The sequence below is a fragment of the Sagittula sp. S175 genome (assembly GCF_049800975.1).
Taxonomy (GTDB): Bacteria; Pseudomonadota; Alphaproteobacteria; order Rhodobacterales; family Rhodobacteraceae; genus Sagittula.
Window position 1 is genome coordinate 54432 of sequence record NZ_JBNAGB010000004.1, and the last position, 115343, is coordinate 169774.

The 115343-nt window shown below is 61.5% G+C and carries 99 protein-coding genes and 6 pseudogenes (2 of these 105 cut by a window edge); 63 read left to right on the forward strand and 42 right to left on the reverse strand.

What is annotated here, in order from left to right:
- The 3 genes in view from mnmG to rho are tightly spaced (at most 7 nt apart) and all read right to left on the reverse strand, a layout consistent with a single transcriptional unit that may run on beyond the window.
- Positions 1-96, reverse strand: the start of a protein-coding gene (gene mnmG, locus ACP16H_RS06705; RefSeq protein WP_425071500.1) for a tRNA uridine-5-carboxymethylaminomethyl(34) synthesis enzyme MnmG. Its footprint begins 1782 nt before the window's first position; only the first 96 of its 1878 coding nucleotides appear in the window; its start codon is at positions 94-96; its stop codon lies off the left edge, out of view.
- 3 nt (positions 97-99) lie between these two features.
- Positions 100-1383 (reverse strand): tRNA uridine-5-carboxymethylaminomethyl(34) synthesis GTPase MnmE, encoded by a 1284-nt coding sequence (gene mnmE / locus ACP16H_RS06710; protein ID WP_425071501.1) that lies wholly within the window; start codon positions 1381-1383, stop codon positions 100-102.
- 7 nt (positions 1384-1390) lie between these two features.
- Complete coding sequence (rho, locus tag ACP16H_RS06715) at positions 1391-2662, reverse strand: transcription termination factor Rho (protein WP_425071709.1); 1272 nt, start codon at positions 2660-2662, stop codon at positions 1391-1393.
- A 528-nt stretch (positions 2663-3190) separates the two neighbouring features.
- On the opposite strand from rho, the gene ACP16H_RS06720 reads away from it, so the two are divergent.
- The 4 genes from ACP16H_RS06720 to dnaQ are packed head-to-tail and all read left to right on the forward strand — an operon-like array spanning position 3191 to position 5937.
- The gene (locus ACP16H_RS06720) at positions 3191-3790 is read left to right on the forward strand and encodes a Maf family protein (protein WP_425071502.1); all 600 of its coding nucleotides are present in this window, start codon (positions 3191-3193) and stop codon (positions 3788-3790) included.
- On the forward strand, positions 3787-4620 hold the full coding sequence (locus ACP16H_RS06725) for a shikimate dehydrogenase (RefSeq protein WP_425071503.1): 834 nt from the start codon (positions 3787-3789) through the stop codon (positions 4618-4620). Before ACP16H_RS06720 ends, ACP16H_RS06725 begins: the two co-directional genes overlap by 4 nt.
- A complete protein-coding gene (gene coaE / locus ACP16H_RS06730) occupies positions 4617-5210 on the forward strand; it encodes a dephospho-CoA kinase (protein WP_425071504.1) in 594 nt (197 codons plus the stop codon). Before ACP16H_RS06725 ends, coaE begins: the two co-directional genes overlap by 4 nt.
- A complete protein-coding gene (gene dnaQ, locus ACP16H_RS06735; RefSeq protein WP_425071505.1) occupies positions 5203-5937 on the forward strand; it encodes a DNA polymerase III subunit epsilon in 735 nt (244 codons plus the stop codon). The genes coaE and dnaQ overlap by 8 nt, the downstream gene beginning before the upstream one ends.
- 16 nt (positions 5938-5953) lie before the next feature.
- On the opposite strand, the gene secB is transcribed toward dnaQ, so the two are convergent.
- Positions 5954-6445, reverse strand: a complete 492-nt coding sequence (secB, locus tag ACP16H_RS06740) for a protein-export chaperone SecB (protein WP_425071506.1) — start codon at positions 6443-6445, stop codon at positions 5954-5956.
- A 55-nt stretch (positions 6446-6500) separates the two neighbouring features.
- A complete protein-coding gene (locus tag ACP16H_RS06745; RefSeq protein ID WP_425071507.1) occupies positions 6501-7004 on the reverse strand; it encodes an FxsA family protein in 504 nt (167 codons plus the stop codon).
- A gap of 134 nt (positions 7005-7138) precedes the next feature.
- Between ACP16H_RS06745 and ACP16H_RS06750 the strand changes: the two genes are divergently transcribed.
- The 3 genes from ACP16H_RS06750 (at position 7139) to ACP16H_RS06760 (ending at position 9425) form a co-directional block, all read left to right on the forward strand.
- Positions 7139-7798, forward strand: a complete 660-nt coding sequence (locus ACP16H_RS06750) for a Tim44/TimA family putative adaptor protein (protein WP_425071508.1) — start codon at positions 7139-7141, stop codon at positions 7796-7798.
- Entirely contained in the window at positions 7795-8838 is a 1044-nt protein-coding gene (locus tag ACP16H_RS06755) for a murein transglycosylase A (RefSeq protein ID WP_425071509.1), read from the forward strand. Before ACP16H_RS06750 ends, ACP16H_RS06755 begins: the two co-directional genes overlap by 4 nt.
- Positions 8839-8951: 113 nt before the next feature.
- A complete protein-coding gene (locus ACP16H_RS06760) occupies positions 8952-9425 on the forward strand; it encodes a Smr/MutS family protein (protein ID WP_425071510.1) in 474 nt (157 codons plus the stop codon).
- Here the strand turns inward: ACP16H_RS06760 and ACP16H_RS06765 are convergent.
- Positions 9422-10633 carry an MFS transporter gene (locus ACP16H_RS06765; RefSeq protein ID WP_425071710.1) on the reverse strand — a complete coding sequence of 404 codons (1212 nt, stop codon included), beginning with the start codon at positions 10631-10633 and terminating at the stop codon, positions 9422-9424. The genes ACP16H_RS06760 and ACP16H_RS06765 overlap by 4 nt on opposite strands.
- Before the next feature lie 190 nt (positions 10634-10823).
- Between ACP16H_RS06765 and ACP16H_RS06770 the strand changes: the two genes are divergently transcribed.
- The 9 genes from ACP16H_RS06770 (at position 10824) to ACP16H_RS06810 (ending at position 21449) form a co-directional block, all read left to right on the forward strand.
- A complete protein-coding gene (locus ACP16H_RS06770) occupies positions 10824-11642 on the forward strand; it encodes an NAD-dependent epimerase/dehydratase family protein (RefSeq protein ID WP_425071511.1) in 819 nt (272 codons plus the stop codon).
- A gap of 17 nt (positions 11643-11659) precedes the next feature.
- On the forward strand, positions 11660-12262 hold the full coding sequence (locus ACP16H_RS06775) for a sugar transferase (RefSeq protein ID WP_425071512.1): 603 nt from the start codon (positions 11660-11662) through the stop codon (positions 12260-12262).
- A 104-nt stretch (positions 12263-12366) separates the two neighbouring features.
- Positions 12367-13206: a flagellar motor protein MotB gene (locus ACP16H_RS06780; RefSeq protein WP_425071513.1), complete on the forward strand. Its 840-nt coding sequence runs from the start codon at positions 12367-12369 to the stop codon at positions 13204-13206.
- A gap of 102 nt (positions 13207-13308) precedes the next feature.
- Entirely contained in the window at positions 13309-14616 is a 1308-nt protein-coding gene (locus ACP16H_RS06785) for a flagellar hook protein FlgE (protein WP_425071514.1), read from the forward strand.
- Between the two features lie 34 nt (positions 14617-14650).
- A complete protein-coding gene (flgK, locus tag ACP16H_RS06790) occupies positions 14651-16096 on the forward strand; it encodes a flagellar hook-associated protein FlgK (RefSeq protein ID WP_425071515.1) in 1446 nt (481 codons plus the stop codon).
- A 12-nt stretch (positions 16097-16108) separates the two neighbouring features.
- Complete coding sequence (locus ACP16H_RS06795) at positions 16109-17107, forward strand: flagellin (RefSeq protein WP_425071516.1); 999 nt, start codon at positions 16109-16111, stop codon at positions 17105-17107.
- Positions 17107-18213, forward strand: coding sequence for a flagellar basal body P-ring protein FlgI (locus ACP16H_RS06800; RefSeq protein WP_425071517.1), 1107 nt, complete (start codon positions 17107-17109; stop codon positions 18211-18213). The genes ACP16H_RS06795 and ACP16H_RS06800 overlap by 1 nt, the downstream gene beginning before the upstream one ends.
- Positions 18214-18282: 69 nt before the next feature.
- A complete protein-coding gene (motA, locus tag ACP16H_RS06805) occupies positions 18283-19152 on the forward strand; it encodes a flagellar motor stator protein MotA (RefSeq protein WP_425071518.1) in 870 nt (289 codons plus the stop codon).
- Positions 19149-21449 carry a tetratricopeptide repeat protein gene (locus ACP16H_RS06810; protein ID WP_425071519.1) on the forward strand — a complete coding sequence of 767 codons (2301 nt, stop codon included), beginning with the start codon at positions 19149-19151 and terminating at the stop codon, positions 21447-21449. Before motA ends, ACP16H_RS06810 begins: the two co-directional genes overlap by 4 nt.
- Before the next feature lie 109 nt (positions 21450-21558).
- On the opposite strand, the pseudogene ACP16H_RS06815 reads toward ACP16H_RS06810, so the two are convergent.
- Positions 21559-21904: pseudogene (locus ACP16H_RS06815) on the reverse strand (hypothetical protein); the annotation flags it as partial.
- Between the two features lie 319 nt (positions 21905-22223).
- Between ACP16H_RS06815 and ACP16H_RS06820 the strand changes: the two are divergent.
- On the forward strand, positions 22224-22445 hold the full coding sequence (locus ACP16H_RS06820; protein WP_425071520.1) for a hypothetical protein: 222 nt from the start codon (positions 22224-22226) through the stop codon (positions 22443-22445).
- Here ACP16H_RS06820 and ACP16H_RS06825 read toward each other — a convergent pair.
- A pseudogene (locus ACP16H_RS06825) lies at positions 22392-22926 on the reverse strand (integrase core domain-containing protein); the annotation flags it as partial. The gene ACP16H_RS06820 and the pseudogene ACP16H_RS06825 sit on opposite strands and share 54 nt — an antisense overlap.
- Positions 22927-23115: 189 nt before the next feature.
- Positions 23116-23283, reverse strand: a complete 168-nt coding sequence (locus ACP16H_RS06830) for a hypothetical protein (RefSeq protein ID WP_425071521.1) — start codon at positions 23281-23283, stop codon at positions 23116-23118.
- Between the two features lie 250 nt (positions 23284-23533).
- On the opposite strand from ACP16H_RS06830, the gene flhA reads away from it, so the two are divergent.
- Genes flhA through ACP16H_RS06850 form a run of 4 tightly spaced genes read left to right on the forward strand, consistent with a single transcriptional unit; the run spans position 23534 to position 27911 of the window.
- A complete protein-coding gene (gene flhA / locus ACP16H_RS06835) occupies positions 23534-25618 on the forward strand; it encodes a flagellar biosynthesis protein FlhA (RefSeq protein ID WP_425071522.1) in 2085 nt (694 codons plus the stop codon).
- Positions 25615-26382 carry a flagellar biosynthetic protein FliR gene (locus ACP16H_RS06840; RefSeq protein WP_425071523.1) on the forward strand — a complete coding sequence of 256 codons (768 nt, stop codon included), beginning with the start codon at positions 25615-25617 and terminating at the stop codon, positions 26380-26382. The genes flhA and ACP16H_RS06840 overlap by 4 nt, the downstream gene beginning before the upstream one ends.
- A 6-nt stretch (positions 26383-26388) precedes the next feature.
- Positions 26389-27477, forward strand: coding sequence for an EscU/YscU/HrcU family type III secretion system export apparatus switch protein (locus tag ACP16H_RS06845; RefSeq protein WP_425071524.1), 1089 nt, complete (start codon positions 26389-26391; stop codon positions 27475-27477).
- The gene (locus ACP16H_RS06850; RefSeq protein WP_425071719.1) at positions 27477-27911 is read left to right on the forward strand and encodes a hypothetical protein; all 435 of its coding nucleotides are present in this window, start codon (positions 27477-27479) and stop codon (positions 27909-27911) included. Before ACP16H_RS06845 ends, ACP16H_RS06850 begins: the two co-directional genes overlap by 1 nt.
- Positions 27912-27933: 22 nt before the next feature.
- Here the strand turns inward: ACP16H_RS06850 and ACP16H_RS06855 are convergent.
- Positions 27934-28073 (reverse strand): annotated as a pseudogene (locus ACP16H_RS06855) (IS66 family transposase); the annotation flags it as partial.
- A 40-nt stretch (positions 28074-28113) separates the two neighbouring features.
- On the opposite strand from ACP16H_RS06855, the pseudogene ACP16H_RS06860 reads away from it, so the two are divergent.
- Positions 28114-28379, forward strand: a pseudogene (locus ACP16H_RS06860) (DDE-type integrase/transposase/recombinase); the annotation flags it as partial.
- A 60-nt stretch (positions 28380-28439) separates the two neighbouring features.
- On the opposite strand, the gene ACP16H_RS06865 reads toward ACP16H_RS06860, so the two are convergent.
- From ACP16H_RS06865 to ACP16H_RS06905, 9 genes are read right to left on the reverse strand one after another with little or no spacing between them, the layout of a single operon-like run.
- A complete protein-coding gene (locus tag ACP16H_RS06865) occupies positions 28440-28964 on the reverse strand; it encodes a flagellar basal body-associated protein FliL (RefSeq protein ID WP_425071525.1) in 525 nt (174 codons plus the stop codon).
- Between the two features lie 9 nt (positions 28965-28973).
- Complete coding sequence (gene flgH / locus ACP16H_RS06870; RefSeq protein ID WP_425071526.1) at positions 28974-29702, reverse strand: flagellar basal body L-ring protein FlgH; 729 nt, start codon at positions 29700-29702, stop codon at positions 28974-28976.
- A gap of 8 nt (positions 29703-29710) precedes the next feature.
- Complete coding sequence (gene flgA, locus ACP16H_RS06875) at positions 29711-30127, reverse strand: flagellar basal body P-ring formation chaperone FlgA (RefSeq protein ID WP_425071527.1); 417 nt, start codon at positions 30125-30127, stop codon at positions 29711-29713.
- Entirely contained in the window at positions 30127-30912 is a 786-nt protein-coding gene (gene flgG / locus ACP16H_RS06880; protein WP_425071528.1) for a flagellar basal-body rod protein FlgG, read from the reverse strand. The genes flgA and flgG overlap by 1 nt, the downstream gene beginning before the upstream one ends.
- A 10-nt stretch (positions 30913-30922) precedes the next feature.
- Entirely contained in the window at positions 30923-31636 is a 714-nt protein-coding gene (locus ACP16H_RS06885; RefSeq protein WP_425071529.1) for a flagellar hook-basal body complex protein, read from the reverse strand.
- A 1-nt stretch (position 31637) separates the two neighbouring features.
- Positions 31638-31907: a flagellar biosynthetic protein FliQ gene (locus tag ACP16H_RS06890; RefSeq protein ID WP_425071530.1), complete on the reverse strand. Its 270-nt coding sequence runs from the start codon at positions 31905-31907 to the stop codon at positions 31638-31640.
- Positions 31908-31911: 4 nt separating this feature from the next.
- The gene (gene fliE / locus ACP16H_RS06895) at positions 31912-32205 is read right to left on the reverse strand and encodes a flagellar hook-basal body complex protein FliE (protein WP_425071531.1); all 294 of its coding nucleotides are present in this window, start codon (positions 32203-32205) and stop codon (positions 31912-31914) included.
- 36 nt (positions 32206-32241) lie between these two features.
- On the reverse strand, positions 32242-32631 hold the full coding sequence (flgC, locus tag ACP16H_RS06900) for a flagellar basal body rod protein FlgC (protein WP_425071532.1): 390 nt from the start codon (positions 32629-32631) through the stop codon (positions 32242-32244).
- Between the two features lie 12 nt (positions 32632-32643).
- Positions 32644-33021 carry a FlgB family protein gene (locus ACP16H_RS06905; RefSeq protein WP_425071533.1) on the reverse strand — a complete coding sequence of 126 codons (378 nt, stop codon included), beginning with the start codon at positions 33019-33021 and terminating at the stop codon, positions 32644-32646.
- An 85-nt stretch (positions 33022-33106) separates the two neighbouring features.
- Here ACP16H_RS06905 and ACP16H_RS06910 point away from each other — a divergent pair, with 85 nt between their 5' ends.
- From ACP16H_RS06910 to yaaA, 7 genes are all read left to right on the forward strand, one after another.
- Entirely contained in the window at positions 33107-34480 is a 1374-nt protein-coding gene (locus tag ACP16H_RS06910) for a FliI/YscN family ATPase (protein ID WP_425071711.1), read from the forward strand.
- A gap of 426 nt (positions 34481-34906) precedes the next feature.
- Positions 34907-36058, forward strand: coding sequence for an IS5 family transposase (locus ACP16H_RS06915; RefSeq protein ID WP_425071534.1), 1152 nt, complete (start codon positions 34907-34909; stop codon positions 36056-36058).
- A gap of 238 nt (positions 36059-36296) precedes the next feature.
- Complete coding sequence (locus ACP16H_RS06920; protein ID WP_425071535.1) at positions 36297-37616, forward strand: UDP-glucose dehydrogenase family protein; 1320 nt, start codon at positions 36297-36299, stop codon at positions 37614-37616.
- 129 nt (positions 37617-37745) lie between these two features.
- Entirely contained in the window at positions 37746-38771 is a 1026-nt protein-coding gene (locus ACP16H_RS06925; RefSeq protein ID WP_425071536.1) for a lipid A-modifier LpxR family protein, read from the forward strand.
- Between the two features lie 162 nt (positions 38772-38933).
- Complete coding sequence (locus ACP16H_RS06930) at positions 38934-39998, forward strand: Hint domain-containing protein (protein WP_425071537.1); 1065 nt, start codon at positions 38934-38936, stop codon at positions 39996-39998.
- A 218-nt stretch (positions 39999-40216) separates the two neighbouring features.
- A complete protein-coding gene (gene recQ, locus ACP16H_RS06935) occupies positions 40217-42271 on the forward strand; it encodes a DNA helicase RecQ (RefSeq protein WP_425071538.1) in 2055 nt (684 codons plus the stop codon).
- Between the two features lie 30 nt (positions 42272-42301).
- The gene (gene yaaA / locus ACP16H_RS06940; RefSeq protein WP_425071539.1) at positions 42302-43072 is read left to right on the forward strand and encodes a peroxide stress protein YaaA; all 771 of its coding nucleotides are present in this window, start codon (positions 42302-42304) and stop codon (positions 43070-43072) included.
- A 42-nt stretch (positions 43073-43114) separates the two neighbouring features.
- Here the strand turns inward: yaaA and ACP16H_RS06945 are convergent, their stop codons facing one another.
- A complete protein-coding gene (locus ACP16H_RS06945) occupies positions 43115-45640 on the reverse strand; it encodes a response regulator (RefSeq protein WP_425071540.1) in 2526 nt (841 codons plus the stop codon).
- 183 nt (positions 45641-45823) lie between these two features.
- Between ACP16H_RS06945 and ACP16H_RS06950 the strand changes: the two genes are divergently transcribed.
- Genes ACP16H_RS06950 through pbpC form a run of 3 tightly spaced genes read left to right on the forward strand, consistent with a single transcriptional unit; the run spans position 45824 to position 53818 of the window.
- Positions 45824-51241, forward strand: a complete 5418-nt coding sequence (locus ACP16H_RS06950) for an alpha-2-macroglobulin family protein (protein ID WP_425071541.1) — start codon at positions 45824-45826, stop codon at positions 51239-51241.
- Complete coding sequence (locus tag ACP16H_RS06955) at positions 51238-51792, forward strand: putative glycolipid-binding domain-containing protein (RefSeq protein WP_425071542.1); 555 nt, start codon at positions 51238-51240, stop codon at positions 51790-51792. The genes ACP16H_RS06950 and ACP16H_RS06955 overlap by 4 nt, the downstream gene beginning before the upstream one ends.
- Entirely contained in the window at positions 51785-53818 is a 2034-nt protein-coding gene (gene pbpC / locus ACP16H_RS06960; protein ID WP_425071543.1) for a penicillin-binding protein 1C, read from the forward strand. The genes ACP16H_RS06955 and pbpC overlap by 8 nt, the downstream gene beginning before the upstream one ends.
- 42 nt (positions 53819-53860) lie before the next feature.
- Here the strand turns inward: pbpC and ACP16H_RS06965 are convergent, their stop codons facing one another.
- Complete coding sequence (locus ACP16H_RS06965) at positions 53861-54361, reverse strand: serine O-acetyltransferase (protein WP_425071544.1); 501 nt, start codon at positions 54359-54361, stop codon at positions 53861-53863.
- Between the two features lie 134 nt (positions 54362-54495).
- Here ACP16H_RS06965 and ACP16H_RS06970 point away from each other — a divergent pair, with 134 nt between their 5' ends.
- The 3 genes from ACP16H_RS06970 to ACP16H_RS06980 are packed head-to-tail and all read left to right on the forward strand — an operon-like array spanning position 54496 to position 58810.
- A complete protein-coding gene (locus ACP16H_RS06970) occupies positions 54496-56541 on the forward strand; it encodes an acyltransferase family protein (protein ID WP_425071545.1) in 2046 nt (681 codons plus the stop codon).
- Positions 56538-58046: a GMC oxidoreductase gene (locus ACP16H_RS06975; protein ID WP_425071546.1), complete on the forward strand. Its 1509-nt coding sequence runs from the start codon at positions 56538-56540 to the stop codon at positions 58044-58046. Before ACP16H_RS06970 ends, ACP16H_RS06975 begins: the two co-directional genes overlap by 4 nt.
- Positions 58043-58810 (forward strand): SDR family oxidoreductase, encoded by a 768-nt coding sequence (locus ACP16H_RS06980; RefSeq protein WP_425071547.1) that lies wholly within the window; start codon positions 58043-58045, stop codon positions 58808-58810. Before ACP16H_RS06975 ends, ACP16H_RS06980 begins: the two co-directional genes overlap by 4 nt.
- A 103-nt stretch (positions 58811-58913) precedes the next feature.
- On the opposite strand, the gene ACP16H_RS06985 is transcribed toward ACP16H_RS06980, so the two are convergent.
- A complete protein-coding gene (locus ACP16H_RS06985) occupies positions 58914-60197 on the reverse strand; it encodes a glycosyltransferase family 4 protein (protein WP_425071548.1) in 1284 nt (427 codons plus the stop codon).
- Positions 60194-61594 carry a hypothetical protein gene (locus ACP16H_RS06990; protein WP_425071549.1) on the reverse strand — a complete coding sequence of 467 codons (1401 nt, stop codon included), beginning with the start codon at positions 61592-61594 and terminating at the stop codon, positions 60194-60196. Before ACP16H_RS06990 ends, ACP16H_RS06985 begins: the two co-directional genes overlap by 4 nt.
- A gap of 229 nt (positions 61595-61823) precedes the next feature.
- Here ACP16H_RS06990 and ACP16H_RS06995 point away from each other — a divergent pair, with 229 nt between their 5' ends.
- The 3 genes from ACP16H_RS06995 (at position 61824) to xsc (ending at position 66088) form a co-directional block, all read left to right on the forward strand.
- A complete protein-coding gene (locus ACP16H_RS06995) occupies positions 61824-62981 on the forward strand; it encodes a glycosyltransferase family 4 protein (RefSeq protein ID WP_425071550.1) in 1158 nt (385 codons plus the stop codon).
- Between the two features lie 92 nt (positions 62982-63073).
- Complete coding sequence (locus ACP16H_RS07000) at positions 63074-64042, forward strand: SHOCT domain-containing protein (protein ID WP_425071551.1); 969 nt, start codon at positions 63074-63076, stop codon at positions 64040-64042.
- A 267-nt stretch (positions 64043-64309) separates the two neighbouring features.
- Entirely contained in the window at positions 64310-66088 is a 1779-nt protein-coding gene (xsc, locus tag ACP16H_RS07005; protein ID WP_425071552.1) for a sulfoacetaldehyde acetyltransferase, read from the forward strand.
- A 48-nt stretch (positions 66089-66136) separates the two neighbouring features.
- Here xsc and ACP16H_RS07010 read toward each other — a convergent pair whose 3' ends face one another.
- A complete protein-coding gene (locus ACP16H_RS07010; RefSeq protein ID WP_425071553.1) occupies positions 66137-66988 on the reverse strand; it encodes a phosphate acyltransferase in 852 nt (283 codons plus the stop codon).
- A 36-nt stretch (positions 66989-67024) separates the two neighbouring features.
- Here ACP16H_RS07010 and ACP16H_RS07015 point away from each other — a divergent pair, with 36 nt between their 5' ends.
- The 5 genes from ACP16H_RS07015 to ACP16H_RS07035 all read left to right on the forward strand — a co-directional run bounded on the left by ACP16H_RS07015 (position 67025) and on the right by ACP16H_RS07035 (position 73806).
- A complete protein-coding gene (locus tag ACP16H_RS07015; protein WP_425071554.1) occupies positions 67025-68179 on the forward strand; it encodes a citrate/2-methylcitrate synthase in 1155 nt (384 codons plus the stop codon).
- 60 nt (positions 68180-68239) lie between these two features.
- Positions 68240-71053: a molybdopterin oxidoreductase family protein gene (locus ACP16H_RS07020; protein ID WP_425071555.1), complete on the forward strand. Its 2814-nt coding sequence runs from the start codon at positions 68240-68242 to the stop codon at positions 71051-71053.
- An 88-nt stretch (positions 71054-71141) separates the two neighbouring features.
- A complete protein-coding gene (locus ACP16H_RS07025) occupies positions 71142-71891 on the forward strand; it encodes a 4Fe-4S dicluster domain-containing protein (protein WP_425071556.1) in 750 nt (249 codons plus the stop codon).
- 50 nt (positions 71892-71941) lie between these two features.
- A complete protein-coding gene (locus tag ACP16H_RS07030) occupies positions 71942-72808 on the forward strand; it encodes a dimethyl sulfoxide reductase anchor subunit family protein (RefSeq protein ID WP_425071557.1) in 867 nt (288 codons plus the stop codon).
- Positions 72809-72822: 14 nt separating this feature from the next.
- Positions 72823-73806: an ester cyclase gene (locus ACP16H_RS07035; RefSeq protein ID WP_425071558.1), complete on the forward strand. Its 984-nt coding sequence runs from the start codon at positions 72823-72825 to the stop codon at positions 73804-73806.
- 43 nt (positions 73807-73849) lie between these two features.
- Here the strand turns inward: ACP16H_RS07035 and ACP16H_RS07040 are convergent, their stop codons facing one another.
- The 10 genes and pseudogenes from ACP16H_RS07040 to ACP16H_RS07085 all read right to left on the reverse strand — a co-directional run bounded on the left by ACP16H_RS07040 (position 73850) and on the right by ACP16H_RS07085 (position 81698).
- A complete protein-coding gene (locus ACP16H_RS07040) occupies positions 73850-74458 on the reverse strand; it encodes a DUF1523 family protein (protein WP_425071559.1) in 609 nt (202 codons plus the stop codon).
- A gap of 15 nt (positions 74459-74473) precedes the next feature.
- Positions 74474-74740, reverse strand: coding sequence for a hypothetical protein (locus ACP16H_RS07045; RefSeq protein WP_425071560.1), 267 nt, complete (start codon positions 74738-74740; stop codon positions 74474-74476).
- 503 nt (positions 74741-75243) lie between these two features.
- Positions 75244-76167, reverse strand: a pseudogene (locus ACP16H_RS07050) (IS110 family transposase); the annotation flags it as partial.
- A gap of 208 nt (positions 76168-76375) precedes the next feature.
- Positions 76376-77286, reverse strand: a pseudogene (locus ACP16H_RS07055) (IS5 family transposase).
- A 240-nt stretch (positions 77287-77526) separates the two neighbouring features.
- Positions 77527-78735, reverse strand: coding sequence for a DUF1217 domain-containing protein (locus tag ACP16H_RS07060; protein ID WP_425071561.1), 1209 nt, complete (start codon positions 78733-78735; stop codon positions 77527-77529).
- Entirely contained in the window at positions 78735-79139 is a 405-nt protein-coding gene (gene flbT / locus ACP16H_RS07065) for a flagellar biosynthesis repressor FlbT (RefSeq protein ID WP_425071562.1), read from the reverse strand. The genes ACP16H_RS07060 and flbT overlap by 1 nt, the downstream gene beginning before the upstream one ends.
- Positions 79136-79513, reverse strand: a complete 378-nt coding sequence (gene flaF, locus ACP16H_RS07070; RefSeq protein ID WP_425071563.1) for a flagellar biosynthesis regulator FlaF — start codon at positions 79511-79513, stop codon at positions 79136-79138. The genes flbT and flaF overlap by 4 nt, the downstream gene beginning before the upstream one ends.
- A gap of 76 nt (positions 79514-79589) precedes the next feature.
- A complete protein-coding gene (locus ACP16H_RS07075) occupies positions 79590-80888 on the reverse strand; it encodes a flagellin (RefSeq protein ID WP_425071564.1) in 1299 nt (432 codons plus the stop codon).
- A 200-nt stretch (positions 80889-81088) separates the two neighbouring features.
- Positions 81089-81436, reverse strand: a complete 348-nt coding sequence (locus ACP16H_RS07080; RefSeq protein ID WP_425071565.1) for a flagellar protein FlgN — start codon at positions 81434-81436, stop codon at positions 81089-81091.
- Positions 81429-81698 carry a rod-binding protein gene (locus ACP16H_RS07085; protein ID WP_425071566.1) on the reverse strand — a complete coding sequence of 90 codons (270 nt, stop codon included), beginning with the start codon at positions 81696-81698 and terminating at the stop codon, positions 81429-81431. The genes ACP16H_RS07080 and ACP16H_RS07085 overlap by 8 nt, the downstream gene beginning before the upstream one ends.
- A gap of 110 nt (positions 81699-81808) precedes the next feature.
- Between ACP16H_RS07085 and ACP16H_RS07090 the strand changes: the two genes are divergently transcribed.
- A complete protein-coding gene (locus ACP16H_RS07090) occupies positions 81809-84298 on the forward strand; it encodes a flagellar hook-length control protein FliK (RefSeq protein ID WP_425071567.1) in 2490 nt (829 codons plus the stop codon).
- A gap of 9 nt (positions 84299-84307) precedes the next feature.
- Positions 84308-84988: a flagellar hook capping FlgD N-terminal domain-containing protein gene (locus ACP16H_RS07095; RefSeq protein WP_425071568.1), complete on the forward strand. Its 681-nt coding sequence runs from the start codon at positions 84308-84310 to the stop codon at positions 84986-84988.
- A 6-nt stretch (positions 84989-84994) separates the two neighbouring features.
- On the opposite strand, the gene ubiB is transcribed toward ACP16H_RS07095, so the two are convergent.
- The gene (gene ubiB, locus ACP16H_RS07100) at positions 84995-86527 is read right to left on the reverse strand and encodes a 2-polyprenylphenol 6-hydroxylase (protein ID WP_425071569.1); all 1533 of its coding nucleotides are present in this window, start codon (positions 86525-86527) and stop codon (positions 84995-84997) included.
- Positions 86524-87276: a bifunctional demethylmenaquinone methyltransferase/2-methoxy-6-polyprenyl-1,4-benzoquinol methylase UbiE gene (gene ubiE / locus ACP16H_RS07105; RefSeq protein WP_425071570.1), complete on the reverse strand. Its 753-nt coding sequence runs from the start codon at positions 87274-87276 to the stop codon at positions 86524-86526. The genes ubiB and ubiE overlap by 4 nt, the downstream gene beginning before the upstream one ends.
- Before the next feature lie 97 nt (positions 87277-87373).
- On the opposite strand from ubiE, the gene mutM reads away from it, so the two are divergent.
- The 12 genes from mutM to ACP16H_RS07165 all read left to right on the forward strand — a co-directional run bounded on the left by mutM (position 87374) and on the right by ACP16H_RS07165 (position 101326).
- Positions 87374-88225 (forward strand): bifunctional DNA-formamidopyrimidine glycosylase/DNA-(apurinic or apyrimidinic site) lyase, encoded by an 852-nt coding sequence (mutM, locus tag ACP16H_RS07110; protein ID WP_425071571.1) that lies wholly within the window; start codon positions 87374-87376, stop codon positions 88223-88225.
- A 66-nt stretch (positions 88226-88291) separates the two neighbouring features.
- Positions 88292-89068: an enoyl-CoA hydratase gene (locus tag ACP16H_RS07115; protein WP_425071572.1), complete on the forward strand. Its 777-nt coding sequence runs from the start codon at positions 88292-88294 to the stop codon at positions 89066-89068.
- Between the two features lie 261 nt (positions 89069-89329).
- Positions 89330-89596 carry a 30S ribosomal protein S20 gene (gene rpsT, locus ACP16H_RS07120; RefSeq protein WP_425071573.1) on the forward strand — a complete coding sequence of 89 codons (267 nt, stop codon included), beginning with the start codon at positions 89330-89332 and terminating at the stop codon, positions 89594-89596.
- A gap of 499 nt (positions 89597-90095) precedes the next feature.
- Positions 90096-91475, forward strand: coding sequence for a chromosomal replication initiator protein DnaA (dnaA, locus tag ACP16H_RS07125; RefSeq protein WP_425071574.1), 1380 nt, complete (start codon positions 90096-90098; stop codon positions 91473-91475).
- A gap of 166 nt (positions 91476-91641) precedes the next feature.
- The gene (gene dnaN / locus ACP16H_RS07130) at positions 91642-92760 is read left to right on the forward strand and encodes a DNA polymerase III subunit beta (protein ID WP_425071575.1); all 1119 of its coding nucleotides are present in this window, start codon (positions 91642-91644) and stop codon (positions 92758-92760) included.
- A 58-nt stretch (positions 92761-92818) separates the two neighbouring features.
- Complete coding sequence (recF, locus tag ACP16H_RS07135) at positions 92819-93913, forward strand: DNA replication/repair protein RecF (RefSeq protein ID WP_425071712.1); 1095 nt, start codon at positions 92819-92821, stop codon at positions 93911-93913.
- 85 nt (positions 93914-93998) lie between these two features.
- Positions 93999-96434, forward strand: a complete 2436-nt coding sequence (gene gyrB / locus ACP16H_RS07140) for a DNA topoisomerase (ATP-hydrolyzing) subunit B (protein WP_425071576.1) — start codon at positions 93999-94001, stop codon at positions 96432-96434.
- A gap of 165 nt (positions 96435-96599) precedes the next feature.
- Entirely contained in the window at positions 96600-97349 is a 750-nt protein-coding gene (gene modA, locus ACP16H_RS07145; protein ID WP_425071577.1) for a molybdate ABC transporter substrate-binding protein, read from the forward strand.
- Between the two features lies 1 nt (position 97350).
- Complete coding sequence (modB, locus tag ACP16H_RS07150) at positions 97351-98040, forward strand: molybdate ABC transporter permease subunit (protein WP_425071578.1); 690 nt, start codon at positions 97351-97353, stop codon at positions 98038-98040.
- A complete protein-coding gene (gene modC, locus ACP16H_RS07155; RefSeq protein WP_425071579.1) occupies positions 98001-99107 on the forward strand; it encodes a molybdenum ABC transporter ATP-binding protein in 1107 nt (368 codons plus the stop codon). The genes modB and modC overlap by 40 nt, the downstream gene beginning before the upstream one ends.
- Positions 99108-99137: 30 nt before the next feature.
- Positions 99138-99803, forward strand: a complete 666-nt coding sequence (locus tag ACP16H_RS07160; protein ID WP_425071580.1) for an SDR family NAD(P)-dependent oxidoreductase — start codon at positions 99138-99140, stop codon at positions 99801-99803.
- Entirely contained in the window at positions 99797-101326 is a 1530-nt protein-coding gene (locus ACP16H_RS07165) for a cryptochrome/photolyase family protein (RefSeq protein ID WP_425071581.1), read from the forward strand. The genes ACP16H_RS07160 and ACP16H_RS07165 overlap by 7 nt, the downstream gene beginning before the upstream one ends.
- A gap of 359 nt (positions 101327-101685) precedes the next feature.
- Here the strand turns inward: ACP16H_RS07165 and ACP16H_RS07170 are convergent, their stop codons facing one another.
- Positions 101686-103131: an MORN repeat-containing protein gene (locus ACP16H_RS07170; RefSeq protein ID WP_425071582.1), complete on the reverse strand. Its 1446-nt coding sequence runs from the start codon at positions 103129-103131 to the stop codon at positions 101686-101688.
- 131 nt (positions 103132-103262) lie between these two features.
- Here ACP16H_RS07170 and ACP16H_RS07175 point away from each other — a divergent pair, with 131 nt between their 5' ends.
- Both ACP16H_RS07175 and ACP16H_RS07180 read left to right on the forward strand, forming a co-directional pair.
- On the forward strand, positions 103263-104918 hold the full coding sequence (locus ACP16H_RS07175; protein WP_425071583.1) for an NAD+ synthase: 1656 nt from the start codon (positions 103263-103265) through the stop codon (positions 104916-104918).
- On the forward strand, positions 104911-105756 hold the full coding sequence (locus ACP16H_RS07180) for a hypothetical protein (RefSeq protein ID WP_425071584.1): 846 nt from the start codon (positions 104911-104913) through the stop codon (positions 105754-105756). The genes ACP16H_RS07175 and ACP16H_RS07180 overlap by 8 nt, the downstream gene beginning before the upstream one ends.
- A gap of 45 nt (positions 105757-105801) precedes the next feature.
- On the opposite strand, the gene ACP16H_RS07185 is transcribed toward ACP16H_RS07180, so the two are convergent.
- The 4 genes from ACP16H_RS07185 to ACP16H_RS07200 all read right to left on the reverse strand — a co-directional run bounded on the left by ACP16H_RS07185 (position 105802) and on the right by ACP16H_RS07200 (position 108470).
- Entirely contained in the window at positions 105802-106284 is a 483-nt protein-coding gene (locus ACP16H_RS07185) for a PRC-barrel domain-containing protein (RefSeq protein WP_425071585.1), read from the reverse strand.
- A 122-nt stretch (positions 106285-106406) separates the two neighbouring features.
- Positions 106407-106796, reverse strand: coding sequence for a metallopeptidase family protein (locus ACP16H_RS07190; RefSeq protein WP_425071586.1), 390 nt, complete (start codon positions 106794-106796; stop codon positions 106407-106409).
- 144 nt (positions 106797-106940) lie between these two features.
- Positions 106941-107465, reverse strand: a complete 525-nt coding sequence (thpR, locus tag ACP16H_RS07195) for an RNA 2',3'-cyclic phosphodiesterase (protein ID WP_425071587.1) — start codon at positions 107463-107465, stop codon at positions 106941-106943.
- Positions 107466-107531: 66 nt separating this feature from the next.
- Positions 107532-108470 carry a 1-phosphofructokinase family hexose kinase gene (locus ACP16H_RS07200; protein ID WP_425071588.1) on the reverse strand — a complete coding sequence of 313 codons (939 nt, stop codon included), beginning with the start codon at positions 108468-108470 and terminating at the stop codon, positions 107532-107534.
- 146 nt (positions 108471-108616) lie between these two features.
- On the opposite strand from ACP16H_RS07200, the gene gltX reads away from it, so the two are divergent.
- From gltX to ACP16H_RS07220, 4 genes are all read left to right on the forward strand, one after another.
- Positions 108617-109936, forward strand: a complete 1320-nt coding sequence (gene gltX, locus ACP16H_RS07205) for a glutamate--tRNA ligase (protein ID WP_425071589.1) — start codon at positions 108617-108619, stop codon at positions 109934-109936.
- A 144-nt stretch (positions 109937-110080) separates the two neighbouring features.
- Positions 110081-110962: an inositol monophosphatase family protein gene (locus tag ACP16H_RS07210; RefSeq protein WP_425071590.1), complete on the forward strand. Its 882-nt coding sequence runs from the start codon at positions 110081-110083 to the stop codon at positions 110960-110962.
- Positions 110963-111025: 63 nt separating this feature from the next.
- Positions 111026-112258 (forward strand): putative DNA modification/repair radical SAM protein, encoded by a 1233-nt coding sequence (locus ACP16H_RS07215; protein ID WP_425071591.1) that lies wholly within the window; start codon positions 111026-111028, stop codon positions 112256-112258.
- Positions 112258-113673, forward strand: coding sequence for a UdgX family uracil-DNA binding protein (locus ACP16H_RS07220; RefSeq protein WP_425071592.1), 1416 nt, complete (start codon positions 112258-112260; stop codon positions 113671-113673). The genes ACP16H_RS07215 and ACP16H_RS07220 overlap by 1 nt, the downstream gene beginning before the upstream one ends.
- 141 nt (positions 113674-113814) lie before the next feature.
- Here the strand turns inward: ACP16H_RS07220 and gcvP are convergent, their stop codons facing one another.
- On the reverse strand, positions 113815-115343 hold the 3' portion of the coding sequence (gcvP, locus tag ACP16H_RS07225) for an aminomethyl-transferring glycine dehydrogenase (RefSeq protein ID WP_425071593.1). The gene runs 1315 nt beyond the window's last position; 1529 of the gene's 2844 nt are visible here — the last part of the coding sequence; the start codon falls outside the window, past its right edge; the stop codon is at positions 113815-113817.

Here is a 115343-nt window from a genome sequence, read left to right on the forward strand (position 1 = left end):
AGCGCCCATCCTTGCGGATGCCGCGGCCGCGTCCGCACCCGCATGCCCAGCCCCGATCACGATGACGTCGAATGACGATTGTTTCACGTGAAACACTCCTCATTTACCTATGCAGAAAGAGGAAAAGATCTCGCCCAGCAGATGCTCAACGTCAACTTTTCCAACCATGGTTTCCAAGTACCGGATGGCAATCCGGATATCTTCGCTGATGAGATCAGCCTCTGAGTCAGAATATCCCATCGCGTCGAGGGCCGATAGCAAATGGACGCGGCCCCCGGAAAGATTTTCGCGATGCCGCTCATTCGACGCCAGGCCAGCCGAAGACATGCGTTCCGAGAAAATGCCGCGAATATGTTCGAGAAGCTGCGGGACGCCATGACCTGTAAGCCCAGAAACCCCATCAGATCCACCGCTATCTTGCTTGGCCTTCAGAACCAAGTCATCGCTTTTCACAGCAACGAGTGGACCTTCATCATTGACCAAAAGATGAACTCTCAAGTCAGCGGATTCTGCACGGTGTTTTGCACGTTCCACGCCGATCTTTTCGACAACATCATCGGTGTCTCGCAACCCAGCTGTATCCAGAAAGGTTACAGCGATTCCGAACACATCCATTTTTACTTCGATAATGTCTCGCGTCGTCCCGGCCAGTTCGGATGTGATCGCCGCTTCTCTGCCAGCCAGAAAGTTCAAAAGCGTGGACTTGCCCGCGTTTGGAGGACCTACGATTGCAACTTCGTAGCCGCTTCGAATGCGCTCCGCAGCATCCAGGCCTGACAATTCCGATTCCACGTCTTTCAGAACATCAGACAGAAGTTCGGTGACCTCGGGCGCCACGTCGACGGGTACGTCTTCATCAACGAAGTCTATGGTCGCTTCCAACAAAGCTGCGGACCGCACAAGCTTTTCGCGCCAGGCACCGACCTTTTTCGACAAGGCCCCTGTAAGGACAGTCAAGGCCTGCTTTCTTTGAGCCTCTGTCTCTGAATCGATCAGATCCGCCAGTGCTTCGACCTGGGTGAGGTCTAGACACCCGTTTTCCAAAGCCCGCCGCGTGAATTCCCCCGGCTCGGCTGTACGGCATTGAGGTAAATCACCGAGCAGACGCAGCACCGCTTTTACGACGGCCGTGCTTCCATGCAGATGGAATTCGGCCACCCGTTCGCCGGTGAAACTCGCGCCCTTTTCGAACGCAATGACGAGAACCTGGTCGATAAAATCACCGGCCGGATCTCTCAGTGTCTTCAAGCTGGCATAGCGCGGAGAAGTCACTGGTTGACCGGACAGTGCTTCTACCGCATCCCAAGATTTTGGTCCCGAGATCCGAACCACGGCGACACCGGCCTTTCCCGGTGCAGAGGCCAGTGCAAATACCGTATCCAAGATGGCCTCAGCTGTTCATCGAATCGAAGAATTCCGAATTTGTCTTCGTCTGTTTCAACTTCGAGATCAGGAACTCGACAGCATCCGTCGTTCCCATCGGGTTAAGGATGCGGCGCAATACGAAGGTCTTCTGGAGGTCAACCTTGTCGACCAGAAGGTCCTCTTTCCTGGTACCGGATTTGAGAATATCCAAGGCCGGGAAGACCCGCTTGTCTGCAACCTTGCGGTCCAGGACAATCTCGGAGTTGCCGGTACCTTTGAACTCTTCAAAGATGACTTCGTCCATGCGAGATCCGGTATCAATCAGGGCCGTCGCAATGATCGTCAGCGAGCCACCTTCTTCGATATTCCGCGCGGCACCGAAGAAGCGCTTGGGTCTTTGCAACGCGTTCGCATCGACACCACCGGTCAGGACTTTACCCGACGACGGCACAACGGTGTTGAAAGCTCGACCAAGTCTTGTGATAGAATCGAGAAGAATAACAACATCTCGTTTATGTTCGACGAGACGCTTGGCTTTCTCGATAACCATTTCGGAAACGGCCACGTGCCGTGCAGCCGGTTCGTCAAAGGTCGACGACACCACTTCACCCTTTACCGAGCGCTGCATGTCCGTGACTTCTTCGGGACGTTCGTCGATCAGCAGGACGATCAGATAACACTCAGGGTGGTTCTGCTCGATCGAGTGCGCGATGTTCTGCAGCAACACGGTCTTACCGGTGCGGGGCGGGGCAACGATCAGCGAGCGCTGTCCCTTGCCGATGGGGGCAACGAGGTCGATGATGCGAGCGGAACGATCCTTGATCGTCGGATCTTCGATCTCCATCTTGAGACGCTCGTCGGGATACAGCGGCGTCAGGTTGTCGAACGCGATCTTGTGGCGCGCTTTCTCCGGCTCTTCGAAGTTGATCAAGGAAACAGACACAAGCGCAAAATAGCGTTCTTCATTGTCGGGTGCGCGGATCTCACCTTCGATGGTGTCACCGGTGCGCAGGGAATATTTCCTGATCATATCAGGAGAAACGTAGATGTCGTCGGGACCTGGCAGGTAGTTGGCCTCGGTCGAGCGGAGAAAACCAAACCCGTCCTGAAGAACTTCGAGCACGCCATCGCCGAAGATCAACCATCCTTCATCCGCACGTTCGCGCAGGATCTGGAACATCATCTCGCCCTTGCGCATGGTCGAGGCGTTCTCGATCTCCAGCTCCTCCGCCATGGCGAGGAGGTCTTTCGGGCTTTTCGCCTTGAGGTCGGCCAGATTGAGTTTTTCTTCGCTCATACGCACCAGCACGGCATTCAGGTGCCACCGTGCTTCCTTCTTTGAATGGGAGAGTCTGATCCAGGACTGGACCACGGGTCTGTTAGTCCGAGAGACCCGGTCAAGTCAATGGGCACGCTCAGGGGGCCTTACTTTCAATAAGAAAATAAGAATGAAAGGTTTTTGTTGTTTTAAGGGGTACCCCGAGCTGTGGATTAGTTGATGCCACACAAAGTTACCAACACTGAGAAGACCTTGGGCAAGTCTTGGGGTTCTTGCGTTAGAAAGTCTGACATCTGGTTCATAAACATAATAAAAACAGTGATTTATCCATCATTAAGTGGGTTTGCTGTGTGCGTGGATAACTCTGTGTTCTGAGCCTGATCCGATGAGTTCCCCCAAATGTTAAAATTGTCCTAACGCACAGGGGTACAGATCCGCCGAAGGCCGGAACAGGTAGGCGAAAAACCCCCAACCTTGCATGAGGGCGGAAATTTCCGCAGAAACATCCAGAGCCAAACCCACGCCCTTATGCAAAGACTTACCCACATGTCAGCCGTCATGATCCTCGCTTCGAGCTCCCGCAGTCGGCAGGAAATGCTCTCTGCGGCAGGCCTTCAGGTTGAAATCGTCCCGGCCTCTATCGACGAAGACGCGATTCGAGAATCACTCCAGCTGGAAGAAGCGTCTCCCAGAGATATTGCTGATACGTTAGCAGAGGCGAAGGCACGTAAAATTTCCGCACGCTACCCGGGTATGCCGGTGCTCGGATGCGATCAGGTTCTTGCCATCGACAAGGACATCCTGTCGAAACCCGAAACCATCGAAGAGGCACGAGAACACCTGCGGCGTCTGCGAGGGACGACCCACCGCCTGCTTTCCGCTGCGGTACTTTACGAGGATCGCCAGCCTGTCTGGCGGCATGTCGGAACTGCCCGATTGACCATGCGTGACTTCTCTGATGCATACCTGAATGACTATCTGGAGCGGAACTGGCCTGAGGTCGGTGCTTCTGTGGGCGGCTACATGTTGGAAAAAGAAGGCGTCAGGCTGTTTGCCCGCGTCGAAGGCGACCACTTTACCATCCTCGGCTTGCCGTTGCTGGAACTGCTCAACTACCTGTCGATCAAGGGGACCATTCCCGCATGAGTCTTTTCCGTATTCCGCTTGCCGCCGTCATCGGGTCTCCCGTTGCGCATTCGCGGTCGCCGCGTCTGTTCAGCCACTGGCTGCGCAAACATGGCATCACCGGGCATTACGTGCCCATTGATGTACCTGAAGACAAGTTGATCGAAACGCTGAGGTTGCTGCCGCAACTTGGTTTTGTCGGGTTGAATGTCACCATTCCGTACAAGGAGAAGGTGCTGGAGATTGCCGACAAGGTCTCTGAAAGGGCGCAGCTGATCGGGGCGGCGAATACGCTTGTGTTTGGCGAGGATGGCAGGATCAGCGCGGACAACACTGATGGATATGGGTTCATAGAGAACCTGCGTCAGGGAGCGCCGGATTGGGATCCAAGCGCGGGACCCGCAACCGTGTTCGGGGCAGGGGGCGCGGCTCGGGCAGTTCTTGCGTCCCTGTTGGATGTCGGGGTCCCGGAAATTCGCCTGACCAACCGATCACGCGAGCGTGCAGAGCGTTTGCAGGCGGATTTCGGCGACCGGGTCGTCGTGCACGATTGGGTGCAGGCCGGAAACATCATCGAGGACTGCGCGACTGTGGTGAACACGACGTCACTTGGCATGATGGGAAAGCCCGATTTCCGTGTGCCACTGGATGCTTTGACGCCGGAAATGGTCGTCACCGACATCGTATATACGCCGTTGCAGACGAAGTTGCTGAAAGAGGCGACCGAGGCGGGCTGTACCGTGGTTGATGGTTTGGGCATGCTGTTGCACCAGGCGGTTCCCGGTTTCGAGCGCTGGTTCGGGACGCGTCCGGACGTTGATGATGCGCTGCGGGCTGCTGTTCTGAGATGAGGTTCAAGCTCGGGCTCACCGGCTCCATCGGGATGGGAAAATCCACCACGGCAAAGTTGTTCGCCGAAGCGGGCTGCGCGGTCTGGGACGCTGATGCCGCCGTGCATCGGCTGTATGCCCCGGGCGGTTTGGCTGTGGGACCGATGGCGAAACGGTTTCCGGATGCCGTTGAAAATGGCGAAGTCTCGCGTGCGGGCCTAAAGGCGGAGATTGCGCGTGACGCAACGGCTTTGGCCGCCATCGAGGCCATAGTCCACCCGTTGGTGCAGGCGGACAGGATGGCGTTCATCGCGGGGCATTTTGATGCCATCGGGGTTTTTGATATTCCCCTGTTGTTCGAGACCGGCGGTGACGCAGAGATGGATGCCACGGCCTGTGTCTTCGTTTCACGTGAAACTCAACGATTCCGGGTGCTTGAACGTGGAACGATGACGGAAGGTGATCTGGAGCGCATACTTGCGCGGCAAATGCCAAATGAGGAAAAATGCAGGCGTGCAACCTGGGTTATCGAAACCGATACACTGGAGCACGCGAAAGATCAGGTTTCGAAAATCGTGACCGAGATCGAAGGGAGACTGGCAGATGCGTGAGATCGTACTCGACACGGAAACCACCGGGTTTGATCCGTTCCAAGGGGATCGCATCGTGGAAATCGGTGCGGTGGAGCTTTTCAATCACGTGCCCACCGGTCGGACCTATCACCAGTACATCAACCCCGAGCGGGACATGCCAGACGAGGCGTTTGGTGTGCATGGGATCGGCCCGGATCTCCTTGCGTCGCCGCGTCCTCCTCAGGCTGGTGAGGTCACGCTGAAGGACAAGCCTGTCTTTGCGAAAATCGTGGACGAGTTTGTGGCCTTCGTGGGGAACGATGCCAAACTCGTGATTCACAATGCGAGCTTCGATATGAAGTTCCTGAATGCCGAACTGAAGTGGGTGAACCGTCCGCTGCTGCCGAACGACATCGCGATCGATACGCTGGCCATAGCGCGGCGCAAGTTTCCAGGATCACCCGCGACGCTCGATGCGTTGTGTCGACGTTTTGCCATAGACAACTCGTCCAGAACACTTCACGGGGCGTTGCTGGACTCCGAGATCCTGGCCGAGGTTTACCTGGAGCTGATCGGCGGCAAGCAGCCGGATTTCGGACTCTCCTCTTCGCCGGAACAGTCGACGAAAACCACTGAGGTCGAAACGAACTGGCGCCCGCGCCCGAGATCCGTTCCGCTGCCCTCACGCCTGTCGGAAAAAGAAAAGGCGGCTCACGCCGCCTTTGTCGAGAAGATGGGGGAAAACGCGCTCTGGTCGAAGATCTGAGCGCGGTCCCGTTTGTTCAGGCGTTGCCTGCGACCGGCTGTTCCGCAGCGGCACGGCGCTGCAGCTCGGCGCGGTACAAAGCCAGGAAGTCGATCGTTTCGAGGTTCAGCGGCGGGAAGCCACCGTCGCGGGTCACATCGGAAACGATGCGGCGCACGAAGGGGAACAGCATCCGCGGGCATTCGATCAGCAGGAAGGGATGCATCTGATCTTCGGGCACGTTCTCGATGTGGAACACGCCGACGTAGTCGAGCTCCATCAGGAACAGAACCTCTAAGTTGCTCTTGGACTTGGATTCAACCTTGAGCTTCATCAACACTTCGAACTGATGATCTGCGCTGCGCTTCTTGGCGTCGAGGTTCACCTGCACCTGAACGTCCGGCTGGACCTCGCCGGACACGCCTTTTTGAGCCAGAATGTTTTCGAACGACATGTCGCGGACGAATTGCGCCAGAACGTTCATTTTGGGCGGCTGAGGCGCTTCGACGCCACCGTTTGTATCTGCCATGGTATCTCTCCCATTGAAATCTTCGGAAGCGGCATAGCAGGCGCTTGGCCTGCGCTCAATGCCTCGTCCAGCCAGAACCCGGATGTGTGGGCTGCTTGCCCTGCGGCACTTCCTTGAATTCTCCGTCAATCACGTCTTCGGAGGCGCGAGCAGCGTTGGGGCGTCCGGGTTCCCGACGCATGTGCATGTCGCTTCCCATCTGAAAGCTTGTGACTTTCACCTTGTTCCGCGCCCATTTGAACACAGCGGAGCGGACGGTGGGGATCAACAGGGAAAAGCCCACTGCATCGGTGAAGAAGCCCGGGGTCAGCAAGAGAGCACCTGCAACGAGGATCATGGCACCATTGGCCAGAGGCTGGCTCGGGTCTTCGAGCTGAGAAAAGCTGCGGCGCAGGTCGTTCATGGCGCGCGCGCCCTCGGCCCGGACAAGGTAGGTGCCCAGCACCGCCGTCAGGACGACGATCAGAAGCGTGGGCCACAGGCCAATCAGCCCGCCGACCTGAATGAACAGGCCGATCTCGATCAGGGGCACCAGCAGGAAGGCCAGAAACAGCCACATGTGTAAAATCCTCCGTTTGCTGCGTCCAAACGCCTGCAGCACCAATCGGCGCGCTTGTGTGGACTTGTCCAGACGCAGCACCTACATAGGAACGCGAACCCGAAGTTTCCATCCGCAGCGCGTATGAGGCATTGATGAACAGTCCGCTCCTCCAGCTTCTTGTCCTGGCCGGAATTGCCATTTTCCTGGTCCTGCGCTTGCGCAGTGTCCTTGGGACACGCGAGGGGTTCGAGCGTCCGTCACAGCCGGCACCCGTTGCCGAACGGTCGTCGCGCCGTGATTTCGATGTCATCGAAGGCGGGCCGGACCACGATATTATCGACCATGTCGCCGAAGGTAGCGAGTCCGCCTTGGCACTTGCCGAGATGAAACGGGTTGAACCCTCCTTCAACGTCACCGAATTCCTGTCTGGGGCACGCGGCGCCTACGAGATGATCCTTATGGGCTTTGAGCGCGGTGACATCGAGGGTCTGAAGCCGTTCCTGGCCGATGATGTCTACGAGACATTTGCCGAGGTGGTACAGCAGCGCGAGGCACAGGGCCTGAAGATCGAAGCCGAGTTTGTCGGCGTGCGGGAACTGTCCCTGTCAAATGCCACGTTCGATGCGTCGACCAACCAGGCCGAGATCACCGTGCGCTACGTCGGCGAACTGACCTCGGTGGTGAAGAACACCGAAGGCGAAGTTCTCGAAGGCTCGCCCACCTCGGTCAAGCGTCAGAAGGACATTTGGACCTACGCCCGCATCATGGGCAGCTCTGACCCGAACTGGCAGTTGGTCGCCACCGACGAATGATCCGACTTGCTCTCGCTCTCTGTTTTCTGGTGTTTCCTGTAATGGTCTCGGCAGAGGGCGAGGCCGAAACCAGCTACGCGATCCTTGGGTTCGAGGACCTGGAGGGCTGGGCGGACGACAATCATCAAAGCGCGCTGGATGTTTTTCGCGCGACATGCGGTGATATGAGTGATCCCGAATGGGTGCCCCTTTGCAAGGTCGCGACAGAAGCTCAGGATGCTCGTGCGTTCTTTGAACTGTTCTTTCGGCCGGTTCTCATCAGCGACGGCAGCGAGACGGCGCTGTTTACCGGTTATTACGAGCCTGAACTGAACGGCGCGCCGTATCCTTCGGCGCGATTTCGTTATCCGATCTACGCAATGCCGCCCGAGGCGCGTCTCAGCCGCCCGTGGCTGACACGGCGGGACATCCTGACCTCTGGCATCATGGACAACCGCGGGTTGGAGATCGCCTGGGTCGATGATCCTGTTGAGCTATTTTTCCTTCAAATTCAAGGGTCTGGTAGGGTTCGTTTTCCCGATGGCCGGACTATTCGTGTTGGCTACGGTGGTTCCAACGGGCACAACTATCGTTCTATCGGGCAGGAGTTGGTTCGACGCGGCACCTACGACGCGCACCAAGTGTCGGCACAGGTCATAAAAAGCTGGGTTCGGCGCAATCCCGGACCGGGCGAAGAGTTGCTGTTTCACAATGACGGCTATGTTTTCTTCCGCGAAGTCAGCGAGGTGCCCGCGGACAAGGGTCCGCTGGGAGCGATGAACCGTTCGATCACGGCGATGCGGTCGATCGCGGTCGATCCGAAGTTCACGCCGCTTGGTGCTCCCGTCTGGATCGAAAAGCAGGGTAAAGGGCCGTTGAACCGTCTGATGATCGCGCAAGACACGGGCTCTGCCATCAAGGGTGCCCAGCGCGCGGATATCTTTATCGGAACCGGAGAAGACGCCGGGCAGATTGCGGGCCGGATCAAGGACCCGGGCAGAATGATCGTGCTGATGCCGATCCAGCGTGCCTATGCGCTGTTGCCGGAATGGTTGCAATGAGCCGGCGGCGTTTGCGCCCGGAAGAGCTGGACCTTTGGAACCAGGTCGCCCGGTCGACAAAACCCCTGCCGGATAAATTGAAGGCGCATCCAAAGCCAGCCGTGGACCCGGCGATGCGCAAGGCCGACCCGGTCGCGCGAAATGCAACGATCTCTCCGTTCGAGCTGGGCGCCAAGGCCTATCACACCGAGACGCATGTCTTTCCGCAGACCACGAGTGATCGCCTGCACAACGCTCCGGTGCGGATGGACAACAAGGCCTTTCAAAAGCTCAAGCGTGGCAAGCTGAAACCTGATGCGCGGATTGATCTGCATGGAATGACACTGGCCCAGGCGCATCCAGCGTTGATCCGTTTCATCATCGGATCACAGGCCAAGGGACACAGGTTGGTGCTGGTGATCACCGGAAAAGGAGCGATGCAGGATCCCTATGATCCCTCTCCGCGTCCGAGAGGGGTTCTGAAGCAGCAGGTGCCCTTGTGGATGACGATGGCACCACTGGCAGGGGCGATCTTGCAGGTAACAGAGGCGCACCTGCGTCACGGCGGCAGCGGTGCCTACTACGTCTATCTTAGAAAAGATCGTTAGATCAAATGTTTGGCACGGTTCACGCCGATGACCATGCAGGCCGTCGCGACGATGAAATAGACCGCTACTCCGACGTATTGGAGCTGCAAGCCGATTCCGAGGTCGATGAGACCTCCGGTCAGGCCCGGTCCCAAGGCGGACCCCAGAACCATGACGGAAACGGCCATGGCCTTGATGGCACCAAGATTGCGGGTGCCGTAGAACTCTGCCCAGAAGGCATTTGGAAGCGTCGCGTTGGCGCCTGACGTCAAGGCGACGAAGGCGAGCCCGATCAGCGTGGACGTGAGGCTCTGGCCCAGTCCGAACAGGGCGAACCCTGCCACCATTGGCAATTGATACCACGGGATCATGCGCGCAGTACCAAAGCGGTCCAACAGAATGCCGGACAACGCCATCGCCGTGATGGCCGTGCCGGAATAGAACGGGAAGAGGGCGACGAGTTCGAGGTGCGACCAGCCCTTGACGTCTGCGAAGTGCACTTGATGGAAGAAGAATGCCGTATTGAAGGCAGCCGGTCCCAGAAGAGCTGGCACCATGAACCAGAACAGCCAGTGCCGCAGCATCTCGGGCCGGCGCCAGTGCCGTCCCTCCATACCGGTCGAATGGTCCTGCTCGGCATGGCTTTGCGGCGTCCGCTCCTGACGCAGGAGAAGGACAAGCAGCGGAATGGCCGCGAGGCAGACGCCCGCGACGCCCATCCAGAGATGCCGCCAGCTGACCGTGATCATCAACGACACCATGGTCAGAGGCAGCAGTGCTTCGCCAAGAGTCACACCGAGGGTCGCGACGGACAGTGCGCGGCCCCGTGTGGCGATGAACCAGCGGGACATGGACACCACGGCGATATGACTGGTCATGCCCTGGCCCGAAAATCGCAAGGCAAAGACCACGAGCGGAAGAAGCAGGGCCATCGTGTTCAGAGCCATGAACAGCGCCCCTGCCGATAGCATCAGAAGGACGACCGCTCCCAGGACACGGGTGCGAAACCTGTCGCTCAGTCCGCCAGCCCAGATCATCAACGCTGCCGAAGCGCCTGTGCCGATCGTATAATACAGGCCCCATTGGCCATGACTGAGCCCGAAGGTCTCGCGGATTTCACCTGCGAAGATCGAGATGAAAAATGTCTGGCCAAAGCTGGACAGCAAGGTCAGCAGAAAGCCTGCAGCCAGCCATTGCGCATTTTCGAAAAGGAAGCGGAGGAAACCCATAAGCGCATGCATGATGTTTTTCACCGGCCGACTGCAAGCGCTAACATGAATTCCGGTGTGATGATCTTTTCTTGACCTCTTTTTCGGTAGCAAGGGGCTGCGCCTAGGCATCCACTGCCGAAAACTTAGCAAAATTTTTACTCTGTTTACTGCAGGTTTGGGGGCATCTCGCGAACATGGGAAGGATGTGGTGGCGGATTCTGATGGCGTGCTGTTGCTTGGAGCAAGCGGTAGGCTTGGACGCATGGTTCGGGCGGCCTGGACGGGCCCCGCCTTGTTTCCCGTGTATCGCGACGACATCAAGCGGATACAGGCGGAGGAAGATCTGCCCGGCTTGGGAAAGATCGGTCAGATCCGCACCGTGGCAGCCCTTTGGGGATCACCCGACCGCCCCCAAGAGCATGCAACGCTCGCCGTGATGGCCCTGCATTTGGCGCGTTTTTTAGGTGCTCAACGTGTGATTCACTGCTCGAGCGCCGCAGTCTACGCTGCAGGGAATGACGATCATCGAGAAAGTGACCCTCTCTCTGTGCGGAGCTCATATGCGTCGGGGAAAGTGGACATGGAGAGGGCGATCAGGGACTGGACCCATGACAATCCTGAAGGTCCAAAATCGGTAGTATTGAGGATTGGCAATGTTGCCGGAGCGGACAGCTTGTTCGCAAATTTACGACCGGGACAAAGCATTACTCTTGATCGGTTTTCCGACGGCCGGGGACCGTGCCGCAGTTACCTTACGGGGAAGGGTTTCACGGAAGTTGTCGTCGCTATACTGGCGGACCGGCAGATTGTCGGCACCTATAATGTGGCGGCCCATGATCCCTTGGAGATGGCAGACATTGCCCTTGAAGCTGGAGCGCAAGTTTACTGGCGCGACGCCCCGGAGACCGCCGTTCAAAGGGTTGGTCTGGATGTTTCGAAGCTGTTGATGGCTCTTCCGGAGATAGATTTGTCGGAAGATGTCAAAGGCTTGGTCAAAGAAGCACGCATCGGAGGCATCTGGCCGTGAAAGGGGTGACGCGGTTCTTGGATCTGATCTATGCCTTGGTGTTGTCGGCGCTTCTCTTGCCGGTGCTTTTTTGGATTGCCTGGACGGTCTGGCGCAAGGACGGCTGGCCGATCTTCTACAGATCGGAGCGGATGAAAGGCGTGGAGAACCCGTTTTTCCTTATCAAATTCAGGACAATGCGGATTGTCGACCATGATGCCGGAGTCTCGGGCGGTGACAAGGCGGGCAGGATAACCGCGACTGGCGCTTGGTTGCGGCAGACACGGCTCGATGAATTGCCTCAACTCTGGAATATTCTGCGCGGGGATGTCGGGTTCGTCGGACCCCGACCGCCGCTCAGGCGATACGTGGAGATGTTTCCGGAGATCTACTCAAAGGTGCTGGCGGAACGTCCCGGGGTCACTGGTCTGGCAAGTCTGGCGTTTCACCGGCACGAGGAAAACCTGTTGAGGGACACCGGAACGCCAGAAGAGACCGAGCAGATTTACTGCAGCCGATGCATCCCTCGCAAAGCGCGCCTTGACCTGCTTTATGCCCGACATCGCACGCCATGCTCGGACCTGCGGCTGATGTTTGCGACCGTGTTCCGATCGATTTCGATGCATCGACGTCGTGGCTAGCCGCCTCCTTCCATCCTGCTTTTAACGGCACATTTTTATTCATTAAGCCGGTGGTAATGCGCCTCACTCTACAACCGTCCACGGTGGGAGAAAGGTGGGAAAGGATGGCTGGCGACAATGAACTTGCGCCGATCATCATCAAGCGCAAGAAGGTGTCCGGTGGTGAGGGACACCATGGCGGCGCATGGAAGGTGGCTTATGCGGACTTCGTGACCGCTATGATGGCATTCTTCCTTTTGATGTGGCTTTTGAACGCGACGACGGAGAAGCAGCGAAAAGGCATCGCTGATTACTTTACGCCGACGATCGCTATTGCTCGGGTGTCTGGCGGCGGCGATGGTCCGCTTGGCGGGGATTCCGTGTTTGCAGAGAACACGTTGCCACGCATGGGGTCTGGATCCACCAGTCTGCGGCCTGCTTCGGCCAATGGTGAAACGGGCACTTTTACGCAAGGTGAGACCGGGGACGACGCTGCCGAGCAGGAGGAGCAGTTCAAGGAAGTCGAAGACATGCTTATGGGCCGTGGCGGCGAGAGCATGGTTGCAGACGAGCTGCTCGAGCACATCGTGACGAAGGTCACGGACGAGGGGCTGGTCATCGAATTCTTTGATACCCCGAACGCACCCTTGTTCGACGGTGACGCGACCCCTACGCCGCTGTTGGAGGATTTGGCCCTCGTTCTCGCCCGTGCGTCGGAAGTGGTCACGAACCCGATAGCGGTCGAGGGGCACACTTCGGCGTTTCCTTTGGTACTTGCACGCGATCCGGCTTGGGATGTCTCTGGAATGCGTGCGTCGGCGTTTCGGGAACTGCTGACGACAGAGGGGGTAGAAAAGAAACGGATTCAGAGGGTTACCTCATATGCAGATCGCGAGCCGGTCCACGAAAACCCGATGAATGTGCGCAACAATCGGATAGAGGTGGTTTTCTTGAGATCCATCTAAAATCGAAGGAGATTTGATCGGATTTTAGCTGTTAGTCGGGCAGTAACCGGTTGGCCTTATCAGTTGTCGAGAAATTTGAGCGAGACAGCAGAAAGGCGTGTCATGACGATCTCATCTTCTCTCAACGCGGGTGTTGCGGGGCTGGCGGCGAATGCCACGCGCCTTGCCACCATTTCCGATAACATCGCGAATTCTGCCACGCAGGGATACAAACGGGTCGAGACAGAGTTCTCTGCCATGGTGACCGGAGCGAATTCCGGAACGTACACGGCTGGAGGTGTCCGTACCACGACCAACCGGCTGGTATCCGAACATGGCGCATTGGTGACGACCAACAATGCCACCGACCTCGCGGTAAGGGGGACCGGCTTCCTGCCGGTGGCCCAGGCAACAGAAGTGTTGGCTGGTAACGGCAACCCCCAGATGTACATGACGACGACAGCGTCATTCCGCATTGATGCTGAAGGCTACCTGCGTACAGAATCCGGTCTGATGCTCATGGGTTGGGAAGCGAATGCTGATGGTTCAATTCCGAACTACGCTCGCGATACATCGGCCAGCCTGGAACCGGTGCAAATCGCGCTGAACCAGTATCTGTCCGAACCCACAACGGCAATCACCATGGGCGTCAACCTGCCAGCGACGGAGACAACCGCTGGTGCAAGTGGTGACCCGCTGGAACTGCCGATCGAGTATTTCGACAACCTCGGCCGTTCGGAGACGCTGAACGTCACCTTTACGCCCACGGTTCCCGGGACGGGATCATCGAATGAGTGGACCATTTCCATTGCCGATTCCGCCAGTGGCGGCGCGGTGATCGGCGATTACACCATCACCTTTGACAACACGCCCTCGGCGGGTGGCACAATCGCCACTGTCAGCGCGCCACTGACGGCAGGCGGCGCCTACGATCCGGTCACCGGCTCGGTGATCGTCAATGCGGCTGGCGGCCCGATCGAATTGACCATTGGTCAACTCTTCTCGAACGGCGGTCTGACACAGCGTTCCGACAGTTTTGCTCCGTTGAACATCGCCAAGGACGGCTCCCCGGCTGGCAACATGACGTCTGTCGAGGTTGACGAGGCCGGGCTGGTCTACGCGTTCTTTGATACAGGCATCACCTCGGTGATCTTCCAGATCCCGCTGGTCGATGTGCCGAACCCGAATGGCATGATCGCGCTGAACAACCAGGTTTTCCAACCCTCCGCTGAAAGCGGCAGCTTCTTCCTCTGGGACGCCGGTGACGGCCCGACGGGAGAGATCGTGCCCTATGCCCGCGAAGAATCCACGACCGATGTGGCAGCTGAGCTGACCGACATGATCCAGACGCAGCGGGCATACTCGTCGAACGCCAAGGTTATCCAGACGGTCGACGAGATGTTGCAGGAAACCACCAACATCAAGCGCTGACGCCACCCGGTCAGTAAAACAAGGAGGGCGCTAGATGTCATTGTCGAGTGCTTTGAACACGGCCTTTACAGGGCTGAAGGCGAATGTCCGTGCCGCGAATGTCGTGTCCACGAACATCTCGAATGCGACGAACGAGGCCTATGGACGCCGCGAAATCGGACTGAGTGCACTGGGCTTTGGTTCGCGCGGTGTCATGGTGACAGGGGTCATCCGTCAATCGGATCCTGTGCTTTTGGCCGACCGCATGGTGTCAGACGCACGCCTTGCTCACAGCAACGATATGTACACTTTTGCCCGACGGCTCGAAGACATGGTGGGGGAAAGCGGCACAGCCGGTTCCCTCACCGACCGGGTGACCGCGTTCGAGAACGCGCTATTGTCAGCTGCGTCGAACCCCGCCTCTACACAGCGGTTGGAGCTGGTTTCAACGACGGCCAGAGACCTTGCCACGTCGATCAACCAACTCTCGACGCAGGTGCAGGAAGCCCGCCAAATGGCCGATGACAACATCGCCGGCCAAGTCGAAAGACTGAACGCCGCCGTGGGCCGATTGCGCGATATCAACGATGTCATGGTCAAGGCCGGGGCGACCGGGACGGAGACGGCGTCCATCCTCGATGAACGTCAGGCGTTGCTGAACGAAATCTCGGCCATCGTTCCCCTGCGCGTGGTTGAACGCGAGCAGGGTGACATTGCGCTTTTCACACGAAGTGGCGCAGTTCTGATGGATGGTTTGGTTTTTGAAGTCGGATTCACGCCGACCGGCTCCATAGACGCCAACGCCACTTTGGCGGGCGGGCAGCTTTCCGGTTTGACCTTGAACGGCAAACCGGTGTCCGCATCGGAAAGCGGAATGTTCGCTGGAGGCAGCCTTGCAGCGCAATTCCAGATCCGAGACGTCGAAGCTGTGAGCCGTCAGTCCGAATTGGACGGCATTGCGCGGGACCTGATCGAGCGCTTGGGACCGGGCGGCCCCGACGCCACCCTTGGTCCGACGGATGCAGGTCTTTTCACCGACAATGGCGTGGCATTCGTCGCTGCAAATGAAACGGGCCTGTCTGGCCGGCTTCAGTTGAACGCGTTGGTCGCACCTGGCGCGGGTGGATCCTGGCGTTTGCGGGACGGTCTTGGTGCCGTGACGCAGGGCGAGGTTGGTGACAGCGCGCTGATCCGGGGAATCTCGGAGGCGTTGAGTACGATGACAACTCCCAGTTCCACCTCACTGCCAAGCCTTTCCCGAAGTTTCATGGATCAGGCGTCGCAATTTGCGTCAGCCGCAGCGGGGGATCGCGTCCGGACGGAGAACACCTTCTTCTTCCAGAAAGCGCAGAACACCGCGCTGAAGGAACTTGAGATGTCGAAGGGCGTGGATACGGACCAGGAGCTTCAGAAACTCATGCAGGTCGAGCAACACTACACAGCAAACGCCAAGGTGATCTCTACAGTCGATGGGCTGTTTGAACGCCTGTTGTCGATTTAAGGAGGCTAGGGAATGGACGTCGTCGGGGATATGGCACGGGCACTGGTTCTACGCACGAACCAGGTACGTCTTCGTGAAGAAATGGACCAGCTTGCAGTCGAAATTTCGACAGGTTACGTCAAGGATCCGGCCCGGCATCTTGATGGTGATCTGACCGGTTTGCAGGCGATCGACCGATCCTTGGCGCGTCTGGACGCGTTCCGCGTTGCAACGACCGAAGCAACCTTTCTGACAAGCTCGATGCAAACCACGCTGGACGAAATCCAGTCACGTTCCGAAACGGTCTCACAAACGCTTATCGCGGCGGAACTGACCCCGAACGGCCCGCTCTTGGCAACAATGTCAGAAGACGCAGAAAATGCGCTAGGACAGATCCTGAATGGCCTGAATCGCAATGTCGCGGGACGGTTCCTGTTTTCGGGGACGGCGACGGATCGTCGGGCGGTTCAAGGGGTCGACCTTGTGCTGAACGACGCACGGGCGGCTCTGGCCGGAGCCACCACCCTCACTGATGTGGAGACAGTCCTCGACACGTTTTTTGGTGCCGGAGGCGCGTATGAGACCGTGACATATGAGGGCTCAAACACCGGTCTGGCGCCGATGCAATTGAGCGATACGGAAACCGCAAATGTCGACATCCGCGCGACCGATCCGGTGTTCCGTGAGGTTTTGAAACCCTTGGTCATGGCCACACTGGCGACAGATTCCACGTTGGGGTTCTCGCAGGACGTTCAAGTCGAGATGTTGGCGAAGGCCGGCCGGGATCTTCTGGGGGCACAGCAAAACGTTGTGGAGCTCCGTGCCAGCCTTGGCGCGCTGGAGGCGCGGGTCGAAGAGACCAACACGCGCAACGCAGCAGAACGGACAGCGACCGGTATGGCGCGCCTGGATCTGGTCGGTACGGACCAATACGAAGCGGCTTCACGCTATGAAAGTATCCGGGGCCAACTCGAAAGCCTTTATGCAATCACGGTCCGTTCGCAACGGCTGTCCCTGGCGGAGTTCCTGTGATGACGCGACTTCTGGCATTTCTGCTATGCGCCTTGATCGGGCTTTCACTGCCAGTGCAGGCGCAATCCGTTCGGATCAAGGACCTCGTCGAGGTGGATGGTGTGCGCTCCAACGATCTGGTGGGATACGGGCTGGTTGTCGGTTTGAATGGCAGCGGGGATGGTCTGCGCAATTCGCCGTTCACCGAGGAAATCATGCAGAACATCCTGGAACGTCTGGGCGTGAACGTTACCGGCGAACAGTTTCGCCCGCGCAACGTGGCGGCTGTTATCGTTACGGGGCGGTTGCCTGCTTTTGCCAGAACCGGTGGACAAATCGACGTAACCGTTTCGGCGATCGGGGATGCCAAAAGCCTGTTGGGTGGTACTCTGATCATGACGCCGCTGAACGCTGCCGACGGGCAGATTTACGCTGTTGCACAGGGAACGGTCATCGCGGGCGGAGCAGAAGCGCAAGGCGATGCTGCTCGTGTCGTTCAGGGCGTGCCGACTGCGGGCGTCATTCCATCCGGGGCGCGTGTCGAGCGAGAGGTGCCTTTTGATTTCAGCAACCTTTCCACTCTGCGACTGGCGCTTCGCGAGCCCGATTTCACGACGGCAGCAAGAATCGAGGATGTCATAAATCGCGCGCTGGGACGACGCGCGGCGACGATGATGGATGCGGGGACGATTTCGCTGGATTTACAGCGCGCTGGCGCAGGTTCCCCGGCGCGTGCAATCGTCGCGATCGAGAATCTGGCTATCGAACCACAGCGGCGTGCTCGGGTGGTGGTCGATCAGCGATCTGGCACGATCGTAATGGGTTCCGATGTTCGCATCTCGCGTGTGGCGGTCTCTCAGGGTGGTCTGACCCTGAGGATCGAGGAAGCGCCTATTGCGATTCAGCCAAACCCTTTTGCGGAAGGTGAGACCGTTGTCGTCCCGCGCACAGGCGCGGCAATCCAGGAGAACCCCGGGATTGGACTGGCGGAAGTACCGACCGGGACCAACCTTTCCGAAGTTATCGCAGGCCTGAACGCGCTGGGTGTCAGTCCGCGGGACATGATCGATATCCTCAAGAGCATCAAGGCCGCGGGGGCTCTTCACGCTGATTTCGTCGTGATGTGAAGACGCCGAACAGTCTTTCTTAACGGCTGGCTGTCAGTCTGGCACCGGGTTTGAATCGGGAGAGCGAGTATGCTCGGAATCATCGGAATCGTCGTGCTGTTTGCCATGGTTTTTGGCGGCTACTTGGCCGCAGGTGGCAAGATGGCAATCATCATCAAATCGCTTCCGTTCGAATTCATGATGATCGGGGGTGCTGCTGCAGGCGCTTTCATGATCAGCAATGATGGTGGCACCGTGAAGCATGCGCTCAAGGATATCAGCAAGGTATTCAAAGGGGCGAAGTGGAAACACGATGACTACCGGGACCTCCTTTGCCTCCTGTTTGAGCTGATACGTTTGGCGCGACAAAATCCCGTCGCGATTGAAGAGCATATCGAAACACCTTCGGAATCTTCGATTTTCGGAAAATATCCAAAGATTCTTGGCGACAAATATGCCTTGGAATTAATCTGTGATACCATGCGCTCTGTGTCGATGAATTATGACGATCCGCATCAAGTCGAGGAAGTCCTCGACAAGAGGCTGGAAGGGATGGCCCATCACGCGCAGCACTCCAGCCACGCCCTTCAATCCATGGCGGACGCATTGCCGGCGCTGGGCATCGTTGCTGCCGTGCTCGGGGTTATCAAGACGATGGCTTCTATCGACCAACCGCCCGAAGTTTTGGGAAAATTGATTGGTGGTGCGCTGGTAGGTACGTTCCTCGGTGTTTTTCTGGCGTACGGTCTTGTCGGTCCTTTTGCAACCAAGGTGAAGTCGGTCGCCGAGGAGGATATGCACTTTTATCATCTGATCCGGGAAGTACTTGTGGCCAATCTGCACAACCACGCGACGAACATCTGCATTGAAGTTGGTCGCCAGAACACTCCCGGACACTTCCGTCCAAGTTTCGAGGATTTGGAAGAGGCGTTGAAATCGGTAAAGCAGGAAGCGGCATGATCAGGGGGTTGATATTTCTGCTATTCCTTTTCCCAAATAACCTATCTGCACAAACCGTTCAGGTTCGCAGCGGGGAGCATGGTGAATTCACACGGATGGTCCTATCTGTTCCAGAGGGTGTGGATTGGAATGTGGATGCGAATAGAAAAGAAAAAAATATATTGATTGATTTAGGAAGTGCTCAGGTTTCTTATGACCTGACGAATATTTTCAGGCGCATAGATCGCTCTCGGATAGCCGATGTCGAGCAAATCGGAGATGGAAAACTTTCTGTTTCGCTCGCGTGCGATTGTCTGCCTGACGCTTTTTTACTTGGCAAGAATATGCTCGTGGTGGATATACGCGAAAAGACCGAAGCCGAGATTGGTAATACGGTCGTAGCTGAAAAATCGAAAGAAGAGCTTGAACCCGCTCTCGTACAGTCGACGGCGACCAATCCTTTAATTTCTGAGCTGGCACGCGTAAGGATAGAGGGCGGTCCTGGAATAGGCCCAAGAAAGGTTGCCGACCCCTTGTTGCCTAGGCTCCCGAACCGGCAAGCAGCAGCGGTGAACCCACCACTTGATGAATCGAGTGATCGGCAAGAACCCATGGATAGCGCTCCCGCACTGGGTGACCGCCTGGCCGAAGATCTTGCCGCAGCGGCAACAGCGGGACTGCTTGATCCGGCAGTCAGACCGCAGGTTTTTTCAACACCGCTCGCGCGTGACGCTGGAGAAATACAGTCCGAATTGAACCAAAGTTATGTCCCTGACGCAGGACGTGCCGCCCAGGAACTGGTCTCGGCCATCTCTTCCGCAGAACATGGTGGAGTGAAAGGCGGGCGGGTGTCAGTGGGCGGCGATGGTTGCGTTCGGTCGTCGAAATTGGATTTGGCAGGGTGGAACGATTCAGAGTTGGATGCAAACGCATTTCTTGCTAGCCAAAGAGCTAATATTTTCGGGGAGTTTGACGCGATCAACTCCGAAGCCGTAGACAATTATGCAAAAGCTCTGCTGCATTTCGGGTTCGGTGCCGAGGCGCGCGCGTTGTTGCACATGCAGTCCGATCGACCCGATCCCGTCTTGATCGCGCTCTCCTTTTTGGTCGATGGCGAATCCGACCCTACGCAGCGCTTTCGTGGTCAGAAGGGATGCGAGACGCCTGCTGCTCTGTGGTCTGTTCTCTCCGGCTCTGCAGTTCCGGACTCTGAGAGTGTGGATCACAATTCCGTCCTGCGCGCATTTGAAAAACTACCTAGAGAGCTGAAAGGACATCTGGGGCCAATCCTTTCCGAGAAACTTATGCAGGCGGGATACACGAACACTGCGCGCGATATTCTGCGCCGGCTGGAGCGCACACAGGGGAAAGAGTCTCCGAGTGTGGCTTTGCTTCGTGCGCAGTTTGATTTGGCGGAAGGTAATCTCGCTGAAGCAGAGCACAGATTGAAACCCCTGTCTGAAGAAGGGTCACCGGAAACGCCGGAAGCCATCATTGCACGTATCGAGTTAGCAATCGCTAAGAATGAAGCTGTGCCACAACGAGTGGTTGATTTGGCGACTTCATATTCTAAAGAATTGAAAGACAGTGAGATGGGTCACGACCTTTGGGTGGCGTATGTTAGGTCACTCATTCTCAATGGAGCATTTGAGCAAGCAATTGATGATATCGATAAAGCGGAGGGGGTGCCAAATGAAATCGTTGATAGTTTAACAATTGAGGCACTCACGCGTGTTGCGGAAAACGCCGAAAATCTTACATTCTTGAGGTTGACTGTGCCGGTTCGCCAGATAGAGAAGAAAAACTCCGAAAATAACAAATTGATCCTAGATATATCGGAAAGATTGGTCGATTTGAAAATACCTGATGCAGCACTGTCATATCTAGACCAGAACAGTGATATTGAAGAATCGGATCGTGCAAAGATTATAAAAGGCAAAGCTTTGATTGACCTTATGCGCCCTGAGGAGGCTGAAATAAGTATTATAGGTTTGAAGGGAGAGGAAGCTATCACATTGCGTGCTGAAGCTCGGCGACAAATGGGCGACTTTTCCTTAGCAGAGGAAATATATTCACAAATCGGACAGACAGAAAATGCGTCGACTTCAGCTTGGTTGTCTGGAAATTGGGCAGGGGTGGCATCCGGGTCTGACGGTGCTCTGTCCGATGCGGCTCGGTTGATCCAAAGTGACCAAGTTGATTTCGATTTATCTGATCCAAAGTTGCAGGATGCTCAACAGCTTGTGGATCAAAGTATGACCTCCGCCCAAACACTTCGCGCTCTCTTGGACAAGACCAGGATAGAAGGGGAGAACTGAAGGGGTCCCATGTGCCAGATAGTTTTGCGGGCTCCGTTACCCAAATCGGCTGAAGTCCGAGGTTCCCCTTCCCGGGACGGACTTGTCCCATAGCGTTCGTGACGGGTATTCATAGGGCGGAGAAGCCGTTCCGGACGGCGATGCGGATCTGGTGTTCGGCATCCTGGCGGTCGAAGTCCCGCGTCATGAGCCGCTTGCCCAGCAGTTTGACACAATGTATCCGCCGACCGTCCGGGTATTTCCGAATGAAATATCCCGAGATGTTTCGTTTCGACGCGGCTTTGCAGTTGTTATCCGCTCCATGCCCTTCCCGACAGGAGTCGCCGCAGGGCACGGTCGAGGTATTTTGTTGCGCGCAGGGCCCCGTATCTGGCGACCGCGCCGGCAGTGTCGGTCTTCCGCGGCTTGGCTTTCTTGCGGGGCGGAATAATGGCTGGGGCACAGCGGGCAGCGATGCGGGATCATGTTCGGTCGGCTGAAGTACTGGCGATGTTTCGCAACACGCGGCGACAGGAACCCCGCAATCTTTCTCTTGGCCGTCGCCTTGACCGCCGTCTTCATCTTCTGGCTATGAACGGAAATGAGATGCCATAAAGAGTCGGACGCAGCTCGACAGTTGTTGCTTGCCAGCCTCCGCGAACGCAGTTGTCCTTTCCCGTTTCGAATCCTCACGGATGATGACCGGATGAACTTAGTTGTTGGGCTGGATGTATCGTTCGCGAAACGGTGTGTTGCGTAATCACCGAGCATGGCGGGATCGTCGGGGAGGCGCATATGGCCAGCGAAAGCGAATCGGAGCCGCTGATCGCGCTGCTCAGGGACGTGGACGGCACGGTCGAGGCGATTGGGTTCGAAGCGGGCCTGTTGTCGCAATGGCTGCACCGGGCGATGACCGTTGCGGACTTTCCCACTGTCAGGCGACACGGCAAACTGACGCCTTGTCTACATGAGGAACTGAACCGCGCCGCGTTTACCGGAGAGTTTGTGGTTCAATGATTCGGCTGCTTTTTCGGCAGCGTTCAAGGGTGCGCAGAATGCCATCTCTGCTTCGTGCGGCGTGATGTAGCCGATGGCGCTGTGCAGGCGGGTGTTGTTGTACCAGTCGACCCATTTCAGCGTTTCCCACTCAACCTGTCCGGTAGACTTCCGTGGGCCGACGTAATTGACGACCTTGGTTTTGAAGAGGCCGATGATGCTCTCGGCGAGGGCGTTGTCACAGGAATCTCCGACACTGCCGACTGAAGTGTCGATGCGGGCCTCTGCGAGCCGCTCGGTGTATCGGATCGACAGGTATTGGCTGCTGCGCGCTGAAGCGCCTATGGTGGATCAGCCTGTCAGCCTCGGATGGGGCCCACTGGCAGATGGCCGGGTTCAGAGCATCCCTTGCGCGACATAGCATCGCGGAACGCGTTGTCACGAAAGGGAGGACGAATCCAGTCGTCATGGAGGTCGAAACCCTCCAGCCAACAATCTTGCGGTCGAGCTCCGCCGCCGCGAAATATGCACTCGCTTTCTTCAGGATCTGATTAGCCGTCCGCAACGCGCGAACCTCACGCTCCAATTGTCGGGACTTCGATCCACTGGATCGAAGTCATGCCTTCCTCACCTTGATCCGATCCTTCGCAGCACTGGTCGGACCAGCCCGCTTGCCTACGCCGCGTTCAGCCTACTGGCACCAACCACGCAGGCTGTCAGGCGAGCAGCCCAGCTTGGGCGCGATTGCCCGATATGCCGCACTGTCGCTGGTGTAATCAGCGCGGTTGTCTCGACACAGCGGAACACCGCGTTCGCGTGGCTCAGCCGGATAGGCATAGGTGAATCGTCTCTTCGTCATAGGGATCATCCTTTGAGTGTTTTACTCTCCGGTAAACCAGGGGCGGTTCAAGGCACAGGTTTCTGCACTAATCCTTACGATTTTTCAATAAGTTCTCCTTATATCTCGGACAACTTCGCTATGATTTGGGAGATCACTACATGGAGAGATGCGCTGGCCCGAAGCGGAAGCCTTTCTTCGGACACCGTTGTGTTGTGAGAAATGCATTCTCTTTCTGCGTCGCGAGGAAAAGAGAAAGTGGTGATTCAGAATGAACTTGCAGGCCTCCCAGATCTTCAGGCCCACCGTTCTTCTGGCCCTCGCTTTGATGGCGATCATCGTTATGATGATCCTTCCAATGCCTTCTTGGGTATTGGATATCGGTTTGGCAGTCTCGTTTGGTATGGCAATCCTGATATTTACTGTAACACTATTTATTGAAAGGCCTTTGGATTTTTCGGCATTCCCAACAATTCTTTTGACATCACTTATGTTGAGATTATCGCTCAATGTCAGCTCGACCAAGCTTATTATTGGTCAGGGTCATACCGGTACTCACGCCGCAGGCGAAGTTATTCAAGGCTTCGCAAACTTCGTAATGGGCGGGAGCGTTTTTCTTGGGCTTGTGGTATTTGGCGTTCTCATGATTGTCAACTTCGCGGTTATTACGAAGGGTTCCGCTCGAATGGCAGAGGTATCTGCCCGATTTGCTCTCGATGGAATGCCTGGCAAACAACTCGCCATTGATGCCGATATGTCCGCGGGGGCGATTGATCACGCGGAAGCGAAGCGACGTCGTGAAACCGAGCAACAGGAGACGACTTTTTTCGGGTCTCTTGATGGCGCGTCCAAATTCGTGAAGGGCGATGCCGTTGCCGGGTTGTTGATCACCTTGCTTAATTTGGTCATGGGTATGGTAATGGGCGTTGCGGTGCACGGAATGCCTCTTGGCGATGCCTTGGAAACCTACGCAATCCTGACCGTCGGTGACGGTCTCGTCTCGCAGATACCGGCGGTAATCATCTCGATTGCGGCCGGCTTGTTATTGGCGCGTGGTGGGGCCACTGGATCAACTGATATGGCAATGGTTGCCCAATTGGGGCGTCATCCAGCGGCATTGGCGACCGTCGGTATACTTATGGCGTTGTTCGCGCTCGTTCCAGGGTTGCCTTTCATACCTTTCATCATTGGTGCAGCGATCTTGGGCTACATGGCATGGCGGCAGGCCACACGTAAGCCAGAGGCAGAAGTTGCGGATAAAGAAAATGACGAAGAACAAGCCCTGCCAACCTCGCAGCGCATGGGCGATGTCTTGGACCTCGACGATATCCACGTCGAGTTTTCACCAGACCTTGTGAACATGGTTTTAGATCCCGGTACTGGCTTAGATGTGCGGATTTCGAATATGCGAACTCACATAGCGTCAAATTATGGATTGATTTTGCCGGAGATTCGATTGACCGACGCTCCTTCCTTGCCGACGGGAACGTATGTTGTGCGTATTCACGGCGTCGAGATGGCCCGGGGCGAGCTGAATCCAGACCTGGTTCTTGCTCTGCTACCCGATAATAATGATGCCCTGCCTAGCGGTCGCGATGTAACCGAACCTGTTTACGGAGCGCCTGCGCGATGGATTCGTCCGGAGGATCAAGACAGGGCGGCCATAACAGGAGCGACAATTGTCACCCCGACCGAGGTTTTGGCAACGCACTTGCTCGAAGTCATCCGTCGTAACTTTGGTCGATTGTTGTCGCTCAAGACCCTGAGGCGTGTGTTGGACGAAATGGTGACGCTGACAAACACCGCCCGCGCGGAGGCGAACCGTCGCCTTCTCGATGAGCTAATTCCGGATAAAGTGCAGATCGATACGCTGTTGCAGGTTTTGAGACTCCTTCTGGACGAGCAAGTTTCGATCAGGAATCTGCCTTTGATACTCGAAACAATCGCCGAAATGCGTGGTCAACAAACTCAGCCAGAGGCTGTCTGTGAACATGTTCGTCAACGCCTTGGCTTTCAGCTGGTTGCCAATATGCGCCGTGATGATGGAACCATTCCTTTGGTGCAACTGGCACCGGAATGGGAGGAAACTTTCCTGTCTTATCAAGTTGAAAGCAATCATGGCGCGCTTGATGTGGCCTTGCCGCCGGATCGTTTCGAATCATTGACCAAGGGGCTTGCGTCCACGATCGGTGACGTGGGAACGCGGGGCATTTTCCCGGCGGTTGTGACTTCAGCCAGGCGCCGGAGGTTCCTGCGCACTGTCATGGTCGCGAAAGGCTTGACCAATCCTGTACTTTCGTTCGAGGAAATTGGTCTCGAGGCGCGCCCGGCACTTGTCGGGGTGGTGGCGGCATGATCGGTCAATTTCCGCTACAGGATCTCGCCGTCGGCCCGATCTGGATTGCCGTGGCAGTTTTCCTCAGAATTGCTGCTGCCTGTTCTGTTTTGCCGGTCTTTGGCGAGCAGATCCTCTCAGTTCGGATCAAGCTGGCAATTGCGATCCTCCTCACTGTTGCCCTGACACCTGCGGTGCTGCCTATGGTCGAAGCTCCGGTGCCAAGTCTCGGCAGCTTTGCCCGGATGCTTTTGACCGAGACACTTTCTGGTTTGTTTCTCGGTCTGATGCTTCGAATGTTTGTCTTTGCCATTCAGACCGCCGGTGCAATTTCGGCACAGTCCACGTCACTCTCGCAAATCCTAGGTCAAGCCGGGCTCGACCCTTTGCCGGCAATTGGCCACATCCTGACCATGGCCGCTTTGGCGTTGCTCATGGCGACCGGCTATCATGTGAAAGCAGCGGCCTTCCTGACGCTTTCCTATGAAATTCTGCCGATGTTCGAGTTTCCCAGCCCAGCCGCAATCGCCGACGCCGGGCGTGCGCAAGTCGGACGCAGTTTCGCATTGGCCTTCACTTTGGCCGCCCCTTTCATCATTTTGTCAGTGATCTACAACTTGACTCTTGGGGCCATCAACAAGGCGATGCCGCAGCTGATGGTCGCATTCGTCGGGGCACCGGTCATCACCTTCGGGGCTGTTGCGACATTGCTTGTCGCCTCACCTTTCATGTTGACGGTGTGGATCACTGCTGTCGAGGGGTTCCTCGCGAACCCTTTCCGGTAGCATGTGATGGCGGAAGACGACGAAAGTGGCGAAAAGAGCCATGAACCATCCCAGCGAAAACTGGACGAGGCTCGCAAGAAAGGTGAGATTCCGCGTGCTGGTGATCTGAACACCGCCATGGCTTATCTTGGCCTTCTGATTTGTGGTGCGGCGATCGGTGGATCGAGTCTCGTGCACTTTGCAGAAACCGTGTTGCCTCTGTTGGAACAACCTGATCGCCTGACGGACCTGTTCTTCCGCGATGGCGCTGTCTCCATTGCCGGGACCCTCATGACGTCTGCGCTACTATCGGTGGCGCCACTTCTTATTGTGCCTGGGGTACTCGTCCTACTGACCCTTTTTGCCACCCGCGGATTTGCCTTCAGCGGCAGCAAACTACAGCCCAAGCTCTCTCGAATAAGCCCCATTGAAAATGCCAAGAACAAATTTGGTCGACGTGGGCTGTTCGAGTTTTTCAAGAGCTTCGTGAAGCTTTGCGTTTATTCCATTCTGTTGGCTTTTTTCCTTCGTAACCAGCTGGATGCGATCACCGGGGTAATCTTTGGCAGCGCTGGAGAGGTTGTCTTGCTTATGAATGACCTCATCCTGCGATTTCTGTTTGTCGTCGTTCTGATCGCGATGGTGATCGGCGGGATCGATGCGTTTTGGCAGCGGGCCGAGCACATGCGCAAAAATCGCATGTCACAAAAGGAACTGCGCGACGAAATGAAAGAATCCGAAGGCGACCCTCATGTAAAAGGGCAACGCCGGATGCGTGCGCAGGAACTGGCGTTGAACCAGATGATTTCGGATGTCCCCGATGCCGACGTCGTCATCGTGAACCCGACTCACTATGCGGTTGCGTTGAAATGGAGCCGGATGCCAGGGACGGCTCCAACGTGCGTCGCCAAGGGTACGGACCACATTGCCCTGCGGATTCGTGAAGTGGCCACAGAGGCTGGAGTGCCGATCCACTCGGATCCTCCGACTGCGCGCGCCCTCTTCGCCACCACGGATATCGGCAAGGAGATCTCGACAGATCACTATCGTCCCGTAGCCGCTGCAATTCGTTTTGCTGACAGCATGCGGGTGAAGGCACGTCGGAAAGGTGCTTGATGACGAAATTTGATGAACTGGCTGATGTCACCCGCATCCTTCTGGAGCGTGAAATGGATAAGCATCGGCAAAGCCTTGAGCAAAGTCGGCGCATCGCTGCGGAGTTGGCGCAGATCGACGGCATGCGCGAAGCGGCGCAGGCCGATGTTGGCGCCATCACGGCCCGACAGCTTTTGGGAGCCGATACTCTATGGCAAGGTTGGATGGCGCGAAAGCGTGCCGAAATCCAACGGCGCGCAGCTCTTGCGCGCGCGCAAGAAGGCGAAACGCTCAGTCGCGCAAGGTTGGCGTTTTCCCGAACCCAAGCGGCCGAAGCCCTGGTGAAAAAAGCGCGAGACGAATCCCTTCGAAAGCGCGCGCTCTCGGAAGCGGATCGGATCGACGCGTTGGGACAACTGCGGCGCGCTTTAGACCAACAAGAAGATCTGCCTTAGGCGCAGGAGAAGAGGCAAGCATCCGGCGTAGGCCGACGAAGAGCCAGGACTTGCTTCCCCGAACGACCCCGCGCAGTGCTCGTGCGGCTGCATCGTTGGTCTGGCAGATGCGCCCGTATTTCAGGAAGAGCGTGAAGGCGTCCACGGTTCACTCTTGAACATCTAAGCGATTGCCTTTGCGACGGAGGTTTTGCTTTAACCCTCGGACCTCACCCCGATGCGGCGAGGCTTCTTGTATCTCGTGGCGATCATTAATGGGCATAGCCGGCAGGTGCACCGCTGGCGGCTGTCAAACTGCATGGATGTTTGGTTCTGCGTAGAAGCCTCGAAAGAGGCCGTGGACCGCTACGGCCTGCCCGAGATTTTTACCTCTGATCGTGGCAGGCAATTCACTGGCATTGACTTCACGCAGGTACTGCTCGAAGCCGAAGTGAAGAGATCTCCATGGACGGTCTTGGTCGCTGGATTGGCAAGCGCGTGAGTGAGGCCGTCTACCTGGCGGAAGCCTCGCTCAGGAGCTTGAGAAGATCAGGTATCTTGCCGCGCAATTTCCGTTATCAATACGTCGCTTACATCAGATCCCAGCACGGATCGCGCGGCGTCTAGCAACGGACGACGCAGGCTGTCCATTCGGTCGGCATTGGTAAACGATCCTTCAAAGCCGCCGATGTTTGCATGGTCGAACATGACTTGGAGAAAGACATCTCTCAGTTTCGGTTCTTTTGCGTAGACCTTTTCAGTCCCGCCGGGTTTGATCTCGATGCTCAATGACGCAACGATGAGAGCCTGCACGCGCTCCGGTCCCATGATCGGTATGATGAATTGATTGTTCAGTTTCACGTATTCCAGTTGCGCAGGCGCGTCCTCGCTGGTCTCTCCTTCAGCTGGCGCATGTCCGTCAGCTGTCTCGTGAGCGACGTCACCTGCCGGTGCTACGCATTCGACGGCGGCATGATCCTCCGGCGCGGGTGCGGGTTTCAGCATCAGGCCCGCACCGACACCTGCACCGGTGCCGATAACCGCGAGAAGGATGGGAAGGAGCTTCTTGATCATGGGGACTCCTCAGAAAGGCAGGACAACGTCTAGGATCTGTTGACCGATCCGCGGCTGCTGCACGTCGGTGATATGTCCGCGTCCGCCGTAGGAAATCCGGGCCGAGGCGATCTTGTCGTAGGTAATTTCATTCTGGCGCGAGATGTCTTCGGGTCGCACGTAGCCTGACACCAAAAGCTCACGAAGTTCGAAGTTCACCCGGACTTCCTGGCTGCCTTCGATGGCAAGAATACCGTTTGGAAGGACGTCCACGACAGTTGCCGCGACACGCAGGGTCAGGTTTTCGGAGCGACGGACAGAACCCGTACCATTCGAAGACGACGACCCATTCAGCTGCACGGCACTGTCGAGGCTTGCGCCGTCGGTGATGCCCTGGTTTACCCGTTCAGGAATTCCGAAAAGGTCGTTGATCGCCAGAGATTCCGATCCGTCGCGCGAGCGCGCAGTGGTATTCTTGATTTCCGCCTTGTCGGCGATGGAAATCACGACGGTCATGATATCCCCACGCTTCATGGCACGCCGATCACCCAGCAGTGACGTCTGCCCGCCGCTCCAAAGCGAAGCCTGATCGGTTTGGCGTCCCGGCGGAGAGACCTGAGGAATCCCCGAGGCGATCATGGCCACGCGTTCCTGACTTTCTGTCTGAGGCGTGAAGTCGGGTTCCTTGCCGATATGCTTGACGCGCTCGCAGGCTGTGACGCTCAGAAGCGCAGCGATCAGGCAGATGGTTCGAAGCATGTATGTCCTCATTTCGCCACCAGGATCGTTCCGTCCGGTGAAATTGTTCCGAACAGTGACGTCCGGGAGCTGATGTTCATCACCCGTATCCGATCCCCGGCGGCGCCGCGGTCCAGCGCGCGCCCCTCGGTGACGATACGCAGGCCGCCGTACTCGTAGATGAGTTCGACGACCTGATTTCTTTCAATCAATGCGGGTTCTCCAACGGCTCCAATCATGAGTGCACGACCGGGATACAGCGCGTATTGCGCTTCCTGGCCAACCACCTGGTGCAGCGCGGTATACGCTCCGGCGACCGTGGACGGATCGAGCTTCACGGCATCCGAGGTGATGATCTGCTGCGGACGTATGGTCTGTGTCGCGACAACTGTATCGGCCTGCGCTGTAGATGCCGCGACGCCCAGGAGAACTGCCAAAAGTCGCATCAGCGAACCTGCGTGGTTGCGCCAAGCATCTGGTCTGCCGCCGAAATGACCTTGGAATTCAGCTCATAGCCTCGCTGTGCCTCGATCAGATCCGTGATCTCCTTGACCGCGTCGACAGAGCTGTCTTCCAGATACCCTTGCCGCAGCGTCCCAAGGCCGTCCTGTCCGGGCGTCGACTGGATCGCCGGGCCAGAGGCCTCGGTTTCCACGAAGTTGTTCGAACCGATCGCCTCCAGACCCTTGGCGTTCGCAAAAGTGGAAAGGGTGAATTGACCCAGCAACTGCGCCTGGGCATTCCCGGCGAAATAGGCATAGACCTCGCCATCCGCGTTAATGGAAACACGTTGGGCATCGACTGGAATGGTGATCTCGGGCGAGACCGGAAAACCGTCCGATGTCACGATGAGCCCCTCGCCAGTCCGCTTCAGACCGCCGTCTCGTGTGTAGGCGACCTGTCCCGAAGGCAGCGTGATCTCAAGGTAGCCGTTCCCTTCGATGGCCACATCAAGGTCGCCGCCGGTGGCGGAAATTGCGCCTTGTGACAGCATCACGGTTACAGAGGCGGGCCGGACGCCTAGTCCCAGTTGCACGCCCGTCGGCAGAACGGTGCCGTTGGACGCGTTCACCGTTCCGGCGCGAGCGACCTGCTGGTAATGCAGATCGGCAAATTCGGCGCGGCGGGCGTTGTAGCCGGTGGTCGACATGTTGGCGAGGTTGTTCGAGATGACCTCGACCCGCATCTGCTGGGCGCTCATGCCTGTCGCGGCAATTTTCAATGCGCGCATTGTATCGCTCCTATTTCATGAATGCCTTCATGGCATCTCTGATGCGTTGGTCTTCACGTTCTGCAAAGCTTTGGCCCAGTTCGTAGGCGCGCTGGACCTCCACCATTCGTGCCATCTGCAGGATGGGATCGACGTTCGACGCTTCGGTAAAGCCTTGCATGACCTTCGGATTTTCCACTGGCTCGTAACCGGCGGTGGCTTCGAACAGCTGACTGCCCTCGCGCACCATGGCCAGCTTGTCCGTAGGCTGCACGACACCGACTTGACCAATGGGACGTCCGGCCGTGCTGATCGTGCCGTCCTGCGAGATCGCAAGATCCGTGGCATCCGGCGGCACAAAGATTGGCGCGCCGCCAGCGTCCAGCACGGCATAGCCGTCCGAGGTCACCAGCGTCCCCTGAGCGCTGGGCGAAAAGGCGCCGGCTCGGGTCAGGCGTTCGCCATTCGGAGTGCCGATCAGGAAGAACCCCTCGCCTTCGATGGCAAGGTCATACATGCCGCCGGTGATCTCGAGTTCGCCCTGAGCATATGAGGTGTTGTGCACCCGCCCCAGAGACATCGACACCGATGACACGTCATCGCCTTCGGTGATGTACTCGGAGAAGATCACGCCCTCCTGCCGAAAGCCGGTCGTATTGGCGTTTGCGATGTTGTTGGCGATCACCTGCATCTCGCGCAGCAGGCTGGATTGACGCGAAATGGCTGCGTAGCCGGCGGTTTCCATGTCAGCCTCCGGTGATGATGGGTATGATGTGGTCCTGGAAAAACCCGACCAGCGTGTTGGTCATGAAGCTCATCGAGATCCAGAAAACGGCGAGGATCGCCAGCAGCTTTGGCACGAAGGTCAGGGTCATTTCCTGGATCGAGGTCAGAGCCTGAAAAAGCCCGACCCCGACCCCCATGACCAGCGCCGCGGTGAGGATGGGGACCGACGTTACGGCGGCCACCCACAGCCCCATGCGGAGCGTGTCAAAAAAGATGGTTTCGGTCAGCATGGCGTCAGACCGGCATCCTCAGGATTTCCTGGTAGGCTTCGACCACCTTGTCGCGCATGGCGACGACGGCTTCGACTGCCAGTTCCGACTGCGCCAAAGCCTCGACGAGGGCGTGCGGATCCGCGTCGCCGGTCATTGCGTCTGCCGATGCCTGCTCGGCCGAATTCAGCTGGCCGACGAAGTCCTGCGTGACGCGAGCGAACTCGGCTTCCAGCGTGCTGGCCTGGGTGGGATCCGGCTGCATGGCCGGTTTTGATGCCGCATATTTCTGAGCGGCATAAAGCGAACGGACGTCCATTCTGGTCTCCTTTCACTGGTTGGGTTTGGGGGTGGATCAGCGACGCAGCAGGTCCAGCAAGGCGGTGGACATTTGCCGCGTCTGGTCAAACATCTTGAGGTTTGCCTCGTATGACCGCTGCGCCTCTCGAGCATCAGAAATTTCGATCATCAGATCGACGTTGGTGCCTTCGTAGTTGCCGGTCGCATCGGCCAGCGGATTGCCGGGGTCGTAAATCTGTTCCAGCGGTTGCTGGCTCAGGTTCACATCGCCGGGTGCAACGGTGGTCAGACCGTTTTCACCGCGTGTCGCGTCAAAGGCCATCATCTTCCGGCGATATCCGGGGGTATCGACGTTGGCGATGTTTTCCGAGGTGACGCGAAGGCGCGCAGCCTGGCTGCGAAGACCGCTCGTCGTGACATTCAGGGCATCTGAAAAGGCACTCATTCTGCTCTCCTTTTATCTGCGGCCAATGCTGGTGCGCAGGATGTTGAGATTGCTCCGGTAAATCGCCAGCGCGCGGTCGTGTTGCCGCTTCGCGTTGACGGCAAAGACCATCTCTTCTTCCAGCGAGACCGAGTTTCCATTGGGATCGACGGCATCATCGCGCTCAAAGGCCTCCACCTGTCGGCCAACCGTGCCGTTCAGATGTTCGGCGCGTGTCGCGCGCTGACCCATCATCGACTGCCTTAGCGTCGACGTGAACTCCGGCAGCGCCTTGGCGCGGTAACCGGGTGTATCTGCATTCGCGATATTCTGCGCGCTGTAGGCCTGTTGCAGACCTGCATGTCGCGCCATCGCCATCGCCGTTCTGAAGACGTCCAGGTTTTGGAACATCGGGGATTCTCCCTCGATTAGCTTCAATCAAGGCTTAACCGTGATTCCTTTAGAAACGGTTTGCGGACAATGAATGGAGCGTACGATGGAAGACGAGATCACCGGCCTGCGAGCTCGGATTTCGCAGATGCAGCCCGTGCGCGACGTCGGTCGCGTACAGGCCGTGGATGGCATGACCATCTGGGTCAGCGGATTGGCGGAAGCTGCCAGTATCGGTGATCGTCTGCGTTTGTTTCATGGGCCAAACGTACTTGGCGGAGAGGTCCTGCGCATCCGTGACGATCTGGTCGCCATGCTGCCGGACGAGGTGGCCGAAGGCGTCTCCAAGGGGGATCGGGTCGCCGTTCTTGGTGCCCCGACCTTGGCGCCTTGCGATTCGTGGATCGGGCGCGTCATTGATGCATACGGCCGTCCGCTCGACGGCGCGCCTTTGGGGCCGGGCCTGAAACGCCGCCCGTTCCGGGCCAGTCCGCCTCCCGCAGCGGCCCGTCGTCGCCTCGGACCGCGCCTTTCGACAGGTCTGGCGGTCTTCGATACGCTTTTGCCCATCGCACAGGGACAACGGATCGGCCTGTTCGCAGGCTCGGGTGTCGGAAAGTCCCGTCTTCTGGCGCAACTTGCCCAAGGTATGGCCGCTGACGTCGTAGTACTCGCGCTCGTGGGAGAACGCGGTCGCGAAGTGCTGGATTTCGTTAGGGAGGTGCTTGGACCAGAAGGTATGGCCCGGAGTGTCGTTGTGGCTGCCACCTCCGACCGCTCTCCACTGGAGCGCAGACGCTGTCCCCTGGCGGCGATGACGATTGCCGAACATTTCCGGGATCAAGGCAAGCATGTCTTGTTCATGGCCGATTCGATCACGCGATTTGCCGAAGCACACCGAGAAGTCGCCATTGCATCCGGTGAACTTCCCGCCCTTCGCGGCCATCCACCCTCGGTCGCCCACCAGATCATGCGACTGGCCGAACGGGCAGGGTGCGGCGTCGAAGGCACCGGCGACATAACGGCCGTTTTCAGTGTTCTGGTTGCAGGGTCGGACATGGACGAACCGGTTGCGGACATTCTGCGCGGCGTTCTTGACGGGCATGTCGTTCTGGATCGCCAAATCGCGGAGCGGGGACGTTTTCCTGCCATCGATTTGCTAAGATCGGTTTCTCGCAGCTTGCCCGAAGCAGCCAACGACCAAGAAAACGAAATCATACAGCGTGTGCGGCAACTGTTGGGTGCCTACGCGCGATCCGAGACCATGGTTCGGGCGGGACTTTACCGAGAAGGAGAAGACGCGGTTCTGGATCAGGCAATGCGGATCTGGGCGGAGCTCGACGCATTTCTGGCAGACCCTTCACCACTGGGGCCGGAGCATGCGTTTCAAAAACTCGAACTGCTCTTGCGCCGGGCCAACACGGCTCCGTCCCGACGGCCCGTACAAGCCCAAAGGCGCCCGGGATTACAGATGCGCTAAAGCGTGACGCACGACAGATTTCTCAGGGTTTCATTTCTCGCTGGCGGAAAGCAAAGTTGGCAAACTCTGCCTCCCCTCTTGTCATGTTGTAACCGCAACAAACGTCACAAGATGGGAGCCGTCACGCGACCAGTGCAAATCGCATCTTGGCCATGTCATAAGGGTTTTCTTGGCTTGTAGTATCAGGCCAAGGCATCAGTGGCGACAAGCCTGGACCCAATTCTCTCGCATATTCTGGTCGCGCTGCTTTAAGTCTGAACGCCAACGTTTCCCTTTTCCTGCGGAACATTCCTGATCCATCTGGAGATGCTCTCGCTTCTTTTCGGGCGATTCCCGCTTGCGTCTAACAGGCTGCTGAAAAACTCCGGCCTCGACGCGCATTGCGGAACATGATTCATCGCCACGAAGGCATGGACGGAGGTGGGGATGCGCGGATCGGACGAGGTGACGGGATCACTGTTCAGCTACGTCGATCTCGAGGAGCGTATTCCTACTCGCCACCCGCTGCGCAAGATCAGGGCGGTCGTCAACGATGCGTTGCGCTCCCTGGATGCCGACTTCGATCGGCTCTACGCCAGTGAGGGTCGGCCCTCCATCGCGCCGGAACGTTTGATCCGGGCCAGCCTGCTGCAGATCCTCTACTCGATCCGATCCGAGCGTCAGCTGATGGAACAGATGGATTACAACCTGCTGTTCCGCTGGTTCGTGGGCCTCGGGATCGACGACGCGGTGTGGGTCCCGACGGTGTTCACGAAGAACCGCGACCGGCTGCTGACCACGGATATGTCCCGCAAGATCATGGCCGCCATTCTGGCGCATCACGAGGTGGCCCCGCTGCTGTCCGATGACCACTTCTCGGTGGACGGCACGCTGGTGAAGGCCTGGGCATCAATGAAGAGCTTCCAGCCGAGGGACAACGATCCGGGCGATCCGCCCGATGGCGGTGCATCACCAGCATCCTCCCCTGACCAATCCTCCACCAAGCCCGACCCGATGACCCGTCCCACACGCCGCAACCGCAACGCCGAAGTCGACTTCCGTGGTGAACGACGCTCGAACGCGACTCACGCGTCGCAGACCGATCCGGAGGCCCGGTTGTTCAAGAAGTCACCCGGCACTGGCGCGGTGCTGTGCTTCATGGGGCATAGCCTGATGGAGAACCGTTCCGGCCTGATCGTGCAGGCCGACCTGACGCAGGCGGATGGCCACGCCGAACGCCGCGCCGCCATCGACATGCTTCATCGCCATTCGCCCGGATCGACGCGGCGTCTCACGTTGGCTGCAGATCGCGGCTACGACAGTGCCGACTTCGTCGCCGAGCTGCGCCGGATGGTAGTGACGCCGCATGTCGCCCAGAAGTCCCGCCATTCAGCCATCGACGGTCGGACGACCAGGCACCCCGGCTACGCCAAATCCCAGCGGTGCAGGAAGAAAATCGAAGAGCCTTTCGGGTGGGCCAAGACCGTCGGTGGCATGGCACAGACCCTGTATCGCGGCATCGAGCGGGTGCGGGCCCGGTTCACGCTGACAATGGCGGCCTGCAACCTGGCGAGGCTGCCAAAACTGCTGGCGGCCTGACGACGAAAGGCTGCGCCAGGACTGCCTGTCCATGATCCGGCTACCCAACCAGAATCCGCGCACAGCGGGAAACCGTTCTTAACAGCAGACTTTTTCAGCAGCCTGCTAAATGCGGCGCTTGTCGGTAAACGCCAAAGCATTTGGCACTGTACCAATGCGAGGGACCCACTTGCGTTGACATTTGCGGGCTGCGTGGCCAAGGGTCTGCTTAATACACAGGCTTTTTGGAGCAGTGACTATGAAGATTGCGATGATCGGGACCGGGTACGTGGGTCTGGTGTCCGGAGTATGTTTCTCGGACTTCGGGCACGAGGTTGTCTGCGTCGATAAGGACCCGCGCAAGATCGAGATGCTCGAGGCGGGAAAAGTTCCGATCTATGAACCTGGTCTGGACGCTCTGATGGCCAAGAACGTCGACGCGGGGCGATTGTCTTTTACCATGGATTTGGAGAAGGCGATCAACGGTGCGGAAGCGGTGTTCATCGCCGTGGGCACCCCGACGCGCCGCGGTGATGGGCACGCTGACCTGACCTACGTCATGGCCGCAGCCGAGGAAATCGCAAAGACAGCGAAGGATTACGTTGTCGTTGTCACCAAATCCACCGTGCCGGTTGGGACGAACGCCGCCGTGCGCAAAGTGGTGGCGGAGGCAAACCCCGAGCTGGACTTCGACGTGGCCTCTAACCCGGAATTCCTGCGCGAGGGCGCGGCGATCGATGATTTCATGAAGCCTGACCGTGTGGTCGTGGGAGTCGAGACCGAGCGCGCAGCCAAGGTCATGGCGGACATCTACCGCCCGCTGTACCTGCGCGATTTCCCCATCGTGACGACGGACCTCGAGTCCGCCGAGATGATTAAATACGCTGCGAACGCCTTTCTTGCGACGAAGATCACCTTCATCAATGAAATCGCTGCTCTGTGCGAGAAGGTCGGCGCGGATGTGAAGGCCGTGTCCAAGGGAATGGGCATGGACGGCCGCATCGGTAACAAGTTCCTGCACGCGGGCCCCGGCTATGGCGGGTCGTGTTTCCCCAAGGATACCAAGGCGCTGGCGCGGATCGGGCAGGACCACGCCTCGCCGATCAGCATCGTCGAGACGGTTATCAAGGTGAACGAGGATGTAAAGCGCCGCATGATCGACAAGCTCGTCGACCTTTGCGGTGGTTCGTTCAACGGAAAATCCGTTGCGGTGCTCGGGGTTACCTTCAAGCCGAACACCGACGACATGCGCGACGCCCCCTCGCTGACCATCGTCCCGGCGCTGGTGGGGGGTGGGGCCAAGGTCACCGTGGTCGACCCGCAAGGTCGACGCGAAGGCGAACACATGCTGCCCGGTGTGGCATGGGCGGATGACCCCTACGCGGCGGCGCAAGGGGCCGACCTGCTGGTGATCCTGACAGAGTGGAACGAGTTCCGCGCGCTAGACCTTTCCCGGCTTGCGAAAGGCATGGCCTCTGCCAAGCTTGCTGACTTGCGCAACATCTATTCTGCGGATGCAGCCCAAGAAGCGGGGTTCATCGCTTATGACAGTATTGGTCGCGCCGCGGTCGCCAGCTGACCGTGCGTCACTTCATGCGGGGGCAAACCCGCAACATTGCAGGAAAAACCACCACGCCGCCCTTTTCCGGGCGGCGTTTGTCGTGTTAGGCATGGCGCGCCCGGGGGGGCACGAAGACCGAGGACCGTGATGATCCGTCGTTATGCCGTGGCGCTGGGCGCCATGCTTGCGCTTGCTCCCCAGGTGGCTTCCAACGCGCTTGCCCAGACCGCTGACTACTCAGAAGACTACCTGTCTTCTGACTACGCAGGCTCGGACTATTCGGGCGATTATGCGGCAGCCGATTACACACTGCCCAGCGAAGGGCGGGTCGTGCTGGGTCATGGTCGGTTGACGACCAACGACCTGATTGGCGACGGGAACGACCGCTGGCAGACCGGATCGGTGATATCATCTCGCGTTGTGGGGCGTGGTGGCTGGATCGGGGCCCTGCCGGATCGGCCTTTCGACATTCTCGAATATCGTCTGGGCGGGCAGGTGATGGCCCCGGATGACATGCGCAATCCGTCGGTTGGAGATCGCCCATGGGCGGGCGCTCTGTCGTTTGGTGTGCACACGCATTTCATGCGCGGCCCGGTAGAGGTCGCAATGGGCGGGGATCTGGTGGTCACGGGCAAGCAGAATGGTCTGAGCGCGTTCCAGACGGCTGTTCACGACCTGATTGGAGTGCAGCCCGCGTCGAAATCCGTTCTGGACAATCAGGTGTCGAATGGTGTGCATCCGACGCTGGTACTGGAAGCGGGCAACACGATGGCGCTGGGAAGCGGTGGCGTGTTGCGGCCCTTCGCCGAAGCACGAGCGGGTGCTGAGACGCTTGTCCGCGCCGGTGCTGATCTGACGTTCGGTTCGGTTGGGCAGGGCGAGTTGATGGTGCGGGACCCGGTGACCGGTCAGCGTTACCGCGCCGTGTCCAATCCGCTGGCGGGCTTTTCCTACGTGATGGGAGGGGACCTGTCCTACGTGAACGACTCGGTCTATCTGCCAGCTTCGTCCGGTGTGGACATGAAGAACACCCGTAGCCGCCTGCGTGCGGGCCTTCATTGGCAGGGCGAGCGCAACGCCGCATTTTACGGTCTGACCTGGATGTCGAAGGAATTCGAAGCCCAGGACAGCGGTCAGTTGGTCGGATCGATGCGTGTTGACATCAAGTTCTGAAACTCATTCGCGGCAGAGGGTGACGCTGGTTGAATACAGCTGATAGTTGAGTGGTATAGGGGGGTTCTCGAAAGTATAGTTACACTTTTCAGGTGAAATTTCCTCGGTTAACCTTTCCTTAATAAAATAAGAAACGGCAGTACTTAGGCAGGAAATACAGGCATGGGAACGGGCTATCGAGGCACGTTCGTCATCTCCTGGTCGCAGACGGAAATAGACGGTCTTCAGGCCGCACCCCCGTCCGCATTGACCGTCGGGGCCGCATGGTCCTGGCGCGGCGAACCAGTTCGGGTCGATGGTCCGAGCTCGGTTCTGCGTCTTGACCAGGCGGACGGCGACGCAGATCTGCGAAAACGGGCGGCACGCATGGTGCGTCGTCTGGTTGGCGCAGCAGTGACATACAAGACACGCGTGGACGACATCGAGGTGGAGCATCCGCTGACGGATTCCAGCTTTGTCGTCACCGATGGATCGTGCAGCTACACGGTGACTTTGATCGAGGTGGGCCAAGGTGCCCGTCCACTCTTGATGTTCATCGACGAGATCCCGCCCGCCGGACGGGACCTGTGGATTGTCCACCATACGCTGGACCCTGAGGGCAATCATGCCTCGGGCGAGCAGGCGTCGGGCGTTATCTGTTTCACGCCGGGCACGCGCATCCTGACGCCGGATGGTCCGCGTCTTGTCGAAGAGCTGCGCGAAGGCGACCGGGTGCAGACCAAGGACAGCGGCGCACAGGAGATACAGTGGATTGGGTCGCGGCGGATGACCGGCGCGCGGCTGTTCGCCATGCCGCGCCTGCGCCCCATCCGCATTCGGCCCGGCGCCTTTGGCATCGGTGAGCCGGACGAAGAGATCCTTGTCTCGCCGGAGCACCGTATGGTGGTCAAAGGTGTCGTGGCGCGCGCGCTCTTCAACACGCCCGAGGTGCTGGTGGCGGCGCGGGATTTGGTGAACGGGTCCTCTGTGCGGTTGGATACCTCGGTGCGAGAGGTGACCTACGTGCACCTGCTGCTGCCACGCCACGAGGTGCTGTATGCCAACGGCGTGGAGACCGAGAGCTTCCATCCGGCCAATACGGCGCTGTCGACGATCTCCGAGTCGGACCGTGCGCGGCTTTTGTTGCGTTTGCCGACGGTTGCGGAGAACCCGCATACCTACGGTTCCTACGCGCGACGCAACTTGTCGAGTTCCGAAGCGGCGATCCTTCTGCACGAAGCAGCCTGAGGGACCGGGGGTTGCTCCCGGACCCCGCCTCAGAGCGTACGAGGGCAGCGGGAGCTCTGCCCTCCGGCCTGAAGTCTGTCCCGGAATTGCCCAGACCAAGAACCGGACCAAGAAGATGCGCAAGACCGCTCATGTTGTGGTCGGCGGGGGTTGATTCACCGAATCTTAGTGTGAGAATGTCGGAGTAAGAGCAGCATTCCGACACGACAGGCACGCCCATGCCCCGCGACATCACCTCTGCCGAGGTGCTTCTGAAGGATATCTTTGGCTATGACGCATTTCGCCCCGGTCAGGGCGAGATCGTGGAAGCCGTGGCCCACGGGCAGAACGTACTGGCGATCATGCCGACGGGCGGCGGGAAATCTTTGTGTTTCCAATTGCCTGCACTGATGCGGGAGGGGGTGACCGTTGTCATCTCTCCGCTGATTGCGTTGATGCGGGACCAAGTGCGCGGCCTGCGCGAGGCCGGCGTGGCGGCGGGGGCACTGACATCCGGCAATACGCAGGAGGAAACCGATGCGGTCTGGGACATGCTGCATTCGGGTCAACTGAAGCTTTTGTATCTTGCGCCCGAGCGGTTGGCTTCGGGCGGCACACAAAGGATGTTGCACCAGGCGGGTGTGTCCTTGATTGCCGTGGACGAAGCGCATTGTGTCAGCCAGTGGGGGCACGATTTCCGGCCTGATTACCTGCGCATCGGAGAGTTGCGGCGGGCGTTGAGTGTGCCTCTGGCAGCGTTTACCGCTACGGCGGATGAGGAAACCCGCGTCGAGATGGTCAATCGGCTGTTTGATGGCGTGCAGCCGACCACATTTCTGCGTGGTTTCGACCGACCCAACATCCATCTGGCGTTTCAACCCAAGGACGGGCCGCGACAGCAGATCCTTGGCTTTGCGGCGGCACGGCGGGGCCAATCCGGGATCGTCTATTGCGGCACGCGAGCCAAGACCGAAGGGATTGCGAAGGCGTTGCGCGACGAGGGGCACGCGGCCTGTCATTACCACGGCGGGATGGAGGCGGATGACCGTCGTCATGTCGAGGAACGCTTTGCCACCGAGGACGGGCTGATCGTCTGCGCCACGGTGGCCTTTGGGATGGGCGTGGACAAGCCGGACATTCGCTGGGTGGCGCATGCCGATCTGCCCAAGTCGATCGAGGCCTATTATCAGGAGATCGGACGAGCCGGGCGCGATGGCGCTCCTGCCGAAACGATGACCCTGTATGGGCCGGAAGACATCCGGTTGCGGCGTGCCCAGATTGATGAAGGCATGGCACCGCCAGAGCGCCGGCAGGCGGATCACGGGCGTCTGAACGCGCTTCTGGGCCTGGCGGAGGCGCTGGGTTGCCGGCGGCAGGCCTTGCTCGCCTATTTCGGCGAGGCGGCTGAACCTTGTGGAAATTGCGATTTATGCGACCGTCCGCCAGATCTGTTCGATGCCACTGACGCGGTGCGCAAGGCGCTTTCGGCGGCGTTGCGCACGGGCGAAAGCTTTGGGGCGGGGCACCTGATCGACATACTTTTGGGTCGGGACACCGACAAGGTGCAGCAGCGTGGGCACGACAGCCTGCCCACATTCGGAGTGGGCAAGGATCTGGGTCGCGGGCAATGGCAGGCGGTGTTCCGGCAGATGATGGGGCGGGACCTGATGCGGCCGGACGCAGAACGCCACGGAGCGTTGGTGATGACCGAACGCGCCCGCCCGATCCTGCGCGGCGAAGAGGCTATCCAGTTGCGCAAGGACGTTTTGAGCAAGGCAGCAGAGAAACGTCCGGCAGTGAAGGCGCTGGTGAGCGAAGAGCACGCCCCGATGTTCTCGGCGTTGAAAGCGTTGCGCACACGGTTCGCCCAAGAGGCGCAACTGCCGCCCTACATGATCTTCAACGACAAGACGCTGATCGAGATGGCCGAACGTCGGCCTGCCTCGCTGGATGACATGGCGCGGGTCGGGGGCGTCGGTGCGAAGAAGCTGGAAAGCTACGGACGCGCGTTTCTGGAGGTCATCAATGGCACGGCGCAGGAGGTACACCCGGTGCGGCGCAAGCTGGCGGCGCGCGGCACCGGATCCCTGTACGATGCCTTGCTGGAGGTGCAGGCGGCATTGATGCGCGGCGCGGACGGGACGGAGAAGCCGCTGTCCTGCACGGCGTCCGCGCTGGCCAAGGTGGCGGAGGTGAAGCCTGACAGCCTGGATCGGCTGGAACGCATCATCGGCGACAAGCGGACGGAACGTTTCGGGGCGGCCTTTCTGGACGTCCTGCGCGACGCGGGCTAAGTCACGCCCCGGAACGAAAGGGGTGACGCGATGCTCGTGGTGATTTCTCCGGCGAAGAAGCTGGATTGGGACGAGAAGCCCGTCGACATGACGGCGCCGGTGTTCGAAACAGAGGCCCAGAGCCTTGCGCGGACGGCACGGAACCTGTCGCTGGCGGACCTGAAGAGCCTGATGCATCTGTCCGACGATCTGGCGAAGCTTAACCGCGACCGGTTCAAGGCCTTCAGCGATACGCCCGGACCCGGGGATTTGCGTCCCGCAGCGCTGGCCTTTGCGGGGGACACCTACCAAGGGCTCGAAGCGGGGTCTCTGGATGCGGACGAGATGCGCTTTGCCGACGATCATCTGCGCATTCTGTCTGGGTTGTACGGCGTCTTGAAACCGCGTGACGGCATTCAGGCCTATCGGCTCGAGATGGGGTCGCGACTGAAAACGCGGCGCGGCAAGACCCTGTACGATTACTGGGGTGACCGCATTGCCGATCAGCTGAAGGCCGAGGCGCAGGCGCTGGGCACCGACACGCTGGTCAACTGTGCCAGCCAAGAGTATTTCGGTGCGGTGCCACCGAAGGCGCTGGGGCTGCGGATCGTCACGCCTCAGTTCATGGAGGACAAGCATGGCGGTCCGAAGATCGTGTCCTTCTATGCCAAGCGGGCGCGTGGGTCGATGGCGCGCTTCATCATCCAGCGCCGCCTGACGGACCCGGCGGGAATCGTGGACTTCGATCTGGGCGGGTATGCTTACCGGCCCGAGATGTCGGAGCCTGACAGGCCTGTGTTTGTGCGCCCCGCTGAGGCGTGACGCACGGGCCTGTTTTTGCGCCTAGCCTAGGCTGACCCCCGATCACTCCGCCGCCCGCGCGCGGCCAAGGATCTGCGCCGCGTAGAGGTCGATCTTGGCCGACAGTTCCGCCTTGCGCAGGGGTTTCGTGAGGTAGTCGGTCAGCCCTGCCTCGAGGATGCTTTCGCGGTCGCCGGTCATGGCGTGGGCCGTTACGGCGATGATCGGGACCTGCGGGCCGTCGCCCTCCAGCCGCCGGATTTCGCGGGTGGCCTGTTTGCCGTCCATACGCGGCATGGAAATGTCCATGAAGATCAGGTCCGGGCGATGTTCGCGGAAGGCTTCGACCGCCTCGATGCCATTGTTGGCAAAGCGCAGGGCCACGGGCATGCCCTTGACCATCTTGGACAGGACCAGCTGGTTGGTCTTGTTGTCCTCGGCCACCAGAACGTCCATCAGATGCGCCTGTTGTTCCGCAGGGGGCGGGGTCATGGCGGTGGGCAGGCCGGGGACGGTGGCAACCTCGTGCACCTTTTCCAGCGCGTTGAACAACACGCGGCGCGGGACGGGCTTTTGCAGGACCGCCAGCACGTCCTGCCCCGCCTGTTCGGCGATCTTGCCGGGGTTGTCGGCAAAGAGGATCACCGGCACATCGAGCCGGGCGCGACGCAGCTGCTGGGCCAGTTCCAGCCCGCTCATGTCGGGCAGTTCGATTTCCACCATCAGAAGGTCCGTGCCCGCCTGCACGTGGTCGATCGCCTCCGACCCGGTGGTGCAATACGAGATCTCGAGCCCCAGCAGCGCCAGCTGTTTCGACAGGATCGAGCGGTTGGGGCTGTGGTCGTCCACCACCAGAACGCGTTTCAGATGCGCGGGCAATTGCGCGGTCTCGAAGGCCTGGTTCTCGCCGGGATCGAGCGGCAGGCGCAGGCCGAAACAGCTGCCCTTGCCAAGTTCGGATTCGGCCCAGACCTCGCCGCCCATCAGTTCCACCAGCCTCCGGGTGATGGTCAGGCCCAGCCCGGTGCCCTCGAATTTGCGATTCCGCTCGTCCTCGACCTGGTTAAATTCGCCAAATACGTGGTCAATCTTGTCCGCCGGGATGCCGATGCCGGTGTCCTCGACCGTGATGTGCACCGCCGTTTGGCCGATCGGATCGGGCACACCCACGACGCGCACCAGCACATGTCCCTGAACGGTGAATTTGACCGCGTTGCCCAGCAGGTTGGTCAGGATCTGCCGGATGCGGCCCGGGTCGCCGACAAAGCTGGTGGGCAGGAACATGTCGTAATCCACCAGCAGCGAGATGTCCTTGTCCCGCGCGGTGGGCTGCAGCAACATCACCACCTCGTGGATGGCGCGTTCCAGATCGAACGTCTCAAGATGCAGTTCCAGTTTCTCGGCTTCGATCTTTGAATAATCGAGAATGTCGTTGATGATGACCAGAAGCGCCTCGCCCGACGAGCGGATCGTCTCGGAGTACAGTTGTTGTTCGTCGTTCAGTTCCGTGTCCAGCAAGAGGTCGGCCATGCCGACGACACCGTTCATCGGCGTGCGGATTTCGTGGGACATGTTGGCGAGGAAGGCAGATTTAGCGCGGTTCGCCGCTTCGGCGCGAATGGTGGCCTCCTTCAGGCGTTGCTGGTCTTCCTTGATCTGGGTGATGTCGACGCGCAGGCCGACACGGCCGCCGTCGGTGGTTTCACGTTCGTAGATGCGCAGCCACCGGCCATCGTCCAGCTGCTGTTCGTGCTCGATCTCGCTGGCGCGGTGCTTGATGAGCCGTTCTTCGAGCCATTCTTCCTCGCGGCCTGCCGCATCTGCATATTGGCCATGAACCAGACCGTAGCGGAGGATTTCCTCGAACGTGGTGCCGCGCACCATGGCCGGGGCGCTTTGGCGGTAGTAGTCTTTGTAGGGCTGGTTGCACATCAGCAGCCGGTCCTCGGCATCGTAGATGACGAAGCCGTCGGGAAGTTCCTCGACCGCGGACCACATGCGCATGAGATCGGTGATATCGACGGACAGGGACACGACGCCGCCGTCAGGCAGATGGCGGTCCCGGACCTTCACGAAGCGGCCGTTCCACAGGCGGATCGTGACGTTGGGGATGGGGTCCTGTTCCCAGCGCGCCAGCATCCGAAGTTGCCAGCCCTTCGGGTCCTCGCCTTGGAGGTCGACGATGCCTTCCTCGGCCAGAGCGCCGAGGATATCGGCGTAGGTGGTGCCGGGCGCGATGCTTTCCAGACCTTCGAAGGCCGACAGATAAGCGGGGTTAGCCAGTTCCAACCTGTTGTTCTCGTCGAACATGGCAAAGCCGTCGCGGATGGTTTCCAGCGCGGACCACAGCTGTTCGGTGACGACCTCGATCTTTTGCGTGGCCTGCCCGAGTTCCTGCACGACCTTCTGGTGCTGGGTGCGGACCTGCGCCACCTCTGACCGGGTTTCACGGATTTCATGCGACAGCTTCAGCGCATGGTCGCCCAGGCGCTTGTTCGCCTCGAACAGCTCCTTCTGTTTCAGTTCCAGCAATCGCTCGGCGGCAAGACGCGCGCGCCGTTCCTCGGCCAGACGGTCGGCCAGATCCATGCAGGTCCCTCCTGCTTCCTGTGCGAAGCTTTGCCCGAGGGGGGTGAAAATCTGCTTAAGCGCGAAACAGCCAGATGGGCGGGTTTTGCCGCGCAGAAGTAGGGGTTTCCCCACCCGGCGAATCCTTGCCCGGCGGGGGGTAGGCATGCCAGTGTGAATGTATTGACCCGAAAGGAGCTTTTGATGCGTCGCTTTGCAATCGCCCTGTTCATGGGTGTGCTCGCCATGTCCGCGGTTTCGGCACAGGAGGCCGTGCCCGAGAAGCGATTTGTCATCACGCGGGACACGGATTTTGCCGGGTCGGACCTGCAAGCGCTCTTTGATACGACGCTGGATGCCTGCCAGCGGACCTGCCTGAACGATCCGCAATGCCGGGCGTTTACGTTCAATTCGCGCAATAACAGCTGTTTCCCGAAGACGGGCGTGACGGACAAGACGCCTTATGACGGCGCGGTGTCAGGCACGTTGGTCGCTGCGGACCCGGCTGTGCTGGCGCGGGCCGGGGAGCGGTTTGGCGACCTGACCTTCCTCAGCCCGGCGGATTTCGCGCAGGCCCGGAACGAGGCCGAGGCGCTGGGCACTCGCCACGGCGGCGGCGAGTGGACAGTCGAGGCGCTGCTTGATGCGGCGCGGGAGGCGCGCGCCTCGGGCAACATGGCGGACGCGATCCACTGGACGGGTGCTGCGGTGGCGCAAAGCGACGACGCCGCGCATTGGTTGCAATATGCCGAGTGGTCGGCGGACTACGCGGCAAAGCTGAATGCGTCGGACCAGCGCAAGTACCGCAGCCGCGCGTGGCTGGCGGCAATCAACGGCTACCTGCGCAGCGAGGATGCGGCGCAGCAGGCGACGGCCTTGGTCGATCTGGCACGAGCGCTGGAGGAGGTCGGGCGCGGCCGCGACACCATCCCCGCGCTGCGCAAGGCCGAGACGCTGGTCGCCCGCGCCGACATCACCGAGGCGCTGGACAAGGCCATCGGAAAATACGGGTTCCGCATCGTCGAACATACGGTCGAAAGCGACAGCGCCGACCCGCGCATCTGTGCCGAGTTCAACGATCCGCTGATCCGGGTCGGGCAGAATTACACCCCTTACGTCAAACTGTCGGACCCCCGTCTGGCGGTGACCAGCGACGATTACCGCATCTGCGTGTCGGGCGTCGAACATGGCTCGCGTCACACGATCACCTTCCGCGCGGGGCTGCCGTCGAAGGATGGCGAGCAGCTGGTGCGCGACGTGCCGATCACTGCCTACGTACGGGACCGCTCGCCGCAGGTGACGTTCCCGGGCCGCGCCTACGTGCTGCCGCGCGCAGCGGATGCGGGCCTGCCGATCCAGACGGTGAATACCTCCGAGGTCGACCTGACCCTGCGTCGCGTGTCGGACCGCAACCTGATCCGCGCGATTCAGAATGACTATTTTGGGCGTCCCTTAGGCATGTATGACGAGGATTACTTTGCCTCGGAACTGGCCGAGGAAATCTGGACCGGCAAAGGCGAGGTGCAGAACGAGATCAACGCCGACATGACCACGCGCCTGCCCATGGGCGATGTGGTGGGCGACCTGCCCGCAGGCATCTACGCGCTGACGGCGCAGGCGGCGAATGATCTGAACGGCGAGGCGCGGGCGACGCAGTGGTTCCTGCTGTCCGACATCGGCTTGACGACGATGCAGGGGACGGACGGGCTGACGGTCTTTGCCCGCGACCTGTCGTCGGCGCAGCCCATCGCCGGGCTGGAAGTCACGCTACTGGCCCGAGCCAACCGCCCGCTGGAGGTGGCGACCACCGATGCCGAGGGCGTGGCGCGCTTTGCGCCCGGTCTGCTGCGCGGCAAGGACGGGGCGTCTCCGGCGTTGTTGATGGCAAAGCAGGGCGAGGCCGACCTTGCCTTTCTGTCACTGACCGATCCGGCGTTCGACCTGTCGGATCGTGGTGTCGAGGGACGCGCCCCCGCCGGGCCGATCGACGCCTTTCTGGCCACTGATCGCGGCGCCTATCGCGCGGGCGAGAACATCCATCTGACGGCGTTGTTGCGTGACCCGCAGGCCATGGCGCTGAACGATGTGCCGCTGACCGCCGTGCTGTCGCGCCCCGATGGGGTGGAATATTCGCGCCATGTCTCGGATGGCGGGATGCAGGGTGGCCATGTCTTTACCCTGCCGCTGGCCCCTGCGGTGCCGCGCGGGACGTGGCGCGTGGCGGTCTATGCCGATCCGAAGGGGGAGGCGCTGACCTCGACCTCGGTCCTGGTGGAGGATTTCGTGCCGGAGCGGATCGATTTCACGCTCGACCTGCCCGAAGCGCCGATCAACCCGCTGTCGCCGCCGCAACTGGGAGTCGAGGCGCGCTACCTGTTCGGGGCCAAGGGTGCGGACCTGCCCATCGAGGGCGAATTGCGGCTGACCACGCGGACCACGCTCGACGCCTTCCCCGGCTACCGCTTTGGCCGTCATGATGACGAGGCGGATTACCGGACAGAAAGCTTTGCCGCCGACCTGCGCACCGATGCCGAGGGCCGCGCGGCGCTGGACCTGCCGATGCCCGACATGGACCCGCTGGGCCGCCCGATGCAGGCGCGCGTGACCTTGCGCCTGTCCGAGATGTCCGGACGTCCGGTGGAACGGCAGCTGACGCGCGACGTCGCGCCGCCGACGCCGATGATCGGGATCAAGCCCGCCGCCGAGACCTTTGCCGAGGAGTCCACCGCTTCCTTCCAGGTGATCGCGCTGGGGCCGGACCTGACGCCCACGGCGATGGACGTTGTCTGGACGGTGAACCGGGTGAACACTCGGTACCAGTGGTATCAGAACTACGGCTCCTGGTACTGGGAGCCGATCACGACGCGCACCACCGTGGCGCGTGGCGAAGGGTCCGTTGGCGACCAGCCCCTGACGGTGGAGGCGCCGCTGGACTGGGGCCGCTACGAGATCGTGGTGGAGCGCAAGGATGGCGCCTACCTTGCCGCGTCGATGGATTTCGCGGCGGGCTGGTATGCGCCCGTCACGGCGGACGAGACGCCGGACATGCTGGAACTGTCGCTGGACAAGGAGGCCTATACGCAGGGCGAAACCGCGACGCTGCGCATGGTGCCGCGTTACGCGGGCAAGGCACTGGTGACGGTGCTGGCGGATCGGGTGATCTCGATGCAGGCCGTCGAGGTGAGCGAAGGCGAGAACGTGCTGTCCCTGCCCGTCACCGATGATTGGGGCGCAGGGGTTTACGTCACGGCGCAGGTGATCCGGCCCATGGACGTGGCCGCCGGGCAGAACCCGGCGCGCGCGCTGGGCCTGACACATGCCGCCGTCGATCCCGGCGACCGCAAGCTGGCGGTGTCCATCGACACGCCGGACGAGAGCCAGCCGCGCAGCCCGCTGACCGCGACGGTGGACATTGCCAACCTCGCGGATGGCGAGACGGCTTATGTCACGGTGGCGGCCGTCGATCTGGGCATCCTAAACCTGACGGGCTTCGATACGCCGCACCCGGCAGGGTATTACTTTGGCCAGCGTCGGCTGGGCGTGGAAATCCGCGATATCTACGGGCGGCTCATCAACGGGATGGACGGGGCCATGGGTGCGGTGCGCTCTGGCGGTGACGGGGCCGCAGGCATGGATATGTCCGGCCCAGCCCCGACCGAGGAGCTGGTGGCCTTCTTCTCGGGTCCCGTACAGGTGCAGGGGGGTAAGGCGACCGTGGCCTTTGACATCCCGGATTTCAACGGGACGGTGCGGCTGATGTCCGTGGCCTGGTCGCCCAAGGGCGTGGGTGCGGCGGAAAAGGACGTAATCGTCGCCGACCCGGTGGTGATCTCGGCGGCGGTGCCGCGGTTCATGGCGCCGGGGGATGACTCGCGGCTGCTGCTGGAACTGACCCATGCCAAGGGCGCGGCGGGCACGATGGAGATGGAGATTACGGCGGATGCGGGCCTGTTGATGGGGCCATACGTGTCGGGCTTCGACATTGCCGAGGGCGCGAAGGTCGAGACGACGACCGCGCTCAGCGCGCTGACGGTGGGGGATCACAAGATCAACATCGCCCTGACCACGCCCGACGGCCAGCGCCTGACCAAGGAGCTGACCATCGGCGTGCGGGCCAATGACCCGGCGGTGGGCAACACGCGGCGGTTCCAGCTGGCGGCGGGGCAGACCTTTACGCTGGATCGCGAGATATTTGCCAACCTGCGGCCCGAGACCGCCTCGGCGTTGATTTCCGCCGGGCCGCTGGCGCGGTTCGATGCGCCGGGGCTGCTGGCCTCGCTGGATCAGTACCCCTACGGCTGCACCGAGCAGGTGACGTCCAAGGCGCTGCCGCTGCTCTACATGTCCTCGATCACCGAGCCGCTGGGGCTGGGGTCGAAGGACCGAATCGACCAGCGGATCAACGAATCAATCACCAAGGTTCTGACGCGGCAGTCCTCCAACGGCGGCTTTGGCCTGTGGGGCGCGTATTCAGGTGACAACTGGCTGGACGCCTATGTCACCGACTTCCTGTCCCGCGCCCGCGCGGCGGGCTATGCAGTGCCGGATCGGGCGTTCCAGTCGGCCTTGGACAACCTGAAGAACCAGATCGCCTATGCCGCCGACTTTGACGAGGGGGGCGAGGATATCGCCTATGCGCTGATGGTGCTGGCCCGCGAAGGCGCAGCGTCAATGGGTGATCTGCGCTACTATGCCGACGAGCGGGCCGAGGCCTTTGGCACGCCGCTGGCGCAGGCGCAGCTGGGGATGGCGCTGGCCAGCTACGGCGACCAGCCGCGCGCCGATGCCATGCTGTTCCGCGCTGCTGCTCGTATTGCGGGGCAGCCCGTAGACCTGGAACGCCGCTACCGCGACGACTATGGCACGGGTCTGCGCGATGCGGCGGGGGTGCTGTCGTTGGCGGTGGAAGCGCGGTCAGAGCGTGTGGATCGCGGGATGCTGACACAGCGGATCGCCAACTATGACCGCCCGCTGTCGACTCAGGAACAGGCGTGGTCGCTGCTGGCGGCGCACGCCATGGTGCAGGACCCGACCGTGTCGGGCCTCGCGTTGGGCGGCGAGCCGCTGGCCGGGCCGTTTGTCCGCCGCTTGCAAGCGCTGACGCTGGAGCCGACGACATTGACGAACACGTCCGACAACGCGACGGATATCACGCTGACGACCTTTGGCGTGCCGGATGGACCGACCGAGGCGGGGGGCTATGGCTACGCTTTGGAGCGCGCCTATTACACGCTCGACGGGTCGCCTGTGACGGATATCAAGACCGGCGACCGGCTGGTGGTAGTGCTGACGGTGAAGCCCTCGGACAAGACCCGCGCGCGGCTGATGATCGACGATCCGCTTCCGGCGGGGCTGGAGATAGACAACCCCTCTCTGATCCGCTCCGGCGATATCTCGGGCCTCGACTGGCTGGAGACCACGGATACCGAGTTCTCGGAGTTCCGCACAGATCGTTTCCTTGCCGCGGTGAACCAGCGCGACGACAAGCCGATCCGCCTGGCGTATATCCTGCGCGCCGTGTCGCCAGGGACGTTCCACCACCCCGCTGCGTTGGTTGAGGACATGTATCGCCCCGACTACCGTGCCAACACGGACTCCGGGACGGTTACGGTAAGCGAATGACGGAAACCGTCGCCACGGCTCACTGGCGCGCGCTCGACCGGGAGGGTGAGGACAAGTCCCGCCTCGCCCGTGCGGACGGCGGGTATATCCTGATCGGACACGCGCGGTTTCGCGACGGGGCCGGACGGGCGGCGCTGGACTACGTGGTGCGCTGCGGGCCAGACTGGCGGACGACCTCGGCGGATATCACCGGGGACTATGCCGAGGAACAGATTGCGTGGAAGTTCACCCGCACGCGCGGCGACTGGACCTTCAACGGCTCCCCGGCGCCGGAATTGCAGGACGCCGAGGACATCGACCTGGCCTTTACCCCCGCGACGAACCTGATGCCGCTGCGTCGCCTGCCGCAGGTCGGGCGGCTGGAGACGACATCTGCCTGGGTGCGCCTGCCGGGACCGACCTTTTCGATACTGACGCAAAGCTACACGCGGGAACGCGGCAACTACGTGCGCTACACGGCGCTGGAGTCCGACTACGAGACGCACCTGGCAGTGAACGAAGACGGCTTTGTCACGCGCTACCCGGGGCTTTGGGATTGGGTGGATGCGTAGGCTTCTGGCACTGGTCTGCGTGCTCTGGGTCTTGGCCTACGCGAATGATCGGCTGAACGCATGGATCGAGGCCACCGACCTGCCGGTGCTGGTCCATGCCACCGCCCCGGAGGTGCGTGACCGCAACGGTGAGTTGCTGCGCGCCTATGTCATCGAGGACGGGTTGTGGCGCATGGCGGTGACCTCGGACCAAGTGGACCCGCTATTCTACCGGATGCTCATCGCCTACGAGGATAAAAGATTTTACGACCACGCCGGGATCGACCCCATCGCCACCCTGCGCGCGGGGGCGCAGGGGGTGCGTCATGGGCGCATCGTCTCGGGCGCGTCCACGTTGACCATGCAGGTGGCGCGCCTGCTGGAACGTGGCACCACGGGGCAATGGCAGGGCAAGTTGCGGCAGATGCGGCTTGCTCTGGCGCTGGAACGCCGCTTGTCGAAGGGGGAGATACTGGCGCTTTACAGCCTGCTCGCGCCCTATGGCGGCAATGTAGAAGGCGTCCGCGCGGCGTCCTTGATCTGGCTGGGCAAGGAGCCGCGCCGCCTGACCCCCGCCGAAGCCGCCCTGCTGGTCGCCCTGCCACAAGCCCCTGAAAGCCGCCGCCCCGACCGCAACCCAGAGGCCGCGCGGGAGGCCCGCAACCGTGTCATGCTGCGCATGGCTGAGGCTGGGGTCATCCCGCTGGCCGCCGCGCAGTCCGACGCGCTGGACCCTTCGCCTGAGGGCAGGCACCCGATGCCGCAGCTTGCGCAGCACATGGCCGACCGCGCCGTGGCGCTTGGGCCCGGAAACAGCTCGGGGCGGCACGACCTGACGCTGGATGCGACGCTGCAACGCTCGCTGGAACAGCTCGCCCGCACCCATGCCGCGCGGCTGGATCCGCGCCTGTCGTTGGCGATCACGCTGGCGGATCATCAGAGTGGGGAGATCCTCGCTTCTGTAGGATCGCCCAACTATTCCAGCACTGAAAATCAAGGCTTCGTGGACATGACACAAGCCAAGCGCTCTCCCGGATCGACGCTGAAACCGCTGGTTTACGGCCTCGCTTTCGACCGCGGCCTGGCGCATCCAGAGACATTAATCCTCGATACTCCGGTGTACTTCGGATCCTATGCGCCCAAAAACTTTGATGGTGAATACCGGGGGGAACTGACTGTACGCCGCGCGCTTCAATTGTCGCTGAACGTTCCAGTCGTCCGCCTGACCGAAGCGCTGGGGCCCGCACACCTCATGGCTGCTCTGCGTTCTGCCAATTTAAAGCCGGAGCTTCAGGGCGGGACGCCCGGTTTGGCGCTGGCCTTGGGCGGGGTTGGCCTGACACTTGAGGAAATGACCCAACTGTATGCAGGACTCGCCAACGAGGGCATCTCGCGCCCGCTGCATTGGCTGAAATCGTCGTCCTCTACCGAAAACCTGCAACAAACTTTGATCTCCCGCGCTTCCGCCTGGCAGATCGGCCACATCCTTGCCGATATTACCCCTCCGCCTGCGGCCGGACCTGCCGGACATATCGCATGGAAGACCGGAACCTCTTATGGGCATCGCGATGCGTGGGCTTTGGGCTGGGATGGGCAATTTGTGATTGGCGTCTGGATAGGCCGCCCCGATGGTACGCCCGTGCCGGGCGCGTTTGGCGCCGGACTTGCCGCGCCAGTCCTGTTCGAAGCGCTTGGCCGCGCCCGGTCCAGGCCAGAGCCCCTGCGGCCACCACCACCCGAGACACTCATCTCGACAAACGCCAAGTTGCCCGCCAATCTGCAACGTTTCGGCCCGCGTCCGCAAACATCCACATTTCAACTGACCTTCCCGCCAGACGGCGCAACCTTGTCGGCAATGCCCTCCGGCGTTCCTTTGAAGCTGAGGGGCGGTACACCCCCTTACACGCTGCTCGCAGACGGTGCGGTGGTCGCAAGCGGGCTCTATCGGCCACAGATCCTCGCCCCGGTCGTGGGTCCCGGTTTTACGACTCTCAGTGTCATTGATGCCGCGGGCAATTCCGAACGCATCACTATCGAGTTGCGTTAACCTCGGACGACCGCGTTCTTCGAAAGGGGAAAGAACGCCTCTTTAGATTTCGGAGATCAGGCGTGCAGGGACACCAGCAAACGTTGCACCCGAAGGGACGTCCCGCGTCACCACTGCATTTGCACCGATCACCGCGTGATCTCCCACGGTCAGTGGGCCGATCAGTTTTGCTCCCGCACCAATGTCGACATGTCCGCCCAAAATGACCGGCCCGGCAAGGGTCACCTGGTGAAAGATCATGCAGTTCGGGCCGATCCGTGCCTCGGGGTGAACAATGATGCCCGTGGGATGGGTCAGGCGCAGGCCGCCGCCGATCTCGGTCGTCAGGTGCAGTTCGGACTGGGTCATAAGGGACCAGAACCAGTGGTTCAGAACCCAGTATTTCGACACCACCCGCCCCAGCGGCCCGCGTCCGCGCCAGTGCTGGTAGCGGCGGATGGCGCGGAGCAGCTTTTTCCCTGGGTCCCAGAAGTGGGTAATGCGCTCCCGCGACCAGTCCGGGATACTGGCCGAAATGCCGCTTTTTTCATCAATGTCCGCCATGGCCCCTCGATACGCCATATTCCTGCCCCGAAATGCGGTATTCTTCACGCCAAGGCAACCGGTCCGGGTGTTTCTGAAGGAAACGCATCGGGCCACACGCGACCGGAGAATCCGGAAGGCATGACAAGGCAGGCATGACACAGCAGGGCCACCCTCTGGCCTACAGGGGCGACATAGACGGGCTGCGGGCGATCGCGGTGCTGTCCGTTGTCCTGTACCACTTCGGCATTCCGCTGCGCGGCGGGTTCACAGGCGTGGACGTTTTCTTTGTCATCTCTGGGTTTCTGATCGGGGGCATCCTTTGGCGTGAATACACCGAGTGGGGCAGCATTCGGCTGGGTGCCTTCTACGTGCGGCGCTTCCGACGCCTTGCGCCTGCATTCTTTGCCATGCTGGCGGTCACCGGCGCGCTGGGCTGGGTGCTGCTGCTGCCCTTCGAATTCCGCGAGTTTGGCAAAAGTGCGATCGCTGCCACGGTCTACCTGTCCAACGTGCTGTTCTGGAAGCAGACCGGCTATTTCGACGTGGCCGCCCATGACAAGCCGCTGCTGCACACCTGGTCGCTGGCGGTCGAGGAACAGTTCTACATCTTCTTGCCGCTGCTGATCGTCGCGCTTTCGCGGTCCCGCCGCGCGGTGATCTGGGCGCTGGTACTGACCTGGGCCGCCTCGCTGGCAGCCTGCGTCTGGTTCACGCCGACACACCCGTCAAGCACCTTTTACCTGTTCCCCTTCCGCGCGTGGGAGTTGTTGACCGGCGTGCTGCTGGCAATCTGGGGGCTGTCGCGTGGCACGGACTGGCGCGGTTGGAAACCGCTCACATGGCTCGGCCTCGGGCTCGTGCTGGCCTCTGTGCTGGCGATCCCGGCGGGGCCGCTGTTTCCGGGCCTGCTGGCCATCATTCCGGTGCTGGGCACGGCGCTGCTTCTGGCCAATGCCAACAACACCGGAACGGTGAACCGCCTGCTGACCCTGCCCGCGATGCGGTTCTTCGGGCTGATTTCCTACTCGCTCTACCTCTGGCACTGGCCGGTTTACACGCTGTCCACCTACCTGCGCGACGGCTACGCCTATCCGGCCGAGGCTGTCGTGTGGATGGCCCTGTCGGTGGGTCTGGCCTATCTGTCATGGCGTTTTGTCGAGCAGCCGGTGCGGCGGGCGCGCCTGCCGGGCTGGGCCGTGGTGCTGGGGACCTTTGCCGCCTCGAGCGCGGCGCTGGCGGGGGGTGCGTACCTGTATGTGAACAACGGCGTGGCGCAGCGGTTCGGGCCGGAGGCACGGGTCCACATCGACGCCTCGGCGGATTTCCTGCAGGATTTCAGCCGCTGCTACATCGCCGACACCCTGCCGCTGGACGGGCTGGAGGTCTGTCCTATCGGGCCCGAAGGCGCGCCGCGCGTGCTGGTCTGGGGGGACAGCCACGTCCGCGCCTTCAAGGAGGGGCTGGACATGGCCGCGCACGAGGCCGGGGTGCCGGGGATCATCCTCTGGCGGGCGGGCTGTGCGCCGCTGTTTGACCTGCGCAAGGTCGAAAGCGCCGCGACTCCTGCGCAGGACAACGACTGCCGGCAGGCGAATGTCCAGATCAAGCAGAGCTTTGGCAGGCTCACCAGCATCGACACGGTGCTCTTGATTGGCCGCTGGGGGTATTACGCCGAGGGGCGTGGGACCGGGCTGGACGAGGGCAACACCATCAAGCTGTTCCCCACTGCCCGCCCGGAAAAGGTGGGCGAACCCCAGGTCGAGGTGATGACCGAGGCGGCAGAGGCGACGGTTGCCCAATTTGAACGCTACTTCGCCAACATCTACGTGTTGCGCCAGCCGCCCGAGGTGCCGCTGTACGACAGCCGCCGCGCGGCCCGCGAGGCGGCGCATCGCGGGTTGCCGCTGGCCGCGCGGGCGACCATCGAACCGGAGGTGACGCGCAACGCCCTCATAAGCCGTGCGGCGCGGTCCGAGGCGCCGTGGCGCGACCTTGTGCAGGCGGGCCGCGTGCGCTGGCTGGACCCCTGGCCGTATTTCTGCGGACGAGAGGACTGTGGCGCAGTGCATGACGGCGTGGGGCAGTATTTCGACAACAACCACGTGACGAACCGCGCGGCCCTGCGGGTGCGCGAGGTCTTTGCCCCGGTGTTCGGAGCCGTGCCGGAGGCCACGCAGACCGGTGCGTCGGACGGATGACCATCGCGGACGTCGAATGGGACGCCATCGTCATCGGCACGGGCATCGGCGGCGGCACGCTGGGGCGGTGGCTGGCCGAGGCGGGGCAGCGGGTCTTGTTCCTGGAAAAGGGGTTGGCGGACGCGCGGAGTGCCGAGAACGGCCTGTCCGAGACCTTCGTCCCCGAGGCGCGCGCCGTGCGTGGGCTGTGGCCCGATCCCCTGACCGTCGAGGTCGACGGGGTGCGCCAGTCCTTCTACCCGCCCTTGGGGGCAGGTCCGGGGGGCAGTTCGGTGTTCTACGCGGCTACGCTGGAACGGCCCGAGCGGCATGATCTGGACGACGTCCCGGGCCGCCCGCATCCCACGGGCGGCTGGGCGCTGGGGTTCGATGCTTTCGCGCCTTACTATGCCGAGGCCGCGCGGCGCTTCCGTGTCTATGGCACGCCTGATCCGCTGTCCGCCGAGGCGCCCTTGCCCCTGCGCGATCCGCCCGCGCTGACGGAGGTCGAGGCGGCGCTGATGGCCCGCTTCCGCGCGGCGGGGCTGCATCCCTACCACGCGCATACCGGGGTGGAGCGGGTCGCGGGCTGCGGCATGTGCCTTGGGCGCAAGTGCCCCAAGGCCTGTAAGATGGACGGGCGATCTGCCGGGGTGGAACCGGCCTTGGTGACGGGTCGGGCGGAGCTACTCACCGGGGCCGAGGTCACGCGGCTGGTCATGGACGGCGCGCGGGTCGCCGCGGTCGAGGTGCGGGTCGGCGGCTTGGTCCGGGTATTCCGGGCGAAGCGTTACGTGCTGGCTGCGGGGGCGCTGGGGTCGCCTCGGGTGCTGCTGCGCTCGGCCTGCGAGGGCTGGGCGGATGGGGTGGCCAATGGCTCGGGTCTGGTGGGGCGGAACCTGATGTTTCATGTGAACGAGATGTTCGCGCTCTGGCCCGGTGTCGATGGTCCGGCGACCAAGGCGATTTCGCTGCGCGACCTCTACCACCGCGACGGCGCGCGGCTGGGGACCGTGCAGGCCATGGGCATCCGCGCGTCTTACGGAGAGATCGTGTTCTACCTTAACCGGATGCTGGCGGGGCGTGGGCTGTCGCGGCTGGCGCCCCTGACGCGGCTGCCGGCGGCCATGGCGGCGCGGATATTAGGATCGGCGCAGATCTTCGTGGGCCTCATGGAGGACCTGCCCTATGCCGAGAACCGCGTCGGCGCGGACGGCGTGGTGCATTACACCCTGCATGACGAGCTGAAGGCGCGGCGCAGGGCCTTTCGCCGGGCGATAAGGCGCGCGATGCCGGGGCGGCGGATGTTCCTGGGAGTCGTGCCCGAGCTGAACTGGGGGCATCCCTGCGGGACGTTGCGCTTCGGGGATGATACGGCGCGGTCGGTGCTGCGCCCCGACGGGCGGGCGCATGGGGTGGAGAATCTTTGGGTGGCGGATGCGTCCTTCATGCCGACGTCGATGGGGGTGAACCCCAGCCTGACCATCGCCGCCTGGGCGCTGCGGGTTGCGGAGGGGATGGCATGAGGGTTTCACCGTCGGATGGCGTGGTCGTCGTGACCGGAGCGGGGTCCGGTTTGGGCCGGGCCCTGGCGCGGGTCATCACGCGGGAGGGCTTCACGGTGGTGGGGCTTGGGCGGCGTCTGGGCGCCTTGCAGGAGACGGGCGTGGGGCTGGCTGGGTTCGTGCCGATGGTGGTGGACGTGGCGGATTGGGCCGCTGTGCAGGCCTGTTTCGCCGAGGTCCGCGCGGCGCATGGTCCGGTGGCGGTGCTGGTGAACAACGCCGCCGTCTACTCGCATCGCGACATCCTGTCAGAGACGGGGGAGAGTTTCGCGCAGACCGTCGGGGTGAACCTTGGCGGCGTGGTGAACTGCACGCGGGCGGCGCTGGATGACATGGTGGCGGCGGGGCGTGGGCGGGTTTTGAACGTCGCGACCTTTGCCGATATCGCGCCCTTGCCGACGGCGTCGGCCTATTCCGTGTCCAAAGGCGCTGCGCGGGTGTTCACGCGCGCGCTGTTGGCGGATTTGGGCGACAGATTTCCGGGGATCGTGGTTTCGGACTGGATGCCGGGAATGCTGGCGACAGGGATGGGCATCGCCGACGGCCTCGCGCCGGAAGTCGCGGCGGAGTGGGGCGCGCGGCTGGCGCTGTCTCGGGACGTGTCGCTGAGCGGTTCGGTGTTCGAGATGGACCGCGAGGTGCTGCCCGAGCCTGGGCTGAAAGGGCGTCTGAAGGACTTGATCTTGCTGCGTCGCAGGCGGGCGCGAGGGGTGGCGGAGCTATAGGTTTCGCCTTTGCTTTGCTCAGGCGACCGATGCGAGGGGCTCTGCCCCTCGCGCTCCCCGAGGGTATTTGTGAAACCAAAGAAGCAGGGGCGGTGTTCCCGCTTCAGGCGAAGAGGTCGGGTTTCGGCTGTGGGCTGCCGGAGAGGACCCAGTCGTAGGTGCGGGCGACCTGCACTGCCTTGCGTGACCACAGGAAGTGGGACTGGGCCTTGGCGGAGGCGTTTTCTGCGAGGGGGGCCAGTTGCGACGGGTCGGCGGCGAGGCGGGTGAGTTCGCGGGTGAAGTCGCGGGTGATTTGCTCGCGCGGTCCGATGGGGGTCGTTATGCCTGTCGTTTCGTCCACCAGTTCGCCCGGCCCGGCGTAATCGACGATGAGGGGCGGCACGCCGAGAGCCATGGCCTCGAGCACCACTCCGCCGCCGAATTCGCGGATCGAGGGGAAGGCGAAGAGGTGCGCCCTGCACAGGATGTCCTGCACCGCCTCGTGCGGTTTCCACCCGTGGAAGGTGACTCCCGGCAGGGTTTCGGCCTGCGCGCGCAGGGCGGGCATCATCGGGCCGTCGCCGATTAGGTCGAGCGTCATACGGCCATCGCGCAGCAGGGGCGCTGCGGCGTCGAGCAGGACGTCCGGCCCCTTGTAGGGCACGAGTCGCCCGACGAAGGCGGCGCGCAGTGGGCCGGGGGCCGGTGTGGCGCGGCGGTTGAAGCGGGCGGGGTCGATGCCGTTTTCCGGCAGCCAGAGGGTTTTGTGCTGGAAGCGGTCGGGGATTTCCGAGGCGGTGTAGCGGCTGCCCGCGAGGATGGCGGAGGCGTGGCGCAGGGTGGCGGTGCGCCCCGGCAGGAGCTTGTAGGCCGATCGCAGCGGGGCGAGGAATTCCTTTTCGGCGCGGCGGATGGCGTCGTAGCCTTCGGGCCAGGGGACGCCGCCGTTCAGCGGGCCGAGGATGAAGGGCACGCCCGCCCGCGTACATTTCGCGGCGATGGAGGAGGCCGACGTGGGTGAAAGCGGCGTGATGCGGTGCACGATGTCGTAGTCGCCGCGTTCGATGGCTGCGCCGAAGCGCTGCCAGACGAGGCGTTCGAAATACGGGTAGCTGAGCGCATTCACGGCTTGGACGATTGTCCAGCCCTTGCCCTCGCCCATGCGCAGTGCCTCGGCCAGCTTCCACATGGGTTTGGCGAAGGCCTCGGAATCGATGGCGGTGAAGTCGCGGCCTTCCACCAGACCCGCGCGCAGGATGGCGTCGCGGTTGCGGATCTGTGTGACGATGTGGACATCGGCCACCTCGCGCAGGGCACTGGCCAGCGACCAGCCGACGAGGGGGACGGAGACCCACTCCGGGTTGGCGGCCTCGGCTATGGCCAGGATGCGCGGGCGGGCAGTCATCGGATGATCGGGGTCCAGTTCGAGGCGTTCTTGCGTTGGCGCGGTTTGGCCTTCAGGCGGGCGGCGCGGAGCTGCTCGGCGTAGCCCATAAGCGCGCCGCAGATCAGCCAGGTCAGGGGCGTGAGCGTGGCGTTGGGCACCATGTCGGCGAGGTTCACCGCCAGCAGCAGCGCCAGCGGGCCGACAAGCGGAGAGACGTCGCGCGCCAAGCGGACCTCGCGCGCTATCAGGATCAGCGGCAGGACGATCAGGCCGAATTCGGCGGCGAAACCCACCCAGCCGTAGACGCCGATGGTGATGATCCAGCGTCCGTCGGTGACGGTCAGGATGAAGCCCGTCACCGGGTCGAGGATGTGGTTGCGCCCCCAGCTGCCCCAGCCGAACAGCGGTTTCAGGTAGGCGCGGTCCAGCAAGGTGTTCTCGTTCATGAAACGGAAGCGCAGCGAGGCGGCGCGGTCGGGGTCGATGGCGGCGGCCTTGGCCAGCAGGGTCTCTTCGGGGATCAGGGTCGCGCCCTTGAGGATCGGGTAGGTCAGGGCAATCAGGCCGATGGCGATGGCGATCCGCACCTGCCAGCGGACCGGCAGCACGACGACGGCGGGCACGGCGACCATGAGGAAGATAAGCGAGCCCAGCGATTTCGCCAGCACCAGCACGGCGGTCAGCCAGAAGGCGGCCAGCAGCAAGCGGGCCGGATGCTTGCCCGGGGACAGGCGCCACAGACCCCAGGCGGCGGTGGCAGCCATCAGGCAGTAAAACGCCACCCACAGTCCGTGGTACAGGAACACCACCGGGCGATAGCCGCCGAAACGGATGCTTTGGCCAAAGAAGTGCTGGTAGTAGCCGTAGATCCAGAGGTTCAGCTGGGGCGAGAGGCGGATCTCGATCAGCATGAGGATCGAGTAGGCGAGGCCGCCGAGCATCAGCGCCTTCAGCAGCTCGCGCTGGCTGTTGCCCGAGGCGAGGAACTGGCGCGCCAAGAGGAAGGGCAGCAGCAGCAGGAATTGCTGTACCGTCAGGGCGATGATATCCTTCAGCCCGAGGCCGGGCAGGCCGATTTCGCCCCAGAAGACCGGCTCGCCATTGGTCAGGACGGTCAGCGCTGGCGAGAAGACGAAGGTCAGGACCAGCAGTTTGCCCAGCAGGGACTGCGGCAACAGGCTGGCCGTCAGCTTGTGGCGATACAGCACGATCAGGAAGGCCATCAGCGCCGGGATGTTGTGTTTCGTCAGTGGCGGTGCGGCGGGCAGGTCGAAGACGGCGGGGGGTTCGGGCAGGAAGAGATAGCCGATCAGCACCGACCAGATCAGCGCGCGGTCCAGCGGCAGCCGTCCGAAAAGCGCCATCACCACCAGCGGAAAGCTGGCAAGGGCGAGGAAGGCAATGGGATTGGGCATACGCGCGGGGCCTGCAAACCGGTTTACGGCGGTTTAACAGCGCAGACGGGCAAAGTCGCGTCAGCTTTGCGGTGATAGCATGGAAATGGCGGTGATCCAGCGTGTTTCGTGCCTTTGGCGCAAGGCGGGAAACGGATTTCTCGGGACGCCATGATCTTGCCAGATTTGGCGGGCATGGCGGAGGGGTGTTTGACCTAATCGCCTTGCCATTGACCATGAAGGGGACGTCATGGCCCGCCTGCGCATTGCTTACCTGTGTGACATGTCTCCGCTGGATCGGAACCTGTATTCCGGTGGCAATGCGCGGTTGTTCGATGCCCTTTCCGACCATGCCGACCTGACGATCCTGCCGCGGGACTGGGGTACGGTGGACGTGGCGCGCAAGGCGATCCTCGCCATGCCCGAGCACCTGAACCTGCGCCTGCGCTGGCGCGCGCATTACGCGCTGCGCCGGGTGATCGCGCGGCGGATCGAGGCGGCGCTGCCCGGCCATGACGTGCTGTTCGGGGCCTATGCGCTGTGGTCGCTGGCGGGGGTGCGGGTACCCGACGGCATGGTTACTGCCTTCACCTCGGACGCGGTGCAAACGGTCTATCGCGAGTCCGAGATCGGTGCGGCCCATGCGGACAGCAGATTGGGTCGTATTCTGGATGGCTGGACGGAACGGTGCGAGCGCCGGGTGCTGCAACGGCTCGACTTGGCGCTTTGGCCCTCCGACTGGCTGAAGCAGGAGGCGGAGGTGCGTTATGGGCTGCGTGCCGCCGTGGGGCATGTGGTGGAATGGGGGGCCAATATCCCGCCCCCGCCAGTGCCTGCGCCGCGTGCATTGGGAACCGGCCCGGTACGGCTCCTGGTGATCGGGCGCGACTGGTTCGCCAAGGGCGGGCCGGTGGCGTTTGAAACCATGACCCTGCTGCGCGCCACGGGGGTGGATGCACGGCTGACGGTGATCGGCTGCACGCCGCCCGAATTTCACCGCAACGATTGGGTCACTGTGCACAATCAGCTGGACAAGGCGGTGCCGGAGGAACTGGCGGTGTTCGAGGCGGCGCTGGCCGAGGCGCATTTCCTCGTCCAGCCCTCCTTTGAAAGCTACGGATTCGCCTTTTGCGAGGCTTCGGCCTACGGCTTGCCCTCGCTGTGCCTGCGGGTCGGCGGCGTGCCGATCGTGGAGGGCGAGAACGGCCATGCCCTGCCGCCCGGTTCGGGGGCTGAGGATTTCGCGCGGATCATCCGTGGCTACATCGCCGCACCGCAGGACTATGCGCGCCTCAGTCAGAGCGCGCGGCACCTCTACGAGGAGCGGCTGAACTGGTCCGCCTGGGGTCGGCGGACCATCGCCCTGCTCGAGGACGCCGTTGCGCGCAAAAGCGGCGCTTTGCCGTAACCCCCCTTGTTGCGCGTCCGTGGCGGCTTAGCTGCGTGGTTCAGGCCGGGCATTCGTGTTATGCGGCTGTCACAGGCAGCGGGGGTAAGGGCATGTCGGGACTCACGGATCACGGGACGCAGGTGCGCGACGACCTTGCGCAGCGCTACGGCGTATCAGGGCAGGCGGTGGAACAGATGATGGCCGCCGTGCTGCGCGGCGGCGGCACGCAGGCACAGTTCGACATCCCGGAACTGGGCGGCATGGGGCAATGGTCCTGGGGCGGCATGACCATGGTGGGCGACATGTTCAACACCGGGCTTCAGGCCACGGTGGCCGGGCTGTGCGGGGATATCGCGCAGGCGGCCTCGACCGGGGCGCTGTTCCACAAGGCCGCCCCGGCGCGCAGCTGGCAGGGGCAGGCGCAATCGCAGGGCACCGGGCTGGGGGGAAGCATGGGGCTGGGCATGTCCTCGGGCTGGTGGCCCGATGAGTTGGGTCAGCCGTCGAGCCTTGGGAGCCAGAACGACCTGAGTTACGCGATCTTCCCGGACAAGCAGCGGCTGGCGGTGAACCTTGCGGGGCGTGTGACGGTCTATGACACCGGACCGCACGAGATTGGCGGGATCAGCCAACAGCAAAGCGGCATCGGGTCGTGGATCTTTGCCAGCCAGTACGGCAACGTGGACCTGTCGCGGCTGAAGGTGGTCCCCCCTGCGGATCGTGACGATGTGGACGAGGCGGTGCCGGGGGACGGCGAGGTGACGGTACGCGCCGGAGCCGTGCCGGAGGTGGCCGTCGAAGCACCCATGAAAGCGGGTGTCCAGGAGGCTGTCGCAGTGCCCGTTCCGGAGGCTGCCTCGGAACCCGTCGCGGAACACGCCAAAACAGCGGCCGAGACGCAGGTCGAGGACACGCCGCGCGAGGTCTCTCCCGTGACCACGCCGTCGCCCAAGGGGTTGGCGCAGACGGCGGACCAGATCATCGCCGCGCTGGAAAAGCTGGGCAGCCTGCGCGATATCGGCATCCTAACGGACGATGAATTCGCGGCCAAGAAGGCGGACCTGCTGAGCCGCCTGTGACACGCAGATTGTTGCATTGTCAACTGTTGACAGCTGTCAAGTTTGAACGCTGGCAAGGCGCGGCGCCGCGTGTGGGGCATGGTTCTGACACGGATGTATGGTCCCTGCGGCACGCAGCGTCATTGTCGCCAATAGCCTGACCGTCGAAAACTGGCCTTAGGCGGCCCGCGGAACTGGCCCTATCCGGCGGCGGGGGCCATGGGTAAGTTTCCCGGCAAGGCGGACCCCGACGGGGTGCGCATCTGACCCTTGCCGGAGACCTCCCAGATGAAAATGACCACCGAAGAAGCCTTTGTGAAAGTGCTTCAGCGCCACGGGATCGAGCATGCCTTTGGCATCATCGGTTCGGCCTTCATGCCGATTTCCGACCTGTTCCCGAAAGCGGGAATCAAGTTCTGGGACTGCGCGCACGAGGGGTCCGGGGGGATGATGGCCGATGGCTACACCCGCGCCACCGGCAAGATGTCCATGATGATCGCGCAGAACGGTCCGGGGATCACGAACTTCGTCACGGCGGTCAAGACCGCCTACTGGAACCATACGCCGCTGCTGCTGGTGACGCCGCAGGCGGCGAACAAGACCATCGGGCAGGGCGGTTTCCAGGAAGTCGAGCAGATGGCGCTGTTCAAGGACATGGTGGCCTATCAGGAAGAGGTCCGCGACCCGTCCCGCGTGGCAGAGGTGCTGACGCGCGTGATTTCAAAGGCGTTCCAGGCCAGCGCGCCGGCGCAGATCAACATGCCGCGCGATTTCTGGACGCAGGTTATCGACATCGAGATCCCCGAGCCGATCAACTTCGAGCGGTCGTCGGGCGGAGAGACCTCGGTCGGGGAGGCGGCGGCGCTGCTCTCCGAGGCGAAGAACCCTGTGATCCTGAACGGCGCGGGCGTGGTGCTGTCGCAGGGCGGCATCGCGGCCAGCATGGAACTGGCGGAGCGGTTGAGCGCGCCGGTCTGCGTGGGGTACCAGCACAATGACGCCTTCCCTGGCTCGCATCCGCTGTTCGCGGGGCCGTTGGGGTACAATGGGTCCAAGGCCGGGATGGAGCTGATCAAGTCGGCGGACGTAGTGCTGTGCCTTGGCACGCGGCTCAACCCGTTCTCGACCCTGCCGGGGTACGGGATGGAGTACTGGCCCACGGGGGCCAAGATTATCCAGGTGGACATCAACCCCGACCGGATCGGCCTGACCAAGAAGGTGTCGGTGGGGATCGTCGGCGACGCGGCCAAGGTTGCGCGGGGCATCCTGCGCCAGCTGTCACCGGGCGCGGGCGACGCGGGCCGGGACGAGCGCAAAGCGAAGATCGCAGAGACCAAGTCGCGCTGGGCGCAGCAACTGACCGAGATGACCCACGAGGACGACGATCCGGGCACCACCTGGAACCAGCGCGCCCGCGCTGACAAACCCGACTGGATGAGCCCGCGCATGGCCTGGCGGGCGATCACCTCGGCTCTGCCGAAGAACGCGATCATCTCGTCCGACATCGGCAACAACTGCGCGATCGGCAATGCCTATCCGTCCTTTGACGAGGGGCGGAAGTACCTTGCGCCGGGCCTGTTCGGGCCTTGCGGCTATGGGTTGCCTGCGGTGATCGGGGCCAAGATCGGCTGCCCGGATGTGCCGGTGGTGGGCTTCTCGGGGGATGGGGCGTTCGGCATCGCTGTGACCGAACTGACGGCCATCGGGCGCAAGGAATGGCCCGCGATCACGCAAGTGGTGTTCCGCAATTACCAGTGGGGCGCGGAGAAGCGGAATTCGACCCTGTGGTATGACGACAATTTCGTCGGCACCGAGTTGGACGACGATGTGAGCTATGCGGGGATCGCGCAGGCCTGCGGGCTGAAGGGGGTCGTGGCGCGCACCATGGACGAGTTGCGCGATGCCTTGGCGCAGGCGGTGAAGGACCAGATGGAGAACGGGGTGACCACGCTGATCGAGGCGCTCATCAACCAGGAACTGGGGGAGCCCTTCCGCCGTGACGCCATGAAGAAGCCCGTGGTGGTCGCCGGGATCGACGCGGCGGACATGCGTCCCCAGCGGGGCTGACGTCTTGGGAGGGGCGCGATTTTTCTGCGAAAAATCGGGCCCGTCCGGTCAGGTCATCGCGATGCACAGCGCGGTGGAGGCGACGATGTCCTCGACCGTGGCCCCGCGCGACAGGTCGCAAACGGGGCGGCGAAAGCCTTGCAGCATCGGGCCGATGGCCTGCGCGCCTGCCAGTTCCTGTGCCAGTTTGTAGGCGATGTTGCCCGCATCCAGAGAGGGAAAGATCAGCGTGTTCGCGTCTCCGTTTCCAAGCCCCTTCTTCGCCGCGATGCCCGCGTTCAACGCGGCGTCGGCCTGGATGGGCCCCGGGAACCCCGTGGCCTCGGCGGCCTGGGCCACGGTTTCGACGCTGGCCCCGCTGCCGCTGGCCCCGGTGGAATACGACAAGAGCGCCACGCGGGCCTCGCCCAGCAGTGCCTTGGCAGAGGCGGCGGAGGCCCGCGCGATGTCGGCCAGCATGGCGGCGTCGGGGGCGACGTTTACCGCGCAATCGGCCCAGATCATGTCGCGCCCGTTTGGGAACCGCATGAGGAAGAAGCTGGACGGCACGGTCACGCCCTCTGCCAGGCCGATGGCGATGGCGGCGGCCTCGATGACGCGTTTCGTCGGGCTGTCGGCCCCGGCGACCATGGCGTCGGCCTCGCCCGCTGCGACCATGGCGGCGGAGCGGAACAGCGGCTTTTGCAGCATCCGCCTGGCGATGCCCTCTTTCAGCCCGCGCGCCTCGATCAGGGTGGCCAGTTGCGCGTCGGTGGGATCGTCGAGGGGGAGCGGCTGGCACAGGCCCTCGGCGCGCAGGCGGGTGCAGGCCCCGGCGACGCGGGGGTCGTCCATCTCGGGGAAGACGACGCGGGCCTGCCGTTGCCGCGCCACGTCGTACGCCTGTTTCAGAACCGGCATGGGTGCCCCCGTTTCGTTGGTCTTTGGGAGAGCATGATGAGCGATGACGTGAAGATCAACCGTGGCCTCAAGGGGGTGTACTTTGAACGTTCGGGCGTCAGCCATATCGAAGGGGCGAAGGGCGAGCTGCTGTATCGGGGCTACTCGATCCATGATCTGGCGACGCAGAGCACCTTTGAAGAGGTCTGTTACCTGCTGATCCACGGCGAATTGCCCGATGCGGCGCAGCTTGCGGAGTTCGATGCGGCGTTGAAGGCCGCGCGGGTGTTGCCCGGCGCCGTGTGCGACGTGATCCGCGCCTGCAAGGATGGGCATCCGATGGATGTGCTGCGGACGGCGGTGTCGGCCTTGGCGGCGTTGGAGCCGGGGAGTGCCGAGAAGGGCGAGGAGGGGTTCCTGCGCAACGGCATCCGTCTGACCTCTCAGGTGCCGATGATCGTCGCGGCGCATGAGGCGATCCGTAATGGCCGTGACCCGGTGCCCGCCGATCCGGATTTGTCCCACGCCGCCAACTGGTTGTGGATGCTGTCCGGGGAAAGGCCGTCCGACAATGCCGCGCGGCTGGCGGACGTGGATTTCATCCTGCATGCCGAGCATGGGGCGAATGCGTCGAGCTTCGCGGCGCGGGTCACGGTGGGGACCGAGGCGAACCTGCACGGGGCGATCGTCACCGCCCTGGCGACCTTGGCGGGGCCTGCGCATGGCGGTGCCGCCGAGAATGTCATGAAGATGGTGACCGAGATCGGGACGCCGGATAACGCGGCGGCCTATGTCAAGGCCAAGCGTGCCAATCGCGAGGCCGTCACTGGCTTTGGCCACCGGGTCTACCGCGCCGAGGACCCGCGCGCGCGGCACATGCGCGAGGGGGTGCGCAAGCTGAGCGAGGAGAAGGGCGCGCCGGAGTTCTACCAGATCCTCGAAGGCGTGGTGGAGGCGATGAAGCCCTACGCCCGCCACGGGTTGAACGTGAACGTCGATTTCTACGCCGGTGTCATGTACCAGCTGCACGGCATTCCGATGGACCTTTACGTGCCGATCTTTGCCATCGGGCGGATGCCGGGCTGGCTGGTGCAATGCCTGGAACAGCAGCGGTCGAACATCCTGATCCGCCCTCTGACGCTTTACAACGGCCCGTCCGAGCGGCCCTATGTTCCGATCAACGCAAGAGGGGGCACTACCTCTTGCGTATAGGTTCTTTTGATGCACCAATAGCGGGAAAGCGCCATGAAGGCGCCACGACGGGGAGGCTGCATGGGCGAGCCGAGGGTTGAGACATCCCCCAAGGTCTCGGACGAGGTCCGTCAGACCACCTGTTACATGTGCGCCTGCCGCTGTGGGATCAACGTGCATCTGAAGGGCGGTAAGGTCGCCTATATCGAGGGCAACCGCGATCACCCGGTAAACAAGGGCGTGTTGTGCGCCAAGGGGTCCGCCGGGATCATGCAGCACAACTCGCCTGCGCGGCTGCGCACGCCGCTGCGCCGGGTCGGCCCGCGTGGGTCGGGTGAATTTGAGGAAATCAGCTGGGAGGAGGCGCTGGAGACGGCTGTCGGCTGGCTGAAACCGCTGCGGGACGATGCACCGGAAAAGCTGGCCTTCTTCACCGGGCGCGACCAGTCGCAGAGCTTCACCGGCTGGTGGGCGCAGCAGTTCGGCACGCCGAATTTCGCGGCCCATGGCGGGTTTTGTTCGGTGAACATGGCGGCCGCGGGCATCTACACCATGGGCGGCGCCTTCTGGGAGTTCGGGTCGCCCGATTGGGACCATGCCAGGCTGTTCATCCTGTTCGGCGTGGCCGAGGATCATGACAGCAATCCCATCAAGATGGGCATCGCCAAGCTGAAGGCGCGCGGGGCCAAGGTCATCGGGGTGAACCCGGTGCGCTCGGGCTACAACGCGGTGGCGGATGAATGGGTGGGGATCACGCCCGGGACGGACGGGCTGCTGATCCTGTCGCTGATCCATTGCCTGATGCTGGCGGGGAAGATCGACCTCGACTACCTGACGCGCTACACCGACGCGCCCCTGCTAATCGACTGCGATCCGAAGTCCGCGAATTACGGTCTGTACCTGCGCGACGACGAGGGCCAGCCGCAGGTGGTGGACCGCCGCACGGGCAAACCCGCGCCTTACGATGGCTACAGCGTGATCCCCGATCCCGGTGGACACTACCGCCACGCGGGCGTGACCTATAAAACCGTGCTGCACCGCATGGCGCAGACCTGGCTTGCGCCGGAATACGCGCCCGAGGCGGTGGCTGGGCGCTGTGGCGTGCCCGCGCAGCAGATCCGTGCGCTGGCGGCGCAGATCGCGCGGGCGGCCTTTGACGATCCGGTGGTGATCGAGCAACCCTGGACGGATTTCCGCGGCGAACGGCACGAACGCATGGTCGGGCGCGGTGTCGCCTTTCACGCCATGCGGGGGATTTCCGCCCATTCCAACGGCTTCCAGACGGCGCGGGCGCTGCACACGCTGCAAATCCTGCTGGGCGCGGTGGAAACGCCCGGCGGGATGCGGTTCAAACCGCCCTATCCCAAGCCCGCCTCGGCCCACCCACGCCCCCATGCCTTTGCCTCGCCCGGCAAGCCGCTGAAGGGGCCTGCGCTGGGCTACCCGCAGGGACCCGAGGACCTGGCGTTGGGCGCGGATGGCCAGCCTTTGCGGATCGACAAGGCCTTTACTTGGGAGAACCCACTGTCGGTGCATGGGCTGATGCATATGGTGATCTCTAACGCCGCCGCCGGGGACCCGTACCGCATCGACACGCTGTTTTTGTACATGGCGAACATGGCGTGGAACTCGTCCATGAACACACGCGGCGTGATGGAGATGCTGACCCGCAAGGACGAGGACGGCGACTACGTCATTCCGCGCATCATCTACTCGGATGCCTATTCGTCAGAAATGGTGGCCTATGCCGACCTGATCCTGCCCGACACGACCTACCTGGAACGGCACGACTGCATTTCGTTGCTTGATCGGCCGATCTCGGAACCCGACGCCGCCGCCGATGCGATCCGCTGGCCGGTGGTGGAACCGGACCGGGACGTGCGGGGCTTTCAATCGGTGCTGCTGGACCTCGGCGCGCGGCTGGGGCTGCCGGGGATGGTAAACGACCACGGCGGGGCGTTTTATGCCGATTACGCCGACTACATGACGCGCCATGAACGCCGCCCCGGGGTCGGGCCGCTGGCGGGCTGGCGGTTGGGTGAGGTGGGCTTGAGCCACGGGCGCGGTGAACCGAACGGCGGACAGATCGACAGCTACATCGCCAATGGCGGCTTTTGTGCCATGCATGTCCCCGCCGAGGCGCGCTATTTCAAGCCGTGGAACATGGCCTATCAGGACTGGGCAGTCTCCGTCGGGCTGGTGGACGAGGCCAACCCCTACCTGTTCACGCTGTATTCCGAACCACTCAGGCGCTTCCAGATGGCAGCTGAGGGCTACGGCACGCACCAGCCGCCCGAACATCTGAAACCGCGCATCAAGCGCTGCCTGACGCCGCTGGCCTCGTGGTTCGAACCCTTCGAGCACGGCGCGTCACTGCCCGGCGACTACCCGGTGCACGCGCTGACGCAGCGACCGATGGCGATGTACCATTCGTGGGGGTCGCAGAACGCCTGGCTGCGGCAGATCCACGGGCATAACCCGATGTACCTGCCGACAAAGTTGATGCAGGACCACGACCTGAAGGACGGTGACTGGGCGCGCATCATCTCTCCGCATGGGTCCATCACCGTCCCCGTGGCGGAAATGGCGGCGCTGAACCCGGAAACCATCTGGACGTGGAACGCCATCGGCAAACGCCGTGGCGCCTGGGCATTGGACAAAGGCGCACCTGAGGCCACCAAGGGTTTCCTGCTGAACCACGTCATCCACGAACTCCTGCCGCCCAAGGGCGACGGGCTGCGCTGGTCCAACAGCGATCCGGTCACCGGTCAGGCCGCCTGGTTCGACCTGCGCGTCCGCATCGAGAAAGCCGCCCCGCCCGACACCCATATCCCGGCCCAGACCAGCCCCGTGCCGCCCGCCCCGGACGCCCTGCGCTGGCAGGTAAAGGACTGACGCTCATGCTTCTTTGGTTTCCCAAATACCCTCGGAGGAGTCTGCCGCGAGGCAGACGGGGGCAGAGCCCCCATGAAAGGTCGCAATCATGACCAGCCTCCCGAAACATACCGCCCAGAAGCTGGGCCTTGTCATAGACCTCGACACCTGTGTCGGCTGTCACGCCTGCGTGGTGTCCTGCAAAGGCTGGAACACGCAGTATCAGGCGTCGCCGCTGTCGGATCAGGACCCTTACGGCGCGGAGCCCACGGGGGCCTTCCTCAACCGCGTGCACAGCTTTGAGACCCGGCCCGAGGGGGACGCGGCGCGGCTGACGCATTTCCCGAAATCCTGTCTGCATTGCGAGGATGCACCCTGCGTCACGGTCTGCCCCACCGGGGCGAGCTTCAAGCGGGTCGAGGATGGCATCGTTCTGGTCAACGAGGCGGATTGCATCGGCTGCGGGCTGTGTGCCTGGGCCTGCCCCTACGGCGCGCGCGAGATGGACGAGGCCGAGGGGGTGATGAAGAAATGCACCCTTTGCGTCGACCGCATCTACAACGACAATCTTCCCGAAGAGGACCGCGTTCCGGCCTGCGTGCGCACCTGCCCGGCGGGCGCGCGGCATTTCGGAGACCTGTCGGACCCCAACAGCGCGATCTCGGCGCTGGTCGAGGAGCGTGGCGGGTTCGACCTGATGCCCGAGCAGGGGACGAAGCCCGTCAACAAGTACCTGCCGCCAAGGCCCAAGGACCAGTGGCAGGAGGAGATCGACGTGCTGGCCCCCTTCCTTACGCCGGTGGCGGAAGACGCGCGGGGCTTTCTCGGATGGCTTGACCGGACACTGTCGAAACTTTGAGTTAGGAATGATGCGCAGGGCGGCCCCCCGCCACGCGTCCAAGGATCACGATGCACCCAGCTCCTTCTCTTATCGCGTTTACCTTTGCTTCGGGACTGGGGTTCGGCCTGCTGTTCTGGCTGGGGATCGACACGACCCCGCCTACGGGCTGGGTGGCTTTTGTCTTTTACCTTATCGGCTATGCGCTGTGCCTTGGCGGGCTGGCGTCCTCGGCGAAGCACCTGAGACACCCGGAGCGCGCGCTGAAGGCTTTTACGCAATGGCGCAGCAGCTGGCTGTCGCGCGAGGCCTGGCTGGCGGGGATCGCGTTGGTGGTGAACGCGCTCTATGCGGCGGGGCTGGTGTTCATTGGCGTGGCGGCGCAGCCGCTGGGCTGGCTGGGGGCGCTGGGGGCGCTGGCGACGGTGGCGGCCACGGCGATGATCTACACGCAGTTGAAGACCGTACCGCGCTGGCACCACTGGACGGCGCCCGCACTGTTCATGCTGTATGCCGTGACGGGCGGCGCGCTGCTGTCGGGGCGTGTGGAGGTCTCGCTGATACTGCTGACCGTAACCGGGGCGATGCAGGGCTTCGTGTTTCTTGACGGCGACCGGCGGCTGGCGCGGTCAGGGACGACGCTGGCGACGGCGACGGGTCTGCAGGACAACCCGCGCGCCTTCGAGGCACCGCATACGGGCAGTAACTACCTGACGCGCGAAATGGCGTTCCGGGTGGCGCGCAAACATGCTGATTTTTTGCGCATCTTCGCACTGGCCTTCGGCGCTTTCGTCCCGGCGGTGATGTTGCTTTTACCATTTAACCATTTCTTTGGAGTTCTTGCGCTACTCGCTCATGTGGCAGGGGGTGTCACGGCGCGGTGGTTGTTCTTTGCCGAGGCCGAGCATGTCGTCGGCCTGTATTACGGCAAGACCTGAAGGACCTTTCACAGATGCCATTCCTGCCCGGATTCGAGGAACGCTGGCGCGACGCGCCGCATTTCGTGATATCCGTGACGCAGGAGGTCTGGGACGAGCGTCGGCTCGACCGGATCGGCCGGTTCTATGCCGAAGACGCGGTGCTGCGCACGCCAGAGGGGCTGTTGCGGGGGCGGGCGGCGCTGCTGGCCGAGGCGCAGGCTCGGTTGGCGGCGTTCCCAGACATGGCGCTGCTGCCCGAGGACATGCAGTGGACACAGACGGGCTACAAGAGTTTCGAGGCATCGGAGCGGCACTACGTCACCGCCACCCATGTCGGGCCAGGGCTGTATGGCGCGCCCACGGGCCGCGCGCTGGGGTTCCGGGTGCTGACGGACAGCTGGTGCCGGGGCAACGAGGTGGCCGAGGTCTGGCGCATCACCGACCGCGCCGCCATCGTCGCGGCGCTGGGCCATGACCCGGAAGGCTGGGCGCGGGCCAGCATCGCCGCCGAGGGCGGGCCGGAGAACTGCGTTCTGCCACTGAGCGCCGAGACGGACATGCCGCCGAAGCATGAGGCCAAGCTGGGCGAGAACCCATGGGGCGCGACACTGGCGGATATCCTCGTGCGGATCATGGCGGGCGAAATCGCGATCATCGCGCGCGGGTATGACCGGGCGGTGGAGCTGGCTTATCCCGGCGGGCGGACGCTGTCGGGACATGCCGAGGCAGAGGCCTTCTGGACGGGGCTGCGGGCGTCCTTTCCCACGGCGAAGTTCACCGTGCAGCAGTCCATCGGGACCGAGGACAAGCCCGAGAGCCCGCGCGCCTCGGTACGCTGGGTGCTGGAGGGGCGGCACGACGGGTTCGGCACTTTTGGCGCGCCCACGGGGGCGCAGGTCACAGTGATGGGGATCACGCAGGCCGTGTTCGGCCCGCGGGGGTTGTACCGGGAATGGACGCTGGTGGACCCGCTGGCAATCTGGCGGCAGATCATGTTGGCGACCGGGTCCGTCTGAAGTCCTTAGGGGAGTCGGGGTGAAACCCCGACCTACGCGTGGCTCAGCGGAACAGGCCCTTGATGCGGTTGCCCCCGGATTCCAGCCGGTCGCCCGCCTCGTCGAGGATCGGATCGACGCGCGCGTCCCACCAGCGGTTCCAGCGGACACGCACGGCCCACCACGCGGCAAACAGGACCACGAGGATGGCGATGTTCATCCACGGGATGATGACCACCTCCGGGCCTTCGACCTGCTTCATGCCGACTGCATTGGGGAAGATCGTCAGGAACTGGTTGCGCCAGCCGTAATGGCGGATCGCCACCCAGCGCGGGTTGTCGGCGGCGGATTTCATGTCCGCCGCCTCGGCCTGAAGGTTGGCGGTGTCGAACTTGAAATACGGCGGCCAGCCCCAGCCGGTGTCCTCGTTGCGGTAAACCATGGTCGAGCCGTCGCGGCGCTGCGTCTGGATGAAGAACACGTCGCGGTTGGGCAGCGAGCCATCGGTGCCAACGTCGGCCTGTGCCCAGAACCAGCGGTTCTCGCCCGGGTCGATGCGTTTCTCGTAGGTGTCGGTGACGCGGGCGATATCGTGCTGGGGCAGCGTGTAGTGCAGCACGGCAATCACCAACAGCCAGAAAATGATGCGCAGCGTCCACTTGAGGATTTTCATCGCGACTACGGCCTCTCAGTAAAAATTCGTCAGGTAGATGATCACCGTCACCGTCACGGCAGGCAGCACGTAGACGCAGGTGATCAGCGAGATATGACGGATGCGGTCCCAGCGGGCGGTTTCCTCGGCGACGAAGGTTTTCAGCCTCCGGTCGCTGTGGTCGTCCTTCCAGTCCTGCAGGATCAGCTTGCGGCGGCGCGCGCGCAGGCGGAACCACAGCACCACGTAAAGCAGTGTGCAGACCACCATGGCCATGATGAAAAAGCGCGCAAAGGCCAGCATGTCCGTCTCCCTTCCTTCATGACCTGATACGGGTGGAAGGGAAAATCAACGGTAAATGGTGATTTGGCGCGTTTATGGACTTGCGAGCGTTGTTTACCAAGTGTTCACCGTCCAGCGGCGCGGTTGCTGAAAATAAGTACGATCAAAGGCACGCAGTTGACCCGTCATGTTCTGGGGCCGCTCCTTTCACCACGTATCGTGTGCAAAGGACAATACCGAGGCATCACGACCGGCCGAAGAAGTCCGCGCCGAAGCTGTGCGCGTGGCCTTGACGAGCGGGCTGCCGCGCAAGCAGGTGGCCGCAGATTTTGGGATCGGCTTCTCGACGCTGAACCGCTGCATACAGCAGGATCGGCGCAATCCTGAGAAACCGACAGCCCAGTCCGAACTGGAGCGCGAGATCGCCAAGCTGAGGAAAGAGAACCGTGTGCTCCGGGAGGAGAGGAGTTTTCTAGCACCTGTATCTTTCCGGGGTGGAGGGGCTCCCATTCACGCCGTTTTTTGCAGAGAGCATTGGCGACAATGACGAGCTTGCGTGCGACCGCTGTCACGATGACCTTGTGCGTTTTGCAGTCCCTGCAGAGCCGATCCGCGAAGGCTTTGAGCGTCAGGTTGTGATGCGAGGCGAAAAGTGCCGCTTGGAACAGGACATGCCGCAGCGCGCGCCGGCCGCCGGCGATGGCGCGCTTACCGCGTAGTGTTCCACAGTCCTGCGCCACAGGCGCCAGACCGGTCAGCGCCGCAGCTTCTTCGCCGGTGAGAGTACCGAGTCCTGGAAGTTCGGCGATCAGCGTTGAGTTGGCGACCGATCCGATGCCGGGTACGGAACGAAGGATCCGCGCGATGTCCGCAAGATGGCTGTCGCGACCGATAAGCTCTGAAATTCGGCTTTCCAGTTCGGTAATCGCGACATCCGACCGCTCGTTCAGCTCCACATCGACATCCTCGAACAGCTCCGCAGTTCCCGATTTCCGATGCGCCCGGATCTGCGCCTGGAGCCGCTTTCGCATCTCGACCACCTGTGCCCGCCTGGTGGTCAAGGCCCTGAGAAAACGTAGATGTTCCGCGGGAAGTGTTCGTCCCGCCTCGGGCCTGAAGACCAGAAAGCGCGCGATGAGTTCGGAATCGATCCTGTCGGTCTTGGCGCGGATTCCCAGGCTGCGCGCAAAGGCCTTGACTTGGGCCGGGGGCACTTGGCGGGCTTCGACGCCTGCATCCTCCAGATAGAACCAGAGCCGCCATTCCTGCCCGCCCGTCGCCTCGAAGCAAACGATAGCCCGGCGGTTTCGGGCCAGATTGACCACGGCAAGATGACCGGCGTCATCATTGGGCATACGGTGGCGCTGACCGTCCGGAAGGCGATGAACATCAAGCCAGTCTCGGCTCACATCTATCCCGATGAACCGGTCATGTGTTACCTTCGCCATGCTCTCCTCCTTCTCATACACGGTCCCAAACGGACCGCTGGCAACTGTTCGAGACAATGAAGGGTAGGCGGTGCCGACAGACTAGGAAGCGTGGTCATACCACGAGGGTCAGACGTCGCGCACCACCCCGTCACGGGTGTTGGCCGGGACGCGTGTCGGCACCACGCTACCAGATCCGGAATACAGAGGGGTCAGGACTCATGCGTATTCACAGCCAGAAGATGACAATGGCTGCGAGGGCGATGGCCGAGAGGAAGATGATCGGGTTTCTGTCATAGCGTGTTGCGACGCTTCGCCAGTCCTTCAGTCGACCGAACATGATCTCGATCCGGTTGCGGCGGCGGTAGTGACGGTTGTCCACTGCCCGGCAGGGCATTGCGCAGCAATGTCCCGAGAGGGGTAATTGACCGGCGTCTTGTGGTTTTTTCCGGTCCGAGGTGAGGGGCGACAAGATTTGATCCGGGGGATCAAATCAGCCCTGAAAGGCTCTTATCTTCCTGTCCTGAAACGTTTTTCTGAACCAGTCCGCGTCGTATCTGCGGTTCGGCCAGAAGCCAGTTTGCCGCTGGGAACGCGTCCGACAATGCCTGCGCGCCGCGATAGTCGCTGACCTGTCCGGCAGTCAGGAACATGCGCAGCGGGCGACCCACGGCGTCAAAGATCGCGTGCAGCTTTGACCCCCTCGGGACATTTCCTGCGGAAATGCCCTGCCAGGCAAGGGTTCATCCCGCCCTTGGTTCGGCCATTGGCACGACCGCGCCCCCCTTTTTCGCCCGCAGGCTGGAGGCCGTGCGATGCGCCTTGGAGATATGTCGCATTCACTGCCCTGCAGGGCATCTCTCAGGGATGTCCCGGGAGGCGATCATGGCGGCCCACTGATCGGCCAGTTCGACAAGGATCCTGGCGAAGACGCCCATCTCGCTCCACCGACGGGTTGTAGAGTGTCTTGTGAGCGCCGTATTTCCTGCACGCATCACGCCATCGCAAGCCATTGCGATTGAAGAAGATAATCCCGCCGAGGACGCGTCTGTCATCGGCTTTCGGGCTGCCTCGGCTCTTCGGAAAGAACGGTCAAAGGCGCTCCATCTGCGCCTCCGTGAGCCAAAACTTATCGCTCAGGATGCAGGTCTCCGCGACGCCCCTACATCACCTTGTCCGCCAAATCTTAATTAGGCCTGAGCCTAACCATTGAACCAGAAACTCTCCGGTAAACCTGGGGCGGTTCAGTACACGGCTACCGAAACCGTTGGCAGCCTTAAGGTGGAAGGCAGCGCCAAGACTGTCTATCAATGATCTGGCGCCATCCAGCACCTGCGAAAAAGGGAACCTGTTCCTCACGGCAGATATTTCAGCAGCCTGTTAATTTGTGTTTGAGTTCAAAGATGACAGTAAAGTAAGTGCGATTTGTTGGGACCCAGACCCACCAATCGTAGACGCCTGAGATTGCAGGAGATAACTATAAATCACTCTGTTTACAATTGCGGTGTCTTCTAGCTCTGTAAATTTCTTAATCCCAAATCTATTTTGCGCCTTTTCTTTTAAAACTTCCAGTTGTTTGTCAATGTCTATTTGACTGAAGCCGCTTGGTAGTCCAAGAGCGGTTTCGAAAACGTTGCGCATCATGGAATCTCCCAAAACGTTAAACCACTTTGTGTTGTCTGAGCTATCCATACCGGCCAATGCCGGAGCTGCGTTCTGAAAACTGATCGCTGTTCCAATCGTTGAGTCCACTTCGTAAATGGCGTCTTCGAACATCTGTCTCTGGTAGTTATCAATTATATTATCTGCAAAATTATCAGCTTGAATTGCAATTTTAGGCTTGGCGTCAAATCCAAAAGCTTTCGCCATTGAAATTAGGCTTCGATCATTTAGAACATTTGCCAACCCGTTTGAATCTTGGGTGCCCTCCGTAAAAACGCGTTTTAATAGATTTCGGCTATTGATCCGATCTTCAGCACCGAAGGCACCCAGAGCAACCTTAAGAAGATCTGGATCGGAAATTAGATCGTCTACCGAATTTACAGACGCAATTTTGGCTTCAAAATTTTCCTTTGTTATGTCAAGTGCGCTTATTACCGTAGACTCGAGTGTCACTGAAGCAAGTGCATTGTCCCTGTACTCTGGTTGTTCCAATAGCCTTTCAAGATCGCCCCGAACTTTTTTGTCGTAAGCCTCCAAAATATCATCCGAAAAGCCCTCTTTTTGAAATGGGTACTCCACGGTTTTTTGGAAGTCAAATGCGCTTGCCAACGCGACGTAGCGCCCATCGCTTAACCTTCGGGCCAGGGATGTATCCTCTTTGGCGCCCTCTTTTAGAACGCGCTTGAGAAGATATGTGCTGTCTATTTGATCGCTAAGCCCAAACGCTGCCAACGCCACACTCAGAAGACGCCTGTCTTCCACAAGTTCGTCACCGGAAGATATTTTCCCGATATTCTCTTTGAAATACTGGGCATCTCTGGCGACGTCTGCGCTACTGTTGAAAGCCTTTTGCTGTGACTTCAGCGTTGTTTGGAGTATTTGCCATCCAATCAAGCCAGCGCCAGGTATCATCGGTGTGATAGGCATTATTTGTTTCCCGCTGCCAGAAGTCTGTCTTCTCGAGGAATGAGTGCACGAAGGGCTTTGAGGCATTGATAAAACTGGTCGCCGAGCAACGCCTCTGTCGCTTGTGTCAGAAGCCTGCGGCTGTCTGGATCCACCAAAATGTGACTTAGCTCTTCAATCCGTGGTAAAAGCTGAGCCCTTGCATCTTCCGGCTGGGCATCTCCAGTCAGGATGAGCTGTGCAGTATAGCAAAGTCGCCGCACGGGAGTCTGTGCCTCGTCAGGGTGGATCGCATCCCTGAGTCGCAGCACGTTTGCATTGGGTGTGACGATCGACAAGCGACTACGTTTATCACCATTTTCAATCACGGCTCCATTAATCAGAACACGTTCCCTCGGCCCAAGTTTCAATACCAATCCGCTCATCGGTTCGTCCTCCCGCCACCCAACCCTTTCAGGACGGCAGCATTTATTTCCAGCAACGGAGTTATCCGGCCTTTTCTGGTCAAAACTTTCGATGTCTGCTGTTGAACAAACTCCGCCAAGTAAAATATCCGCGCTCGGAGGTCTTGAGGTAGCGCATTCCGTTCATCGGCGACGTCGATTGCCAACATAGTCCAAAGCCGTTGATTGTCGGAAAGAGCTTCAACCAACTTGGGGTAGGCCATAGGCCCACCTTCGGCAGCGGCCTTGATTCTATGTGTAACCCGAGCAATCAACTCGTACTCTGTGCCACGGGGCGTTTGAGTTGTTCGGGCGTTCTGGGCGTAAGCCCGCAGCGCTTGTGTTTGAGCGTTCACTTGAAAACCTGCTGTCTTAGAGGGTCAAGGAGGGATGAAGTTCGGAGGCCGGACCATCCGGCCTCCGACTATCCCGTTACTGGAACAGCGACAGAAGAGACTGCGGCGCCTTGTTCGCGATGGAAAGCGCCTGGACACCCAGCTGCTGCTGGACCTGCAACGCCTGAAGACGCGCGGATGCTTCTTCCATGTCTGCGTCTACCAAGGTGCCGATACCTGATTTCAGGGCATCCGTGAGGCCTGATACGAAGTCGAGTTGGGTTTCAATGCGCCCTTGGGCGGAACCGAAAGCAGCAGCCGAATCGATAGCGGTGTTGATCAGGCCCTCAATCGAAGCCAAGGCGGAATCCGCACCTGCTTGGGTCGTGACATCGACGTCCGCCAAACCCGCCAACCGCCCTCCGATAGTATTTCCTGCATCAGCACCTACCGTTGCAACGCTGACTGCAATGAGATCTGTGGCGTTTGTTACCGTCGAAGTCAGAACAAGTCCCGAGCCGCTTGCCTGAATATCCAGAACATTGGAATCCAAGTTGTTGGCGGCGAGATAGGTCGCCCATTTCTCGGCAAGGATTTTTGCTACGTCCTGGGCGGTATCTCCATCGCGCGCAACATATGCCATAGGTTCTGCAGCCGCTTCCGCCTGTGTCATGGCGGCTGCCGCCGTATTACGGTAATCAGCTTGGGTGAATGTCGAATCGTCTGCGTCGGTGCCAAAAATCTGGATAGCAAACGCTTTTCCAGCCTCAATGGTCAACGTAGAGAGATCGAGTGTCACGGTCTGGGTGGCATTAAGGGTGCCGGTGACCCCGGCCGCGGTGAAAGTGCCGCCGGTAGCCTGAATCGCTTGCGCATCCGTGGCCAAGTCCTGCTTGCCGACCGTGATATCTGATGCGGTGACGCCCGTGCCGGAACGGTCGAGAGACGAAAGGATGTTGATTTCGCCGGAACCGGCCGTGAGTGATACGTTCGAAAGCAGATTGAGTCCGTTGAACTGCGCTGCACCTACGACCGCAGAGATCTGGTCTCGAAGCGCCGAGATATCGGCTTGGATCTTGTCACGATCGACATTTTCTTCCTGCGCCGCGACGATCTTTCCCTTGATGTCAGTCAGGAGGTCCGAAACTGTCTCCGCCGCTTGACGCGCCACAGCGACAGTCGACTGACCAAGATTGAGGCTATCTGAGATTCCTTTGAAGCCCTTGACATCGGCTTCCATGACTTTGGAAATTGCCCAGACTGCGGAGTTGTCCTTGGCAGTTGCGACGGTCTTCCCGGTAGAAATTTCCTGCTGTGTCGTGGCAAGTCGCGAGTTGATGGTCTTCAGGGTTTGCAGCGCCACCATGGCGCCATTGTTCGTCAGGATGCTAGACATGTCTTGTCCTTGCTGTTCATTAGCGCTTTGCGCCGGTTGCTGTTGCCGCGAACGGCATCTCTGACGTCTTTCTGACGCGTACAGCCCGAACCATTTTTTCGGCCTGCGCCACCCTCTTTAGGTGCAAGGCCAACTTGGCTCGGGAATGCTAATGGACCGCTAAAACACTTCTCCGCTGTTCTGAATATTTGAAGCAAATCTCACGCGCGTTTCTCAAGTTTATGAGCTTGCGGCGCAGCAATGCTCTTTTTGCGGCCCGTAGCGTCGTAGGTGCTGATCGATTTTCTGGCCCGGTTAAGGTCGCCAAGCCGAGCTGCCACGTTACGGATACCCGCCAGTGCATGATCGAAGAGTTCCTGGTTTCGGCGAAGTTTGGCGCGCAGTGGAGACAGGGTCTCAACGGCCATCGGAGCTTCGCGTAGTTCGCTTATTATTCTCTGCTTTTGGTCGATCAACTCTTCAATCTTCTCAAAGTCACCCTCCATGAGAGCGGTACGCTCGACCTCCAAGAGGTGCGCAAGCCGTGTCGCGATGTTATCTTCAGTCATTCATTCTCTCCTTGAGGGCGTGATAAATCGATTCGGCCAGGCCAATGCCGCCGTGTGCGGCCATCTGGCGCGCTTGCTCGAGGCGCATGTAGGAAGCGAACTGGCTTTCTCCGACACCGCCACCAAAGCTTTCCGGGGTTTCGCCGACACCAGAAGCTTTAAGCATCTCGGCAAGAAAATTTGCCTCAAGCTCCGTGGCTGCTTCCCTCAGATTTTGGTCCCTTTTATCCATGAAAACAGGAAGATTTTGTGATAGCTCCATGGCTTTTTTCTCCAATTCGACTCATCTTCGCTGTATTGCACCAGCGCCGGTAAAGAACTGGTAAGGATGTCCGCAGTAGGTTTGCTCGTGGAAGAATTCCCGGAGCGATCATGCTAAGCCAACTGACTAGCCTCTTGGGCGTTGGTCCCAAACTGCAAGGCGTTGACCCCCAGAAGGCGGAGGTGCCGAGCCAAGACTTCTCAGAAGTCTTTGCTAAGACCGATGAGAAACAAGGTGAGACGCACAGAGATCCGGTCGATCTTGTTGTGGAGGCGGCGAAGTCTGAAAGCTCTGAAAATGAGCAAGCTTCCGAGAGCATTATAGGCGATTGGGAAATCACACCTAACATCTACAGCGAGCCGGAGTCTGATGTAACGGACTATGTTCCTGAGGTTGAGGCTATCTTCGTTCGGCAAGAAGCCTCTCTTGAAAAGAAAGATCCTGAACAAGATTCGGAAATAGAACTCGCAACCCTTCCTGAAGCGCTGGGCGCTAAAGTGGTTCAGGATACTGAGAGCCACCGTTCAATTTTGGAGCACGCTGCGTTGGCTAATAAAGGTCAACAACTACATCTCCAATCAAATGAAGATCAAGAAATCACTAGAAAATTGACGCAGAAAGGTGAATTGGCGGAAGTTTCGTTGACTCCGGAACCTCCGAATATTTCGCGCGAATTGGTTAAAAAAATTTCAGCCGGTGGAACGCGACTATTGGAAGCCTTGGACGCAACGAAAGTTCAGGGTGTAACCGGCAGATATTTTTCAAGACCTGAAGGTGTTGAGATCGATAGCCATTTTTCGGCAATGCAATCCACAGCCGCAACGCATGATCCTTCGGTCAAAACATACGCAGGTTCGGACACCGCTCGTTTACCCTCACAGCTCTCCTACGTGCCTAGTGTCTCAACATCCGCGATGAAGAATTCAGATTCTGTCGCGCTCACTGAGTCTGTTCTTAGCTCGGTGATCGAACCGTCTATTTCAAATATGCAAAAAGCTTCTCTATGTGCGGAGGAACAAGATCCTCTGTCAAATCTCACAGAAAAAGGGCAAGAAGCCGACCAGCGAATCGGTTTCGGATCGTTGCAAGGACTTGCGTTCTCGCAGGACGGCAAGCACATAAGCACTGCTCCTTCAGTACAGCCGGAAGCGGAACTTGAAAAAAAGCCCGTTTTGGTCCAACCGAATACTGGGATTGGATCAGAAGTAACTGCCTCTCCGCTGCCCGCAATGCGAGAGCGAAGCGGCTTCAAACCCTTCGAGGCTGCCGGCGCCGAAGAACTGCCTAAGCGCCATGAGGAAAGGTTCTCTCGCCAGGAGCACGTTTCCGCAATGAGTGGAGCGAGCACGCGGCCTTCCGGTTTCGAAAAGGAGTTGCGCGGCGCAAACCTCCCGATATTTCAGGCTCGGAGCTTGTCTCCGGCACGCCCGAACGCGCCCGAGTGGTTTCCCGCCCGTGAATTTACAAATCATAACGAGCCCGTGAGGGCAGAGATTACGGTCACCTTTACGACAGCGGCCGCAGTCACACAGGCAGCAACAGGTCTGGCTGTGACCCCCGATAATTCTCAGGGCTTCGGCGAGAATGCCGGAATTAGTGAACCAGACGATTTTCGCGGCTTCGTTCGCCGGGCGGCCGGGACGGAAAGTGGGCACAATCCTAGCGGGCTTCAGGCTACTCCGCCAGGGCCTAATGTTTCAGCAGAATCAAACCGGGACACCGGCGTCATACCTTCTGTCTCAGAGGACATCGCCGTAGGGCAACCGTTCATAAGGCGCGAGACACCTGTTTTCCGATCCATGACTCCGAGTCCCGCGCCTTCAGATCAGCCTATGCGGGTTGGGTATGATGATAGCATTCAATCTATGCCAGAAATTGTGGTAGCGGCCACGTTCGTCTCATCTCGTCGCAGTCTTGTTACGGAAGATTTGGCGCACACTGCCTCTAGGGCATATTCCGAAAGCGGGGACAGGACGCTAGAACTTGCGGCCATACCGAAAGTACCGTCTGGAACTGCACCGACCAATGTCGCGCCCGCAATGCCACAAATCATATTCCATAGTCAGTTCGCGCAGACGATGGAGTTGGCGTCGAGGATCGAAGATGCCTCAGACGAAGTGTCGTCTGAGCCTATCACACAGATAGGCCTGGCTGCAGGAACACGGCCTGAACAAAGCTCTGTTGCGGCTGGGTTACCGCACCAATCTAGCCCCAGTCAGCGTGCGGATAGCGCTTCGGTGGTTCGACAGATTGTCGATGGGTTCTCACGGATCAATGAAGGAACCGTAGAACTGAGGCTGGCGCCCGAGGAACTTGGTCGGGTACGTATGTATCTTGTCTCCGGGGAGCATGGTTTGACGGTTCACATTCAGGCCGACAGACCGGAAACTCTGGATTTGATGCGGCGAAATGTCGATGAGTTGGCGCGAAATCTGGCGGACGCGGGCTACGAGGGAGCAGGGTTCTCGTTTGGAGAAGAGCGTCAGGGTGCCGAGGGCAGGGCTGCGGGACAATCTACGATGGATTACGCCGAACCAGATCCGACCCCGGAACAATCGAAGCCCCCGGTGGGCGCCGATGGACTTGATATCAGGATATGAGGTTGAACCATGGTTGAAATCACCAATCCCCCTCCGCTGTACTCCAGCCAATCCAGCGCCAGCAGCAATACCGCCACAAAAGAAGATCGCGCGGTTCTAAGCTCGGATTTTGAGACGTTCCTCAAAATGCTGACGGTTCAGGTGCAAAACCAAGATCCTCTGAATCCTGTGGATTCCACGGAATACGCCACGCAGCTGGCCACGTTTTCTTCGGTTGAACAACAAGTTCAAACCAATGATCTGCTGCGCAATATTTCGAATGTTTTGGGCGGCAACGCACTCTCGGAAATGAGCCGCTGGATCGGAATGGAGGGGCTTGTCCGTGCACCGGCTCAGTTTTCAGGACAACCCGTTACGGTGAGGCCGCAATATGCAAACGGAGCTGATGCCGCGGTCATGGTCGTTCGCAACGGCTCCGGTATGGAAGTTCAGCGCTTCGATATCGAGGTCGGAGAGCAAAGCGTTCTTTGGGGGGGGCATGACAATGACGGCAACATGCTTCCGGTCGGCAACTACAGTTTTCACATCGAAAGTTACGATGGCGGTAAGCTGACCGATACGGCGATGGCCCAAGTTTACAGCACCATTGACGAGGTCAGGAATTACAATGGCAACGTCATGATCCGCATGGCCGACGGGACAGAATTAAACTCCGAGATGATCAACGGGCTGAGGGCTGGTGACGCTTGATGGGTTTCAGAAAAGGATCTGGACTGCTGTTACGCCCAGTCCCCCGGTGACAAGGCCAAGAGCAAGCCATAGAACTCGCCCGGGCCACAGGTTTGGGCGCACCTCCATTTGAGGTTGAGACTGGCGGATCAGCGCGGCTTCAACCAGTTGAGGCAACCGCGGTCCGAAACGCGCCATGACCATCGCCGTCTTCCAAAGATCTGATGCGGCTGCGCGTGGGCCGATAGACTGCTTGATATAGTCTTCCACTACGGGCTGCGCGACCTTCCAGATGTTCATGTGTGGATCCAAAGAACGAGCCACACCTTCGACGACCACCATCGTGCGCTGAAGAAGGATCAGTTCCGTCCGCGTTTCCATCCCGAAACGCTCGGTGACTTCGAACAGATAAGCCAACAGCTTGCCCATCGAGATGCGCGTGGCGTCCATACCGAAAATGGGTTCTCCGACCGCGCGCAGAGCGCGTGCAAACTCATCCGGGTCACGATCGGCCGGTACGTAGCCTGCTTCGAAGTGAACCTCTGCTACACGTTTGTAATCCCGGCGAATGAACCCAAACAAAATTTCCGCATACACACGGCGCGTGTATTCGTCGATGTGCCCCATGATGCCGAAGTCATACGCGATGATATCCCCATTGGGCGCGACCTTGAGGTTGCCTTGATGCATATCGGCGTGAAAGTAGCCATCCCTCAAGGCGTGGTTGAGAAACAGTTGCAACACGCGTTTCGACAATGCTGCCCGGTCATGGCCCGCTGTGTCGAGTGCATCGTTATCTCCCAGGGGAACGCCTTCGGCCCAGGTCATTGTCATGACCCGGCGCCCTGACAGCGCCCAGTTCACTGCCGGCAATTGGAAGCCATCGTCGTTTACAGTGTTGGCGGCAAACTCACTGGCTGCTGCAGCCTCTAGCCGCAAATCCAATTCGCCCATGACCACGCCTTCGAAATGCGCAATGACATCCCGAGGGCGGAGTCGACGCGAGGCGGGCGAGAAAGCTTCGATCACCACAGCGGCGAGCCAAAAAGCGTCGATGTCCTTTTGAAAGGCGCGCTCGATCCCGGGGCGCAGGACCTTGATCGCCACTTCTTCGCCGGTATCGCGCAGGCGTGCGCGATGCACTTGGGCGATGGATGCAGCAGCAACGGGCGCGCTGAATTCCGAAAACAGTTCATCGACGGTCAAGCCGGTTTCTTCCAGAACTTGTGCTTTGGCAGCGTCGACGGAAAAGGGCGGCAACTTGTCTTGCAATACGCGCAGTTGCGTCGCCATTTCGCTGCCAACCACGTCAGGGCGGGTCGATAAAATCTGACCAAACTTGATGTACGCCGGTCCCAAGGCAGACAGCGCCCGCACGACCGGTGGCATCGATGGATCACCCTTGTGCCCCAACCAGCTAAACGGCCAGGCCAGGACTCGCGCGGCCAGCCGAAGGGGGGCGGGTGCTTCGAATGCATCCAGAACCACGCGCATCGCGCCGGTCCGCTCCAGCGTCGCGCCGGTCCGGATCAGCCTCCAGATATTGTGCGGACCCCTCACAGTTTCCAGCCCGAGTGCAAGCAGGCGACGCCCATGGTCAGATTCCGATATTTTGCGTTCTCGAACCCCGCCTGACGCACCATGCTGAGGAAGGTCTCCTGATCGGGGAACTGTCGAATGCTTTCAACGAGATACTGGTACGAGTCCCGATCTCCGGCGATAACCTGCCCCATCCGCGGGATCACATTGAAGGAGTAGAGATCATAGGCCTTCTGCATGAGATCGTTCGGGATCTGGCTGAACTCCAGCACCATCAGACGGCCACCCGGTTTCAGTACGCGATAGGCCTCGTTGAGCGCCTCCTGTGGGCGGGTCACGTTACGGATGCCAAAGGAGATCGTGTAGACGTCGAAAGTATTGTCCGCAAAGGGCAATTTCATCGCATCGCCAACCACCCAATCCAGGCTGTCCGCCATCGAGGCAGCCTCGGCACGCTTGCGCCCTTCCACCAGCATGGATTCGGTCAGGTCCAGAACGGTGGAATGACCCCTACCGGCACGCTTGAGGAAACGAAACGATATGTCCCCTGTGCCACCGGCCACGTCTAGCAGGCGTTGACCGGGCCGCGGCGCCAGCCAATCCATCATTGCATCCTTCCAGATACGGTGAATGCCCATCGACATGGCGTCATTCATGACGTCATATTTCGACGCAACCGAAGTAAAGACGCCCTGAACGCGGCCCGCCTTTTCCCCTTCGGGGACTTCGGTAAAACCGAAATGCGTTGTCTTGTCAGAGTCTTGCGCCATAATCGCCTCTTGCGGTTCGCCGGGGGCTTGTCGCGCCACCGTATGGTGCCTTCTTATAGGGCGCTGCCGCCGATAGACAATCCGAAGGACCACGCCAATGCCCGAATTGCCCGAAGTCGAGACAGTCCGTCGCGGCCTCGCCCCCGCGATGGAAGGGAGCACCATAGTCAGGGCTCAGGTGAACCGTCCTGACCTGCGCTGGCCTTTCCCTGAACGCATGGCGGAACGGTTGACGGGGGCGAAGGTGCTGCAACTGCGCAGACGTTCGAAATATATCCTCGGGGACCTCGACACTGGTGAGACACTGTTGATCCATCTCGGCATGTCCGGGCGCATGCTGGTATCTGGCGATCCGTTGGGGCAGTTCGTCCACGATCATCCCGCGCCGGAGAAGCATGACCACGTGGTCTTCGATATGGACAACGGCGCTCGGATCACCTTCAACGATCCGCGTCGGTTTGGAGCCATGGACCTTCTGCCGACAGCCACAGCCGAGTTGCACCCGCTTCTGGCGCAGATCGGTCCCGAGCCTCTGGGCAACGCCTTCACCGAATCTCACCTCGTAGAGGCGTTGAAACCCCGGAATACGCCGGTCAAATCCGCCCTGCTGGATCAGAAGATCGTCGCCGGCCTCGGAAACATATACGTTTGCGAGGCCCTCTTCCGTGCAGGCATTTCTCCGGTGCGGCGCACGCGCAACATATCGGCAGCTCGAATCGCGGCCCTTGTGCCCGTCATCCGGCAGGTGCTGGAGGAGGCGATTGACGCCGGTGGATCGAGCCTCAAGGACTTCCGTCAAGCCGATGGAGAGCTTGGATATTTTCAGCACAACTTTGATGTCTACGGGCGCGAGGGCCAGCCCTGCCGAACCACCGACTGCCCTTCGGTCATCCATAGGGTGGTCCAATCGGGACGGTCGTCTTTCTATTGTCCGACTTGCCAAAAGTAGACTTGATCGCTTTGAACGAAGTGTTAAGGCTTTGCCCCTGACGGAACCGGACGGAGCCCAAAGCCCATGGCCTATGAGACGATCATCGTCGAAGTAGAAGACCACGTCGCTACCATCAAACTCAATCGCCCCGACGCCCTGAACGCCCTCAACTCCGAGTTGCTGGGTGAACTGAGCGCGGCCTTGGCGGAGTGTGACAAGAACGACAAGGTCCGCTGTATCATCATCACCGGCTCGCCCAAGGCCTTCGCTGCCGGTGCCGACATCAAGGAGATGTCGGAAAAAAGCTATGTCGACATGCTGATGTCCGACTTCTTCGGCACCGAGGGTAACGCCATTGTTGCGACCCGCAAGCCGATCATCGCGGCAGTCGCGGGCTACGCGCTAGGCGGCGGATGCGAGTTGGCCATGATGTGTGATTTCATCATCGCGGCGGATACTGCAAAGTTCGGCCAGCCCGAGATCAACCTTGGCGTGATCCCCGGAATTGGCGGGACGCAGCGCCTGACCCGCTTCATCGGAAAATCGAAGGCCATGGACATGGTTCTGACCGGTCGCTTCATGGATGCTGAGGAAGCAGAGCGCTCCGGTCTGGTGTCGCGCGTCGTTCCAGCGAAATCGCTTATGGAAGAGGCCAAGGCCGCCGCAGAGAAGATCGCTGAAAAGTCGATGATCTCTACGGTGGTTGCCAAGGAGCAGGTGAACATCGCCTACGAGACGACCCTCGCGCAGGGCCTTCTGTCCGAACGCCGCGCTTTCCACGCGTTGTTCAACACCGAAGACCAGAAAGAAGGCATGGCTGCCTTCATGGAAAAGCGCTCTGCGCAGTTCCGCGACCGCTGAGGTCTTTTGCGCTCCGTCCAGACCCTATGGGACGGGGCGCACGGATACCCAAAATCCCGCTGACGGGCAGTCGAGGCCGGAAACGCCTTGCCCGGAAGCCCCCGGTGCTTTATAGGCGCCGGTCATACATGCGCGTGATGCCCGCTCTGGCAAGAATCGGTCCCGTGGTCAATTCGGGCCTGCAACGGCTTTCGCCGCGCATTCCAGTTTTGAACCGATACCGCTGACCCGCTCAGTGACCAGACACAAGGACCGATCATCATGGCAAATACGCCCCAGTCGAAAAAGCGCGCACGTCAAAGCGAAAAGCGCGCAGCCGTCAACAAGTCGCGCCGCTCGCGTATCCGCACCTACATCCGCAAGGTTGAGGAAGCGATTGCATCGGGCGACCAGACTGCCGCTCAGGACGCTCTGAAAGCTGCTCAGCCGGAGCTGATGCGTGGCGTCACCAAGGGCATCTTCCACAAGAACACCGCATCGCGCAAAATGTCGCGTCTCGCAGCCCGCGTGAAGGCGATGGCTGCCTGATAGCCGGTTGATCCGACTCAGAATCGCGTTGCCAAAGGGCATCACCTCGGGTGGTGCCCTTTGTGCGTTTTCAAGGGTTTGCGAGACCCGAAAAACGGCCAGAGATTCTTTTGCGGGAATCCCTGAGTCAAGAATGAAGTTCGGTTGCCGCGTCCTGTGGATGATTGGTAATTTCACCCTGCGAGTCACGTCGCACCAGGGGGGACAAGGCTGCCGGTTTCAGGGCTTCTTTCGAGGACCATGAAACCTACGTGTCGGAACGTTGTTGTTGGCGTTCCCGATGATGTTCAGGGGTAACCCTGGCCTAGTCCATTTACGAAACGGGCCGAAATGCCCTTTGCGCCAACGGGACAGTGGCGCAAGAGCATGACGACCCCGGGACCGTGTGTCCCATCTCATGCCCGCAATGGGTATGGGGTCGATTGTTTCGTGTCTGAAGCCGCGTGACCCGTGGCCGTGCGCACACGGCCTAAGGAACGGAACGAGGAAAAGTTGGCGGATGACAAAAGAACAATGGGGCGCCCTCCAAGAGCAGATCTGCAGGACGATCGGACAAAACAATTACAAAACCTGGATCGAGCCTCTCCGCTTTCGTGGAATGACGAGTGACGGTGTTATGACCTTGCAGGCCCCGACGAATTTTTTCGGGACCTATGTTTCACAGAACTTTGGCGACATGCTGCTGGCGCAGATCTCGACCGTGGACAACGCTGTCCGCCGCCTGAACTTTCAGGCTGGAATCAGCGACGGCCTGCGGGATCGGGAGGAGGTCAGGAAGCCGGTGGAGCTTCCGGGCGATGAACCCGCGGCTCCGGCGACCACTGCCAGGGACCAGTCCTTGCCGGGCGCGCCGCTCGACATGCGGTTTACCTTCGACACCTTCGTGGTGGGCAAACCGAACGAGCTGGCACATGCCGCCGCGCGCCGCGTGGCCGAGGGTGGCCCCGTGACCTTCAACCCGTTGTTCCTGTACGGCGGTGTGGGCCTCGGCAAGACGCACCTGATGCACGCTGTTGCGTGGGAATTGTCGCAGCGCAACCCGAAGGCCACCGTGCTGTACCTGTCGGCGGAACAGTTCATGTACCGCTTCGTGCAAGCCCTGCGCGAGCGCAAGATGATGGACTTCAAGGAGATGTTCCGCAGCGTCGACGTGCTGATGGTCGACGACGTGCAGTTCATCGCCGGCAAGGACAGCACGCAGGAAGAGTTCTTCCATACCTTCAACGCGCTGGTGGACCAGAACAAGCAAATCATCATCTCGGCGGACCGCGCGCCGGACGAGATCAAGGATCTGGAAAACCGCATCCGCTCGCGTCTGCAATCCGGGCTGGTGGTGGACCTTCATCCGACAGATTACGAACTGCGTCTGGGCATTCTCCAGTCCAAAGTCGAAGTCTATCGCGGGATGCATCCTGGTCTGGTGATCGACGACGGCGTGCTGGAATTCCTCGCGCATCGCATTTCGACCAACGTGCGTGTTCTTGAGGGCGCGCTGACACGTCTGTTCGCCTTTGCCAGCCTTGTCGGCAAGCCGATCAATATGGACCTCGTGCAGGACTCGCTGGCTGATGTGCTGCGGGCGTCGGAGCGCAAGATCTCGATCGACGAGATTCAGCGCAAGGTGGCCGAGCACTACAACATCCGCCTGTCCGACATGATCGGGCCGAAGCGCGTACGCAACTTTGCCCGGCCGCGTCAGGTGGCGATGTACCTGTGCAAGCAGTTGACCTCGCGTTCACTGCCCGAGATCGGTCGGCGCTTTGGCGGGCGCGATCACACCACGGTCATGCACGGCGTCAAGCGGATCGAGGAGCTGCGCGTGCAGGACGGCCAGATCGACGAGGATGTCGAAATGCTGCGCCGCGCGCTGGAAGCCTGAGTCGATAAGACCACACAAGTCGTGCGGCGTTGCGAATGCGCCGCACGAGCCTTGACGCTTCCTTAAAACCATTCGACAAATCGCAAAACCGGCTTGGAGCGCCCGTCGCTCCGCGCTAACGTGCGCGTCCCCGGGATGTGGCCGGACTGGCGGAGAGGGTAGGGCTATGAAGATCAGCATGGAACGCGCCGCATTGCTGCGGGCAGTAGCGCAGGCACAGTCGGTTGTGGAGCGTCGCAACACGATCCCGATCCTTGCAAACGTGTTGATCGAGGCCGAGGGTGAAACCGTGACCTTCCGCGCCACCGACCTGGACATCGAGGTGCTGGACAAGGCTGTCGCCCAGGTCGAGAAGGCTGGCGGCACCACCGTCAGCGCCGTGACCCTGCACGAGATTGTCCGCAAGCTGCCCGATGGCGCGCTGGTGGTCCTGTCCGAAGAGCCGGGCTCCGGTCGCCTGACCGTGTCGGCGGGCCGTTCGATGTTCAACCTCGCGACCCTGCCCAAGGAAGATTTCCCGGTCATGGCGTCGTCCGAGTACAGCTCGAACTTTTCCTGCAAGGCGCAGGTGCTGCGCCGCCTCTTCGACAAGTCGAAATTTGCCATTTCCACTGAAGAAACCCGGTATTACCTCAACGGTGTCTACATGCACGTGGCCGATGCCGATGGCGGCAAGGTGCTGCGCTGCGTCGCCACTGACGGCCACCGTCTCGCCCGCATCGACGCGACCTTGCCGGAGAGTGCCGCCGACATGCCGGGCGTGATCGTTCCGCGCAAGACCGTAGGCGAGCTGCGCAAGCTTCTGGACGAGGATGACATGGACATTGCCGTGTCCGTGTCCGAGACCAAGGTGCGCTTTGCCACGCCGAACATCACGCTGACGTCGAAGGTCATCGACGGCACGTTCCCCGACTACACGCGCGTCATTCCGCAGGGCAACACGCGCAAGCTGGAGGTGGACGCCTCGGAGTTCGCCAAGGCGGTCGACCGTGTGGCCACCGTCTCGTCCGAGCGCAGCCGCGCCGTGAAACTGCAACTGGACGAGGATCGTCTTATCCTGTCGGTGAACGCGCCGGACAGCGGTGCTGCGGAGGAAGAGCTGGCCGTTGCCTATGGGGATGAGCGGCTGGAGATCGGTTTCAACGCGAAGTACCTGCTGGAGATCGCCAGCCAAGTGGACCGCGAGAACGCCGTGTTCCTGTTCAACTCTTCCGGTGATCCGACCCTGATGCGTGAAGGCAACGATACGAGCGCGGTTTACGTCGTCATGCCGATGCGCGTGTGATCCGCGTCGGAGCCTCCGGCGAGAGTACTTTGACCAAGAAGAAGCTGGTTGGCGGCGCATGTACCTGACGTCGCTCACCCTGTCGCATTTCAGGTCGCACAAACGGGCGGTGATCGAGGTGGATCGCCGCCCCATTGCCATTTGGGGTCCGAATGGCGCGGGCAAGACAAACCTGATCGAGGCGGTGTCGCTTTTTTCGCCGGGACGAGGGATGCGACGGGCGGCAGCGGCCGAGATGGCACGACGGCCCGAGGCACTGGGCTGGAAGATTTCCGGTGACCTCGTGGGCGTCAGCGGTTTTCACGAAATATCCTTCAGCTCCGAAGGTGGGGCCGCACGGCAAGTCCGGATAGATGACAAGCCAGCCAGTCAAGTGGCGCTGGGGCGTATCGCGCGGGCGATCTGGCTGATTCCGTCTATGGATCGGCTTTGGATCGAAGGTGCCGAAGGTCGGCGACGGTTTCTGGATCGCCTGACCTTGTCGTTTTTCCCCGATCATGCGCAGGCCGCCCTGGACTATGAAAAGGCCATGCGGGAGCGCAATCGCCTGCTCAAGGACATGGTGCGCGATCCCCATTGGTACGGTGCGTTGGAGACCCAGATGGCCGAAGCGGGCGCGGCCATACATCTGAACCGTCGGGCGTCTGTCGCCCGGATCATGCAGGCGCAGTCGGGGGCCGAGACGGCGTTTCCGGCCGCTGAACTCACGCTGATCCAGTCTGAAGGAAGCATGCCGGAAAACGCCTCGGATCTGCGGGACGCGCTTGAGGAAAGCCGCTTTCGGGATCTGGCAGCTGGCCGAACGCTGGTGGGGCCACATCGCACCGACCTGCAGGGGACATTCATCGCGAAAGGCGTTCCCGCCTCTGATTGCTCGACCGGGGAGCAGAAAGCGCTGCTGATTTCGCTCATTCTTGCCAATGCGCGGGCGCTGTCGCAGGACGAAGGTGAGCCTCCCATCCTGTTGCTTGACGAGGTGGCTGCGCATCTTGACGCCGGCCGCCGCGCGGCCTTGTTTGACGAGATTTCCTCCTTGGGGGCTCAGGCCTGGATGACCGGCACCGGGCCCGAATTGTTCGCCGAACTCGGACATCGTGCACAAGCGCTGGTGGTCACCGAGGACGACGGCGTTTCGCTAGTTTCAAAACACTGAGGTTTATACCAAATATTGTGTCCGGCGCGTGACAATCCCCTGCGCGCGGGGTATAAATCCGGCCAAGATAACAAGGGAAATGGGCATGTCCGACCAGCCGAGCGCCGCCAACGAATACGGCGCCGATTCCATCAAGGTTCTTAAGGGCTTGGAAGCAGTCCGCAAGCGTCCAGGCATGTACATCGGCGACACCGATGACGGCTCGGGCCTGCACCATATGGTTTACGAGGTCGTCGATAACGGCATCGACGAAGCATTGGCCAAGCACGCGGACTACGTGCACGTCAAAATACACTCGGATTCATCCGTTTCCGTGCGCGACAACGGGCGCGGCATTCCCGTCGACATCCACGCCGAGGAAGGCGTCTCCGCCGCCGAGGTCATCATGACCCAGCTTCACGCCGGCGGGAAGTTCGACCAGAATTCCTACAAGGTTTCGGGCGGTCTGCATGGCGTGGGCGTGTCTGTCGTGAACGCCCTGTCCGTCTGGCTAGAGCTGCGCATCTGGCGCAACGGCAAGGAGCATTGGGCGAAGTTCGAGCACGGCGACTGCACAGAGCACCTGCGCGTCGTCGCCGACGCGGTGGGCGAGAAGGGGACCGAGGTCCGCTTCCTTGCCTCGGCCAAGACGAATGATCCGAACGGCACCTTCTCGAACCTCGACTACGATTTCCACACGCTGGAAAAGCGCCTGCGCGAGCTGGCCTTCCTGAACTCCGGCGTGCGCATCATCCTCGAGGACGACCGCCCCGCCGAACCCCTGCGGGTCGAGCTGCATTATGACGGCGGCGTGCGGGAATTCGTGAAATACCTCGACCGGTCCAAGCAATCCGTGATGACCGACCCGGTCTACATGGAAGGCGAGAAGGACGGCATTGGGGTCGAGGTCGCCATGTGGTGGAACGATTCCTACCACGAGAACGTCCTGCCCTTCACCAACAACATCCCGCAGCGCGACGGCGGCACGCACCTTGCCGGTTTCCGTGGCGCGCTGACCCGGCAGTTGCAGAAATACGCCCAGGACAGCGGCATCGCGAAGAAGGAAAAGATCAACTTCACCGGTGACGACGCCCGCGAGGGCCTGACCGCCGTGTTGTCGGTCAAGGTGCCCGATCCGAAATTCTCCAGCCAGACCAAGGACAAGCTGGTGTCCTCCGAGGTGCGTCCGGCAGTCGAAAGCCTGATGAACGAGAAGCTGGGCGAGTGGTTCGAGGAGAACCCCGCCGAGGCCCGTCAGATCGTCGGCAAGATCATCGAGGCCGCCATGGCCCGTGAAGCCGCCCGCAAGGCGCGTGAACTCACGCGGCGCAAGACGGCCATGGATGTGTCCTTCAACGCGGCCAAGCTGAAGGATTGCTCGGAAAAGGATGCGTCGAAGACCGAACTTTTCCTGGTCGAGGGTGACTCCGCCGGTGGCTCCGCCCAGACGGGGCGCGATCGCCGCACGCAAGCCATCCTGCCACTGCGCGGCAAGATCCTGAACGTGGAACGCGCGCGTTTTGACCGCATGCTGGGGTCGCAGGAAATCGGGAACCTCGTGATGGCGCTCGGCACCGGCATCGGTCGGGACGAGTTCAACATCGACAAGCTGCGCTATCACAAGATCATCATCATGACGGATGCGGACGTCGACGGCGCCCACATCCGGACGCTTCTGCTGACGTTCTTCTACCGCCAGATGCCTGCGTTGATCGAAGGTGGATACCTGTATATCGCGCAACCCCCGCTTTACAAAGTGGCGCGGGGCAAATCCGAAGTGTACCTCAAGGATCAGACGGCCCTTGACGATTACCTCGTCCAGATGGGGATCGAGGGGGCACAACTGCAATTGGCCTCCGGCGAGGTTATCGTCGGGCAGGACCTCATCCGCGTTGTCGAAGAGGCGCGACAGCTGAAGCGGGTCATCGACGCTTTCCCCACCCATTACCCGCGCCATATCCTCGAGCAGGCGGCGATTGCCGGGGCGTTCGTACCGGGGGCAGTGGATGCCGACCTGCAAGGCGTGGCCGACAAGGTTGCGGCGCGCCTCGATATGGTTGCGCTGGAATACGAACGTGGCTGGCAAGGTCGCATCACGCAGGACAAGGGCGTCCGCCTGGCACGTATCCTGCGCGGCGTGGAAGAGGTCCGAACGCTGGACGGCCAGATGCTGCGCTCGGGCGAGGCACGCAAGACCGGTTCGTTCACCCAGAGCCTGCAATCCGTCTATGGAACCGTCGCCGCTCTGGAGCGCAAGGAGCGCCGGCAGGTCATCCACGGTCCGCTGGAGCTGCTCAAGGCAATCCTCGAAGAAGGCGAAAAGGGCCTGTCGCTGCAGCGTTACAAGGGTCTGGGCGAGATGAACCCCGATCAGCTTTGGGAAACCACGCTGGACCCGGATGCGCGTACCCTTTTGCAGGTGACCATTGATGACATGGCAGAGGCCGATGACCTGTTCACCAAGCTGATGGGCGATGTGGTTGAGCCCCGTCGCGAGTTCATCCAGCAGAACGCGCTTTCCGTCGAGAACCTTGACTTCTGATCTTTTCGGATCAAACTATGCTTTTCATCGGCCTCGCCCTCTCGGCGGGGCCGAAACGTATTGATACCGCGCACCGCCGCCTCCGGCGTTCCCTCGCCCAAAGGTCCCGGTGTGCCTGCGGTTTTTCATCTGGCCGAACCGCGCCACGCATGCGAGAAATCATGCATGAAACGCCTTGTCGCCACTCTCTCCCTCCTGATCTTTGCAACTGCCGCAACGGCTGGGGATATCACGGTTTTTGCCGCGGCATCCTTGCGGAACGCGCTCGACGAAATCGCTGATGCCTACAAGGCCGAGACCTCTGAGTCTGTTGTTCTGTCCTACGCGGCTTCGTCGGCTCTTGCCCGACAACTGCAGCACGGTGCTCCGGCGGACCTGTTCATTTCCGCAAACACGGACTGGATGGATGTCCTGGAGGCCGAGGGCCTGCTGGCAGAAGGCACCCGAAGAGACCTGTTAGGCAATAAACTGGTCTTGATCTCGGCACAGCCCGGTGACCCGATTGAACTGTCACAAGACACCGATCTGGTCGGGTTGCTGCAGGGCGGACGGCTCGCCATGGCGCTCGTCGATGCGGTTCCCGCCGGGATATACGGCAAGACCGGCCTCGAGACCTTGAACCTTTGGCAGTCTGTGTCCGGCCATGTAGCACAGGCGGACAACGTCCGGGCGGCATTGTCACTGGTGTCTTCCGGGGCTGCGCCGTATGGCATCGTTTACGCGACAGACGCACGGGCGGAGTCCAACGTGTATGTCCGTTCGGAATTCCCGGAGAACAGCCATTCCCCCATCGTCTACCCCGTCGCAGCGATGAAAGGCCGCGAACAGGCCGCTGGGCCATTTCTGGCGTTTCTGGGCACCGATACGGCCAGATCTATCTTTGAAGCCAACGGCTTCGAACCAATGGAAAAATAGCATGGAGTGGCTTGGGCCCCAGGAGTGGGCGGCGGTTGCCCTGTCTCTGAAGGTCTCGTTCTGGGCCATGCTCGCCTCTTTGCCCTTTGGCTTGTTGGTAGCCTATGCTCTGGCGCGGTGGCGGTTCCCGGGTCGCCAGATGCTGAACGGACTGGTCCACCTTCCGTTGATTCTGCCGCCCGTGGTGACCGGATACCTTCTTTTGATGACATTCAGCCCACGTGCCCCGATCGGGCAGGCGCTGGAGGTCTTGGGGCTTTCCATCGCTTTCCGATGGACAGGCGCGGCTTTGGCGGCGGCGATCATGGGCTTTCCGTTGATGGTCCGCGCCATGCGCCTGTCCATCGAAGCCGTCGATCCCCGGCTGGAAGAGGCGGCAGCGACATTGGGAGCGTCACGGGCAAAGGTGTTCCTGACCATTACCCTGCCACTGATCCTGCCGGGTGTTCTGACGGGCTCAATCCTCGCCTTTGCCAAGGCGATGGGCGAGTTCGGCGCCACGATCACCTTTGTCTCGAACATACCGGGCCAGACGCAGACGCTGCCCTCGGCCATCTATGCCTTCCTTCAGGTGCCGGGTGGCGAGAGTTCGGCCCTCCGACTGGTGGCCATCTCAATTGCCGTGGCCATGAGCGCCCTGCTTCTGTCGGAATGGCTGTCACGACGGGTCGCCGCGCGGTTGGTGGCCTGATGCTGGACATTCGGATTTCCCATCGTTTCGAAGGGTTTGCGCTGGATGTTGACCTGAATCTCCCGCCGGGACTTACGGTCCTGTTTGGGCGGTCCGGGTCCGGCAAGAGCACGATCATCAAGGCCGTGGCAGGGCTTTTGAAACCCGACACGGCGCGCATCGTTTTACAGAACCGGACCTTGGCCGACACGGACCGGGGTATCTGGTTGCCTCCGAACCAACGCGGGCTTGGCGTCATTTTCCAGGAGGGTCGCCTCTTCCCGCATCTCTCCGTGAAGCAGAACCTGCTGTATGGACACCGATCCGGGCACGGCACTGATTTTGATCGCGTGGTGGAGATGCTTGGCATCGCTCCGCTGCTCACCCGCCGTCCACGCGGGCTTTCCGGCGGGGAACAACAGCGCGTGGCGATTGGTCGTGCGCTTCTGGCCGGGTCTGGCGTGATCCTCGCCGATGAACCGCTCGCTGCCTTGGACGAGGCGCGTAAGGCTGAAATTCTTCCATATTTCGAACAGCTTCGCGATCAGTCCTGCCCGATCCTCTACGTCACCCATTCCCCGGCCGAGGTCGCCCGACTGGCGACCCATGTCATCGTGCTCGACAATGGCAGGGTGCAGCGGGAAGGCAGTGCCGCGGATATCCTTGGCGACCCCGACCTGGTCCCGGCGGGCATCCGCGCCGTGGGTGCAGTGCTTGAAGCCCGGGTCGCACGGCACCACGAGGACGGTCTGACCGAGTTGGACGCGGGCGGGATCGCGCTTTTTCTGCCGCGCGTCGCCACTGCGCCAGGAACCCTCATCCGTATCCGTATCGCCGCGCAGGAGGTCATCCTGTCCCGCCAACGCCCCGAAGGGCTGTCTGCGTTGAACATCCTTCCCGGGCAGGTGGACAGCATCCGTGCGGGCGACGGTCCGGGTGCCTTGGTTGCCCTTCAGACGCCGGCCGGTCGCGTGCTGGCACGGGTGACACGGCGCTCGGCCGAGGCGCTGGCCCTGACTCAGGGGGTGGCGTGCTACGCGATCGTCAAGACCGTGGCGATTGCGCGCGAAGACATCGGACGGGGTTGAAGCCCGCAGTAACCCACCTAGCTGCGGCACATGGAAAAGGCTTTGATTATCGGTTCTTCGGGCGGCATCGGCGCCGCGATGGTCGCCGCGCTGACCGCGCAGGGTGTTGAAACAATCGCCATAAGCCGGAGCACGCACGGGTTGGATGTCTCGGACGAGTCATCCGTGCAGCGAATCCTAGGGGGCGTCGAAGGGACGTTCGACCTGATCTTCGTGGCCACGGGCGCGCTGCGCATCGACGGTTCGGTTCCTGAGAAGTCACTGAACGCCCTGTCAGCCAAGTCGCTTGCCGACCAGTTCGCCGTAAATGCCATCGGACCGGCGCTGGTCCTGAAACATGTTCGGCATCTGATCCCGCGAGATCGTCAATCCGTGTTTGCCGTGTTGTCCGCCCGAGTTGGATCAATCGGGGACAATCGGTTGGGCGGCTGGTATTCCTACCGCGCGTCCAAGGCGGCGTTGAACCAGTTGATCCACGGCGCGGCGATAGAATTGTCCCGCAAATACAAACACCTGACTTGCGTCTGCCTGCATCCCGGCACCGTTGCCACGAAGTTTACACAAGGCTACCAGGACACACATCCCACGGTTCTGCCGCAGGCGGCTGCCGAACGTCTCCTCGAGGTCGTGTCAAAGCTGACACCTGCGGACAGCGGTCGGTTTCTGGATTATTCCGGTAAGGACATTCCATGGTGACCCGCCTCGTCCTCGTACTGGGCGACCAGCTGTCCATGACCGTCGCAGGCTTGAAGGCGGCGGACAAGGACACCGATGTCGTGGTCATGGCCGAAGTTGCCGATGAAACCGATTATGCACAACACCACCCCAAGAAAATCGCGCTGATCTTTGCCGCGATGCGCAAATTCGCGAGAAAACTGCAAGATGACGGCTGGACCGTAGCCTACACCGAGCTTGACGACAGCAATAACACGGGCAGCATTTGCGGAGAGTTAATCCGCCGCGCGGAGGACTTCGACGCCAGTGAAGTCCTTGCCACCGAACCCGGCGAATGGCGGCTGATCTCGGCCCTGACCCACTGTCCGCTGAAGGTCAGGCAGTTGGAGGACGGTCGTTTCATCGCGTCCCATAGGCAGTTCGGGGAATGGGCCGAGGGGCGCAAAGCCTTGAGAATGGAGTATTTCTACCGCGACATGCGCCGTCAGACGGGGCTGATGATGGAGGGCGAGACCCCCGCCGGCGGACAGTGGAATTACGATCATGACAACCGAAAGGCGGCCTCGGGCAGCGTGGATACTGCGCCGATGCAGTTCACTCCGGACGATGTCGTCGAAGAGGTTCTGGACCTTGTAGAGGCCCGATTCTCCAAGAATTTCGGGACGTTGCGCCCGTTCACCCTAGCCACCGACCAAGGGCAGGCGCGGCGTGCGTTAACGCATTTCATAAAACATGGTTTACCCAAGTTCGGCGACTACCAGGATGCCATGCTCGAAAACGAGCCTTTCCTCTGGCACGCGCATCTGTCGGCCTATATCAACATCGGCCTGCTGGACCCCATGGAAGTCTGCCAAGCCGCTGAAGACGCGTGGAAAAACGGCGACGTCCCGATCAATGCCGCCGAAGGGTTCATCCGCCAGATCATCGGCTGGCGAGAATACGTGCGGGGCATCTATTTCCACGAAGGCCCCGAGTATCCCGAGCGCAACGTATTGAAACACAAGCGAGATTTGCCGTGGCTCTATTGGGGCGGCGAGACGAAGATGCGCTGCGTCGGGCAGGCGGTGGCGCAGACCCGTGACCATGGCTATGCGCACCACATCCAAAGGTTGATGGTCACCGGCAACTTTGCCCTGCTGGCCGGGATCGACCCGCATCAGGTCCACGAGTGGTATCTGAGCGTCTACATCGACGCTTTCGAATGGGTCGAAAGCCCCAATACCGTGGGCATGAGCCAGTTTGCCGATGGCGGGATCATCGCCTCAAAGCCTTATGTTTCCTCTGGAAATTACATCGACAAGATGTCGGATCACTGCAAGCTTTGCGCCTACGACGTAAAGGCCAAGGACGGCGAGGAAGACGCCTGTCCCTTCAACGTCCTGTACTGGCATTTCCTCGAAAGACATCGCGAGAGATTCACGGATAACGCGAGAATGGGCAACATGTACCGGACGTGGGACCGCATGGCAGAGGACAAGAAAGACCGCATCCTTACCCGGGCAGAAAGCTTTCTTAAGAACATGGAAGATGGCGGGTTAATCTGACCACCGTACGCTGTGTGGTTGACAGGATCGGGCGCCCAAAGCCACCCGGATTAACCCGATTCCACGCCGCGTTACGGGATATTAACCACCAAACCGGCCGCTTCGACGAAGTGTTCCGGCCGGAAAGAAACCTGTCTTAACAGCCCCAGCGCATCATCAGGGCCAAATCGTTAAACCCCTCCAAAAAAGCGCCGCTTTCCCTTCATCTTGATCCAAATACCCTCGGGGGTCTGGGGGCAGAGCCCCCACCTGTCGTGCGACAGCACGACAGACCTTAGCTTTGGGCGGGGAGCAGAGCCCGCATGCGCGCGGTCCGCAGGGCCGCGCGCCGGTCGCCGCGCGCAAGCGCGGCGAAACCCTCACTGGTCGGCGGGAACCTCGGGTTCGGCAGCCGCCTCCGGGGCGGGCGTCGTGGTCGAATTCTTCGTCAGCGCGCCGCCGATCCATTCGCCGGTGGCCTGCTCTCCGGTGGAATAGCGCATGGTGCCATCGCCCTCGCGCTTGCCCTTGACGAAGGTCCCCTCGTAGACGTCGCCGTTGGCATAGGTCGCCACGCCCTGGCCGTTGATTTCGCCATCGGCCCAGTCGCCTTCGTAGCGGAAGCCCGAGGGCATCACGATGGTGCCCTGCCCGTGGCGCAGCCCGTCGCGGAACTGGCCTTCGTAGACCGTGCCGTCGGGATAGGTGGCGGTGCCGCGCCCGTGGCGCTCGCCGTCCTTCCAGTCGCCTTCGTAGCGGTAGCCGTCGGGGTAGGTCATCACGCCCTTGCCCTCGTTGCGCGCGTTGACGAAGTCGCCCTCATAGACCAGCCCGTTGGGGTAGGTGGCAATGCCGCGCCCCTCGATCACGCCATCGACCCAGGTGCCGTCATAGGTCGCACCCGAGGGGTAGGTGATCTTGCCGGTCCCATTCGCCAGATCGCCGGTGAAGTCGCCCTCGTAGACCGAGCCGTCCGGGTAGGTCACGCGGCCCTTGCCCTCGATCTGGCCGGTGATCCAGTTGCCGGTGTAGGTGTAGCCATCCTGCCCGACGAAGGTGCCGATGCCGTGACGCTGGTCGTTGTTGAAGGCGCCGTCGTAGGTGTCGCCGTTCTTGTAGGTGACCTTGCCCTGGCCTTCGCGGCGGCCATCCACCAGGTCGCCCTCGTAGATGTCGCCATTGGGCTGGGTCAGCTTGCCGCGCCCGTCGATCTGGCCGTCGCGCCAGGTGCCTTCGTAGGTCAGCCCGTCGGTCATCACCAGCTTGCCGGTGCCGTCGCGTTCGCCATCCGCCACCCGCCCCTCGTAGACCGAGCCGTCGGGGTAGGTGATCTTGCCGTTGCCTTCCTTCACGCCGTTCACCCACTGGCCGTCGTAGACATAGCCGTTGGGCGCAGTCATCACGCCGCGCCCGTGGTGCAGCGCGTTGCGGAAGGAGCCTTCGTAGCGGACGCCATTGGCGTAGATCGCCACGCCCTGACCGGTGATCTTGCCATCCAGCCACGAGCCTTCGTAGGTGCCGCCGTCGGCAAAGGTGATCTTGCCCATGCCCTCGGGCTTGCCCTTGGCGAACTGGCCTTCGTAGATCGACCCATTGGGGAAACGCGCCACGCCGTCGCCGCGAATTTCGCCCTGCACCCAGTCGCCGGTGTATTCGTAGCCGTTCGGCAGGCGGTAGGTGCCGGTGCCGTGCTGGAGCCCGTTTTCGAAGGTGCCCTCGTAGACGCCACCGTCGTCGTATTCCTTGGTCTCGACGTCCTGGGCCTGCGCCATGCCCCCGACAGACAGGGAGAGCGCGGTCAGCATGAGAATGGCGGTGGATTTCATGGGTGCGCCCCTCCCGGCGGGTCCTTGGTCGGGGCCAATAGGTAAAGGAGGGGGCGGTGCGGGGCAATGGTTTCATTGCCTTCCCTCCCCGGACAGGTCTGCTATGTCAGTCCCCAAAGAGAGGACGCGCCATGACCGACCGTTTCCGCCTGACGATGGCACAGCTGAACCCCACTGTCGGGGACCTGAAGGGCAACGCCGCCAAGGCGCTGGCCGCGTGGCAGGCGGGCCGTGACGCGGGGGCCGACCTCGTGGCGCTGCCCGAGATGTTCATCACCGGCTACCAGACACAGGACCTGGTGATGAAGCCTGCCTTCATCAACGATGCTGTGGCGGCTGTTGAAGACTTGGCCAAGCAGATCGTCGATGGTCCGGCGCTGGCGATCGGCGGACCCTGCCCCGAGGGGACGAAGCTGCACAATTCCTACTACGTCTTGCAGGATGGCAAGGTCTCGGCGGTGGTGCACAAGTATTTCCTGCCGAATTTCAATGTCTTCGACGAGGTGCGCCTGTTCTCGCGCGATCAGTTGCAGGGGCCGGTGAATATCAATGGCGTGCGCATCGGGATGCCGATCTGCGAGGATGCCTGGTATCCGGATGTCGTGGAGGCGCTGGAGGAATCGGGGGCGGAGATCCTCGTGGTGCCCAACGGCTCGCCCTACTTCCGCAACAAGTTCGAGACGCGGTTGAACAAGATGGTGGCGCGCGTGGTCGAGAGCGGCCTGCCGCTGGCCTATCTGAACATGGTCGGCGGGCAGGATGACCAGGTGTTCGACGGTGGGTCGTTTGTGTTGAACGCCCATGGCGCGCCCGCCGTGCAACTGCCGGTGATGGAAGAGGTCGTGGAAACGGTGGACTTCACCCGCGAGGCCGGGGGCTGGGTCTGCGCCGAGGGGCGCTTTGACCGCCATCCCGGCGAGTGGGAGCAGGATTACGCCGTCATGGTGTTGGCTTTGCGGGATTATTGCCGCAAGACGGGGTTCGGCAAGGTGCTGCTGGGCATGTCCGGCGGCGTCGATTCCGCGCTGGTTGCGACGATTGCCACCGATGCGCTGGGCCCGGAGAACGTGCGGTGCGTGATGCTGCCGTCCGAGTACACGTCTGAACATTCGTTGGAAGACGCCAAGGCCTGCGCCGAGGCGCTGGGCGTGCGCTATGACTTTGTCCCGATCACCGAGGGGCGCGATGCGATCACGCGGACCCTCGCACCGCTGTTCGAAGGCACGAAATCCGATTTGGCCGAGGAAAACATCCAAAGCCGCCTGCGCGGGCTGCTGCTGATGGCGCTGTCGAACAAGTTCGGCGAGATGCTGCTGACCACGGGCAACAAGTCCGAGGTGGCGGTGGGCTACGCCACGATCTACGGCGACATGGCGGGTGGCTACAACCCGATCAAGGACCTGTATAAAATGCGGGTCTTCGAGACCTGCCGCTGGCGCAACGCCAATCACCGCGCGTGGATGAAGGGACCGGAGGGCGAGGTGATCCCCGACCGGATCATCACCAAACCCCCCAGCGCCGAGCTGCGCGCCGACCAGAAGGACAGCGACTCGCTGCCCGATTACCCGGTGCTGGACGCGATCCTCGACATCCTTGTCGATCAGGACGGGTCGGTCGCGGATTGCGTCGCCGCCGGGTACAGCCGCGAAGACGCGATGCGCGTGCAGCACCTGATCTACATCAGCGAGTACAAGCGCCACCAATCCGCCCCCGGCGCCCGCCTGACCCCGCGCGCCTTCTGGCTGGACCGCCGCTATCCCATCGTCAACCGCTGGCGCGATGAGTAAACCGGCGTTCCCCGGGTTCGAGGGCCTTCATGCCGATATCGTCGGGGCCTCGGGACGCTCGCCGCTGCCGCAACCGAAGGGCGCGCATCTTTGGGTGGATGGCACCTTCCACGCGGTGTCGGGGCTGGATGCGCCGATCCGGGGCGAGGTGGGCTATGCCTGGCGGGTGAGCCAGCGAGAATTGGGGAAGATCTGCGGGTTGCTGGACGTCAGGGCTTTGGGGTTCAAGGGGTTGCGCGCCACGGACCTTGCCCCGCTGGCCCAGCTGCCGCGCCTCGACCGCCTGTCGCTGACATGGCTGCCAAAGCTGGAAACACTGGACGGCCTGCGCGCCCTGACCGGGCTGCGCGTGCTGGTGCTAACGGACTTCCGCAAGACCACCGACCTCGCGCCGCTGGCGGCGCTGACCGGGTTGCAGGCGCTGGCGATCAGCGGCGGCATCTGGGAGAAACAGCCGCTCGACGGGTTCGATGCGCTGCTGGGTCTGCCGCTACAGGAACTGCGCCTCGCCGCGCTGGCGACGGACCCCTTGGCCTACCGGGGGCTGGCGCGGATCGGGACGCTGACGGACCTGTGGCTGTCCTACAACCTGCCGGTCGAGGTCTACGCCTGGTTGCACGCCGCGCGCCCGGACCTGCGCTGCGATGCCTTCGTGCCTTACATGAAGGTGGCGCATATGACGCACATCAACGGCAAGGACGTCATGGTCGTCGGCCATCGCCGTCCCTGGCTGAACGCGGCGAAAGACGCGAAACGGCTGGCAAACTACGCCGCCGAGTGGGAGGCGTTGGTGACCCGGTTTCGGGACGACCTTCGGCAGGAAAACGACCGGACGTGAAAAAGGGGCCACGCGGGCCCCTTCTCTTGTAATACCTTGGCTGGATCAGTTCCAGAAGGCTTCGTCGATGTCTTCCTTGGCCTCGAGCTGCTCCTCGTTCAGGCGCGTCACGATGGCGTAGGTCTTGTCATCCACCGGCACCAGCTTCACGTCGGCCAGTTCCAGCATGACGTGCTTGTCACCGATGTCGAGGAAGCCACCGACCTCGGCCACGACGCCGATCATCTGGCCGTTGGAGTCCAGGACGATGTCCTCGATCTCACCGATGTCATTCCAGTCGTCGCCCACGGCGTCATAGGTCATGTCCCAGGCGGAGCCTTCGTCGTTGGCTGCGTTCATGGTGTAGATGTTGCCGCCCGTGATGTCGCGGGTGCGGATCAGCTTGGCATCGGTGTCCATGCCGGTGTCCGTCGACTCCATCGCGGCGGTGTCTTCGGTCATGGTGGCCTCTGCGCCCGAGTGGCTTTCAGCGAAAGCGCCGGTGGCGGCAACGGTCAGGGCGAGGGCGGATGCGTAAAACGTCTTCATGGTGTATCTCCCGTTAGTGTCTGGGAGAACAACGGTCGGGCGCGGCAGGCGTTCCAAGTTTTTTATAATAATTTCGGTATGTTATTTATGGAACTAATACCAATGGTTGTGCGTTCGCGGCTTTATTCCCACCAACGGTCGATGCTGGCGATATCGTCGTCGGACCAGCCAAAATGATGCGCGATCTCGTGCACGACCACATGGGTCACGAGGTCGGACAGTTCCACATCGCCCCGATCACGCCATTCCTCGAGGATCGGCTCGCGGAACAGCCAGACGCGGTCGGGGTAGGGCGAGGGATGGCTGACCGACTTGTGGGTCAGCGGGATGCCTTCGTAGAGGCCCGTCAGGTCGAGGGGGTCGTCGATCTCCATATCGTCGAGAATGTCCTGCGGTGGCCAATCCACCACGGTCAGCACCACATCGGCGGCGTGGCTGCGGAAGGGCTCGGGCAGGCTGGCCAAAGCGGCCTCGGCCATGTCGCGAAAGGCGTCTGGATCGGTGCGTGTCATACGACAGCAGATATGCCGCCGCCGAGGCAAATGCACCACGTGTTGCTTCTTCTTGGTGGAAATACTCGCATCCGATCCGTCCACGCGCACCAGCACCCAGATGGCGCGCGTTTTGCGTAGGTCGGGGATGTTCCCCGACCTGCCTCAGCCCAGGGGATAGACCGACAGCGCCTCGTAGATCGCGCCATCCGGGTGCAGGTGCGACTCCATCAGGGCAAAGCTGGAGCAGGTGACCGGGCCGACCGTGGCCCCCACCAGCGCAGCCAGCACGCCCGAGGCATCGGCGTGGCCCTTCAGTCGCGTCAGGGTCACATGCGGCCGAAAGCGGCGGCGTTCAAAGCAGATGCCAGCGCCATGCAGCCGGGCCTTTACCCGGTCGTGCAGTTGCACCAGCGCCGCGCCGCCATCGGCCTCTAACCCTGCCGCCTGCCCGCTGCGCCCGCCGAACAGCGCCGCGCCCGACAGGGTCAGCGATACGGGCAGGGCACGCAGGGTCGACAGCGCGTCGTGCAGGGGTTCGACAGCAGATTCTGGTTGGTCGCCAAGGAAGGCAAGCGTCAGGTGCAGGTTTTCCTCGGGCACCGGGCGGCCATTGGGCAGGCGATCCTGCAGGGCAGTCAGCGGGTCGAGGGCCTCGGGCGGCAGGATCAGCGAAACGAACAGGCGCATGGTGCCAGAGTGACATGCTGCGCAGGCGAGGGCCAGACAGGCTATCCTTCCGCGCCGCTGATATTCCTAAAGTTGTATCAGTTCCGTACGGGCCAGCATCTCGGCGTAGTCGTCCGGGCGGCACAGCTGGGTGCCTGGGCTCATCACGGCGGCAGCGGCGGCGGCGGCTCCGCGGCGCAGGGCTTCCTCGGGCGGGAGGCCCTCGGCGATGGACATGCAGAAGCCACCGACAAAGCTGTCCCCCGCGCCAATGGCGGACACCACCACGTCGTTCTCGGCCGAGGTGTGCCAAAGCCCCTCCGGCGTCGCCATGACCGACCCGTCCTTGCCGCGCGCGATGATGACGATCTCGCCCGCGCCGCGTGTCCGCAGGACCTCGGCATAGGCGGCGCTGTCGGCGCGGGTGGTCAGAGGTTGGCCCGAGAGCGCCATGGCCTCGTGGCTGTCCATGCGCAGGACGAAGGGCGCGGGGGCGGGACCGCTGGCCTGATGTTCCAGATGCGGGCCGGAGGTGTCGATCACCACCTTGCGCGGCGCGAGGCGGGCGCAGGCCAGCGGCAGGAAACCGGGCGCGGCCCCGGGGGGCATGGAGCCGGAAAAGACCACCATGGCGTCGGGCGGGCTGGCATCGACGATCAGGTCCAGCACCTCGGCCAGTTGCTTGGCCGACCACTCGGGGCCGGTGAGGACGAAACGGTATTGCTCGGCGGTGGTCTCGTCGGTGACGGAGAAGCTGTGCCGCGTCGGGCCGGGCGAGGGCAGGCTGGCCCAGTCCAGTTCCAGCGTGTCGAGGATCTCTCCCAGCCAGTCGCCATTGGCGCCACCAAGCGACACCCAGGCCTGCGCGCGGCCCCCCAGCTGCGTGATGGCGCGGGCGACGTTGACGCCGCCGCCGCCAGCCTCGGCACTTTCGGGTGCGCAGCGCAGCTTCTTGTTCGGCTGAACGGAGGCGGTCGCGGTTGCGAGGTCCAGCGCCGGGTTCAATGTCACGGTGAGAATTTGCATGTGCGTCGTAAACCTTTTGTTGCCGCTACCATGGCAAGTCATGCTGCGCCTGCAAAGGGGATTCGACCTGCGCCAACTGGACAAGGCGCGCATTTCGTGAAAACACCGCCGCTTGAAACTTTGCCGCCCGTTCAGGAGGCCATCCAATGACCGTCACCCGTTTTGCCCCCTCGCCCACCGGCTGGATCCACGTCGGAAACCTGCGCGCCGCGCTGTTCAATTTCCTGATTGCCAAGAAGGCGGGCGGTACGTTCATCCTGCGCATCGACGACACCGACCCGGAGCGGTCGAAGGAAGAATACGTCGACGGCATCAAGCGCGACCTCGAATGGCTGGGGCTGGAGTGGGACCGGGTGGAGCGCCAGTCGCTGCGGCTGGAACGCTACGAGCAGGCGGCGCAGGAGCTGCGCGAGAACGGCCGTTTCTACGAGGCTTTCGAGACGCCGACCGAGCTGGACCTGAAGCGCAAGAAGCAGCTGAACATGGGCAAGCCGCCGGTCTACGACCGTGCCGCGCTGGCGCTGTCGGACGACGAAAAGGCCAAGCTGCGCGAAGAGCGCGGCAATGGCGTCTGGCGGTTCAAGCTGGATCAGGAGCGGATCGAATGGACGGATGGCATCCTTGGCCCGGTGTCGATCGACGCGGCGTCCGTGTCGGACCCGGTGCTGATCCGCGCCGACGGGCAGTTCCTGTATACGCTGGCGTCGGTGGTGGATGACGTGGACATGGGCATCACCTACGTGGTGCGCGGCAACGACCACGTCACCAACACCGCGACGCAGATCCAGATGATCGAGGCGCTGGGCCACAAGGCCCCGGATTTCGCGCATTTCTCGCTGCTGACCGGCCCGGGGGGCGAGGCGCTGTCGAAGCGTCTTGGCACGCTGGCGCTGAAGGACCTGCGCGAGAACGGCATCGAGCCGGAGGCGCTGTTGTCGCTGATGGCGCGGCTGGGATCGTCGCAGCCGGTCGAGCTGCGCCTGTCCATCGACGAGATCGCCGAGGGCTGGGAGCTGTCGCAGTTCGGCTCGGCGCCCACGAAGTTCGACGCCGAGGACCTGTACCCGCTGACCGCGAAGAAGCTGCACGGCCTGCCGCTGGAGGCGGTGGCTGACGAGGTGCGGGCGCTGGGCGTCCCGGACGACAAGGCCGCGCTGTTCTGGAACGTCGTGCGCGAGAACATCCGCACCCGCAAGGAGATGGCGGACTGGTGGTCGCTGTTCCGTGACGGGGCGGAGCCGCTGGTGGCCGATGAGGACCGCGACTTCATCGCCGAGGCGCTGCCGCTGCTGGGTGAGCCGCCTTACGGGGCTGACGCCTGGAAGGGCTTCACCGATGCGGTGAAGGACAAGACGGGCCGGAAGGGCAAGGGTCTGTTCATGCCGCTGCGCAAGGCGATCACCGGGCGCGAGCGCGGGCCGGAGATGGCCGACGTGCTGCAACTTTTGCAGAAGCGTCCGGGATAACCGGACCTGTCGCGCGCCGGGTCTGGCGCGCGGCCCTTGCCGGGGCATCGACCGGACACCATGCCACCCCCGCCCGGCCTTGCACCCGGGGCGGGACACTGGCACTGCATGTTGCAACCGCAGCAACTTGCCGGAGCCGCCGAGATGACCGAATCCCAGACCGCCACCCTTCCCATGACCGTGACCGCGCCGCTGACGATGGCGCAGCGTGCGCAGGTCCTGAACCTTGTCCGTCGCACCGCGCGGGCCGAGATCCTGCCGCGGTTCCGCAAGCTGTCCACGCATGAGGTTGCGACCAAGACCGGCATCCATGACCTCGTGACCGAGGCCGACAAGGGCGCCGAGGCGATGCTGGCCCGCGCGCTTCAGGCGATGTTTCCCCATGCGCTGATCGTTGGCGAGGAACACGCCTCCGAGAACCCGGAGATCATCAAGAAGATCCCCGAGGCCGAGATGTGCATCACCATCGACCCCGTGGACGGCACCTGGAATTACGCCAAGGGCCTGCCGCTGTTCGGCGTGATGCTGTCGATCCTGCGCTTTGGCACCCCGGTTTACGGGATGCTGTATGACCCGATGGTCAACGACTTCATCACGGCCGCCGCCGGCAATCCGACCGAACTGGTCATGCCCCGCAACCTGCGCCGACCGGTGCGCACGTCACAGGGGGGCACGATCGAGGACCTCGTCGGCTTTGTCCCGCTGGCGCTGGTCCCGGAGGACAAGCGCGGCCAGATGGCTGCGACCTTCCCGCGCTTTGCCCGCGTGACCTCGTTGCGCTGTGCCTGCCACGAGGCGCGCATGGTCGCCTCCGGCAACGCGGATTTCGTGCTGTTCGGCAAGCTGACGCCTTGGGACCAACCCGCAGGAGCCATCGCCATTCAGCAAGCGGGAGGCCATGTCGCCATGCTGGACGGATCGGACTACCGCGCGGACACCGCCACGGGCTATCTGCTCGCCGCCTCGGACGCGGCGACGTGGGGCCGCCTGCGCGACCTGTTTTCCTTCTTGCTGGAAACTGCTTGAACCCTCCGTAACGTGATGTGTTCTTCTCTTGTTCGCGCCAAAACGTGAACATAGAATGAACGTATGAGCACGAAGACTCTTGAGCAGAAGCTGGCGATTCTGTCGGACGCCGCGAAATACGATGCCTCCTGCGCGTCCAGCGGAGGGCAGCGGCGGGATTCCCGCGACGGAAAGGGCATTGGCAGCACCACCGGGTCCGGGATCTGTCATGCTTACGCACCGGACGGGCGCTGCATCAGCCTGCTCAAGATTCTGATGACAAATTTCTGCATTTACGACTGCGCCTACTGCGTGAATCGCGTCAGCAGCAACGTCGAGCGCGCGCGGTTCACCCCCGAGGAAGTCGTTCACCTCACGCTGGAATTTTATCGACGCAATTATATCGAAGGGCTGTTCCTGTCCTCGGGGATCATCCGTTCGCCCGACGACACGATGACGGACATGGTGCGTATCGCCCGCAGCCTGCGCCTCGACCACCATTTTCGCGGCTACATCCACCTCAAGACCATTCCCGACGCCGATCCGAAGCTGATCGAGCAGGCGGGGCTGTACGCCGACCGCCTGTCGATCAACGTCGAACTGCCCACCGACCGCGCGGTGAAGGACTACGCGCCCGAGAAATCGCCGGACCAGATCCGCAAGGCGATGGCGGATGTGCGCGTGCTGAAGGAAGCGCAGAAGGACCGGACGCACACCGGGCGCAAGCCACCGAAATTCGCCCCGGCCGGGCAGTCGACGCAGATGATCGTCGGGGCCGATGGCGCGACTGACGCGACGATCCTGCAAAGCAGCACGCGCCTTTACAGTTCGTATAAATTGAAGCGGGTGTATTACTCGGCCTTTTCGCCGATCCCGGATGCCTCGCGCGTTTTGCCTTTGGTAAAGCCGCCGCTGATCCGCGAGCATCGGCTGTACCAGGCGGATTGGCTGATGCGGTTTTATGGCTTCGACGTGAGCGAAATCACGGCGAACCGCAATGACGGCAACCTCGATCTGGACATCGATCCGAAACTGGCCTGGGCGCTGGCGAACCGTCATGACTTTCCGGTCGATGTGAACCGCGCGCCGAGGGAGGTGCTGCTGCGCGTTCCCGGTTTCGGGACAAAGACCGTGGGGCGTATCCTCGCCACGCGGGTCCACCGCACGTTGCGCTATGACGACCTGCGGCGGATGGGGGCGAATCTGAAGAACGCGAAACCCTTCATTCATGCGCTGGACTGGAGCCCGCGCGGGCTGGATGCGGTGGACCTGCGTGCCCGCTTTGCGCCGCCGCCGGAACAGCTTTCGCTGTTCTGATGCACAGCGTCAGCCTGCCCATCATCGGCACCTTCGACGCCTGGCGCGACGCGGCGCGCGACCTGCTGAGCGCCGGGACCGCGCCGGAGGATATCCTCTGGTCACATGGCACGGCGGCGCAGGACCTGTTTTCCGACGCGGCCCCCCTGCCCAGGGGGGACCGCCCGGTAATTGCCTCCAAGGCCTTCATCCAGATGGCAAATCTGGTGGTCTGGCATTCCGATCCCGAGCGCTTTGCCCGGCTGTACGGCGTGCTGCACGCGCTGCAGCGGGACAAGCGGCTGCTGGAGGACCGCGCCGATCCGCGGGTCGAGAAGCTGGCGAAGATGGCCAAGGAGGTCAGCCGCGACAAGCACAAGATGACCGCCTTCGTGCGCTTTCGCGAGATCAGCGCGCCGGGGACGAACCGCCGCGCCTTTGCCGCCTGGTTCGAGCCGTCCCACTACATCACGGAACCCACTGCGCCGTTCTTTGCCAAACGCTTTGGTGACATGGATTGGACCATCGTGACGCCGCATGTGACGGCGCAGTTCGACGGTACGGTGACGTTCAGCGAGGGCCGGGAGCGCCCGGACATTTCCGACGATGCGACCGAGGATCTGTGGCGCACCTACTTCCGCTCGATCTTCAACCCCGCGCGGGTGAAGGTGAAGGCGATGCAGGCGGAGATGCCCAAGAAATACTGGAAGAACATGCCCGAGGCGGCGCTGATCCCCGAGATGATCGCGACAGCGCAAGCCCGCGCCGCCGAGATGGCCGCCAAGGCCCCGACGCTGGCCCCCGCCCGCGCCGCGCCGATCCTCGACCGATTGCACGCGGAGCAGGCGGAGCGCTTGCAGACACAGGACCAGTTCCTGACCGCTTTGCAGGGCTGCCGACGCTGCCCGCTGTGGGAAAACGCGACGCAGCCGGTGCCGGGGGAGGGGCCGCTGGACGCGCGGCTTATGTTCGTCGGAGAGCAGCCGGGCGATACCGAGGACCTCACCGGGCGCCCCTTCACCGGACCTGCCGGGCAAGTCTTTGACAGGGCGCTGAGCGATGCGGGGATCGACCGGAGCGGGGTCTACATCACCAATGCCGTCAAGCATTTCAAGTTCCAGCCTCGGGGCAAGCGCCGCCTGCACCAGAACCCGGATCGGGACGAAATCCACCACTGCAAATGGTGGCTCGACCTGGAGATCGAGCGCGTGAAACCCCGGTTGCTGATTGCGCTGGGTGGCACCGCGCTGGAAAGCCTGACCGGCACGCGCAAGGACCTCCTGAAACGTCGCGGTCAGTTCGAGGAAACGCCGGATGGTCGGCAACTGCTGGTCACGGTCCACCCGAGCTACATCCTGCGCCTGCCTGATCCGGCGTTGCGTACCGAGGAAACAGCTCGATTCCACGCTGACGTCGCGCTGGCTGCAAGAGCGTAGGGGGCGCTGCCCCCGGCCTGCGGCCTCCCCCGAGGGTATTTCTGAAACCATAGAACAGGGGGGCGCGCCGCCTGCTCTTCTTTGGTTTTCAAAATACCCTCGGGGATGAATTCTCCGCAGGAGAAGAAGGGGCAGCGCCCCTTATTCCGCCGCTTCTGCAAGCTCCTCCATCGGCGGGCAGGTGCAGACCAGGTGACGGTCGCCATAGACGTTGTCGACGCGGTTGACCGGCGGCCAATACTTGTCGACACGGAAGGCGCCCGGCGGGAAGCAGCCCTGTTCACGGGTGTAGGGGCGGTCCCAGTCGCGCACGAGGTCTTCCATCGTGTGCGGCGCCATCTTGAGCGGATTGACCTCGCGGTCCATTTCGCCTTCCTCAATGGCGCGGATTTCCGCGCGGATCGCCAGCATCGCGTCGCAGAAGCGGTCCAGTTCGGCCTTGGTCTCCGACTCCGTCGGTTCCACCATCAGCGTTCCCGCCACGGGCCAGCTCATGGTCGGCGCGTGGAAGCCCGCGTCCATCAGGCGCTTGGCGATGTCCTCGACCGTGACGCCTGCCGTCTTCTCGAAGGGGCGAACGTCGAGGATGCACTCATGCGCCACCCAGCCCTTGCCGCCGCGATAGAGCACGTCAAACGCGCCTTCGAGCCGCTTGGCGATGTAGTTGGCATTCAGGATCGCGATGCGGGTCGCCTGTGTCAGCCCTTTGCCGCCCATCATCAGGCAGTAGGTCCACGAGATCGGCAGCAGCGACGGAGAGCCGAAGGCCGCCGCCGAGACCGCGCCCTCGCCGCCGTTGGGATCGCCCGGAAGATGCGGGATCAGGTGCGCCTTGACCCCGATCGGCCCCATGCCGGGGCCGCCGCCACCATGTGGGATGCAGAAGGTCTTATGCAGGTTCAGGTGGCTGACGTCGCCGCCGAGGTCACCGGGCCGCGACAGGCCGACCATGGCGTTCATGTTCGCGCCGTCGATGTAGACCTGCCCGCCGTGTTCATGGGTGATGGCGCAGACCTGCTTGACCGTTTCCTCGAACACGCCGTGGGTCGAGGGGTAGGTGATCATGCAGGCCGCCAGCATGTCCGAGTGCTTTTCGGCCTTGGCGCGGAAGTCATCGAGGTCGATGGAGCCCTGCTCGTCGCATTTCACCGCGACGACCTTCCAGCCGACCATATGCGCGCTGGCCGGGTTGGTGCCATGGGCGTTGACCGGGATCAGGCAGACGTTGCGCTGCCCTTGCCCGCGCGCGGCCTGCCAGTCGCGGATCGTCAGCAAACCGGCATATTCCCCCTGCGCGCCGCTATTCGGCTGCATCGAGAAGCCATCGTAGCCGGTGATCTGGCACAGCTTGTCGGACAGGTCGCCGATCAGCTCGGCATAGCCCTTGGCCTGATCCTTGGGCGCGTAGGGGTGGATCATCGAGAACTCGCGCCACGACACCGGCATCATCTCGACCGCGGCGTTCAGCTTCATCGTGCAGGAGCCGAGCGGGATCATGGCGCGGTCCAGCGCGAGGTCGCGGTCGGCGAGGCGGCGCATGTAGCGCATCATCTCGGTCTCGGCGCGGTTCATGTGGAACACCTCGTGCTGGAGGTACTCCGTCTGGCGGATCAGCGCGTCGGGCAGGCGGTATTCCGACTCTGCAGGATCATCCTTGCGGATCAGGCCAA

Bases quoted from the DNA above. Each gene is read 5' to 3' on its own strand.
- rho (WP_425071709.1), bottom strand. From the start codon at position 2,662: ATGAGCGAAGAAAAACTCAATCTGGCCGACCTCAAGGCGAAAAGCCCG.
- ACP16H_RS06720 (WP_425071502.1), top strand. From the start codon at position 3,191: ATGTCAGCCGTCATGATCCTCGCTTCGAGCTCCCGCAGTCGGCAGGAA.
- ACP16H_RS06725 (WP_425071503.1), top strand. From the start codon at position 3,787: ATGAGTCTTTTCCGTATTCCGCTTGCCGCCGTCATCGGGTCTCCCGTT.
- coaE (WP_425071504.1), top strand. From the start codon at position 4,617: ATGAGGTTCAAGCTCGGGCTCACCGGCTCCATCGGGATGGGAAAATCC.
- dnaQ (WP_425071505.1), top strand. From the start codon at position 5,203: ATGCGTGAGATCGTACTCGACACGGAAACCACCGGGTTTGATCCGTTC.
- secB (WP_425071506.1), bottom strand. From the start codon at position 6,445: ATGGCAGATACAAACGGTGGCGTCGAAGCGCCTCAGCCGCCCAAAATG.
- ACP16H_RS06745 (WP_425071507.1), bottom strand. From the start codon at position 7,004: ATGTGGCTGTTTCTGGCCTTCCTGCTGGTGCCCCTGATCGAGATCGGC.
- ACP16H_RS06750 (WP_425071508.1), top strand. From the start codon at position 7,139: ATGAACAGTCCGCTCCTCCAGCTTCTTGTCCTGGCCGGAATTGCCATT.
- ACP16H_RS06755 (WP_425071509.1), top strand. From the start codon at position 7,795: ATGATCCGACTTGCTCTCGCTCTCTGTTTTCTGGTGTTTCCTGTAATG.
- ACP16H_RS06760 (WP_425071510.1), top strand. From the start codon at position 8,952: ATGCGCAAGGCCGACCCGGTCGCGCGAAATGCAACGATCTCTCCGTTC.
- ACP16H_RS06765 (WP_425071710.1), bottom strand. From the start codon at position 10,633: ATGGGTTTCCTCCGCTTCCTTTTCGAAAATGCGCAATGGCTGGCTGCA.
- ACP16H_RS06780 (WP_425071513.1), top strand. From the start codon at position 12,367: ATGGCTGGCGACAATGAACTTGCGCCGATCATCATCAAGCGCAAGAAG.
- ACP16H_RS06785 (WP_425071514.1), top strand. From the start codon at position 13,309: ATGACGATCTCATCTTCTCTCAACGCGGGTGTTGCGGGGCTGGCGGCG.
- flgK (WP_425071515.1), top strand. From the start codon at position 14,651: ATGTCATTGTCGAGTGCTTTGAACACGGCCTTTACAGGGCTGAAGGCG.
- ACP16H_RS06795 (WP_425071516.1), top strand. From the start codon at position 16,109: ATGGACGTCGTCGGGGATATGGCACGGGCACTGGTTCTACGCACGAAC.
- ACP16H_RS06800 (WP_425071517.1), top strand. From the start codon at position 17,107: ATGACGCGACTTCTGGCATTTCTGCTATGCGCCTTGATCGGGCTTTCA.
- motA (WP_425071518.1), top strand. From the start codon at position 18,283: ATGCTCGGAATCATCGGAATCGTCGTGCTGTTTGCCATGGTTTTTGGC.
- ACP16H_RS06810 (WP_425071519.1), top strand. From the start codon at position 19,149: ATGATCAGGGGGTTGATATTTCTGCTATTCCTTTTCCCAAATAACCTA.
- ACP16H_RS06820 (WP_425071520.1), top strand. From the start codon at position 22,224: ATGGCCAGCGAAAGCGAATCGGAGCCGCTGATCGCGCTGCTCAGGGAC.
- ACP16H_RS06830 (WP_425071521.1), bottom strand. From the start codon at position 23,283: ATGACGAAGAGACGATTCACCTATGCCTATCCGGCTGAGCCACGCGAA.
- flhA (WP_425071522.1), top strand. From the start codon at position 23,534: ATGAACTTGCAGGCCTCCCAGATCTTCAGGCCCACCGTTCTTCTGGCC.
- ACP16H_RS06840 (WP_425071523.1), top strand. From the start codon at position 25,615: ATGATCGGTCAATTTCCGCTACAGGATCTCGCCGTCGGCCCGATCTGG.
- ACP16H_RS06845 (WP_425071524.1), top strand. From the start codon at position 26,389: ATGGCGGAAGACGACGAAAGTGGCGAAAAGAGCCATGAACCATCCCAG.
- ACP16H_RS06850 (WP_425071719.1), top strand. From the start codon at position 27,477: ATGACGAAATTTGATGAACTGGCTGATGTCACCCGCATCCTTCTGGAG.
- ACP16H_RS06865 (WP_425071525.1), bottom strand. From the start codon at position 28,964: ATGATCAAGAAGCTCCTTCCCATCCTTCTCGCGGTTATCGGCACCGGT.
- flgH (WP_425071526.1), bottom strand. From the start codon at position 29,702: ATGCTTCGAACCATCTGCCTGATCGCTGCGCTTCTGAGCGTCACAGCC.
- flgA (WP_425071527.1), bottom strand. From the start codon at position 30,127: ATGCGACTTTTGGCAGTTCTCCTGGGCGTCGCGGCATCTACAGCGCAG.
- flgG (WP_425071528.1), bottom strand. From the start codon at position 30,912: ATGCGCGCATTGAAAATTGCCGCGACAGGCATGAGCGCCCAGCAGATG.
- ACP16H_RS06885 (WP_425071529.1), bottom strand. From the start codon at position 31,636: ATGGAAACCGCCGGCTACGCAGCCATTTCGCGTCAATCCAGCCTGCTG.
- ACP16H_RS06890 (WP_425071530.1), bottom strand. From the start codon at position 31,907: ATGCTGACCGAAACCATCTTTTTTGACACGCTCCGCATGGGGCTGTGG.
- fliE (WP_425071531.1), bottom strand. From the start codon at position 32,205: ATGGACGTCCGTTCGCTTTATGCCGCTCAGAAATATGCGGCATCAAAA.
- flgC (WP_425071532.1), bottom strand. From the start codon at position 32,631: ATGAGTGCCTTTTCAGATGCCCTGAATGTCACGACGAGCGGTCTTCGC.
- ACP16H_RS06905 (WP_425071533.1), bottom strand. From the start codon at position 33,021: ATGTTCCAAAACCTGGACGTCTTCAGAACGGCGATGGCGATGGCGCGA.
- ACP16H_RS06910 (WP_425071711.1), top strand. From the start codon at position 33,107: ATGGAAGACGAGATCACCGGCCTGCGAGCTCGGATTTCGCAGATGCAG.
- ACP16H_RS06915 (WP_425071534.1), top strand. From the start codon at position 34,907: ATGCGCGGATCGGACGAGGTGACGGGATCACTGTTCAGCTACGTCGAT.
- ACP16H_RS06920 (WP_425071535.1), top strand. From the start codon at position 36,297: ATGAAGATTGCGATGATCGGGACCGGGTACGTGGGTCTGGTGTCCGGA.
- ACP16H_RS06925 (WP_425071536.1), top strand. From the start codon at position 37,746: ATGATCCGTCGTTATGCCGTGGCGCTGGGCGCCATGCTTGCGCTTGCT.
- ACP16H_RS06930 (WP_425071537.1), top strand. From the start codon at position 38,934: ATGGGAACGGGCTATCGAGGCACGTTCGTCATCTCCTGGTCGCAGACG.
- recQ (WP_425071538.1), top strand. From the start codon at position 40,217: ATGCCCCGCGACATCACCTCTGCCGAGGTGCTTCTGAAGGATATCTTT.
- yaaA (WP_425071539.1), top strand. From the start codon at position 42,302: ATGCTCGTGGTGATTTCTCCGGCGAAGAAGCTGGATTGGGACGAGAAG.
- ACP16H_RS06945 (WP_425071540.1), bottom strand. From the start codon at position 45,640: ATGGATCTGGCCGACCGTCTGGCCGAGGAACGGCGCGCGCGTCTTGCC.
- ACP16H_RS06950 (WP_425071541.1), top strand. From the start codon at position 45,824: ATGCGTCGCTTTGCAATCGCCCTGTTCATGGGTGTGCTCGCCATGTCC.
- ACP16H_RS06955 (WP_425071542.1), top strand. From the start codon at position 51,238: ATGACGGAAACCGTCGCCACGGCTCACTGGCGCGCGCTCGACCGGGAG.
- pbpC (WP_425071543.1), top strand. From the start codon at position 51,785: ATGCGTAGGCTTCTGGCACTGGTCTGCGTGCTCTGGGTCTTGGCCTAC.
- ACP16H_RS06965 (WP_425071544.1), bottom strand. From the start codon at position 54,361: ATGGCGGACATTGATGAAAAAAGCGGCATTTCGGCCAGTATCCCGGAC.
- ACP16H_RS06970 (WP_425071545.1), top strand. From the start codon at position 54,496: ATGACACAGCAGGGCCACCCTCTGGCCTACAGGGGCGACATAGACGGG.
- ACP16H_RS06975 (WP_425071546.1), top strand. From the start codon at position 56,538: ATGACCATCGCGGACGTCGAATGGGACGCCATCGTCATCGGCACGGGC.
- ACP16H_RS06980 (WP_425071547.1), top strand. From the start codon at position 58,043: ATGAGGGTTTCACCGTCGGATGGCGTGGTCGTCGTGACCGGAGCGGGG.
- ACP16H_RS06985 (WP_425071548.1), bottom strand. From the start codon at position 60,197: ATGACTGCCCGCCCGCGCATCCTGGCCATAGCCGAGGCCGCCAACCCG.
- ACP16H_RS06990 (WP_425071549.1), bottom strand. From the start codon at position 61,594: ATGCCCAATCCCATTGCCTTCCTCGCCCTTGCCAGCTTTCCGCTGGTG.
- ACP16H_RS06995 (WP_425071550.1), top strand. From the start codon at position 61,824: ATGGCCCGCCTGCGCATTGCTTACCTGTGTGACATGTCTCCGCTGGAT.
- ACP16H_RS07000 (WP_425071551.1), top strand. From the start codon at position 63,074: ATGTCGGGACTCACGGATCACGGGACGCAGGTGCGCGACGACCTTGCG.
- xsc (WP_425071552.1), top strand. From the start codon at position 64,310: ATGAAAATGACCACCGAAGAAGCCTTTGTGAAAGTGCTTCAGCGCCAC.
- ACP16H_RS07010 (WP_425071553.1), bottom strand. From the start codon at position 66,988: ATGCCGGTTCTGAAACAGGCGTACGACGTGGCGCGGCAACGGCAGGCC.
- ACP16H_RS07015 (WP_425071554.1), top strand. From the start codon at position 67,025: ATGAGCGATGACGTGAAGATCAACCGTGGCCTCAAGGGGGTGTACTTT.
- ACP16H_RS07020 (WP_425071555.1), top strand. From the start codon at position 68,240: ATGGGCGAGCCGAGGGTTGAGACATCCCCCAAGGTCTCGGACGAGGTC.
- ACP16H_RS07025 (WP_425071556.1), top strand. From the start codon at position 71,142: ATGACCAGCCTCCCGAAACATACCGCCCAGAAGCTGGGCCTTGTCATA.
- ACP16H_RS07030 (WP_425071557.1), top strand. From the start codon at position 71,942: ATGCACCCAGCTCCTTCTCTTATCGCGTTTACCTTTGCTTCGGGACTG.
- ACP16H_RS07035 (WP_425071558.1), top strand. From the start codon at position 72,823: ATGCCATTCCTGCCCGGATTCGAGGAACGCTGGCGCGACGCGCCGCAT.
- ACP16H_RS07040 (WP_425071559.1), bottom strand. From the start codon at position 74,458: ATGAAAATCCTCAAGTGGACGCTGCGCATCATTTTCTGGCTGTTGGTG.
- ACP16H_RS07045 (WP_425071560.1), bottom strand. From the start codon at position 74,740: ATGCTGGCCTTTGCGCGCTTTTTCATCATGGCCATGGTGGTCTGCACA.
- ACP16H_RS07060 (WP_425071561.1), bottom strand. From the start codon at position 78,735: ATGCCTATCACACCGATGATACCTGGCGCTGGCTTGATTGGATGGCAA.
- flbT (WP_425071562.1), bottom strand. From the start codon at position 79,139: ATGAGCGGATTGGTATTGAAACTTGGGCCGAGGGAACGTGTTCTGATT.
- ACP16H_RS07075 (WP_425071564.1), bottom strand. From the start codon at position 80,888: ATGTCTAGCATCCTGACGAACAATGGCGCCATGGTGGCGCTGCAAACC.
- ACP16H_RS07080 (WP_425071565.1), bottom strand. From the start codon at position 81,436: ATGACTGAAGATAACATCGCGACACGGCTTGCGCACCTCTTGGAGGTC.
- ACP16H_RS07085 (WP_425071566.1), bottom strand. From the start codon at position 81,698: ATGGAGCTATCACAAAATCTTCCTGTTTTCATGGATAAAAGGGACCAA.
- ACP16H_RS07090 (WP_425071567.1), top strand. From the start codon at position 81,809: ATGCTAAGCCAACTGACTAGCCTCTTGGGCGTTGGTCCCAAACTGCAA.
- ACP16H_RS07095 (WP_425071568.1), top strand. From the start codon at position 84,308: ATGGTTGAAATCACCAATCCCCCTCCGCTGTACTCCAGCCAATCCAGC.
- ubiE (WP_425071570.1), bottom strand. From the start codon at position 87,276: ATGGCGCAAGACTCTGACAAGACAACGCATTTCGGTTTTACCGAAGTC.
- mutM (WP_425071571.1), top strand. From the start codon at position 87,374: ATGCCCGAATTGCCCGAAGTCGAGACAGTCCGTCGCGGCCTCGCCCCC.
- ACP16H_RS07115 (WP_425071572.1), top strand. From the start codon at position 88,292: ATGGCCTATGAGACGATCATCGTCGAAGTAGAAGACCACGTCGCTACC.
- rpsT (WP_425071573.1), top strand. From the start codon at position 89,330: ATGGCAAATACGCCCCAGTCGAAAAAGCGCGCACGTCAAAGCGAAAAG.
- dnaA (WP_425071574.1), top strand. From the start codon at position 90,096: ATGACAAAAGAACAATGGGGCGCCCTCCAAGAGCAGATCTGCAGGACG.
- dnaN (WP_425071575.1), top strand. From the start codon at position 91,642: ATGAAGATCAGCATGGAACGCGCCGCATTGCTGCGGGCAGTAGCGCAG.
- recF (WP_425071712.1), top strand. From the start codon at position 92,819: ATGTACCTGACGTCGCTCACCCTGTCGCATTTCAGGTCGCACAAACGG.
- gyrB (WP_425071576.1), top strand. From the start codon at position 93,999: ATGTCCGACCAGCCGAGCGCCGCCAACGAATACGGCGCCGATTCCATC.
- modA (WP_425071577.1), top strand. From the start codon at position 96,600: ATGAAACGCCTTGTCGCCACTCTCTCCCTCCTGATCTTTGCAACTGCC.
- modB (WP_425071578.1), top strand. From the start codon at position 97,351: ATGGAGTGGCTTGGGCCCCAGGAGTGGGCGGCGGTTGCCCTGTCTCTG.
- modC (WP_425071579.1), top strand. From the start codon at position 98,001: ATGGCTGTCACGACGGGTCGCCGCGCGGTTGGTGGCCTGATGCTGGAC.
- ACP16H_RS07160 (WP_425071580.1), top strand. From the start codon at position 99,138: ATGGAAAAGGCTTTGATTATCGGTTCTTCGGGCGGCATCGGCGCCGCG.
- ACP16H_RS07165 (WP_425071581.1), top strand. From the start codon at position 99,797: ATGGTGACCCGCCTCGTCCTCGTACTGGGCGACCAGCTGTCCATGACC.
- ACP16H_RS07170 (WP_425071582.1), bottom strand. From the start codon at position 103,131: ATGAAATCCACCGCCATTCTCATGCTGACCGCGCTCTCCCTGTCTGTC.
- ACP16H_RS07175 (WP_425071583.1), top strand. From the start codon at position 103,263: ATGACCGACCGTTTCCGCCTGACGATGGCACAGCTGAACCCCACTGTC.
- ACP16H_RS07180 (WP_425071584.1), top strand. From the start codon at position 104,911: ATGAGTAAACCGGCGTTCCCCGGGTTCGAGGGCCTTCATGCCGATATC.
- ACP16H_RS07185 (WP_425071585.1), bottom strand. From the start codon at position 106,284: ATGAAGACGTTTTACGCATCCGCCCTCGCCCTGACCGTTGCCGCCACC.
- ACP16H_RS07190 (WP_425071586.1), bottom strand. From the start codon at position 106,796: ATGACACGCACCGATCCAGACGCCTTTCGCGACATGGCCGAGGCCGCT.
- thpR (WP_425071587.1), bottom strand. From the start codon at position 107,465: ATGCGCCTGTTCGTTTCGCTGATCCTGCCGCCCGAGGCCCTCGACCCG.
- ACP16H_RS07200 (WP_425071588.1), bottom strand. From the start codon at position 108,470: ATGCAAATTCTCACCGTGACATTGAACCCGGCGCTGGACCTCGCAACC.
- gltX (WP_425071589.1), top strand. From the start codon at position 108,617: ATGACCGTCACCCGTTTTGCCCCCTCGCCCACCGGCTGGATCCACGTC.
- ACP16H_RS07210 (WP_425071590.1), top strand. From the start codon at position 110,081: ATGACCGAATCCCAGACCGCCACCCTTCCCATGACCGTGACCGCGCCG.
- ACP16H_RS07215 (WP_425071591.1), top strand. From the start codon at position 111,026: ATGAGCACGAAGACTCTTGAGCAGAAGCTGGCGATTCTGTCGGACGCC.
- ACP16H_RS07220 (WP_425071592.1), top strand. From the start codon at position 112,258: ATGCACAGCGTCAGCCTGCCCATCATCGGCACCTTCGACGCCTGGCGC.